Annotated in this window: 106 protein-coding genes and 1 tRNA gene (2 of these 107 running past the window's edge); 56 read left to right on the top strand and 51 right to left on the bottom strand. The window is 62.6% G+C overall.

The features are described 5' to 3' along the window. Positions 1–268 carry the 5' end (the start) of a TRAP transporter small permease subunit gene (locus tag BQ8482_RS03865; RefSeq protein ID WP_095493902.1) on the bottom strand. It extends 317 nt beyond the left edge of the window, so the window shows 268 of its 585 coding nt (coding positions 1–268); the start codon lies at positions 266–268; the stop codon falls past the left edge of the window. Between the two features lie 380 nt (positions 269–648). Next, complete coding sequence (locus tag BQ8482_RS03870; RefSeq protein ID WP_123146339.1) at positions 649–1,554, bottom strand: branched-chain amino acid ABC transporter permease; 906 nt, start codon at positions 1,552–1,554, stop codon at positions 649–651. A 152-nt stretch (positions 1,555–1,706) separates the two neighbouring features. On the opposite strand from BQ8482_RS03870, the gene BQ8482_RS03875 reads away from it, so the two are divergent. The 11 genes from BQ8482_RS03875 (at position 1,707) to BQ8482_RS03925 (ending at position 15,541) form a co-directional block, all read left to right on the top strand. After that, positions 1,707–2,315, top strand: a complete 609-nt coding sequence (locus tag BQ8482_RS03875; protein ID WP_123146340.1) for a CGNR zinc finger domain-containing protein — start codon at positions 1,707–1,709, stop codon at positions 2,313–2,315. Beyond that, on the top strand, positions 2,308–2,838 hold the full coding sequence (locus BQ8482_RS03880; RefSeq protein WP_165848409.1) for a hypothetical protein: 531 nt from the start codon (positions 2,308–2,310) through the stop codon (positions 2,836–2,838). The genes BQ8482_RS03875 and BQ8482_RS03880 overlap by 8 nt, the downstream gene beginning before the upstream one ends. 224 nt (positions 2,839–3,062) lie before the next feature. Next, positions 3,063–6,542: an indolepyruvate ferredoxin oxidoreductase family protein gene (locus BQ8482_RS03885; protein WP_123146342.1), complete on the top strand. Its 3,480-nt coding sequence runs from the start codon at positions 3,063–3,065 to the stop codon at positions 6,540–6,542. Between the two features lie 135 nt (positions 6,543–6,677). After that, positions 6,678–8,990 (top strand): putative bifunctional diguanylate cyclase/phosphodiesterase, encoded by a 2,313-nt coding sequence (locus BQ8482_RS03890; protein ID WP_123146343.1) that lies wholly within the window; start codon positions 6,678–6,680, stop codon positions 8,988–8,990. Between the two features lie 159 nt (positions 8,991–9,149). Continuing rightward, positions 9,150–9,929: an N-acyl amino acid synthase FeeM domain-containing protein gene (locus BQ8482_RS03895; RefSeq protein WP_123146344.1), complete on the top strand. Its 780-nt coding sequence runs from the start codon at positions 9,150–9,152 to the stop codon at positions 9,927–9,929. A gap of 196 nt (positions 9,930–10,125) precedes the next feature. Further along, on the top strand, positions 10,126–10,275 hold the full coding sequence (locus BQ8482_RS03900; RefSeq protein ID WP_065006071.1) for a DUF3096 domain-containing protein: 150 nt from the start codon (positions 10,126–10,128) through the stop codon (positions 10,273–10,275). A gap of 186 nt (positions 10,276–10,461) precedes the next feature. Next, positions 10,462–10,686, top strand: a complete 225-nt coding sequence (locus BQ8482_RS03905; protein ID WP_123146345.1) for an aa3-type cytochrome c oxidase subunit IV — start codon at positions 10,462–10,464, stop codon at positions 10,684–10,686. A gap of 84 nt (positions 10,687–10,770) precedes the next feature. Then, positions 10,771–12,027, top strand: coding sequence for a Re/Si-specific NAD(P)(+) transhydrogenase subunit alpha (locus BQ8482_RS03910; RefSeq protein ID WP_123146346.1), 1,257 nt, complete (start codon positions 10,771–10,773; stop codon positions 12,025–12,027). Next, positions 12,027–12,452 carry a proton-translocating transhydrogenase family protein gene (locus BQ8482_RS03915; RefSeq protein WP_123146347.1) on the top strand — a complete coding sequence of 142 codons (426 nt, stop codon included), beginning with the start codon at positions 12,027–12,029 and terminating at the stop codon, positions 12,450–12,452. The genes BQ8482_RS03910 and BQ8482_RS03915 overlap by 1 nt, the downstream gene beginning before the upstream one ends. Before the next feature lie 6 nt (positions 12,453–12,458). Then, complete coding sequence (locus tag BQ8482_RS03920; RefSeq protein WP_123146348.1) at positions 12,459–13,856, top strand: NAD(P)(+) transhydrogenase (Re/Si-specific) subunit beta; 1,398 nt, start codon at positions 12,459–12,461, stop codon at positions 13,854–13,856. Between the two features lie 173 nt (positions 13,857–14,029). Beyond that, positions 14,030–15,541, top strand: a complete 1,512-nt coding sequence (locus tag BQ8482_RS03925) for a hypothetical protein (RefSeq protein WP_123146349.1) — start codon at positions 14,030–14,032, stop codon at positions 15,539–15,541. Positions 15,542–15,601: 60 nt separating this feature from the next. Here BQ8482_RS03925 and gyrB read toward each other — a convergent pair whose 3' ends face one another. Next, entirely contained in the window at positions 15,602–18,073 is a 2,472-nt protein-coding gene (gene gyrB, locus BQ8482_RS03930) for a DNA topoisomerase (ATP-hydrolyzing) subunit B (protein ID WP_123146350.1), read from the bottom strand. Between gyrB and BQ8482_RS37970 the strand changes: the two genes are divergently transcribed. Beyond that, a complete protein-coding gene (locus BQ8482_RS37970) occupies positions 18,072–18,215 on the top strand; it encodes a hypothetical protein (RefSeq protein WP_165848410.1) in 144 nt (47 codons plus the stop codon). The genes gyrB and BQ8482_RS37970 overlap by 2 nt on opposite strands. Positions 18,216–18,395: 180 nt before the next feature. After that, entirely contained in the window at positions 18,396–19,766 is a 1,371-nt protein-coding gene (locus BQ8482_RS03935; RefSeq protein ID WP_123146351.1) for a cytochrome P450, read from the top strand. Positions 19,767–19,781: 15 nt separating this feature from the next. On the opposite strand, the gene BQ8482_RS03940 is transcribed toward BQ8482_RS03935, so the two are convergent. From BQ8482_RS03940 to BQ8482_RS03970, 7 genes are all read right to left on the bottom strand, one after another. Beyond that, positions 19,782–20,756: a complex I NDUFA9 subunit family protein gene (locus BQ8482_RS03940; protein ID WP_123146352.1), complete on the bottom strand. Its 975-nt coding sequence runs from the start codon at positions 20,754–20,756 to the stop codon at positions 19,782–19,784. Between the two features lie 117 nt (positions 20,757–20,873). After that, positions 20,874–21,326 carry a DoxX family protein gene (locus BQ8482_RS03945; protein ID WP_123146353.1) on the bottom strand — a complete coding sequence of 151 codons (453 nt, stop codon included), beginning with the start codon at positions 21,324–21,326 and terminating at the stop codon, positions 20,874–20,876. Between the two features lie 332 nt (positions 21,327–21,658). Then, positions 21,659–22,660, bottom strand: coding sequence for an Ldh family oxidoreductase (locus BQ8482_RS03950; RefSeq protein WP_123146354.1), 1,002 nt, complete (start codon positions 22,658–22,660; stop codon positions 21,659–21,661). A 101-nt stretch (positions 22,661–22,761) separates the two neighbouring features. Continuing rightward, positions 22,762–23,571, bottom strand: coding sequence for an ABC transporter permease (locus tag BQ8482_RS03955; protein WP_123146355.1), 810 nt, complete (start codon positions 23,569–23,571; stop codon positions 22,762–22,764). Further along, positions 23,571–24,293, bottom strand: a complete 723-nt coding sequence (locus tag BQ8482_RS03960) for an ABC transporter permease (RefSeq protein WP_244602609.1) — start codon at positions 24,291–24,293, stop codon at positions 23,571–23,573. Before BQ8482_RS03960 ends, BQ8482_RS03955 begins: the two co-directional genes overlap by 1 nt. A gap of 154 nt (positions 24,294–24,447) precedes the next feature. Next, on the bottom strand, positions 24,448–25,242 hold the full coding sequence (locus BQ8482_RS03965) for a transporter substrate-binding domain-containing protein (protein WP_123146356.1): 795 nt from the start codon (positions 25,240–25,242) through the stop codon (positions 24,448–24,450). Positions 25,243–25,289: 47 nt separating this feature from the next. After that, positions 25,290–26,102, bottom strand: coding sequence for an ABC transporter ATP-binding protein (locus BQ8482_RS03970; RefSeq protein WP_036261459.1), 813 nt, complete (start codon positions 26,100–26,102; stop codon positions 25,290–25,292). A gap of 218 nt (positions 26,103–26,320) precedes the next feature. On the opposite strand from BQ8482_RS03970, the gene BQ8482_RS03975 reads away from it, so the two are divergent. From BQ8482_RS03975 to BQ8482_RS03985, 3 genes are all read left to right on the top strand, one after another. Continuing rightward, positions 26,321–27,169 (top strand): dimethylarginine dimethylaminohydrolase family protein, encoded by an 849-nt coding sequence (locus tag BQ8482_RS03975; protein ID WP_123147359.1) that lies wholly within the window; start codon positions 26,321–26,323, stop codon positions 27,167–27,169. After that, the gene (locus tag BQ8482_RS03980) at positions 27,166–28,743 is read left to right on the top strand and encodes a 5-guanidino-2-oxopentanoate decarboxylase (protein WP_123146357.1); all 1,578 of its coding nucleotides are present in this window, start codon (positions 27,166–27,168) and stop codon (positions 28,741–28,743) included. Before BQ8482_RS03975 ends, BQ8482_RS03980 begins: the two co-directional genes overlap by 4 nt. A 163-nt stretch (positions 28,744–28,906) precedes the next feature. Next, positions 28,907–29,614 (top strand): SDR family NAD(P)-dependent oxidoreductase, encoded by a 708-nt coding sequence (locus BQ8482_RS03985; RefSeq protein WP_123146358.1) that lies wholly within the window; start codon positions 28,907–28,909, stop codon positions 29,612–29,614. Positions 29,615–29,762: 148 nt separating this feature from the next. Here BQ8482_RS03985 and rpsA read toward each other — a convergent pair whose 3' ends face one another. From rpsA to aroA, 4 genes are all read right to left on the bottom strand, one after another. Next, positions 29,763–31,460 (bottom strand): 30S ribosomal protein S1, encoded by a 1,698-nt coding sequence (gene rpsA / locus BQ8482_RS03990; protein WP_123146359.1) that lies wholly within the window; start codon positions 31,458–31,460, stop codon positions 29,763–29,765. A gap of 204 nt (positions 31,461–31,664) precedes the next feature. Next, on the bottom strand, positions 31,665–32,309 hold the full coding sequence (gene cmk, locus BQ8482_RS03995) for a (d)CMP kinase (protein ID WP_123146360.1): 645 nt from the start codon (positions 32,307–32,309) through the stop codon (positions 31,665–31,667). Continuing rightward, complete coding sequence (locus BQ8482_RS04000; RefSeq protein ID WP_123146361.1) at positions 32,306–32,902, bottom strand: hypothetical protein; 597 nt, start codon at positions 32,900–32,902, stop codon at positions 32,306–32,308. The genes cmk and BQ8482_RS04000 overlap by 4 nt, the downstream gene beginning before the upstream one ends. Before the next feature lie 107 nt (positions 32,903–33,009). Next, positions 33,010–34,368, bottom strand: coding sequence for a 3-phosphoshikimate 1-carboxyvinyltransferase (aroA, locus tag BQ8482_RS04005; protein WP_123146362.1), 1,359 nt, complete (start codon positions 34,366–34,368; stop codon positions 33,010–33,012). Positions 34,369–34,563: 195 nt separating this feature from the next. Here aroA and BQ8482_RS04010 point away from each other — a divergent pair, with 195 nt between their 5' ends. Continuing rightward, positions 34,564–34,953 (top strand): TIGR02300 family protein, encoded by a 390-nt coding sequence (locus BQ8482_RS04010; protein WP_123147360.1) that lies wholly within the window; start codon positions 34,564–34,566, stop codon positions 34,951–34,953. 170 nt (positions 34,954–35,123) lie between these two features. After that, positions 35,124–35,199: transfer RNA gene (locus tag BQ8482_RS04015), tRNA-Ala, on the top strand. Between the two features lie 315 nt (positions 35,200–35,514). Here BQ8482_RS04015 and BQ8482_RS04020 read toward each other — a convergent pair. The 3 genes from BQ8482_RS04020 to BQ8482_RS04030 all read right to left on the bottom strand — a co-directional run bounded on the left by BQ8482_RS04020 (position 35,515) and on the right by BQ8482_RS04030 (position 36,674). Further along, positions 35,515–35,796, bottom strand: a complete 282-nt coding sequence (locus BQ8482_RS04020; RefSeq protein ID WP_244602610.1) for a GYD domain-containing protein — start codon at positions 35,794–35,796, stop codon at positions 35,515–35,517. Between the two features lie 66 nt (positions 35,797–35,862). Further along, positions 35,863–36,405, bottom strand: coding sequence for a DUF3987 domain-containing protein (locus BQ8482_RS40485; protein WP_425294068.1), 543 nt, complete (start codon positions 36,403–36,405; stop codon positions 35,863–35,865). Next, on the bottom strand, positions 36,402–36,674 hold the full coding sequence (locus BQ8482_RS04030) for a toprim domain-containing protein (RefSeq protein ID WP_133254695.1): 273 nt from the start codon (positions 36,672–36,674) through the stop codon (positions 36,402–36,404). Before BQ8482_RS04030 ends, BQ8482_RS40485 begins: the two co-directional genes overlap by 4 nt. A gap of 15 nt (positions 36,675–36,689) precedes the next feature. Here BQ8482_RS04030 and BQ8482_RS04035 point away from each other — a divergent pair, with 15 nt between their 5' ends. The 11 genes from BQ8482_RS04035 (at position 36,690) to BQ8482_RS04085 (ending at position 49,631) form a co-directional block, all read left to right on the top strand. Continuing rightward, a complete protein-coding gene (locus tag BQ8482_RS04035) occupies positions 36,690–37,493 on the top strand; it encodes a DUF3987 domain-containing protein (RefSeq protein ID WP_123146365.1) in 804 nt (267 codons plus the stop codon). Positions 37,494–37,585: 92 nt separating this feature from the next. Next, positions 37,586–37,804, top strand: a complete 219-nt coding sequence (locus BQ8482_RS37975; RefSeq protein ID WP_165848412.1) for a hypothetical protein — start codon at positions 37,586–37,588, stop codon at positions 37,802–37,804. A gap of 161 nt (positions 37,805–37,965) precedes the next feature. Continuing rightward, positions 37,966–38,565: an ANTAR domain-containing response regulator gene (locus BQ8482_RS04045; protein WP_023796771.1), complete on the top strand. Its 600-nt coding sequence runs from the start codon at positions 37,966–37,968 to the stop codon at positions 38,563–38,565. Between the two features lie 2 nt (positions 38,566–38,567). After that, on the top strand, positions 38,568–39,806 hold the full coding sequence (locus tag BQ8482_RS04050) for a CmpA/NrtA family ABC transporter substrate-binding protein (protein WP_165848413.1): 1,239 nt from the start codon (positions 38,568–38,570) through the stop codon (positions 39,804–39,806). 353 nt (positions 39,807–40,159) lie between these two features. Continuing rightward, the gene (locus BQ8482_RS04055; protein ID WP_123147362.1) at positions 40,160–41,476 is read left to right on the top strand and encodes a CmpA/NrtA family ABC transporter substrate-binding protein; all 1,317 of its coding nucleotides are present in this window, start codon (positions 40,160–40,162) and stop codon (positions 41,474–41,476) included. A gap of 65 nt (positions 41,477–41,541) precedes the next feature. Beyond that, positions 41,542–42,438, top strand: a complete 897-nt coding sequence (gene ntrB / locus BQ8482_RS04060) for a nitrate ABC transporter permease (protein WP_123146367.1) — start codon at positions 41,542–41,544, stop codon at positions 42,436–42,438. A gap of 11 nt (positions 42,439–42,449) precedes the next feature. Beyond that, complete coding sequence (locus BQ8482_RS04065; protein WP_123146368.1) at positions 42,450–43,247, top strand: ABC transporter ATP-binding protein; 798 nt, start codon at positions 42,450–42,452, stop codon at positions 43,245–43,247. Between the two features lie 4 nt (positions 43,248–43,251). Further along, a complete protein-coding gene (gene nirB / locus BQ8482_RS04070) occupies positions 43,252–45,702 on the top strand; it encodes a nitrite reductase large subunit NirB (protein ID WP_123146369.1) in 2,451 nt (816 codons plus the stop codon). Between the two features lie 5 nt (positions 45,703–45,707). Then, on the top strand, positions 45,708–46,037 hold the full coding sequence (gene nirD, locus BQ8482_RS04075; protein WP_123147363.1) for a nitrite reductase small subunit NirD: 330 nt from the start codon (positions 45,708–45,710) through the stop codon (positions 46,035–46,037). A gap of 2 nt (positions 46,038–46,039) precedes the next feature. After that, positions 46,040–48,991: a nitrate reductase gene (locus tag BQ8482_RS04080; RefSeq protein ID WP_123146370.1), complete on the top strand. Its 2,952-nt coding sequence runs from the start codon at positions 46,040–46,042 to the stop codon at positions 48,989–48,991. 154 nt (positions 48,992–49,145) lie between these two features. Beyond that, positions 49,146–49,631: a hypothetical protein gene (locus tag BQ8482_RS04085; RefSeq protein ID WP_123146371.1), complete on the top strand. Its 486-nt coding sequence runs from the start codon at positions 49,146–49,148 to the stop codon at positions 49,629–49,631. Between the two features lie 30 nt (positions 49,632–49,661). Here the strand turns inward: BQ8482_RS04085 and BQ8482_RS04090 are convergent, their stop codons facing one another. After that, positions 49,662–50,693, bottom strand: a complete 1,032-nt coding sequence (locus tag BQ8482_RS04090) for a hydroxyacid dehydrogenase (protein WP_123147364.1) — start codon at positions 50,691–50,693, stop codon at positions 49,662–49,664. Positions 50,694–50,962: 269 nt separating this feature from the next. Here BQ8482_RS04090 and BQ8482_RS04095 point away from each other — a divergent pair, with 269 nt between their 5' ends. After that, positions 50,963–52,399, top strand: coding sequence for an aldehyde dehydrogenase family protein (locus BQ8482_RS04095; RefSeq protein WP_208867610.1), 1,437 nt, complete (start codon positions 50,963–50,965; stop codon positions 52,397–52,399). A 131-nt stretch (positions 52,400–52,530) separates the two neighbouring features. Here BQ8482_RS04095 and BQ8482_RS04100 read toward each other — a convergent pair whose 3' ends face one another. From BQ8482_RS04100 to BQ8482_RS04110, 3 genes are all read right to left on the bottom strand, one after another. Beyond that, positions 52,531–53,874, bottom strand: a complete 1,344-nt coding sequence (locus BQ8482_RS04100) for a glucoamylase family protein (RefSeq protein ID WP_123146372.1) — start codon at positions 53,872–53,874, stop codon at positions 52,531–52,533. A gap of 38 nt (positions 53,875–53,912) precedes the next feature. Then, a complete protein-coding gene (locus BQ8482_RS04105) occupies positions 53,913–54,665 on the bottom strand; it encodes an SDR family NAD(P)-dependent oxidoreductase (RefSeq protein WP_123146373.1) in 753 nt (250 codons plus the stop codon). A 201-nt stretch (positions 54,666–54,866) separates the two neighbouring features. Continuing rightward, the gene (locus BQ8482_RS04110; protein WP_123146374.1) at positions 54,867–55,796 is read right to left on the bottom strand and encodes a TIR domain-containing protein; all 930 of its coding nucleotides are present in this window, start codon (positions 55,794–55,796) and stop codon (positions 54,867–54,869) included. Between the two features lie 456 nt (positions 55,797–56,252). Between BQ8482_RS04110 and BQ8482_RS04120 the strand changes: the two genes are divergently transcribed. Further along, positions 56,253–57,515 (top strand): O-antigen ligase family protein, encoded by a 1,263-nt coding sequence (locus tag BQ8482_RS04120; RefSeq protein ID WP_123147366.1) that lies wholly within the window; start codon positions 56,253–56,255, stop codon positions 57,513–57,515. Positions 57,516–57,831: 316 nt separating this feature from the next. Here the strand turns inward: BQ8482_RS04120 and BQ8482_RS04130 are convergent, their stop codons facing one another. The 3 genes from BQ8482_RS04130 to BQ8482_RS04140 all read right to left on the bottom strand — a co-directional run bounded on the left by BQ8482_RS04130 (position 57,832) and on the right by BQ8482_RS04140 (position 60,854). Further along, the gene (locus BQ8482_RS04130; RefSeq protein ID WP_244602611.1) at positions 57,832–58,620 is read right to left on the bottom strand and encodes a class I SAM-dependent methyltransferase; all 789 of its coding nucleotides are present in this window, start codon (positions 58,618–58,620) and stop codon (positions 57,832–57,834) included. Between the two features lie 179 nt (positions 58,621–58,799). Further along, positions 58,800–60,008 (bottom strand): polysaccharide biosynthesis/export family protein, encoded by a 1,209-nt coding sequence (locus tag BQ8482_RS04135; RefSeq protein WP_123147368.1) that lies wholly within the window; start codon positions 60,006–60,008, stop codon positions 58,800–58,802. Between the two features lie 171 nt (positions 60,009–60,179). After that, entirely contained in the window at positions 60,180–60,854 is a 675-nt protein-coding gene (locus tag BQ8482_RS04140; protein ID WP_095493866.1) for a sugar transferase, read from the bottom strand. A 532-nt stretch (positions 60,855–61,386) separates the two neighbouring features. Between BQ8482_RS04140 and BQ8482_RS04145 the strand changes: the two genes are divergently transcribed. From BQ8482_RS04145 to BQ8482_RS04185, 8 genes are all read left to right on the top strand, one after another. Then, positions 61,387–61,725 carry an exopolysaccharide production repressor protein gene (locus tag BQ8482_RS04145; RefSeq protein ID WP_244602612.1) on the top strand — a complete coding sequence of 113 codons (339 nt, stop codon included), beginning with the start codon at positions 61,387–61,389 and terminating at the stop codon, positions 61,723–61,725. A 438-nt stretch (positions 61,726–62,163) separates the two neighbouring features. Further along, positions 62,164–63,177 carry a glycosyltransferase family 2 protein gene (locus tag BQ8482_RS04155; protein WP_123146378.1) on the top strand — a complete coding sequence of 338 codons (1,014 nt, stop codon included), beginning with the start codon at positions 62,164–62,166 and terminating at the stop codon, positions 63,175–63,177. A gap of 285 nt (positions 63,178–63,462) precedes the next feature. Then, on the top strand, positions 63,463–63,861 hold the full coding sequence (locus tag BQ8482_RS04160; RefSeq protein ID WP_123146379.1) for a single stranded DNA-binding domain-containing protein: 399 nt from the start codon (positions 63,463–63,465) through the stop codon (positions 63,859–63,861). A 181-nt stretch (positions 63,862–64,042) separates the two neighbouring features. Next, positions 64,043–64,912, top strand: a complete 870-nt coding sequence (gene exoK, locus BQ8482_RS04165) for an endo-1,3-1,4-beta-glycanase ExoK (protein ID WP_123146380.1) — start codon at positions 64,043–64,045, stop codon at positions 64,910–64,912. 61 nt (positions 64,913–64,973) lie between these two features. Then, positions 64,974–66,305: a UDP-glucose dehydrogenase family protein gene (locus BQ8482_RS04170; RefSeq protein WP_123146381.1), complete on the top strand. Its 1,332-nt coding sequence runs from the start codon at positions 64,974–64,976 to the stop codon at positions 66,303–66,305. A gap of 99 nt (positions 66,306–66,404) precedes the next feature. After that, positions 66,405–67,865, top strand: coding sequence for a GMC oxidoreductase (locus BQ8482_RS04175; protein ID WP_123146382.1), 1,461 nt, complete (start codon positions 66,405–66,407; stop codon positions 67,863–67,865). Beyond that, positions 67,862–68,311 carry a hypothetical protein gene (locus tag BQ8482_RS04180; protein ID WP_123146383.1) on the top strand — a complete coding sequence of 150 codons (450 nt, stop codon included), beginning with the start codon at positions 67,862–67,864 and terminating at the stop codon, positions 68,309–68,311. Before BQ8482_RS04175 ends, BQ8482_RS04180 begins: the two co-directional genes overlap by 4 nt. A gap of 79 nt (positions 68,312–68,390) precedes the next feature. Continuing rightward, positions 68,391–69,470, top strand: coding sequence for a glycosyltransferase (locus tag BQ8482_RS04185; RefSeq protein ID WP_123146384.1), 1,080 nt, complete (start codon positions 68,391–68,393; stop codon positions 69,468–69,470). 100 nt (positions 69,471–69,570) lie between these two features. Here BQ8482_RS04185 and BQ8482_RS04190 read toward each other — a convergent pair whose 3' ends face one another. Together BQ8482_RS04190 and BQ8482_RS04195 are read right to left on the bottom strand one after the other, a co-directional pair. Beyond that, complete coding sequence (locus tag BQ8482_RS04190) at positions 69,571–70,593, bottom strand: phosphoribosyltransferase family protein (RefSeq protein ID WP_123146385.1); 1,023 nt, start codon at positions 70,591–70,593, stop codon at positions 69,571–69,573. Between the two features lie 38 nt (positions 70,594–70,631). Next, on the bottom strand, positions 70,632–72,128 hold the full coding sequence (locus BQ8482_RS04195; RefSeq protein ID WP_123146386.1) for a lipopolysaccharide biosynthesis protein: 1,497 nt from the start codon (positions 72,126–72,128) through the stop codon (positions 70,632–70,634). Between the two features lie 191 nt (positions 72,129–72,319). On the opposite strand from BQ8482_RS04195, the gene BQ8482_RS04200 reads away from it, so the two are divergent. The 6 genes from BQ8482_RS04200 to BQ8482_RS04225 all read left to right on the top strand — a co-directional run bounded on the left by BQ8482_RS04200 (position 72,320) and on the right by BQ8482_RS04225 (position 80,023). Beyond that, positions 72,320–73,492 (top strand): glycosyltransferase family protein, encoded by a 1,173-nt coding sequence (locus BQ8482_RS04200; RefSeq protein WP_123146387.1) that lies wholly within the window; start codon positions 72,320–72,322, stop codon positions 73,490–73,492. Between the two features lie 25 nt (positions 73,493–73,517). After that, positions 73,518–74,513 (top strand): glycosyltransferase family 2 protein, encoded by a 996-nt coding sequence (locus BQ8482_RS04205; RefSeq protein WP_165848415.1) that lies wholly within the window; start codon positions 73,518–73,520, stop codon positions 74,511–74,513. Further along, the gene (locus tag BQ8482_RS04210) at positions 74,513–75,463 is read left to right on the top strand and encodes a glycosyltransferase family 2 protein (RefSeq protein ID WP_123146388.1); all 951 of its coding nucleotides are present in this window, start codon (positions 74,513–74,515) and stop codon (positions 75,461–75,463) included. Before BQ8482_RS04205 ends, BQ8482_RS04210 begins: the two co-directional genes overlap by 1 nt. Next, a complete protein-coding gene (locus BQ8482_RS04215; RefSeq protein ID WP_123146389.1) occupies positions 75,453–76,421 on the top strand; it encodes a glycosyltransferase family 2 protein in 969 nt (322 codons plus the stop codon). The genes BQ8482_RS04210 and BQ8482_RS04215 overlap by 11 nt, the downstream gene beginning before the upstream one ends. Before the next feature lie 56 nt (positions 76,422–76,477). Further along, positions 76,478–77,374 (top strand): UTP--glucose-1-phosphate uridylyltransferase, encoded by an 897-nt coding sequence (locus BQ8482_RS04220; protein WP_123146390.1) that lies wholly within the window; start codon positions 76,478–76,480, stop codon positions 77,372–77,374. Positions 77,375–77,641: 267 nt separating this feature from the next. Further along, on the top strand, positions 77,642–80,023 hold the full coding sequence (locus BQ8482_RS04225) for a polysaccharide biosynthesis tyrosine autokinase (RefSeq protein ID WP_123146391.1): 2,382 nt from the start codon (positions 77,642–77,644) through the stop codon (positions 80,021–80,023). 376 nt (positions 80,024–80,399) lie between these two features. Here BQ8482_RS04225 and BQ8482_RS04230 read toward each other — a convergent pair whose 3' ends face one another. Beyond that, positions 80,400–81,482, bottom strand: coding sequence for an acyltransferase family protein (locus tag BQ8482_RS04230; RefSeq protein ID WP_123146392.1), 1,083 nt, complete (start codon positions 81,480–81,482; stop codon positions 80,400–80,402). A 122-nt stretch (positions 81,483–81,604) separates the two neighbouring features. After that, a complete protein-coding gene (locus BQ8482_RS04235; RefSeq protein ID WP_123146393.1) occupies positions 81,605–83,512 on the bottom strand; it encodes a propionyl-CoA synthetase in 1,908 nt (635 codons plus the stop codon). Between the two features lie 206 nt (positions 83,513–83,718). On the opposite strand from BQ8482_RS04235, the gene BQ8482_RS04240 reads away from it, so the two are divergent. Together BQ8482_RS04240 and BQ8482_RS38965 are read left to right on the top strand one after the other, a co-directional pair. After that, entirely contained in the window at positions 83,719–84,264 is a 546-nt protein-coding gene (locus tag BQ8482_RS04240; RefSeq protein WP_244602695.1) for a DUF2259 domain-containing protein, read from the top strand. A gap of 27 nt (positions 84,265–84,291) precedes the next feature. Beyond that, complete coding sequence (locus BQ8482_RS38965) at positions 84,292–84,474, top strand: DUF2259 domain-containing protein (protein ID WP_280178804.1); 183 nt, start codon at positions 84,292–84,294, stop codon at positions 84,472–84,474. Between the two features lie 372 nt (positions 84,475–84,846). On the opposite strand, the gene dhaK is transcribed toward BQ8482_RS38965, so the two are convergent. From dhaK to BQ8482_RS04305, 13 genes are all read right to left on the bottom strand, one after another. Beyond that, positions 84,847–85,833 (bottom strand): dihydroxyacetone kinase subunit DhaK, encoded by a 987-nt coding sequence (dhaK, locus tag BQ8482_RS04245; protein WP_123146394.1) that lies wholly within the window; start codon positions 85,831–85,833, stop codon positions 84,847–84,849. Positions 85,834–85,870: 37 nt separating this feature from the next. After that, positions 85,871–86,296 (bottom strand): hypothetical protein, encoded by a 426-nt coding sequence (locus BQ8482_RS04250; protein ID WP_095493850.1) that lies wholly within the window; start codon positions 86,294–86,296, stop codon positions 85,871–85,873. 8 nt (positions 86,297–86,304) lie between these two features. Further along, positions 86,305–87,906, bottom strand: a complete 1,602-nt coding sequence (ptsP, locus tag BQ8482_RS04255) for a phosphoenolpyruvate--protein phosphotransferase (protein WP_123146395.1) — start codon at positions 87,904–87,906, stop codon at positions 86,305–86,307. Then, on the bottom strand, positions 87,890–88,192 hold the full coding sequence (locus BQ8482_RS04260; protein ID WP_123146396.1) for an HPr family phosphocarrier protein: 303 nt from the start codon (positions 88,190–88,192) through the stop codon (positions 87,890–87,892). The genes ptsP and BQ8482_RS04260 overlap by 17 nt, the downstream gene beginning before the upstream one ends. A gap of 20 nt (positions 88,193–88,212) precedes the next feature. Next, entirely contained in the window at positions 88,213–88,602 is a 390-nt protein-coding gene (gene dhaM / locus BQ8482_RS04265; RefSeq protein ID WP_123146397.1) for a dihydroxyacetone kinase phosphoryl donor subunit DhaM, read from the bottom strand. Further along, positions 88,599–89,201, bottom strand: coding sequence for a dihydroxyacetone kinase subunit DhaL (dhaL, locus tag BQ8482_RS04270; protein ID WP_123147370.1), 603 nt, complete (start codon positions 89,199–89,201; stop codon positions 88,599–88,601). The genes dhaM and dhaL overlap by 4 nt, the downstream gene beginning before the upstream one ends. A 29-nt stretch (positions 89,202–89,230) precedes the next feature. Continuing rightward, a complete protein-coding gene (locus tag BQ8482_RS04275; RefSeq protein WP_123146398.1) occupies positions 89,231–90,250 on the bottom strand; it encodes an ABC transporter ATP-binding protein in 1,020 nt (339 codons plus the stop codon). Continuing rightward, positions 90,243–91,355, bottom strand: coding sequence for an ABC transporter ATP-binding protein (locus tag BQ8482_RS04280; protein WP_123146399.1), 1,113 nt, complete (start codon positions 91,353–91,355; stop codon positions 90,243–90,245). The genes BQ8482_RS04275 and BQ8482_RS04280 overlap by 8 nt, the downstream gene beginning before the upstream one ends. Before the next feature lie 3 nt (positions 91,356–91,358). Then, on the bottom strand, positions 91,359–91,565 hold the full coding sequence (locus tag BQ8482_RS04285; RefSeq protein WP_029347717.1) for a hypothetical protein: 207 nt from the start codon (positions 91,563–91,565) through the stop codon (positions 91,359–91,361). Beyond that, the gene (locus BQ8482_RS04290; protein WP_123146400.1) at positions 91,562–92,512 is read right to left on the bottom strand and encodes a carbohydrate ABC transporter permease; all 951 of its coding nucleotides are present in this window, start codon (positions 92,510–92,512) and stop codon (positions 91,562–91,564) included. The genes BQ8482_RS04285 and BQ8482_RS04290 overlap by 4 nt, the downstream gene beginning before the upstream one ends. Further along, positions 92,509–93,456: a carbohydrate ABC transporter permease gene (locus BQ8482_RS04295; protein WP_123147371.1), complete on the bottom strand. Its 948-nt coding sequence runs from the start codon at positions 93,454–93,456 to the stop codon at positions 92,509–92,511. Before BQ8482_RS04295 ends, BQ8482_RS04290 begins: the two co-directional genes overlap by 4 nt. 126 nt (positions 93,457–93,582) lie before the next feature. Continuing rightward, positions 93,583–94,914, bottom strand: coding sequence for an ABC transporter substrate-binding protein (locus BQ8482_RS04300; protein ID WP_123146401.1), 1,332 nt, complete (start codon positions 94,912–94,914; stop codon positions 93,583–93,585). A 233-nt stretch (positions 94,915–95,147) separates the two neighbouring features. Next, on the bottom strand, positions 95,148–95,837 hold the full coding sequence (locus BQ8482_RS04305) for a PIG-L deacetylase family protein (RefSeq protein WP_123146402.1): 690 nt from the start codon (positions 95,835–95,837) through the stop codon (positions 95,148–95,150). A 406-nt stretch (positions 95,838–96,243) separates the two neighbouring features. Between BQ8482_RS04305 and hrpB the strand changes: the two genes are divergently transcribed. From hrpB to nhaA, 4 genes are all read left to right on the top strand, one after another. Beyond that, positions 96,244–98,859, top strand: coding sequence for an ATP-dependent helicase HrpB (hrpB, locus tag BQ8482_RS04320; RefSeq protein ID WP_123146403.1), 2,616 nt, complete (start codon positions 96,244–96,246; stop codon positions 98,857–98,859). A 32-nt stretch (positions 98,860–98,891) separates the two neighbouring features. Next, positions 98,892–100,217, top strand: a complete 1,326-nt coding sequence (locus BQ8482_RS04325; protein ID WP_165848488.1) for an ActS/PrrB/RegB family redox-sensitive histidine kinase — start codon at positions 98,892–98,894, stop codon at positions 100,215–100,217. A gap of 63 nt (positions 100,218–100,280) precedes the next feature. Next, positions 100,281–100,844, top strand: a complete 564-nt coding sequence (locus BQ8482_RS04330; protein ID WP_123146405.1) for an ActR/PrrA/RegA family redox response regulator transcription factor — start codon at positions 100,281–100,283, stop codon at positions 100,842–100,844. Between the two features lie 201 nt (positions 100,845–101,045). After that, positions 101,046–102,236 carry a Na+/H+ antiporter NhaA gene (gene nhaA / locus BQ8482_RS04335; RefSeq protein ID WP_123146406.1) on the top strand — a complete coding sequence of 397 codons (1,191 nt, stop codon included), beginning with the start codon at positions 101,046–101,048 and terminating at the stop codon, positions 102,234–102,236. On the opposite strand, the gene BQ8482_RS04340 is transcribed toward nhaA, so the two are convergent. The 3 genes from BQ8482_RS04340 to BQ8482_RS04350 all read right to left on the bottom strand — a co-directional run bounded on the left by BQ8482_RS04340 (position 102,233) and on the right by BQ8482_RS04350 (position 104,730). Further along, positions 102,233–103,255, bottom strand: coding sequence for an RNA polymerase subunit sigma-70 (locus BQ8482_RS04340; protein WP_123146407.1), 1,023 nt, complete (start codon positions 103,253–103,255; stop codon positions 102,233–102,235). The genes nhaA and BQ8482_RS04340 overlap by 4 nt on opposite strands. 42 nt (positions 103,256–103,297) lie before the next feature. Next, positions 103,298–104,044 (bottom strand): SDR family NAD(P)-dependent oxidoreductase, encoded by a 747-nt coding sequence (locus tag BQ8482_RS04345; protein ID WP_123146408.1) that lies wholly within the window; start codon positions 104,042–104,044, stop codon positions 103,298–103,300. Positions 104,045–104,229: 185 nt separating this feature from the next. Further along, positions 104,230–104,730: an MmcB family DNA repair protein gene (locus BQ8482_RS04350; protein WP_123147372.1), complete on the bottom strand. Its 501-nt coding sequence runs from the start codon at positions 104,728–104,730 to the stop codon at positions 104,230–104,232. Between the two features lie 183 nt (positions 104,731–104,913). On the opposite strand from BQ8482_RS04350, the gene BQ8482_RS04355 reads away from it, so the two are divergent. Both BQ8482_RS04355 and BQ8482_RS04360 read left to right on the top strand, forming a co-directional pair. Then, positions 104,914–105,147, top strand: coding sequence for a hypothetical protein (locus tag BQ8482_RS04355; RefSeq protein ID WP_123147373.1), 234 nt, complete (start codon positions 104,914–104,916; stop codon positions 105,145–105,147). 112 nt (positions 105,148–105,259) lie between these two features. Then, positions 105,260–106,048 carry a sulfite exporter TauE/SafE family protein gene (locus BQ8482_RS04360; protein WP_123146409.1) on the top strand — a complete coding sequence of 263 codons (789 nt, stop codon included), beginning with the start codon at positions 105,260–105,262 and terminating at the stop codon, positions 106,046–106,048. Positions 106,049–106,129: 81 nt separating this feature from the next. Here BQ8482_RS04360 and BQ8482_RS04365 read toward each other — a convergent pair whose 3' ends face one another. Both BQ8482_RS04365 and cueR read right to left on the bottom strand, forming a co-directional pair. Then, complete coding sequence (locus BQ8482_RS04365; RefSeq protein WP_123146410.1) at positions 106,130–106,552, bottom strand: OsmC family protein; 423 nt, start codon at positions 106,550–106,552, stop codon at positions 106,130–106,132. 50 nt (positions 106,553–106,602) lie between these two features. Then, positions 106,603–107,025 carry a Cu(I)-responsive transcriptional regulator gene (gene cueR / locus BQ8482_RS04370; protein ID WP_123146411.1) on the bottom strand — a complete coding sequence of 141 codons (423 nt, stop codon included), beginning with the start codon at positions 107,023–107,025 and terminating at the stop codon, positions 106,603–106,605. Positions 107,026–107,249: 224 nt separating this feature from the next. On the opposite strand from cueR, the gene BQ8482_RS04375 reads away from it, so the two are divergent. Further along, on the top strand, positions 107,250–107,867 hold the full coding sequence (locus BQ8482_RS04375; protein WP_123147374.1) for a L,D-transpeptidase: 618 nt from the start codon (positions 107,250–107,252) through the stop codon (positions 107,865–107,867). Positions 107,868–107,991: 124 nt separating this feature from the next. On the opposite strand, the gene BQ8482_RS04380 is transcribed toward BQ8482_RS04375, so the two are convergent. From BQ8482_RS04380 to trpS, 3 genes are all read right to left on the bottom strand, one after another. Next, complete coding sequence (locus tag BQ8482_RS04380) at positions 107,992–108,561, bottom strand: NifU family protein (protein ID WP_095493837.1); 570 nt, start codon at positions 108,559–108,561, stop codon at positions 107,992–107,994. 280 nt (positions 108,562–108,841) lie between these two features. Continuing rightward, positions 108,842–109,333, bottom strand: a complete 492-nt coding sequence (locus tag BQ8482_RS04385; protein ID WP_095493836.1) for a universal stress protein — start codon at positions 109,331–109,333, stop codon at positions 108,842–108,844. A 134-nt stretch (positions 109,334–109,467) separates the two neighbouring features. Then, positions 109,468–110,580 (bottom strand): tryptophan--tRNA ligase, encoded by a 1,113-nt coding sequence (trpS, locus tag BQ8482_RS04390; protein ID WP_123146412.1) that lies wholly within the window; start codon positions 110,578–110,580, stop codon positions 109,468–109,470. Between the two features lie 353 nt (positions 110,581–110,933). On the opposite strand from trpS, the gene BQ8482_RS04395 reads away from it, so the two are divergent. Further along, the gene (locus BQ8482_RS04395; RefSeq protein ID WP_123146413.1) at positions 110,934–111,179 is read left to right on the top strand and encodes a type II toxin-antitoxin system VapB family antitoxin; all 246 of its coding nucleotides are present in this window, start codon (positions 110,934–110,936) and stop codon (positions 111,177–111,179) included. Next, the gene (locus BQ8482_RS04400; RefSeq protein ID WP_123146414.1) at positions 111,179–111,583 is read left to right on the top strand and encodes a type II toxin-antitoxin system VapC family toxin; all 405 of its coding nucleotides are present in this window, start codon (positions 111,179–111,181) and stop codon (positions 111,581–111,583) included. The genes BQ8482_RS04395 and BQ8482_RS04400 overlap by 1 nt, the downstream gene beginning before the upstream one ends. Here BQ8482_RS04400 and murJ read toward each other — a convergent pair. Then, entirely contained in the window at positions 111,573–113,156 is a 1,584-nt protein-coding gene (gene murJ / locus BQ8482_RS04405) for a murein biosynthesis integral membrane protein MurJ (RefSeq protein WP_123146415.1), read from the bottom strand. The two genes, BQ8482_RS04400 and murJ, sit on opposite strands and share 11 nt — an antisense overlap. A 46-nt stretch (positions 113,157–113,202) precedes the next feature. Next, positions 113,203–113,681, bottom strand: partial view of a [protein-PII] uridylyltransferase gene (locus tag BQ8482_RS04410; RefSeq protein ID WP_123146416.1) — the final stretch only. The gene runs 2,323 nt beyond the window's last position; the window shows 479 of its 2,802 coding nt (coding positions 2,324–2,802); the start codon falls outside the window, past its right edge; its stop codon occupies positions 113,203–113,205.

A 113,681-nucleotide genomic window follows, 5' to 3' on the forward strand; every position in this document is an offset into this window, starting at 1 on the left:
GCACGCGGCGCGAGAACATGCCGTAGACAATGTCGATACGGATATGGTCGTTCTGCTTCAGCGTGTAGGCGGCGGCCAGCATGAATGCGGCGCCGAACAGATACCACTGCAGTTCCAGCCAGGCGTTCGACGACATGTCGAACGTCTTGCGGATGACGGCATTGGCGGCGCTGACCAGGATTGCCAGCAGGATCAGCCACGACACCCATTTGCCGATGAATTCGTTCACCCGGTCAATGGTTCTGGATAGAGCGAGCAGCCCTGCCATGCATTCCTCCCTTTACGCATCGGCCCGAAAATCGGTGTCGATTTTCGGAAAGCACGATGCATGACTCAAAGTATCAGCGGCGCGCCAATTCCCGCTTGTTTTTCCGCCGCCTCGATGTGGCCCAACGGTATGCCGTGCGTGGCCCGGCGGGTCAACACAGGGCAGACCGACTAAAACAATCTTGTGAGGTGAGGAAGGGGCTTTTGAGATGAGGAAGGGGGCGAAACAGCCGGCTGACCCGGCGCATGACCCCGAAAATCGGAATCGATTTTCGCTGGGGATCATGCGCAAAATCAAAGTGCTACAACGCCTTTTCGCGTCCGAGAGGACGCGCGCGCTGTAGACGTCATGCAACCAAAGTCTACCCAGGCTTGGTACAGTCAGGCGATCTTGCCCTGATCGCGGCCGGTGCCGATCAGCACCAGCATGGCGACGAGGAACAGATACATCCAGCCATCGCGCCATTCGAGCGGAAAATAGCCGGCCCACAGCGATTCGGCCATGCCGAAAGCGGCGGCGCCAAGTGCTGCCCGCAACGGCGAGAGATAGCCGCCCACCGCCGTCACAAACAGGATTTTCAGCCCGTAGACCAACCCTGTGCCGAAGCTGATGTTGCCGTAGTAGAAGGCGGCGAGCACGCCGGCCAGTGCCGCGCAAAGGCTGCCGAAAAGCACCGCACGCCGAAGCACCGCGCGAACATCGACGCCGCACATCGCTGCCGCCCTGGGATCGTCGGACACGGCGCGCCAGCGCCGGCCGAAGCTTGATTGGGCGAACGCCCAGGCGGCGAGCCCGATAGTTGCCGCGACGACAGCGCAGTCGAGCAACTGGATGAGCGTCAGCGTGGCATTGAAATTGGCCCCCCGCGCAAAAATGATGGGCTGGGCCAGCATTGGCGGCAGCCACAGATCATGGGTTTCGGCGGCGATACGGCTGGCTTCCGACAGGGCCAGCAATATGCCGAGCGTCGTCACCACGATGGCGTTGGGCGAGCGGTCGGCCAACGGTTCGAAGATGCTTCGCGACAAGACATGGCTGAGCAGCGCCGCATAAAGGAACGCCGCAGCTACGCCGAGCGCGACGGATGCAAACAGCGTCAGCCACAGCGCCTGATAGCCGAACGCCGCGGTGAGGATCATCGTATGCCCGCAAAAGGCGAACAGCGCCCCATAGGCAAGATTGGTGCGGTGCAGGATGCCGTTGGTCAGCACGTAGCCGAAGGCAAGCAATGCGTAGAGCGCGCCCGAATGCAGCCCGTTCAGAACCTGCTGGAAGAAATAGAGCATGCAATGTCCTCGATGCATGCCCCCCGCATTCGGGGCGCAGCGGTTTGGGATGAACGACATTCTCAAGACTAGGCTATCGCGATCGCCTCCGTGACGAGCGTTGCACCCGATATCTAACTTGTCAAATGCGTTTTATCGGTTAGATTCGCCATATGGCAGTATCCTGGACTCCGCACCGCTTCACCGGTGGCATGCTTGCGCTCGACACGGCGAACACCGTCGTTTTGCGGAACGATCCGGAGAAAACCTTCGACCGGCTCAAAGATCCGGCCGAGATCGCCCGCTTTGCCGAAGCGGCGAGCGGCTTTCGCGCCGCCGAGCTCGGCGGCAGGCCGCTCGCAGCGCCGGCGCCTGGAAAGATCGCGCCGGTGGTGCTGTCGATCAGGGAGACGACCGATCGGCTGTTTCGCCGTGCGGTTTCGGAAGGTGCGATCGCCACCGGAGACATGCCTGAATTCCTTGAAGCCTGCGCCGACGGACTCGCCGAAAGCCGCACCGAAATCGGGAGGACCGGAAAACCGTTCGGCAATCCGGCGACGCCGATTGCCTTCGAGGCGGCGCTTGCGGTCTCGGCGCTGTCGCTGCTGCGCGGCGACACAATCGCCAGGCTGAGGATATGTCCGAACTGCAGCTGGCTGTTTGTCGACAAAAGCCGCAATTCCAGCCGCCTCTGGTGCGACATGGCGGTGTGCGGCAACCGACAGAAGGCAAATCGATACTATCGCCGCCGGACCGCGGCGAGGGAGGTCACCAATGTCTGAAAGATTTTCGCGCGCGATGATTGTCGTCGCGGCGTTGTTCGCGGTGGCCGCTCTCGGCGCCTGCCGTGACTCCGGCAAGGACCAGCTGTTCGCCATTTCCGGGAAGCTGTTCGAGTTCAACTACCGGCTGGGCATCGCCACCTATGTCATCACCCTCAATCCGCTGCGGCCGGTGGGTGAGGGACAGGTCGCCGTGGTCTTCTTCCAGAACCCGGCCGGTGGTGATCCGATCATCGTCACCCAGAAAATATGGCCGAAGCTGCCGCATGTGACCTTGACCAGCCCGCCGCTCACCTGCGTCGTCAAGGACAAGCCCTATGCGGTGTCGATCCGCATCGAGGATTCCAGCGGCAAATTGCTGCAGAGTTTCGAGACGACACTGACGTCCTCGCTCGACCAGTCGGTCCTGCCCGACCGGCCTCTCGTGGTCGGGCCAGTCTACGAGCTCAACAAGGACCTGGCCGGCCATGTCGACGGCAAGCTGCCCGGCGAACCGAAGCCCAGTTGCCCAAAGGCTGCATGATGCGTCACCAGCGGCGCACTGACCGCCGCCGGAATTTTCGTGCTCGGCCATCCTCACCGACAGGCGTTTCGTGGCGCCACACGGCCGCGCACGGATCATTTGTTGCGCGCCGTCTGGCACCTTCGATTTTGTTTGACCTCCCCGGCAAGGGAAGAAAGACTGTAGGCACTCGACTCCGACGTTGGCTGCGCTCGAACTGCGGGCCTCCGCACAGGAAATGCCTGATGACGCTGCATGATGTCGCGCTCGACGACAAGTTCGACCTGGGAAAGGAGCGCATCTTCCTTTCCGGCGCGCAGGCGGTCATCCGCATGCTGCTGATGCAGCGCGAGCGCGACCGCCGGGCTGGCCTGAACACTGCCGGCTTCGTCTCCGGCTATCGCGGCTCGCCGCTCGGCGGCCTCGACATGCAGCTTTGGAAGGCCAGGAAGCAGCTCGCCCGGTCGGACGTCGTCTTTCAGCCCGGCCTCAACGAGGAACTCGCGGCCACGGCCTGCTGGGGATCGCAGCAGGCCGAATTGCTGGGCGAGGGCACGCATGATGGCGTCTTTTCTGTCTGGTACGGCAAGGGACCGGGCGTCGATCGCTCCGGCGACGTGTTCCGCCATGCCAACCTCGCCGGCTCGTCCAGATATGGCGGCGTGCTTGCCCTGATGGGCGACGACCACATGGCCGAATCCTCGACCAACGCGCACGCGACCGAGTTCCTGTTCGTCGACACCATGGTGCCGATCCTCAATCCGGCCGGGGTCCAGGAGATCATCGACTATGGGCTTTACGGCTTTGCCATGTCGCGTTTCGCCGGCACGTGGGCGGCGATCAAATGCGTCAAGGACAACATCGAATCGACGGCTTCGGTCGATGCCGCGCTCGAACGGCTTGATATCGTCACCCCGGACTTCGAGATGCCGCCCGGCGGCCTCAACATCCGCAACGAGATCGACATGCTCGGCCAGGAGGAGCGGCTGCATGAATACAAGCGCGCCGCCGCTTCGGCTTTCATCCATGCCAACGGGCTGAACCGGATCGTTTATTCCGGTGGACGTGCCCCGAAGCTTGGCATCGTCACCATCGGCAAGAGCTATCTCGACGTTCGCCAGGCGCTGGAAGACATCGGCGTCGACGAGACTGCCGCCAACCGCATTGGTATCAGGCTGTTCAAGGTCGGTTGCCCGTGGCCGCTCGACCTGCAGCACATCGCCCATTTCGCTCGCGGCCTCGACGCCATCGTCGTCGTCGAGGAGAAACGCTCGCTGATCGAGGTGCAACTGCGCGAGAACCTTTACGGCACCGCCATGCAGCCGGTCATCGTCGGCAAGAAGGACGAGCGCGGCGACGGGCTGTTCCCGGCCAAGGGCGCGCTCGACCCCAATGACATCGCAATCGCGCTCGGCGAGAGAATCTTGCGAACGATCGGCCCGTCGGACGAAATCGCCGCACGAGTGGCGAGACTTCGCCAGTTCCAGGCGATGCTCGCCGACACGCCAGACATCGCCTCGCGCACCCCCTTCTTCTGCTCCGGCTGCCCGCACAATTCCTCGACCAAGGTGCCCGACGGCTCGCTCGCCGCCGCCGGCATCGGCTGCCATTTCATGGCGCTGTGGATGGATCGCAACACCGTTGGTTTCACCGCGATGGGCGGTGAGGGCGCGCAATGGGTCGGCCAGGCACCGTTCTCCAAGCGCGATCACATCTTCCAGAATCTCGGCGACGGTACCTACAACCACTCTGGTGCGCTGGCGATCCGCTTCGCGCTGTCGACCGACGCCAACATCACCTACAAGATCCTCTACAACGACGCCGTCGCCATGACCGGCGGTCAGCCGCACGAGGGTGGCCTGACCGTGGACATGATCGCCAGGCAGGTGCGGGCCGAGGGCGTCGAGCGGATCGCCATCGTCACCGACGAGCCGGACAAATATACCAGCAAGGTCGAATTCCCCGCCGGCGCCACCATCCATCACCGCGACGATCTCGACCTCGTCCAGCGCGAATTGCGCGCGGTCAGGGGCACATCCGTGCTGATCTACGACCAGACCTGCGCCGCCGAAAAGCGCCGCCGCCGCAAGCGCGGCACCTTCCCGGATCCCGACAAGCGTGTCTTCATCAACGAACTGGTCTGCGAAGGCTGCGGCGATTGCGGGGTGCAGTCGAATTGCGTGTCGATCCAGCCGGTCGAGACCGAATTCGGCCGCAAGCGCAGGATCGACCAGTCGAGCTGCAACAAGGATTTCTCCTGCATCAACGGCTTCTGTCCGTCCTTCGTCACCGTGCATGGCGCCAAGATCAGGAAGGCAGAGGGTATTGCCGGCACGACCGATCCGCTCGACGGCGTGCCCGCGCCCGCTGAATTCCCGCTCGGCGAACAAGGCTGGGCGGCGATCATCGACGGCGTCGGCGGCACCGGCGTCGTCACCATCGGAGCGGTGCTCGGCATGGCGGCCCATCTCGAAGACAAGGGCTGCGGCATGATCGACATGGCCGGCCTTGCCCAGAAGGGCGGTTCGGTGTTCACCCATGTCCGCATCGCGTGCAGCCCGGGCGATATCCATGCCATCCGCGTTTCGGCGGGGAAGGCAGACCTTGTGCTTGGCTGCGACCTTGTCGTGTCGGGCGCCCAAAAGGTGCTCGCCGCGGCGCGTGAGGGCCACACGATCTTCCTCGCCAACACCGCCGAGATCATGCCCGGCGAGTTTACCCGGTCGGCGGATTTCTCGCTGCCTGTCGAGCGACTGAAAAAGGCGATCCGCACTGCCGCCGGCGACGACAAGGCGCATTTCTTCGATGCCACCCGCACCGCCACCGCGTTGTTCGGCAGTTCGCTCGGCGCCAACATGTTCATGCTCGGCTTCGCCTTCCAGCATGGCGGCTTGCCGCTGTCAGCCGAGGCAGTCGAAAAGGCGATCGAGCTCAACGGCCAGGCCGTGGCGATGAACGTCTCAGCCTTCCGCTGGGGCCGCCGCGCCGCCCACCAGCCGGATTTCGTGCGCGGCCTCGTTGTCCAGCCGGGCGCGGCTGCACAGAACGCCGCTGTCGCCGAGACGCTGGACGACATCATCGCCCGCCGGGTCGCCTTCCTCACCGGCTATCAGAACGCCGCTTATGCCAAGCGCTACGCCGACAGACTGGCCGCGCTGCGCAGGGCCGAAGCCAGTGCGGTGCCCGGTTCGACTGCTGTGACCGAAGCCGCCGCGAGGAACCTGTTCAAGCTGATGGCGGTCAAGGACGAATACGAGGTGGCAAGGCTCTACACCGACGGCTCCTTCGCCGCCGAACTGGGGAAGCAGTTCCAGAGCTACGACAAACTCGAATTCCATCTCGCGCCGCCGATCATGGGCAGGCGCGGCAACGACGGCAAATCGAGGAAGTCGAGTTTCGGTCCCTGGATGATGAAGGGATTCCGCCTGCTGGCGGCGATGAAAGGCTTGCGCGGCACGGTCTTCGACGTGTTCTGCTACAGCACCGAAAGGCGTATGGAACGGCAGCTTCTTGCGCAATACGAGGCCGACCTGGAGCTTGTCGCCGGCGCGCTGGCGCCGGGCAAGGTCGAGGCCGCGGCAGCACTTGCCTCGGTGCCGGCGCTCATTCGCGGCTATGGTCACGTCAGGCAGGCCAGTGCCGAAAAGGCCGCTGGAGAGCGCCTAAGGCTGCTCGATCGCCTGGCAAAGACGCCGGTTCGGCCAAAACTCCAGGCCGCCGAGTGATCGATACGCCTCGTTTACCTGAAGGATAGCTTCCCCGGGGTCAACCGACCTGACGGTGAGGCCCCAGACGGCCCCTCTAAATCTTTCTTAAGGCTAATGTGACACAGCTTGGCTCCCCAGGGTTGGGATTCAGGCGTGAATCTAAAAAGAAAAAACGAGATTCCTGTCGACGTCTATATCCCGTTCGTGGAAACTCTGTTTCGCGACGGGGTGACGCTTTCGATCGGCATTCTCGCGCAAACCTTCCTTATCGGCCTTGTCTGGTGGAAGAACGGCGATCCGCGTTACCTGGTTGTTGCGATCGCGATGGTTCTCGTCGGCATATTCCGCATGAGAAACTTCCAAAAATACAACAACTTGCCATCACCGACGACCTGGGAGGAAGCGCACAAGCGCGAAAACGATTACATATTCTACGGCTCCCTGCATGGGCTTACGCTCGGGGCTTTCTGCCTGCTCGGCATCTACTTTGCGCGCGACGATTTCGCCGAGATCGCCTCCGTTTGCCTGACGCTGGCGACCGCGACGTCCATTGCCGGCCGCAACTACGGCTCGCCGCGCATGGTGATCATCCTGACTCTTGCATTGACCTGGCCCATCTCGCTGGGCTTCCTGCTGCGCGGCGATATCTATCATGTTCTCCTTGGCCTGCTGTCAGCGCCATTCCTGTTCGCGATCCGCAAATTCGCCAACACGGTGCGCGATGTGCTTTTTGCGGCGGTGTCGGAGGAAAAGAAGGCGAACCGCCTCGCCCAGCGCTTCAATCGGGCGCTGAACACCATGTCGCATGGCCTTGTCATGCTCGGACCGGACGGCCGGGTGGCGGTGGCCAACGCCGAAGCAGCGCATTTGATGTCGCTCAAGTCGCCCGACGCGCTGCTCGGGCGATCGATCCACGGTCTGCTGATGCGCGGCGTTGCCGGCGGCATGCTGGCGCTGAAGGACTGCCGCTACATCGAAGCCCAGCTTACGCGCGCCCTGCGCGAGGGCCGCGATCGCAAGGTTCTCGTCTCGCTTGCGAACGGTCAGCACTATGAGTTCTCGGCGCGCGAAGGCAGCCAGGAACTGGGCGTCATCACCTTCGAGGATGTGACGGCCCGCGTCGAGGCGGAAGACAAGATACGCTTCATGGCGCGTTACGACAGCCTCACCGGCCTGCCCAACCGCGCCTATTTCCAAGAGCTGATCGGAGAGGCGATGGCATCCGGCGACCTCGAGCGTCTCTGCGGGCTCGCCGTGCTCGACCTTGACGACTTCAAGAGCGTCAACGACACGCTTGGCCACCCGGTCGGCGATGGATTGATCTACGCCGTCGCTGAACGGCTGGCGGCGGTCGCCGGACCAGGCGTCACCGTCAGCCGTTTCGGTGGCGACGAGTTCATGATCTTCTTCGACCGCGTCGAGGACGAGAGCCATCTGATCAGCCAAATCGACGAGATTTTCATTGACCTGCAGGGCGAGGTCGACGTCGCCGGTCATGGACTGCGCATCCAGGCCAGCGGTGGCGCGGTGCTGTCGCGGGTCAGGAACAGCGATGTCGACGCCATGATCGTCAAGGCGGACCTCGCGCTCTACAAGGCCAAGGAACTCGGCAAGAACACTTGGCGGTTGTTCGAAGCATCGATAGATGCCGCTTTCCGCAACCGTCAGCTGATGAAGGCCGATCTGCGCACCGCGGTGGAAAGCAAGGGGTTGCGGGTGGTCTACCAGCCGATCGTGACGATGAGCACGATGCGCATAGCCAGTTGCGAGGCGCTGTGCCGTTGGGACCACCCCGATCTCGGACCAATTTCGCCCAGCATCTTCATTCCGCTGGCGGAAGAAATGGGCATCATTTCCGAGATCAGCACCTTCGTCCTGCATGCGGCGTGCACCGAGTGCGCCAAATGGCCCGCACAGACCAGTGTCTCGGTCAATCTCTCGGCCAAGGACTTCCGCAACCGCGACGTTATCGAGAAGGTTTGCGATGCGCTCGCCAGCTCCGGTCTCGCCGCCGGTCGCCTGGAGATCGAGGTCACCGAGACGGCGCTGCTCGACGACAAGTCGCTGACGCGTCAGTATATCGAGGAATTGAAGCGGCTTGGCGTGCGCATCGCGCTCGACGATTTCGGCACCGGCTATTCGAGCTTGAGCTATCTCCACAAACTGCCGCTCGACAAGATCAAGATCGACCGATCGTTCCTGATGGACGTCACCCAGAACAGCCGCTCGCTCGAACTGCTCAAGGGCATCGTCAATCTGTCACGGCCGCTGGGGCTTTCGGTGACGGTCGAGGGCGTCGAGACTTTCGAGCAGCTCAAGATCCTGGCCTTGCAGGTGAAGCCGGACCTGGTTCAAGGTTTCCTGTTCGGCTCGGCGCTCAGCGCGTCCGGCATCGAGACCATGTCGAGCACGGTCTGGCCCTTCGCCAAGGACATCAATACGGCCAGGAAGGCGACGCTTCGCTGATCTCTGTGGCTGATTTCCATGGGAGGAATCTCCACTTTGGTATAATATTTACAATTATTAACCTTAATAGCTGGTAAACGATCTCTATCTTGTTTTCAGCTTTACATCTTACGACCCTGCCGTAGGGTTGATCGCGGCGGTTGTACGGGGATTGAGTTCATGGTTGTTGAGTTGATTTCGCCTCGCCAGGCGGCGGGTGCGGACGGGAGTGATGCGTCCGACACTATGTCCAGCTTTGCCAGGAATGTCTCGGCGATGCTTGAGCGGACGGAATACCGTCGCTGCGACAAGGGCGAAGACCTCGAGGACATCTACCGCCTGCGCTACAAGTCGTATCGCTCCAACGATATGGTGCCCGATAGCGAGAACCATACCATTCACGACGAGCTCGACGAGGCGCCGAATGTCTTTCGTTTCGGCGTCTACATCGACCAGGAACTCGTCAGCACACTGCGCATTCACCACGTCACGCCGGCGACGCCGATGTCGCCTTCCACCAAGGCTTTCGGCGATATCGTCATGCCGATGCTGGCCAAGGGACTGAGCTTCATCTGTCCCAGCCGGTTCGCCTCCGACCCCGACTGGTCACGCGTCTATCCGCAAATTCCCTATCTCACATTGCGGCTCGCCGGCATGGCGTGTTTTCATTTCAACGCGCCTTACTGCCTGTCGACCATTCGCGAGGACCACGCCGGCTTCTACAAGCGGATCTACTATTCCGAGAAGATCAGCGAGGCCCGCGCCTATCCCGGCGTGTACAATAAGGTCGTGCTCTACCGTGCCGACGTCAACGCGATCCGCGAGCGGTCCCTCTCCCGGTTCCCGTTTTTCCGTTCGACGCCGATGGAGCAGCGCATGCTGTTCGACATGCCTAATCTTGGTGAACTCGCGCCGCTGACCATCCTGCCCACAGCCAAGTATTTTCGCGAAGCCGCCTGATGCATGTCGCGCAAAAGTGTGCAGCAGCTTTGGGACAACGACATGCATCAAAACAAAGGCAAGACATTCGGCAACTTTGCAACCTGGCCATGGAGCTTTCAGGCCGCTTCGGCGTTCTGAGAGGCGCGCCGATGGCGCAATGAATGACGTCCGACCCGCATAGCGTTGACGACAATCCTACCGAGAGGAATCCGACATGACCATTTCCACGCTCGCACTCACTCCGCTGATCTCGCTGATCGCCGGCGTGCTGATCCTGGTGATGCCGCGGCTCCTCAACTACATCGTCGCGCTCTACCTGATCGTCGTCGGCCTGCTTGGGCTGTTTCCGCAGCTCGCCGGCTGATGTGACAAGCTCGGCCGCAAGGAAGCGCAAGGCGGCAGCCACGGTCGCCTCAGGAACATCCTCCTGCATCCGGCGGCTTCAACTTTCCTTTGAGGCTGCTGTCTCCGACGATGCGGCAATAGCGCCATTGCCCTCGGCCTGGCTTTTCGCTATGTGCCTGAAAGATGTCTTCGAAGGGGTATTCCTATGGCTGATCACTCGCCGACCGGTCCTGTCGAACTAGGCGCGAAGATGGACTATGCCGAGCACGACCGCACCTATGCGGGCTTCCTCAGGCTCGCGAAATACGGATCGCTCTTTTGCCTCGCCGTGCTTCTGGCAATGGCTTTCGGCTTCTTTGCGGGCGGCTTCTTCTCGGGATTTGTCCTGTTCGCACTGATCCTCGCCGTCGGCGCTTTCATTCTCCGGTAAATTCTTCAAAACCCTTGCCCGTGACATCGCCGGAAGCCCGGTCGGCGTCCTGCGCAGACAGGTTCCAGCCGAAAGGATCATGCGGTGGGGCAGACGGTATTCATCCCTCGTGAAGTGGACGTGAGCGAGCCACGCGTTGCGGCTTCGCCGGACACGGTGAAGCGGCTGGCAGGGCTGGGTTTCGACGTGATCGTCGAAAGCGGCGCCGGCACGGCATCGCGCATTCCCGACGAAGAGTTCGCCAAGGCCGGCGCTGTGATCGGTAAGGCCGGCGATGTCGCCAAGGCCGATGTGGTGCTGAAGGTGCGCCGGCCTGATGAGGCGGAGCTGAAGGCCTATCGCCCGGGCACTGCCGTCATCGCCATCATGGATCCCTATGGCAACGATGCTGCCGTCGATGCTCTGGCAAGGGCCGGCGTCACCGCCTTCTCGATGGAGTTCATGCCGCGCATCACGCGCGCCCAATCGATGGACGTCCTGTCCAGCCAGGCGAACCTCGCCGGCTATCAGGCGGTGATCGACGCGGCTGCCGAATATGACCGGGCGCTGCCGATGATGATGACGGCGGCCGGCACGGTGCCGGCGGCGAAAGCCTTCATCATGGGCGTCGGCGTCGCCGGCCTGCAGGCGATCGCTACTGCGCGTCGTCTCGGCGCCGTGGTCACCGCCACCGACGTGCGACCCGCCGCCAAGGAACAGGTCGCCTCGCTGGGGGCAAAGTTCCTGGCGGTCGAGGATGAGGAGTTCAAGGCGGCCGAGACGGCTGGCGGCTACGCCAAGGAAATGTCTAGGGAATACCAGGCCAAGCAAGCGGCACTGACCGCCGAGCACATCGCCAAGCAGGACATCGTCATCACCACGGCGCTGATTCCCGGCCGTCCGGCGCCGAAGCTCGTTTCGGCCGCGATGGTCGCCTCGATGAAGCCGGGCTCGGTGATCGTCGATCTCGCGGTCGAACGCGGCGGCAATGTCGAAGGCGCCGTTCCTGGCAAAGTTGTGACGACGGCCAACGGGGTAAAAATCGTCGGCCATCTCAACGTGCCGGGCCGCGTCGCGGCCTCCGCCTCGCTGCTCTATGCAAGGAACCTCTTTGCGTTCCTCGAGACACTTGTCGACAAGACCGCGAAGACGCTGGCCATCAACCGCGACGACGATCTGGTCAAGGCGACGATGCTGACCGATGGCGGCCAGGTCGTGCATCCGGCCTTCGCCGGCAAGCCGGCGGTGATGATCGCCTCGGCTGAACCTGCGAAGCCTGCTGCCGCGAAGAAACCGGCTGCGCCAAAGAAAGCTGCCGCACTCAAGAGACCTGCCGCTGCCAAGCCGAAAAGGATCGCGTGATGGACCAGACCTTGCAGAAAGCCCTCGACCAGCTCGACCAGGCGACCGCCGCCGTCCGGCTCGCGGTGCAGGATCTGGCCACCGCTCCAGGCGGCACCGATGCGGCAGCCGACGCCGCGCACGCGCTGTCCGGCGGGGCGATCGATCCGTTCGTCTTCCGCTTCGCTATTTTCGTCTTGGCGATCTTCGTTGGCTATTACGTCGTCTGGTCGGTGACGCCGGCGCTGCATACGCCGCTGATGGCCGTCACCAACGCCATTTCCTCGGTCATCGTCGTCGGCGCGCTGCTTGCCGTCGGCATCTCGGCGTCCGGCATCGCCACCGGCTTCGGTTTCGTCGCGCTGATGCTGGTCTCGGTCAATATCTTCGGCGGCTTTCTCGTCACCCAGCGCATGCTGGCCATGTACAAGAAGAAGGACAGGTAGAGCGACATGAACGCCAACTTCGCCTCCTTCCTCTATCTGGTCTCCGGTATCCTGTTCATCCTGGCGTTGCGCGGCCTGTCGCACCCGACCACCAGCCGCCAGGGCAACATGTACGGCATGATCGGCATGGGCATCGCCATTGTCACCACGCTGGCGCTGGCGACCCCTTCGGCGGGAGGCTTTGGCCTCATCGTGCTCGGTCTGCTGATCGGCGGCTCGGTGGGCGCGGTCACCGCACGGCGCATCGCCATGACCTCAATGCCGCAGCTGGTCGCCGCCTTCCACTCGCTCGTCGGCCTTGCCGCCGTCATGGTGGCGGCTGCCGCCGTCTATGCGCCGGAAAGTTTCGGCATCGGCACGGCAGCCGACATCCACGCCCAGGCGCTGATCGAGATGAGCCTCGGCGTCGCCATCGGCGCCATCACCTTCACCGGCTCGGTCATCGCCTTCCTCAAGCTCGATGGCCGCATGTCGGGCAAGCCGATCATGATCGGCGGCCGTCACTTCATCAACGCGGCCCTCGGCATCGCGCTGATCGTGCTGATCGTGCTGCTGGTCACCACCGAGTCCAAGCTGGTGTTCTGGCTGATCGTTGCGGCATCGCTTGTCCTTGGCGTCCTGCTCATCATCCCGATCGGCGGGGCCGACATGCCGGTGGTCGTCTCGATGCTGAATTCCTATTCGGGTTGGGCGGCTGCGGCACTCGGCTTCACGCTCGGCAATCTGGCGCTGATCATCACCGGCGCGCTGGTCGGCTCGTCCGGCGCGATCCTGTCCTACATCATGTGCAAGGGCATGAACCGGTCATTCATCTCGGTCATCCTCGGCGGCTTCGGCGGCGAGACTTTCGCCACCGCCGACGACGGCATCGAGCGCACGGTCAAGCAGGGTTCGGCCGACGATGCCGCCTATCTGATGATGAACGCGCAGAAAGTCATCATCGTGCCAGGCTACGGCATGGCGGTCGCCCAGGCACAGCACGCGCTGCGCGAGATGGCCGACAAGCTCAAGGCCGCCGGCGTCGACGTCAAATACGCCATTCATCCGGTCGCCGGCCGCATGCCCGGCCACATGAACGTGCTCTTGGCCGAAGCCAACGTGCCTTACGACGAAGTGTTCGAGCTCGAGGACATCAACTCCGAATTCGCGCAGGCCGACGTCGCCTATGTCATCGGTGCCAACGACGTCACCAACCCGTCCGCGCGGGACGACAAGAGCTCCCCTATTTTCGGCATGCCGATCCTCGATGTCGACAAGGCCCGCACCTGCCTGTTCGTCAAGCGCTCGCTCGGCTCCGGCTATGCCGGCATCGACAACACGCTGTTCTACAAGGACGGTACCATGATGCTGCTCGGCGACGCCAAGAAGATGACCGAAGAGATCGTCAAGGCCTTGGACCACTGATCCGGGTTAGCGGCGCCGGTACACCGCCAGTTGCTCGAAACCAAAAGTCTGGCTCCGCGCCGGGCTTTTTCTTGGCCCTGAGCATCCGGCCTGGAGCGTCTTTGCTCTCACCCCGGTTTCAGAGCTACGATGGGCAAATTCTGTTCCGGGATTTGTCACCAACGGAGGCACTGGTGTCCGACCCTCATCCTGTTGCGTCGCCGGCCAGGACCAGTCCGCCGGCCTCCGGAAAGGCGCCGCGCAAGCTCAGCCAGGCCGTGGTGATCGTGCATGGCATGGGCGAACAGCGGCCCATGGGCACGCTGAGGGAATTTGTTCAGGCTGTCTGGAGTCATGATCCCGCCCGCGCGCCGTTTTATGCCCGTGTCACTGATCCGGCCGACCCCGACGGTGAGAAGATCAACCAGAGCTGGATCACGCCTGACAGCCGGACGAACTCGCACGAGCTTCGCCGGATCACCACCCCTTACGACGTCGATGGCCGCCGCACCGATTTCTACGAGCTTTACTGGGCCGACATTACGCAGGGCACGACGCGGGGCCGGCTTGCGGCCTGGGTAACGAATCTGCTTTGGCGCAAGCCCACCGACATTCCGCGCGATGCCCGCGGGCTGTATGTCGTCACGCTTCTGGCCGTCATAACAGTCCTGTGCGCGGCGCTCCTGCTCGCGACGTCGGCATCGCAAGGGTATATTTCCTGGACCACGGGTACGCTCGTCACGATCCTGGCTTCGTTCGTCATCTGGTTGGTGGACCGGTTTGGCCTTCCTTATTTCGGCGACGTGGCCGCCTATGTACGTGCTGAAGCGGCAACGGTCGAGAAGCGCGCGCTTGTCCGCGACCGTGGCCTGACGCTGCTGAGGCGTCTCATGATGGACGATGGCTACGATCGGATCGTGCTGGTCTCACACAGCCTGGGATCGATCATCGCCTACGATCTGCTGCAGATATTGTGGGCCGATTTCAGGCCTCGAAAGCTGGAAGCGGTCCGCGACAAGGCGAGACTGAAAGCGATCCGCGCCGTCGACAAGTCCACGCTCAACGCCGATGGTTCTGCGTGGCCTGACGGCTTGGATGATTTTTCCGGATTCCGCCGCGCCCAATGGGAGCTCTATCGGCAGCTTCGCACCAGGGACGCCGATCATCCATTGCCATGGAAGATCAGCGATTTCGTCACGCTCGGCAGTCCGCTGACCCACAGCGAATTTCTGGTGACCTACAACCTCGCCGAATTCAGGCGCGGCATCGCTGAGCGGCTGTTCTCGGCATGTCCGCCGATTGCCGAGACGGCGGCCGGTGGAACCGTCCTCTATCAGGAAGGGCGCAGCCGTTCGGGCAAGCCACAGCGGGCGGTGCATCATGGTGCAGTGTTTGCCGCGACGCGTTGGACCAACATCTTCGACAGGGGCAATGGCTGGCTGACGGGCGACCCGATCTCCGGGCCGATGGCAGAAAATTTCGGCCCCGGCGTGGACAACATCCAGGTCGAGCTGCGCGGTTCGCTTGGCCGCATCTTCACGCACACGCTCTACTGGTCGCTGAAGACGACCGGCGTCGAGGTCGCCGCAGCCGCCGGCACGCCGCCGCGCTCGCATATTGGCGTGCTGCGCGACGCCGTCGACCTCGGTCGCAAACTGGAGCCAAGTCAGGCGGTGCCGACGATAGGCCGCACAGAAACGGCCTGAAGCATAAAAAACGCGCGCCGGGAGCACGCCAACACCTCAAATACCCTGATTGATTGGGCCTCAGATATCCAGATTGGCGACCGACAGCGCATTGTCCTGGATGAACTCGCGTCTAGGCTCAACTTCGTCGCCCATCAGCCGCGAGAATAGACTGTCCGCATCGGTGGCATCGGTGACCTTGACCTGCAGCAGCGAGCGCACATTCGGGTCGAGCGTGGTTTCCCAGAGCTGCTCGGCGTTCATCTCGCCGAGGCCCTTGTAGCGCTGCATGGTCAGGCCCTTGCGACCGGTGGCAAACACGGCGTTGAGCAGCGCCAGCGGTCCCGAGATGGTTTCCGACACATCCTTGCGGCGCAGCAGCGGCGGCTCGCCATAGACTTCCGCGAGGCGCGGCGCATAGCGGTCGATCTGGCGGGCGTCGGCCGAATTGATCAGCGCGAGATCGAGATGCGCGAACTCCTTGACGCTGCGCACCGTGCGCTCGAACACATAGCCGCCGATGCCTTCGTTCGAGGTCGACATGCGGCCGGTCCAGCCGCGTTCGGTGTCCTCGGCAATGATGTCGAGGCGCCGGGCGACACGCTCAGCCATGGCGTTGGCCCGGCCGAGATCGGCGAACAACTCAGGGTTGAGTGCGCCGGCGATCGCCGCCTGCTCGACCACGCCCCGGTTATAGCGCGTGTGCAGCCCGTTGATGAGCTGGCGCACCGCCAGCGCATCGTCGATGGCGCTGCGCAGGTCCTGTCCGGCCCGCACCTCGCCGGCGCTGAGCGCAAGCGACGCCTCCTCCAGCCCCGAGCCGATCAGGAATTCCTCGAAGGCGCTTTCGTCCTTGAGGTATTGCGAACTCTTGCCGCGCGTCACCTTGTAGAGCGGCGGCTGGGCGATATAGAGATGGCCGCGCTCGATCAGTTCCGGCATCTGCCGGAAGAAGAAGGTGAGCAGCAAGGTGCGGATGTGGGCGCCATCGACGTCGGCGTCGGTCATCAGGATGATCTTGTGATAGCGCAATTTGTCGGCGTTGAACTCGTCCTTGCCGATCGAGGTGCCGAGCGCGGTGATCAGCGTACCTATCATGTCGGAGCCGAGCATGCGATCGAAGCGGGCCCGCTCGACATTGAGGATCTTGCCGCGCAGCGGAAGTATGGCCTGGTTCTGGCGCGAACGGCCGCCCTTGGCCGAGCCGCCGGCGCTGTCGCCCTCGACGATGAAGATTTCGGACTTCGCCGGATCGCGTTCCTGACAGTCGGCCAGCTTGCCGGGCAGCGAGGTGACGCCGAGCGAGCTCTTGCGGGTGATGTCGCGCGCCTTGCGCGCGGCTTCGCGCGCCGCTGCCGCCTGGATGACCTTGTCGATGACCACCTTGCCCTCGGTCGGGTGCTCTTCGAGCCAGGTGCCGAGCGCTTCGTTGACGAGCCCTTCCACCACCGGGCGAACTTCGGACGAGACCAGCTTGTCCTTGGTCTGCGACGAGAATTTCGGATCGGGAACCTTGACCGACAACACCGCCGTCAGCCCCTCGCGGCAATCGTCGCCGATCAGCGCCACCTTCTCCTTCTTGGTGAGGCCCGAGGATTCGCCATAGCCGGTTATCTGGCGCGTCAGCGCGCCGCGGAAACCGGCAAGATGCGTGCCGCCGTCGCGCTGCGGAATGTTGTTGGTGAAGGCCAGCACGTTCTCGTGGTAGCTGTCGTTCCACCACATGGCGACTTCGACGGTGATGCCGTCGCGCTCGGCTTTGATCGCAATCGGCTTGTCGATCAGCGGTTTCTTGACGCGATCGAGATATTTGACGAACTCCTCCAGTCCGCCATCATAGTGCAACTCATGACGCACGACGTCGGCATGGCGGGCATCGGTCAGAATGATGCGCACTCCGGAATTCAGGAAGGCGAGTTCGCGCAGCCGGTGCTCCAGCGTGCCGAAGTCGAATTCGACCATTGTGAACGTTTCGGCCGACGGAAAGAAGGTGATCTCGCTGCCGCTGCGTCCGTCATAGGTGCCGGCAACCTTGCGCTGTTCGTAGGTGCCGGTGACCCTTAGCGGCGCGTCGGCATTGCCGTGCGTGAAGCTCATCTCGTAGATCTGGCCGTTACGGCGGATCTTCAGCTTCAGCCAGGCCGAAAGCGCATTGACCACCGAGACGCCGACGCCGTGCAGGCCGCCAGACACCTTGTAGGAATTCTGGTCGAACTTGCCGCCGGCATGCAGCTGCGTCATGATCACTTCGGCCGCCGAGATGCCTTCGCCGGTGTGGATATCGGTCGGAATGCCGCGGCCATTGTCGATGACCGTCACCGAACCGTCGGGGTTGAGCGTCACGGTGACGAGGTCGGCATGGCCGGCCAGCGCCTCGTCGATGGCGTTGTCGACGACCTCGTAGACCATGTGATGCAGGCCCGAGCCGTCGTCGGTATCGCCGATATACATGCCCGGCCGCTTACGGACGGCATCCAACCCCTTCAAAACTTTGATGGAATCGGCGCCGTACTCGGCCTCAGCGCCGTTGGCGTTGTCGATCTGATCGCTCATGAAAACCTGTCTGATTGATGCCGCACATCCAGCGCAAAAAATCGGCTCCGAATCGCGCGTCCTTGATGTCCAAGATATAGGTGCAAAAGGCGGTTTTTCCAAGATTTGCAAGCATTTCCGAATGGAAGAAGAGCGCGCCTGACCGGCCAGGGCATCGGACCCAAAAGTGGAGCCGGACTTGGAACAGAGCGGCGGCAACAACAGAGGGCCGACCTGTTCCGACGATCAGGCACTTTCCAGTGCCCGGTCACATTCCGGAGAGCCGGCGACATGGACGCTTGCCTTGCCAGCCACTACATTGAGGTGACCAGCGGAGCACGCCATGGACAGTCAGCCCGCCCCCTTCGTCCCGCCGGCGCCGAAGCCGCGTACGTCGCCGCCGTCGACGCTCGAGATGATCCGCATCGTCTATCGCAACCCGCTCGAACTGTGGGGCGAGCCGACCTACAACCAGCCCTGGATATCGGTGACCGGCATCGGCGGGCGGCTGGTCATCGCCAACGACCCCGGCCTCATTCGCCACGTGCTGGTCGACAATGCCAAAAATTACAAGATGGCGACGGTGCGCCAGATGATCCTGCGGCCGATCCTACGCGACGGCCTGCTGACCGCCGAGGGTGAGGTCTGGAGGCGTTCACGCAAGGCGATGGCGCCGGTGTTCACGCCGCGCCACATATTCGGTTTTGCCGAGCCGATGCTGAGGCGCACGCGGGAGTTCGTCACGCGCTACGAGGGCGGCGGCACGTCGGACATCGCCCACGACATGACGCTGCTTACTTTTGATATCCTGGCCGAGACGCTGTTTTCCGGCGAGATATCAGGCGAGCCGGGCAGCTTCGCCAAGGAGATCGACCGGCTGTTCGAGACCATGGGCCGGGTTGATCCGCTCGACCTGTTGCGGGCGCCCGACTGGCTGCCGCGCCTGACCCGCATCCGCGGCCGCAAGACCATGGCTTATTTCCGCAAGATCGTTACCGACACAGTCAAGATGCGCGAAGAGCGGCTCAAGCGCGATCCGGACAAGGTGCCGCAGGATTTTCTCACGCTTTTGCTCAAGGCGGAGGGACCGGACGGGCTGACACGCGCCGAGGTCGAGGACAACATCATCACCTTCATCGGCGCCGGTCACGAGACCACGGCGCGGGCACTTGGCTGGACCCTCTACTGCCTGGCCGAAGCGCCTTGGGAGCGCGAAAAGATCGAGCGCGAGATCGACGCCGTGCTGGCGCGAGAACCCGACCCGACAAAGTGGCTCGACGCCATGCCGTTCACCCGCGCCGCCTTCGACGAGGCGCTCAGGCTCTACCCGCCGGCGCCGTCGATCAACCGCGAGCCGATCGAGCCCGAAACCTGGAGCGGCCTCTATATACCGAGGCGCGCCGCGGTGCTGGTCATGCCCTGGGTTGTCCATCGCCACCGCAAGCTGTGGGACCGGCCTGACGCCTTCATGCCGGAACGCTTTCATCCGGGAAATCGCGAAAAAATCGACCGCTTCCAGTATTTGCCGTTCGGCGCCGGCCCTCGCGTCTGCATCGGCGCCAGCTTTGCCATGCAGGAGGCGATCATCGCGCTGGCCATCATGCTGTCGCGTTTCCGCTTCGACACCACCGCCGAGACCAAACCGTGGCCGGTGCAGAAACTGACGACGCAACCGCAGGGCGGCCTGCCGATGCAGGTCACGCGGCGCCTTTAGTGAGCGCCTGATTGGCTAGGCCGCCGTCTTTCGCTGGAACTGGCCTGCGGCGCGGTAGCGCCAGAGATAGCTCGGCAGGATGCTGCCGATCGACTGCGGTTGGATGCCGAGGCCGGCGAGCGTCCTATTTTCCCTGATGGCCGCTTCCGATACGATGTTGTGCTCGCGCAGCTGCAGGACCTGATCCTTGGTCAATAGCGGATTGGGCAAAAGCCCGAGAATCGATGCCTGCATGTTGGCCACCCACCACGGTACCGACACCAGAAGCCGCTCGCGGTCGATCATGGCAAGCATTTCCTGCATGCATTCCTTGAAGGACAGTACCTGCGGTCCGCCAAGCTCGTAGATCCGGCCGCCCTGGACTTTGCCGTCGACCGAGTGCGCCACCGCCTCGGCGACGTCGCCGACGTAGACCGGCTGGAATTTGGTCTGCCCGCCGCCGATCAGCGGCAGGACCGGCGAATAGCGCGCCATGCTGGCGAAGCGGTTGAAGAAGCTGTCCTCCGGCCCGAAATTGATCGATGGCCGCAAGATGACGGTATCGCTAATCGTTTCCAGGACCGCTTTTTCACCGAGCGCCTTGGTGCGTGCATAGTCCGATTGCGCGTTCAGATCGGCGCCCAGCGCCGAGATATGGGTGAGGCCGGCGCCGACGGCGCGCGCCGCTTCGGCGACCGCGCGTGCGCCGAACTCGTGGACGGAGGTGAATTTCTGCCGACCGCTCTCATGCAGGATGGCCACCAGGTTGACGACATGGTCGGCGCCCTGCACGGCGCGGTCGACCGACCAACGCACGCGAACATTGGCCTGCACCGGCTGAATCTGGCCGACATTGCCCAGCGGCTGCAGATGGCCGGCGAGATCGGGCCGGCGGCAGGCGACCCTGATGCGATAGCCGCGCTTGGCCAGCGCCCGCACGACGTGGCGGCCGACAAAGCCGGAGCCGCCGAACACGACGACGAGCTTTGGGGTCTGCAGGATTTCGGTCATTGCTGGCTCCGGCGCAGTTTCCAGATTTACTGGTGCTTGGCTGAAGCAGTTTCATAGTCGGTTTCGCGCCAAAGGCAAAGGGCGACGATAAGTCGCCAACGCCCTTGTTTGACCGCGTCAGAAGGCCCTGCCGATGCGTGCGTCGACCGATTGGCGGTTGCCGCCGCGAATGACGAAGAAGAACAGGATCGCCGCCCACAGCAGCGATTTTTCGGCGCCCGAAAAGCCCTCGCCCATGGTGACCCAGTGGAACCAGACCGTGACCAGAAGCACGAACATTCCGGCGAAGGCGGCCGGGCGGGTCAAGAGGCCTATTGCGATGAAAATGCCGCCGAAGAACTCGGTGCATGCCAAGACCAGGGACCAAAATGCGCCCGGATAGAAGCCGAGGCCTTCGACCATCTCGGCGGCGCCAAACGGATCGGTGATCTTATGCGAGCCATGGACGGTGAGGAAGATGCCGGCCACGGCACGCAGGATGATTTCGGAGGCGGTGTTCAACGCCGCATAGAGGCCGCCAAGGGCCGGGACGAAAAGGCTTCTGCTGGAATTGTCGGTGCTTGCGGACATTGGGGCTCCTCTTTTGCTGCTCCGCGCAAACACCCGACCATCTCGGTCAATGTCAAATGAACAAAAGTTGACCAAAACAGGCAGGTTAACTGACCAGATGCGAGAGAACAGAAAACCCCGCCGAAGCGGGGTTTTCCGGGTGACTTCCATGGTCGGAGTCAGGGTCTGACGAGGCGGCCTGACCTGAGACGGTATCAGGACGGCGTGAGACGCCCGCCCCAGCCCTGGCGACCGGATGTCACCGCCCGGGCAACCCCACCACCCCGGACAGGCATTGGTTGCGGCACCGCGCAAAAAGGTTCAACGACGGCGAAAAAATGCAGACAAACTTTTTAGGAGGAGTAGCGCGAGGCGAATTCGGAGATCCGTTGGACCACGGCCTTGGGCGCCGTTATGCCCCGTGCCGCCGCTTTCTCCGCCGCTTCGGCTCGGGCACGGCCGGGCACATGCACGCCGTAGCGGCGGCGCAACCGGTCGAGCTGGTCCTTCATGCGTTTCTCGAAATCCGGATCGAGCAGCTTGGGCTCGACGGCCAGAACGAAGAGGCCGGTTCCGGGACTGTCCGGTCCGCCGCTAAACCATGGCGCATCGAGCGACCAGTTGGCGCCCGACAGGCCCGCCGCCAGCACTTCGACCATCAGTGCGATGTTGGCACCGCGCTGGCCGCCGAAGGCAAGCATCGCGCCTTTCATGGCAGCGGCGGGATCGGTGGTCGGGTTGCCGCTGACGTCCAGTGCCCAGCCTTCGGGAATTTTCTTGCCGTCCTCGGCCGCCTTGCGGATGTTGACGAAGGCAGTGGCGCTCGACGACTGGTCGATCACCAGCGGCGCTCCGTCGGCGGCGGGCGCGGCGAAGGACATCGGGTTGGTGCAATAGACCGGCTTGACCGAGCCGGAGCCGGCAAGCACGGCCGGCCCATTGGTCGCGGCGAAGGACACCAGCCCCTGCGCGGCCAGCCGCCCGGTGAAATAGCCGAGCGCGCCGCATGTATAGGCGTTCCTCTGCGAAAAGATGGCAACGCCGAACAGGCGCGCCGCCTTGGCGAGATCGTCGATGGTGCGATCGAAGCCGGTATGCGCCAGCCCGCCGCGCGCGTCGGAGAGATAGATCGCCAAAGCCGGCCTGGTGATGACCGGCTCGGCCTTGCCGTCGATGCGGCCGGCCTCCAGCGCTTCGAGATAGTCGATGAAATGCGACAGTCCGACTGTCGACAGACCTTCTGCCTCGGCCGCTACGATGGAGGCTGCGAGCGACTGCGCCGCTTCCTCATTGGCGCCGGCGCCGAGCGCCGCCATCCGGCACAGCCCTGTCGCCTGGTCGAGACTGAGTTGCATCTTTAGCTGCCCTGAAGCTCTAGCGAGTAGCGAATAGGGAGTAGCGAATAGAGGGAAATCAGCGAGCTACTCGCTATTCGCTACTCCCTAATCGCTCCTCACTAACCAATCTTGTTCGGGATCCGCGCCTCGATCTTGCCGAGCGCGAAGACCAGGATGCCGGTGATCGCCATATAGATCAATGCCAGGAGCAGCAAGGGTTCATAGGTGAGGAAAGTGCTCTGCCGCACCTTGGACGAGACGGCGAATATGTCGATCACGCTGATGGTCGCCACCAGCGGCGTCGATTTCAGCTGCAGCACGGTTTCGCCGGTCAGCGTCGGCAACGCCCGGTAGAAGGCTTGCGGCAGCCAGATCCGCCGCAGGATCTTCCAGCGGCTCATGCCGAAGGCACGCGCTGCTTCCAACTGCCCTTTCGGCACCCCGGCGAAGGCACCCCGCATCACTTCCCCCTCGTAGCCGGCGAAGGACAAGGTCAGCGCCAGGACGCCGTAGGGCCATGCTTGCCTGAGATACGGCCACATCCAGGACTCGCGTACCCATGGGTACTGTGGAAACAGCGAGCCGAGCCCATAATAGAGCAGCCAGAGCTGCAGCAGCAGCGGCGTTCCCCTGATGACGGTGCAGAAGGCCTTGGCAGGCGCCGCGAGCCAGAAGGGGCCGGCAGCCTGCGCCAATCCGAGCGGCACGGCGAGCAGGAAGCCCAGTGTGCAGGTGACGGCGAGGATCCAGAGCGTGCGCCAGAGGCCGACAAGCGCCATTTCGTAATATTGCGGCAGCCAGTCCCAGCGCATGAAGAAAGCGGCTGCGAAAACCAGCGCCAGTCCAGTCACAATCAGCACGATGCGGTGCGGCTGCAACCACAGCGATGCGCGGGCGGCTAGGTTGACGATGGTCGCTTCGACAGCCATCAACGCGCCTCCTTGAGAGAGGGCATGCCGCGCCGAGCCCAGACCTCGATGCGGCCGATGATCAGATTGGAGACCAGCGTCAACAGGAGATAGATCACGCCTGCGGCGAGGAAGAAGGTAAGATAGGCCTTGGTCACGCCTGCCGCTTGCCGCGTGGCCAATGTCAGTTCGAAGAAGCCGACGACCGCCAACAGGGCGGTGTCCTTGGTGGCGATCAGCCAGAGATTGGCAAGGCCGGGTATGGCGAAAGGCAGCATCGCCGGCAGCGTGATGCGTCGCAGCAGCAGGCCGGGAGACATGCCATAGGCGCGCGCGGCTTCGATCTGTCCCTGCGGAATGGCAAGGATCGCGCCGCGCATCACCTCGGTCGAATAAGCGCCCTGGACGAAGCCGAGCACGGCAATACCGGCCACCAGCCCGCTGATATCGATACGCTGATACCCCATTGCCGTCAGCAACTGGTTGATCAAATCGGTGCCGGCATAATAGAGCAGCAGGATCAGCACCAGCTCCGGCACGGCGCGGACGATCGTCGTGTAGACTGCCAGCAGATCGCGCACCACGGGCCCGCCATAGAGCTTGCCATACGCACCGCAAATGCCGATCACGAGGCCGAGACCGAAAGCACCGGCAGCGATCTCGACCGAGTGGAGCAGTCCGACCAGAAGCGTTCCGCCCCAGCCAGGTGGCGTCGGCGAAAGCAGTTCGATGATGCTGGCCACAGAGGCCGGTAGAAATGCGTCGATCAGCGTCGCCCCGAATTGCTGGCGCCAAAACCGTCGGCAATGCCGTCAGCGAAAAGCTTGCATGGGTGGATTTCGACGAAGCCACACGGCGCGCTGTCCGCGCCGCATGGTTATTCGCTCAGGGATGCCGTCAATTCGCCTGCGGATCGTCGCCGTAGATGTCGAAATCGAAATATTTCTTGCTGATTTCGTCATATTTGCCGTTGGCCCGGATAGCCTTGATGCCGGCATTGATCTTCTCCTTCAACTCGGTATCTTCCTTGCGGACACCAGCGCCGATGCCGGGCCCGAGAACGGCCAAATCCGGCGCGACCATGCCCTTCAGGTCGCAGCATTGCTTGCCCTGATCCGATTTCAGGAATGCGTCGAGCGCGATGGAATCAGCCTGCACCGCATCGAGGCGACCGGCGGCAAGATCCTGATTGGCTTCGTCCTGGGTCTGGTATTCCTTGATTTCCGCTGCATCGGTGAAGTGCTTCTTGACGTAGTCGGCATGCACGGTCGAAACCTGGACGCCGATGATTTTGCCCTTGAGATCTTCCGGTGTAGCGCCGAACTTCTGGTCCTTTGGCCCGATGATGGCGGTCGGGGTGTTGTAATATTTGTCGGAGAAATCGATCGTCTTCTTGCGTTCGTCGGTGATCGTCATCGAACTGGCGATGACGTCGATCTTCTTGGTCGTCAGCGCCGGGATGATACCGTCCCAGGCGACGGGGGTGATGACGCAATCGAGTTTCTGCTCGGCGCAGACGGCGTCGATGAATTCGATCTCCCAGCCAACCCATTTGCCGGAAGCATCCGGCGAGGTGAACGGCGGATAGGGTTCGGCAGCGACGCCGATCTTGACCGGCTCGGCCTTTGCCATGCCCATCGCGGCGACGCCGAGCAGAAGCGCTGCGGCAAATGTCTTCAGAACCGTCTTCATATCAATACTCCCAGTTTGTTGTTGTTCCCGTTTTTATCCGCCTCGGCTCAACCGATGTTGCGGATGAATTGCTTCAGCCTTTCGGATTTCGGCGCGCCAAAGATCTGCTCCGGCGGCCCTTCTTCTTCGACCAGTCCGTTGTAGAGGTAGACGACATGCGTCGCGACCTCGCGGGCGAACTTCATCTCGTGGGTGACCAGCACCATGGTGCGGCCTTCGCGTGCCAGGTCGCCGATCACCTTCAGCACCTCGCCGATCAGTTCCGGGTCGAGCGCCGAGGTCGGCTCGTCGAACAGCATGACGCGCGGATTGATGGCCAGCGCCCGGGCGATGGCCGCGCGCTGCTGCTGGCCGCCCGACAGGTAGGCCGGATAGACATCGCGCTTTTCAGCCAGGCCGACGCGGGCGAGCAGCTTTTCGGCCTCGGCGATGGCCACGTCGCGCTTGACGCCCAGAACATGCACCGGAACCTCGATGACGTTCTCGATCAGCGTCATGTGGCTCCACAGATTGAAATTCTGGAAGACCATGCCGAGCTTGGAGCGGATGCGCTCGATCTGCTTGCGGTCGGCGGGAACGGTGTGGCCGTGACTGTCGGCCTTCATCCGGATCTCCTCGCCATTGACGCGGACGATTCCGCTGGTCGGGTTCTCCAGGCAATTGATGCAGCGCAGCAGCGTCGACTTGCCCGAGCCGCTGCCGCCGATGATGGCGATGACCTCGCCGTCGCGCGCCGACAGCGAAACGCCTTTCAGCACATGCAGTTCGCCGAATCGTTTATGCAGGTTCTCGACATGGATGGCTTCGGCGGCGTCGTTCTGCGCCGTGTACTTCAGGGCGGGGGCCGTGCCTTGCGCTATCACCTTTGCGGTGCCTCACGAAGTGGTTGGACCCGTCGCTGCTGGAATTTTTTACCCATTACCATCACTGGACAGACTTCTCATTCTCAAGATGTACCGTTCCGCTTGCCTCCGTCAACCATGCTTTTTGGACCATTGATCACGGCTCGCTGAGTGGCTATTGGCTGGGATGGGCGTTTAAGGAGCACTTGTTGGCAAAGGAATACGGGTCGCAGTCCATGGCCGGGCCCCTGCAGCGGGTGCTGATGCGGTCCGCCGCAAGCGCCATGCCCCGCGCCAGAGCATCGGAATGGCACTATGGCCCGGGCTTCGATCCGCAAAAGGCCGCTGCCCAGTATGAGGCGCTGACGACGCTGGTTTTGGCATCCGGCGCCGAGATCGAATGGCTGACCGACGCCGATGACGGGCTTGCCGATTCCGTCTTCACGCACGATCCTTCGTTGATGACCGACCACGGCGCCATCATCCTTGCCATGGGCAAGGCGCTGCGCCGGGCCGAGCCCGGCCTGCACGAGGCGGCCTACAGGCGCATGGGCGTGCCTATCCTCGGCCGCATCGAGCATCCCGGCCAAGTCGAGGGCGGCGATTGCGTCTGGATGGATTCTCGGACGCTGGCCGTCGGCCGCGGCGTGCGCACCAACCAGGACGGCATCCAGCAACTCGCCAACCTGCTCACACCCAAGGGCATCCAGGTCTATGGTTACGACCTGCCGCTCTGGCATGGCGAGGAGGCCTGCCTGCACCTGATGTCGGTGATCAGTCCGCTCGCCGACGATCTGGCGCTGGTCTATGCACCGCTTTTGCCGGCTGCCTTCTACCAGATGCTGCGGGCGCGAGGCATTCGCCTGGTCGAGGGCGACGCCGAGGAGTTCTTCGCCTCCAACGGCCTCAGCCTCAATGTGCTGCCGACCGCGCCGCGCGAGGTGATCGCCGTTGCCGGCTTCCCGAAGACGGCGGCGGCCATGGCGGCCGCCGGCTGCAGGGTTTCGACCTTCGAGGCGGACGCGCTGTGCATCGCCTGCGAGGGCGGACCGACTTGCCTCACACGCCCGGTGCTCAGACAATGACGACAGTCGGCGAAGCGCTCATCACTTTGCTCGAAGCACATGATGTCGACACGGTCTTCGGCATTCCCGGTGTGCATACGGTCGAACTCTATCGCGGGCTGGCGCGCTCGAAGATCCGCCACGTCACCCCGCGTCACGAGCAGGGCGCCGGCTTCATGGCCGACGGCTATGCGCGCGCCAGCGGCAAGCCTGGCGTCGCCTTCGTCATCACCGGACCGGGACTGACCAACACCATCACCGCTATGGGCCAGGCCCGTGCCGATTCGGTCCCGATGCTGGTGATCTCGGGCGTCAACGCCACGCCGACGCTGGGCAAGGGCCTTGGCCACCTGCACGAACTGCCCGACCAGCGCGGCATGATGGAGAAGGTCGCGCTGTTCTCGCATCGTGTCATCGACGCCGACGAACTGCCGGGCGTTCTTGCCCGCGCCTTCGCGCTGTTTTCGTCATCGCGCCCCGGCCCGGTCCATATCGAGATCCCGACCGACGTCATGGTCAAGCCGGCCGACAGCATCGCGGCTTTGCTGACGAATGTCGCGCCGCCCGAACCGGATGCTGCAGCGATAATAGAGGCGGCAAGGCTTTGCGCGGCTGCTTGCCGCCCGCTGATCCTTGCCGGCGGCGGCGCCAAGAGAGCCGAAGCACCGTTGCAGCGCCTTGCCGAAAGGCTGGGGGCGCCGGTTGTCCAGACGGCCAATGCCCGCGGCCTGCTGCATCGCCATCCGCTTGGCGTGCCGGCGAGCCCCAGTCTGAAGGCGGTGCGTGCACTGATGGCCGAGGCCGATCTGGTCATTGCCGCCGGCACCGAATTCGGCCCGACCGACTATGATGGCTATAGCGACGGCGGCTTTGTCCTGCCGACCAATCTGATCCGCATCGACATCGGCACCGACCAGCTTGCCCGCTGGCCGGCCCGGATTTCGATCCACGCCGATTGCGGCGCAGCACTCGAGGCGCTGCTTGCCGAAATCGGCAAGGGCCAGCCGCCATCGGACGGTCCGGCTCGCGCCGCTGCAACAAGGCAAGCGGCCTTCGCCGAAATCAGCCCGAGCCTCCAGGCGCAAACGGGCGCCGTCGAGGCGATCCGCGATGCGTTGCCGGGCTCGATTATCGTCGGCGATTCGACCCAGCCGGTCTATGCCGCCAACCTCTATTACGATCACGACCGACCGGGCGGCTGGTTCAACGCCGCCACCGGCTTCGGCGCGCTGGGCTATGGTCCGCCGGCGGCGATCGGTGCGGCCCTTGCCGTGCCTGATGCGCCGGTCGTTTGTCTCACCGGCGACGGTGGTTTCCAGTTCACGCTGCCCGAACTGGGCGCCGCGCTCGACGCTGCGGCGCCGGTGATCTACGTCGTCTGGAACAATCGCGGCTATCGCGAAATCGAAACCTCGATGCTCGATGTCGGCGTCGAGCCGGTCGGCGTCTCGCCGGCGCCGCCTGATTTCTGCAAGCTGGCCGAGGCCTATGGTATTGCCGCCGAGCGGATCGTTGGTATCGACGATCTGGCGGACGCACTCCAGCGCGCGCGTGCGACCGGACTGCCGTATGTCATCGAGATCACTGTCGATTGAGTGCTGTGGCAGCGTCTTGGGGATGCGATCCTCGTCGGATGGCCGCCGGCTTGACGCGCGCAAACGACGCCGCGTCATCGAGATTTCGTTTGAGTGATCGCGCGAAAGGCGCGACCTTCGGCGGTGGCGAGCAGCGGCATATGAGTGACTGGAGCGGTCGAAGATGACGGATACACTGAACGGCAGGAATGTTGTGGTGACCGGCGGCACCGGGGCGCTCGGTGGCGCGGTTGTCGGCAAACTGCTGGAGCAGGGCGCGATCTGCCATGTGCCCAATGCCCATGCCGCCGCGCCCGCGCATTTTCCCTTCCCGGCACATGAGCGCGTCAGGCTGGCGCACAATGTCGATCTCGCCGACCCCGCCAAAGTCGATGCGTTCTACGCCAGTGTTACGGATTTGTGGGCATCCATCCACCTGGCCGGCGGCTTCACCGCCGCGCCGGTCGAGAAGATCGAGCCCGCGTCCTTTGCCGAAATGATGGACACCAACGCCCGCACCACCTTCCTGTGCTGCCGCGCGGCGATACGCTCGATGCTGGAATCTTCCGTGTCGGGCCGTATCGTCAATGTCACGGCGCGCGCCGGGCTCGACCTGCGGCGCGGTTCCGGCATGGTCGCCTATGCCGCCAGCAAGGCGGCCGTCGCGGCAATGACGGTGGCGATGGCGGAAGAACTCAAGGGCAAGGGCATCCTGGTCAATGCCGTCGCGCCCTCGATCCTCGATACGCCGGCTACCCGGGCTGACATGCCGGCTGCCGATTTCAGCAAATGGGTTAGCCTCGAAGCGGCCGCGGAGGCCATTGCCTACCTCGCTTCGCCGGCCAATCTGGCGATGAGCGGCACGCTGGTGCCGCTTTACGGCAGGGCCTGATTTATCTCTTTGTCTAGAGCGCGGATTTCCCAAAATCGGTTTGCCACGTTTGGGTTACGATGCTCTGACCATGGTCAAAACAAAAACCCCGCCGGATCGCTCCGGCGGGGTTTTTTAATAGGCCGCGCGAGGCGCGGCGTTAGTGGACCTAGCTGCCCTGCTTCTTCAGCGCGGCACCCAGGATGTCGCCCAGCGAAGCGCCGGAGTCGGTCGAGCCGTACTGGGCAACCGCTTCCTTCTCTTCGGCGATTTCCAGCGCCTTGATCGAGACCTGCAGCTTGCGGGTCTTCTTGTCGAAGGCGATGACGCGGGCGTCCACCTTCTGGCCGACCGTGAAGCGCTCGGGGCGCTGCTCGTCGCGGTCACGGCTGAGGTCGGAGCGCTTGATGAAGGTCTCGATGCCGCTGTCGACCAGCCGCACTTCCAGACCGCCATCCTTGACGCCGGTAACCTCGCAGGTGACGACGGCGTTCTTGCGCAGTTCGCCTGAAGTCGCCGCCTCGCCGGCCGTATCCTTGGCCAGCTGCTTGATGCCGAGCGAGATGCGCTCCTTGTCGATGTCGACGTCGAGCACCTGCGCCTTGACCATGTCGCCGCGATTGTACTCCTCGATCACCTGCTCGCCCGGACGGGTCCAGTCGAGGTCGGAAAGATGGACCATGCCGTCGACATCGCCTTCGAGGCCGATGAACAGGCCGAACTCGGTCTTGTTCTTGACCTCGCCCTCGACCTGGCTGCCGACCGGATGGCTGCTGGCGAAAGCCTGCCACGGGTTCTCGAGCGTCTGCTTGAGGCCGAGCGAAATGCGGCGCTTGGCCGGATCGACCTCGAGCACCACCACGTCGACTTCCTGCGTCGTCGACAGGATCTTGCCGGGATGCACGTTCTTCTTCGTCCACGACATTTCCGAAACGTGGATGAGGCCCTCGATGCCCGGCTCCAACTCGACGAACGCGCCGTAGTCGGTGATGTTGGTGACGGTGCCCTTGATCTTCTTGCCGATCGGGAATTTCGTTCCGATCTCGGACCACGGATCGCTCTCGAGCTGCTTCATGCCGAGCGAGATGCGGTGGGTTTCCTGGTTGATGCGAATGATCTGGACCTTGACCGTCTGGCCGATGTTGAGGATTTCGGTCGGATGGTTGACGCGGCGCCATGCCATGTCGGTGACATGCAGCAGGCCGTCGATGCCGCCGAGGTCGACGAACGCACCATAGTCGGTGATGTTCTTGACGACGCCTTCGACCACCTGGCCCTCTTCGAGGTTCTGCACGATTTCCGAACGCTGTTCGGCGCGGCTTTCCTCGAGCACGGTGCGGCGCGACACCACGATGTTGCCGCGGCGGCGATCCATCTTGAGGATCTCGAAAGGCTGCGGATTGTGCATCAGCGGGGAGACGTCGCGGATCGGGCGAATGTCGACCTGGCTACGCGGCAGGAAGGCCACGGCGCCGTCGAGATCGACGGTGAAGCCGCCCTTGACCTGGTTGAAGATGACGCCTTCGACGCGCTCGCCCTTGGTGAACTTCTCTTCGAGACGGACCCAGCTCTCTTCGCGGCGGGCCTTCTCACGGGAAAGCATCGCTTCGCCAAGCGCGTTCTCGATGCGCTCGACATAGACTTCGACCGTGTCGCCGACCTTGAGCGTCGACTCCTTACCCTTGACGCCGAATTCCTTCAGCGGCACGCGGCCTTCGACCTTGAGGCCGACATCGATGATTGCCATGTCCTTTTCGATCGCGGTGATCGTGCCCTTGACGACTTGGCCTTCGCCGGAATGGCCGGCGGAAAAAGATTCTTCGAGCAGGCTCGCGAAATCATCGCGAGTGGGATTTGCAACTGACATAGTTTCTCCTGGAATACCCCGCATCTCAAGCGGGGAGGGCGCCGTGGGTTAGCGTTGCGTTGGCCTGCCGGCGTTCCGGGCTTCAAAAAGCCCTTGGCCGCCTAAGCGGCGATTCCGGCGCATGAAGAATGCTGGCAGGCTGGTTCGTGCCCGATACGGGTATCTTTTCGCCGCCGGCAATCGGCAACGACAGGAAAACCCGGCTCAGGCTTTGTTTCTCTTGGCCAGAACGTCGTCGATGATCGCCTTGGCCGCAAGAAACGCGGCTTCTATAGCCATTTCCGACGTGTCGAGCAAGTGCGCATCGGCGGCCGGCTTCAAGGGCGAGGAGGCTCTGCCCATGTCGCGCTCATCGCGGCGCAGGATATCGGCCAGGATTTCGTCGAAATCGGCGGTGCCGCCGATGCTCTCGATCTCGGCCAGCCTGCGTTGTGCCCGCACCTCGGCGCTCGCCGTCACATAGAGTTTTATGTCGGCGTCGGGACAGACGACGGTGCCGATATCGCGACCGTCGAGAACCGCACCGGGCGGCGCCTTGGCGAATTCACGCTGCTTTTCGACCAGTATGCGCCGCACCGACGGGATAACAGCCACTTTCGAAGCCGCCTCGCCGACCGCATGCGCCGACAGCACCGACCGGTCGAGCTTGGCCAGATCGACCTGCCGCGCCGCGGTTTCCGCCGCCGAGACATTGTCGAGCGGCAGGCCGAGCCGAAGCAGCGCATGGGCGACCGCGCGATAGGTGAGGCCGGTGTCGAGCAGGTTCAGGCGGTAATGGTCAGCCAGCCGCCGCGCCAGCGTGCCTTTGCCGGCGCCGGCGGGTCCGTCGATGGCGATGGTGAAGGTCAAGGGCGTAGCTTTCGGACACGATAAAATAGGTAGGATAGGAGGCCAAAGAAGGCGAATGCATAGCCGCTGGCCAGCGGACTTATCTCCTGCCCGCCAAGACCCAGATGAAATATGCCGTCTACCAAGGCTACCGCGCCAGCTCCGGTAAACAATATCGACATCACAAGACAAAAATTACCAGAGCGAGCAGAAACCTTCTTTGCGATCTCAATAGCTATCCCATCGATCGAGGCTTTTGGAAAAACGAACTCATCGGAAGACAGTTGGGTAGTAGAAAGAATAGCTCCAGTCTGTGCTCTCAACTTGCGATGCATGTGATGGTTCAAGGCAATCCATATCGCTGCAGCAAGGAGAACCCAGATACTATCCATCCGGTCGGAAAGCCAAAGCACGATGAACACGAGCATGGGAATGAGAGTGAACAAAACAAACGCCCATTCGCGATTCTGGATCTCGATGAGGCTGGTAAGTTCATCGGCATTGACGATCCGGGTTTTGGCGGACCTGTCCAAGCGGAACAGAAAAGTACCGTCTGCTTGCCTTTGCCAATGAGAGCCCCTGGCCCCCGGCCTCTGAAAATCAAGACTTGCCATCCACTCACCCCCCTGCGCGGTTGCTTACAAAGAAATCGAAAGTCGCTCACAAGACCGCTGGCGCGGCTAGTTTGGCGCTGAACGTGGAAATCCTGCTCGCAGTACCGCTACTCGATCTTCGCGCCCAGCCCCTTCATCAGGCCCATGAATTCAGGAAAACTCGTCGCGATCATCGCCTGGTCGTCGATGGTCACCGGCTTTTCCGTTGCCAGTCCCATGACCAGAAAGCTCATGGCAATGCGGTGGTCGAGATGAGTCTGGACGATGGTGCTCTGTCCATTTGGGTGTTGACCGAGCCCCTTGCCGCCCGGTTTCCCACGCACCGCCAGCGAGGCCTCGCCTTCGGTGCAGTCGACGCCGTTGACCTTCAGCCCGTTCGCGACTGCCGACAGCCGGTCGGATTCCTTCACCCGCAGCTCTTCCAATCCCTGCATCAGCGTTTCGCCCTCGGCGAAGCTGGCGGCGACGGCAAGGACCGGATATTCGTCGATCATCGTCGGCGCCCGCTCGGGCGGCACGGTGACGCCCTTCAGCTCGGAATGGCGTACGCGCAGATCGGCGACATCCTCGCCGCCTTCATTGCGCGGGTCGAGAACATCGATCCGGGCGCCCATTTCCTGCAGCGTCAACAAAAGCCCGGTGCGGGTCGGGTTCATCAGCACGTTTTCGATTGTAATGTCCGAGCCCGGCACGATGAGTGCGGCCACCAGCGGGAAGCCGGCCGAGGATGGGTCGCCCGGCACAGCGATGGTCTGGCCGGTGAGCTTGCCCTGGCCCTCGATGAAGATGTGGCGCACGCCGCGCTCGTCGGTCTCGACCGACAGATTGGCGCCGAATCCCTTCAGCATCTTTTCGGTGTGGTCGCGCGTCATCACCGGCTCGATGACGGTGGTGACGCCGGGCGTGTTCAGCCCGGCGAGCAACACCGCCGACTTCACCTGCGCCGAGGCCATCGGCACGCGGTAGGTGATGGGTGCTGCGTGCTTGGGCCCGTGCAGCGTGATCGGCATGCGGTCGCCGGGCGTTGCCCTCAGCACCTGCACGCCCATCTGGCGCAAAGGTTCGAGCACGCGGCCCATCGGCCGGCCGGACAGCGAGGCGTCGCCGATGAAGGTCGTCTCCATGTCGTAGGTGCCGACCAGGCCCATGGTCAGGCGCGAGCCGGTACCGGCATTGCCGAAATCGAGCGGGCCTTCCGGCTGCAGCAGCGCGCCGTTGCCGGTGCCGCGGATCACCCACTCGGCGCCGCGCTTCTCTACATGCGCGCCCATCGCCTTCATCGCGGCGCCCGTGCGCATTACATCCTCGCCTTCCAGCAGGCCGGTGATGCGGGTCTCGCCGGAGGCGAGGCCGCCGAACATGAACGAGCGGTGCGAGATCGACTTGTCGCCGGGCACCCGCGCCGCGCCGGAAAGCGCTGACGATTTGCGAGCAGTGGCCGGTTTCGGGGCGGCAGTATGCGACATGGCTTTTCCTTGGCTGAAAACGCCGGTGGCCGGCCTTTTTCCTCTTGTTTGGGCGGTCTCGTATCACGGTGGGCGGAAATGGTCATCCCCTTGCAAGAGGTCGCTCAACACGGCGATTTATCAGGCTGGCTTTAGGCTTTGACAGCGCCGCAAACTGTGGTTATGGGGACCAAACTTTCATCGACGAGGCTTGCTGTGGCAAAACCCGAACTTGGCACCAAACGCATCGACCCCGAAACGGGTCAAAAATTCTACGACCTGAACAAGGATCCGATCGTCTCGCCCTATACCGGCAAGAGCTATCCACGTTCCTATTTCGAGGAAGGCAAGATCGCCGCCCTCGAGGAGGAAGAGGAAGTTGCCGAGAAGGAAGTGGACGCCGAGGAGGAAGAGGGCGTCGAGGTCGTCTCGCTCGAAGAGGCGGATGAGGATGCGAAACCCGACGATCTTCCCGATCTCGGCGATGACGAGGACGATGTGGACCTCGGCGATGACGACGACGATACTTTCCTCGCCGACGAGGAGGAAGAAGACGACGATGTCGCCGACATGATCGGCGTCGGCGACGACGACGACGAAGTCTGATCCGGCCTCTGGCGTAAGCGCCTGCCGACTTTCGCGGCGTCTTAATAAAAAGCGGCTCTTGAAGGCTTGATATTGACGGAAGGCGGGGTTAGAAGCCGCTGCACTAACGGCGCGGTCTCAACCCGCGCCGGATCTCTTCGCCGGCAACGGCGCCGGTAGACTGCCGGAGTGGGGCCATAGCTCAGTTGGGAGAGCGCTTGAATGGCATTCAAGAGGTCGTCGGTTCGATTCCGATTGGCTCCACCAAAATTTCTATAGTGTTTTCAGATAATTAGCAGTCAGCCCTTTGGGGGCCTCTTGCCCCGGAAGCCTTCGGGGCACCGCCAGGGCACCGCCAGACGCATTTTGGGGCTCGGAAAGTAATTTTCGCTCTCGTTTCCACTACGCCGCTACGACGTTCCCGGTAACGACGCGCGGGGAATGCCTCGCGCTCGTCGCGAAGAAGAGGGCGGAGCCGGGACGGCGAAAGCCGCTGTATGACGCGCCGGATTAATGGATGCCGGAACGAACTTGCAGCGGAGGTTCGCTCCGCTGCCAGAGATGTTTCAACCAGTGGTCTGCTTATTTTGCCGGGGATTTGTAGGAAGATGCGATTTTGCCCGCCTTCTCTTGAGCAGCCTTGAATTCCGCGCCCGAGTATGCCCGCACGGTTTTGACATTCGATACTGCTCCCGATGCGCCGACGACGAGAAGTGCGGGGATCAGGTCAGCACCGTCGTCGAATTCCGCGATTACCATCCAGTCGGTTTCGCCGGTCGTGACGTAGAAAGAATGCATTTTTCCGCCTGCTGCTTCCATTATGCCGCGAGCCGCCTTTTCTCTGTTCGATGGATTGTCAATCATTCCCTTCGCTGACGTGGCTGAATAGCACCCTGTGATTATGAACAATGGCATAGCACATTCTCCTCCCTAATCGGGCAGATCGGGTGATCTGCCGAAGACACAATATCTCAAATCTTGGCGTTTGCCGCGAGATATCCGCGCGGATCTAGTCTCACTCTCCCAATCCTTGCGCATGGCATCCTGAAGCCCGTAGACGGGCGCCAGGGCCGATTGCATGGCCGGGGACTTCATGGCGCTAGGCCGGCCGATGATGCCGCCCCAAAGGTTCGGAACAACCGTCCAGTCGTCATTGGTCTTTGGCGCGATGCGGACGCGGTTGCCGACCACGGCAGACACCGCGACCAGCGCCGAGACAGCCGAGAAATCGACTGGCGATTGCTGTCGTTCGGCAACGTCGAAAACATAACGGCGAAGCGCTTCCGGCAGCAGATCGGCATGGAACCGCCTTACGGGCGGCAAGGTAGCCGCGATAGGCAACGGCGCCGGCCATGCCCGTCCCTTGGGCTCTCCTGCCCTTCCGCCATCGATCGGGATAAGGTTAGGGGCCATCGCTTGCTTGATGGCACCCGTCGCCAATAGCATTTCTTCAGGGCTGCGATATTCGATCATGCCGCCGCCCTCCTAGAAATGTCGTTGAAGTCGGTTCCGATATTCGGTGGCGTCCAGATGATGCTTTCGCGGCCATCTGCCGCCCATGTGTCGGCGCATTTGCGCGCTGCCTCATTGCCTGCCTGCCGTAGCCGGCCAGCCTGCATCTTGGCCCTGTCGTTGTCCGCGAAGATGGACAGGCATTCGACACCGGGCAGCACCGGGAACCCGGCAAGCGTCCCGGCCGTCATGGTGGACCAAACCGGCGACATGCCGAAATTGCCCATCACTGCCAGGAGGTTTCGATGCCTTCCGCAATGGAAAGGCCGACTGTCACCACCTCATCGGGCGATAGCTTCACTTATGACCGCATCGGGCGGGGTACGGTACAGATTGAAAGCTGCACCCTGTCAATCATCGGCGGTATCCAGCCATCGCGCATTGCTCCTATCGTCCGCGGCGCAATGACCGGAGCCACCAATGACGGCCTTATCCAGCGGTTGCAGCTTTCCGTCTGGCCTGACGATAACCCGAATTGGAAATGGGTCGATCGGCATCCGAACGGCGCCGCGCGAGAAGCTTACGACAAGGTGTTTTCCGACCTTCGTTCGATGGATCTCGGCAGCACCGAAAATCCGGCCGTCATGCGCTTTGCTCCCGGCGCACAAGAGGTCTTCCGCGATTGGATGTCTGGCGTTCAGGTGGAAGCCAGGGGCAGCGGCATTTCGTCGGTACTGGAAAGCCATATCCTGAAGATGCCGAAGACGATTGCCAGCCTTGCGCTGTTGTTCGAGCTTATCGACGGCGGCCGGTTCGAAGTTGGCGACGTTTCGACGCTTCGCGCCCTCGAATGGTATGAGTATCTGCGCAGCCACGCCAACCGGCTCTATGCGGCTGGCGAGACCATGGCTGAGGACGGCGCCAAGCTTATCCTGGACCGCCGCCAGCAGTTGCCCGACCAATTCACGGTGCGGGCGGTTCATCAACGGAAATGGGCCGGGCTCGCTGATCGTGACGCGGTGATTTCGGCCATCGATACGCTTGTGGAAACCAATCACTGCCGCGAAATCGAGATGCCCGACACTGGCGGGCGCCCCACTGTCGCCTAGCCATTTCGCCAGTAACGACGGCAGATCCTTCTCCAAGCGCGCCGCCTGCGCCGCCGCCTGCGGTGCCAGTGCCGATGGCGGACCGGCTCCGCTTGAGTATCTTCATCCTCGAAGGCTTCCGTATCCGGCGCGTCGAGTTCATCGAGAATGCCGCTTCTGGCGCGCCTGGTACGCCGGCGACCGCGTTGATTGGCCGAACTGCGCTCGCAAGGGCTGCTGCCCCAGCAATGCCAAACATTCCCGTCAAAAATGATCGCCGATCCATGGAAACCTCCAATCTTCTAGCCAGCGAGACAAGGTTCGCAAACTGAAAAATAGCGAAGGCGATACAAAAGCAAAGTAGACCCTATGAATGGTATTTAGAGAAGCTTGACGGGTCATCTCCGCGAACATTTGGCAGTCCCCGAAGCGATAACTGCGTCAATTCTCATATGCCGCATTGCACAATCACGCAGCGTGCGCAAAATGCGGCATGATCCGGAAATCCCTCACCGTCCTGGTGATCGACGAAAACCACATCCGCGCCTCCATCATTGAGGCGGGATTGCGGGAGGCCGGGCATGAGCAGGTCACGGTCGTTCACGATGTTGCCGGAATAGCGCGGCGCATTGCCGAGATCGAACCGGACGTGATCGTCATCGACCTCGAAAATCCCAACCGCGACATGCTTGAAAACATGTTCCAGCTTTCGCGCGTGGTGAAGCGGCCGATCGCCATGTTCGTGGACCGGTCCGACCAGGCTTCGATCGAAGCTGCGGTGGAAGCGGGGGTCTCCGCCTACGTCGTCGACGGGCTGCGCCAGGAGCGCGTCAAGCCGATCCTCGACATGGCGATCAGCCGCTTCAACGCCTTTTCGCGGATGGCGCGCGAACTGGAAGAGGCCCGCAGTGAATTGGAGGACCGCAAGGTCATCGACCGCGCCAAGGGCATCCTGATGAGGTCGCGCGGCCTGTCGGAGGACGCGGCCTATACGCTTTTGCGCAAGACCGCCATGAACCAGAACCGCAAGATCAGCGAAATCGCGCAGAGCCTGGTGACGGCGGCAGGCCTTCTGGATCCCGGAGAGAGTTGAGCATGGCGGCCGAACACCAGATCAATGCCGGTTTCATACCGCTCTTCGACAGCGCGGTTCTTGTCGCAGCGAGGGAGATCGGCTTTGCCGCGCGCGAAGGCGTCGACCTGACGCTCAGTCGCGAGACGTCATGGGCCAACATCCGCGACCGCATCGCGATCGGGCATTTCGATCTGGCGCACATGCTCGGGCCGATGCCGATCGCCTGCAATCTGGGGCTCACCCCGCTCGCCTCCGATACGATCGTGCCGTTCTCGCTTGGGCTGGGCGGCAACTGCGTAACGGTTTCGAATATGCTCTGGGCGGGCATGGCCGCGCACGGTGCGTTGCCCGACCTCGATCCGGCGCGGGCCGGCGGGGCCTTGGGAGCGCTGATCCGTGAACGGGCAAATGCCGGTCGCGAGCCGATGCGCTTTGCGGTCGTGCATCCGCACTCGGGGCATAATTACGAACTGCGCTACTGGCTCGCGGCCTGCGGCATCGATCCGTCGCGCGAAATAGAAATCGTCATCGTGCCGCCGCCCTTCATGGCCGACGCACTCGCCGCCGGCAGGATCGACGGCTACTGCGTCGGCGAACCCTGGAACAGCGCCTCGGTCGTCGCCGGCACCGGCCATATCGCCACGGTCAAGGCCGCTATCTGGAAGACCAGCCCCGAGAAAGTCGTCGGCGTGCGCAAGGCCTGGGCCGAGAAACACCCGGAGGCCCTTTCGGCCCTGCTGCGCGCGCTTCATCACGCCGCGCGCTGGTGCCAGGATCCGGCAAACCGCGGTGAACTGGCCGCCCTGATGGCGCAGCCTTCGTTCCTCGGCGTTTCGCCGGCGCTGCTGATGCCGATCCTGACCGGACATCTTGCGCTGGGCGGCGGCGCGGAATTGAGCGTCGAGGACTTCTTTCTTCCTTTCGGCAAGGCGGCGAATTTTCCGTGGAAGAGCCATGCGCTGTGGTTCTACACGCAGATGGTCCGTTGGGGGCAGGTCAAGCACAGCGCTGCCCACATGGCGCTCGCGCGCGACACCTACCGACCCGACCTCTATCGCGCAGCGCTGAAGCCGCTCGGCGTCGCTCTGCCGGGAGCCAATGCCAAGGTCGAGGGGGCCCTGACCGCTGCCACGCCGGTCGGCTCGGCGGGCGCCAGCCTCGTGCTTGGTCCGGATGGTTTCTTCGACGGCCGCATCTTCGATCCGGACAGGATCGACGACTATCTCGCCATCCGCGACTGGGCAATGCCGACGGGTTGAGCATTCCTTGCGCACTATCATGCACTGCACAATTTTTGTGCTGCTGCACAATGAACGTGACTGTCGCATGAGCATCGACAATCCGGCGCTCCAGCCTTTACGCCCGCTCTCTCGATTGTTTTCATTGCCGAATTTGCCGTAAGTCTAAACTGGCACGGTTCCTGCTTAGTAATCCATAGGCCTTCAGGCCATTGAATACGGCGTCCAATGGCGGGCGCCACAGGCAAAGCTGCCGCTCAGGTCAACACGCGATCCGGATCAACGGATGCGGCGGCCTGGCCGGCGGCTTTTTTGTTTTGGTCGAACACGCAATCGACGGCGCAGATCCCAAGCCGCGCCCAACGGAGATGACGATGACGAAACGCATCAAAACCCAATCCGCCCTCACGGGCGTAACGCGCCGCGATTTCCTGATGATGAGCGCGGCCACCGCGGCAACGCTGGCGGCGGCACGCGCGCTGTTGCCGTCCGGCGCCTATGCGGCAACGGCGGCGCCGGAAGTCACTGGCGCCAAGCTCGGCTTCATCGCGCTGACCGATGCAGCGCCGCTGATGATCGCCAAGGAGAAGGGCCTGTTCGAAAAATTCGGCATGCCCGATGTCGAGGTGCTCAAGCAGGCCTCCTGGGGCGCGACACGCGACAATCTGATGCTCGGCGGCGAAGCCAACGGCATCGACGGCGCCCATATCCTGACGCCGATGCCTTACCTGATGCACACCGGCAAGGTGACGCAGAACAATCAGCCGATGCCGATGGCGATCGTGGCGCGGCTCAACTATGACTGCCAGGCGATTTCCGTCGCGCAGGAATATGCCGGCACCGGCGTCGGCCTCGATGCCTCCAAGCTGAAGGACGCCTTTGCGGCCAAGAAGGCCGAAGGCAAGGAGGTGAAAGCCGCCATGACCTTCCCGGGAGGCACCCATGATCTCTGGTTGCGCTACTGGCTGGCTGCCGGCGGCATCGATCCCGACAAGGATGTCTCGACCATCGTTGTGCCGCCGCCGCAGATGGTCGCCAACATGAAAGTCGGCAATATGGACGTGTTCTGCGTCGGCGAGCCATGGAACGAGCAGCTCGTCCATCAGGGCGTCGGCTTCACCGCCGCCACGACGGGCGAGTTGTGGAAAGGCCATCCGGAAAAGGCGCTCGGCCTGCGCGCCGCCTTCATCGACAAGAACCCGAACGCCACCAAGGCGATCCTGATGGCCGTCATGGAAGCCCAGCAATGGTGCGAAGCCATGGAAAACAAGGACGAGATGGCGGCCATCATCGGCAAGCGGCAATGGATGAACGTGCCGACCGCCGACATCATCGGTCGCCTTAAGGGCGACATCAATTACGGCAATGACCGCGTCGCCACCGGCACCGACCTCTACATGAAGTTCTGGAAGGGCGGCGTGTCCTATCCGTTCAAGAGCCACGACAGCTGGTTCCTCGCCGAAAACATCCGCTGGGGCAAATTCGCGGCGACGACTGACATCAAGGCGCTGGTCGATCAGGTCAACCGCGAGGATCTGTGGCGTGAGGCGGCGAAGGATCTCGGCGTCGCTGCGGCCGACATCCCGGCGTCTTCATCGCGCGGCGTCGAGACCTTCTTCGACGGCAAGATCTTCGATCCGGCCAATCCGTCCGCCTATCTCGACAGCCTGAAGATCAAGGCATCGGCCTGACGTCGCCGGCAAGCGGCGCCAGTGGCGCCGCCTGTCACGCCAATGCTCAAGGAGCTTTTTGCGAAATGTCTATCCAAGCCATCGAGGACACCAAGGTGAAGGCGTTCCCCACGCCTGCCAAGCCTGCAGAGGTCATAGCTTTCACCGCCAAGGTGAGGCGCCGCTTCGATCCCGCCGCGATCGCCGGCAAACTGGCGAGCACGCTGGTGCCGCCGGCAGTCGTCATCGTCGTCATGCTCGTCATCTGGCAGATCGCCTGCTCGTCGCCCAACGCCAGCTTGCCGCCACCTAGCCAGGTATGGAACGAGGCCTACGATCTGATCGCCCATCCGTTCTTCGATTATGGTCCGCAGGACATCGGACTGGCCTGGCGGGTGCTGATCTCGCTGCAGCGCGTCGCCATCGGCTTTGGCCTAGCTGCCATCGTCGGCGTCGCGCTCGGTGCTCTGGTCGGCCAGTCGATCTGGGCGATGCGCGGCCTCGACCCTGTGTTCCAGATCCTGCGCACCGTGCCGCCGCTCGCCTGGCTGCCGCTGTCGCTGGCCGCCTTCCGCGATTCCAGCCCATCGGCGATCTTCGTCATCTTCATCACCTCGATCTGGCCGGTGATCATCAACACCGCCGTCGGCGTCCGCAACATTCCGGAGGACTACCGCAACGTCTCCCGCATCCTCAGGCTCAACCAGCTCGAATTCTTCGTGAAGATCATGGTGCCGGCCGCGGCACCTTACATCTTCACCGGCCTGCGCATCGGCATCGGCCTGTCCTGGCTTGCCATCGTCGCCGCCGAAATGCTGACAGGCGGCGTCGGCATCGGCTTCTTCATCTGGGATGCCTGGAACTCGTCGCGGCTGCCCGACATCATCGTTGCGCTCGCCTATATCGGCGTCACCGGCTTTTGCCTCGATCGCCTGGTCGCGGCGGTCGGCGCCTTCGTCACCCGCGGCACAACGGCAAAGTGAGGAGAGGCGTCATGACGGCCTACCTGAAACTCGACCATATCGACAAATCCTTCGCTCGCGGCAGTCAGGTCAGCGAGGTGCTGAAGGACATCCGGCTGACCATCGACAAGGGCGAATTCGTCTCGATCATCGGCCATTCCGGCTGCGGCAAGTCGACCTTGCTCAACCTGATAGCCGGGCTGACGAAAGTGTCCGCCGGTGCGGTCCTGCTCGAAGACAAGGAGGTCGACAGCCCCGGTCCTGAACGCGCCGTGGTGTTCCAGAACCACAGCCTGCTGCCCTGGCTCACTGTCTACGAAAACATCAACCTGGCGGTGTCGAAAGTCTTCGGCCGCACCAGGAGCCGGGCCGAACGGCACGACTGGATCATGCGCAATCTCGACCTCGTGCAAATGGCGCATGCCAGGGACAAGCGACCCGCCGAGATATCGGGTGGCATGAAGCAGCGCGTCGGCATCGCCCGCGCGCTGGCCATGGAGCCGAAGATCCTGCTGCTCGACGAGCCCTTCGGTGCGCTCGACGCTCTGACGCGCGCCCATCTGCAGGATGCGGTGATGGATATCCATTCGAGGCTTGGCTCGACGACGATCATGATCACCCACGATGTCGACGAGGCGGTGCTGTTGTCCGATCGCATCGTCATGATGACCAACGGTCCATCGGCGACCATCGGCGAGGTGCTTCCCGTGCCGCTGGCCCGACCACGCCGGCGCATCGAGCTTTCCTCCGACCGGACCTTCCTGCGCTGCCGCGAGGCGGTGCTGAAGTTCCTCTACGAACGCCACCGCTTCGTCGAAGCCGCGGAGTAGCTCAATGACCGAAAAACTCGTCATCATCGGCAACGGCATGGCGCCCGGGCGGATGCTGGAGCACCTATTCGAACAGGTGCCCGGTCGCTATCAGGTCACCATCTTCAACGCCGAGCCGCGGGTCAATTACGACCGCATCATGCTGTCGCCGGTTCTGTCCGGCGAGAAGGCCTTTGAGGAGATCATCATCCATGGCGACGGCTGGTACATCGCCAACGGCATCACCCTCTACAAGGGCCACAAGATCGTCGCCATCGACCGGACGGCGAAGACCGTCACCTCCGACCACGGCGTCACCGAGCCCTATGACAAGCTCGTCATCGCCACCGGCTCGGTGCCGTTCATCATTCCGGTGCCCGGCCACGACCTGCCGGGCGTTCTCACCTATCGCGATCTCGATGACGTCCAGGCCATGCTGCTTGCCGCCCAGTCGCGGGCCAAGGCCGTTGTCATCGGCGGCGGCCTGCTCGGGCTGGAGGCGGCGGCGGGCTTGAACTCGCAAGGCATGGACGTCACCGTGCTGCATGTCATGCCGACGCTGATGGAGCGTCAGCTCGATCCGGCCGCCGGCTATCTCTTGCAGCGCGCCGTCGAGCAGCGCGGCATCAAGGTCATCACCAAGGCCAACACCCAGGCGATCACAGGCAAGGGCAAGGTCGAGCAGGTGGAACTCGCCGACGGAACCATCATCCCGGCGACGCTGGTCGTCATGGCGGTGGGCATCAGGCCGAATGCGGCGCTGGCGAAGGAAGCCGGCATTGCCGTCAACCGCGGCATCGTCGTCGACGCCGGCATGCGCAGCAACGATCCTGACATCTATGCGCTCGGCGAATGCGCCGAGGTCAACGGACAGGTCTACGGGCTGGTCGCGCCGCTCTACGAGATGGCGCGCGTCGCAGCCAGCCAGCTTGCCGGCAACGAGGCGGCGGCTTTCGTCCATATGGATACGCCGACCAAGCTCAAGGTCACCGGTATCGAACTGTTCTCGCTCGGCGACTTCGCCGAGGGCGAGGACCGCCAGGAGATCGTGCTGCGCGATGCCGCCGCCGGCGTCTACAAGCGGCTGGTGCTTAGGGATGACCGCATCATCGGCACCGTGCTCTACGGCGAGACGGCGGACGGCGCCTGGTTCAACGACCTCAAAAAGAAGCAGACCGACATATCGCAAATGCGCGACACGCTTATCTTCGGCCAGTCATACCAGGGAGGCGCCTCCCTGGACCCTATGGCGGCCGTTGCAGCCTTGCCGGATGATGCGGAAATCTGCGGCTGCAACGGCGTTTGCAAGGGAAAGATATCAGGCGCGATCACGGCCAAGGGCCTGACCTCGCTCGACGACGTGCGTGCCCACACCAAGGCGTCGGCCTCCTGCGGCTCCTGCACCGGGCTGGTCGAAAAGCTGATGGTTCTGACCATCGGCGACAAGTACAATCCGGCGGCTGTGCAGCCGATGTGCGGCTGCACCACGCTCGGTCACGACGAAGTCCGCCGGCTGATCAAGGCCAAGGGCCTGAAGACCATTCCCGCCGTCATGCAGGAACTGGAATGGACCACCTCCTGCGGCTGCGCCAAATGCCGGCCGGCGCTCAACTATTATCTCGTCTGCGACTGGCCGGATGAGTATGCCGACGACTACCAGTCGCGCTTCATCAACGAGCGCGTCCACGCCAACATCCAGAAGGACGGCACCTATTCGGTGGTGCCGCGCATGTGGGGCGGCGTCACCAATGCCGCCGAACTGCGCGCCATCGCCGATGTCGTCGACAAATTCGAGATCCCAATGGTCAAGGTCACCGGCGGCCAGCGCATCGACATGCTCGGTATCCGCAAGGAAAACCTGCCGGCAGTGTGGGCCGATCTCGGCCAGGCCGGCTTCGTCTCCGGTCACGCCTATGCCAAGGGACTGCGCACGGTAAAGACCTGCGTCGGTTCGGACTGGTGCCGCTTCGGCACGCAGGATTCGACGGGGTTCGGAGTCCGCATCGAGAAATTCATGTGGGGGTCGTGGACACCGGCCAAGGTCAAGATGGCGGTGTCGGGCTGCCCGAGGAACTGTGCGGAAGCAACCTGCAAGGATGTCGGCGTGATCTGCGTCGATTCAGGCTACGAGATCCATTTCGCCGGTGCCGCCGGCCTCGACATCAAGGGCACCGAGGTGCTCGGCCTGGTCAAGACCGAGGACGAGGCGTTGGAGCATATCGTGGCGCTGACGCAGATGTATCGCGAGCAGGGCCGCTATCTCGAGCGCATCTACAAATGGGCCAAGCGCATCGGCATTGCCGAGATCAAGCGACAGATCATGGACGATGGCGAGAAGCGCAGGGCCTATTTCGACCGCTTCGTCTTTTCGCAGAAATTCGCGCAGGTCGACCCGTGGTCGGAACGTGTTTCCGGCAAGGACAAGCACGAGTTCCGGCCGATGGCTTCGGTCGGCTTCGCGCAGGCGGCGGAGTGATCATGATGAACTGGGTATCAATCGGCTCGATATCAGACATTCCGCGCCGCGGCGCGCGCTGCGTCGCCACGCCTCAAGGCAAGATTGCCGTCTTCCGCACGGCAGACGATCAGGTCTTCGCCATCGAGGACCATTGTCCGCACAAGGGCGGGCCGCTCTCGCAAGGCATCGTGCATGGCGCGGCCGTGACCTGTCCCCTGCACAATTGGGTGATCTCGCTGGAGACTGGCAAGGCGCTCGGCGCCGACGAAGGTGCGGTGCGCACCGTTCCGGTGCGGTTCGAGGGCGAGCGTCTGTTCATTGCGCTGGAAGCGCTGGCCAGTCGCGCGGCCTGAATATGAAGATCGACGAAGCACGCGAGGTGAGGACCACCTGCCCCTATTGCGGGGTGGGCTGCGGCGTGCTGGCGAAGGTCGCCGCGGACGGTGAGGTAACCGTCCGTGGCGATCCCGACCATCCGGCGAGTTTCGGCCGGCTCTGTTCCAAGGGCTCGGCGCTGGCCGAGACGATCGACCTCGACGGAAGGTTGCTATACCCAGAGATACACGGTCGCCGCACCGGCTGGGACGAAGCGCTCGACCTCGTCGCCTCGACCTTCTCGCAAACCATTGCCGAGCATGGCCCCGATTCGGTCGCCTTCTACGTCTCGGGCCAGTTGCTGACCGAGGACTACTACGTCGCCAACAAGCTGATGAAAGGCTTCATCGGCTCGGCCAATATCGACACCAATTCGCGCCTGTGTATGGCCTCGTCGGTAGCCGGCCACCGCCGCGCCTTCGGCTCCGACACTGTGCCGGGCAGCTATGAGGACCTGGAACTCGCCGACCTGATCGTGCTGGTCGGCTCCAATCTCGCCTGGTGCCATCCGGTGCTTTACCAGCGCATTGCCGCTGCCCGGGAAAAACGGCCCGACATGAAGGTGGTGCTGATCGACCCGCGCCGCACGATGACATCAGACATCGCCGACATGCATCTGGCGATTGCGCCGGATGGTGACGTTGCGCTGTTCACAGGGCTGCTCGCCTATCTCGGCCAGCATAACGCGCTGGACCGCACTTATGTGACGGCGCACACGACCGGCTTCGGGCAAGCGCTTTTCGCCGCCTCCGCGCTCGATCTTGCCGAAATCGCCGCTGCCACGGACCTTGGCGAGGACGAGCTTATCAGCTTCTACAGCCTGTTTGCCGCGACGGCGAAGACGGTGACCGTCTACAGCCAGGGCGTGAACCAGTCGTCTTCGGGCACCGACAAGGTCAACGCCATCATCAACTGTCATCTCGCCACTGGCCGCATCGGCAAGCCCGGCGCCGGGCCGTTTTCGGTGACCGGCCAGCCCAACGCCATGGGCGGCCGCGAGGTTGGCGGCATGGCCAACATGCTGGCCGCCCATATGGAGATCGAAAACCCCGAACACCGCGACCGCGTCCAGCGCTTCTGGAACGCACCGACGGTGGCCGAAAAACCCGGCCTGAAGGCGGTCGAAATGTTTCAAGCCGTGGCCGACGGGCGCATCAAGGCGCTGTGGATCATGGCGACCAACCCGGTCGATTCGATGCCGGATGCAGATGCCGTCGAGGCGGCGATCAGGGCCTGCCCGTTTGTCGTGGTATCGGACGTGCTGGCCAAGACCGACACGATCCGCCACGCCCATGTCCGCCTGCCCGCCGCCGCATGGGGCGAAAAGGACGGCACCGTCACCAATTCGGAGCGCCGCATCTCGCGCCAGCGCGCCTTTTTGGCCACGCCCGGCGAGGCAAGAGCCGACTGGTGGATCATCGCCGAAGTGGCCAACCGGATGGGTTTTGGCGAAGCGTTTTCGCATGCGTCGCCGGCCGATATCTTCGAAGAGCACGCCGCGCTGTCGGCATTCGAGAATGACGGCGCGCGGGATTTCGATATAGGCGCGTACGCCGGGACCGATGGAGAAGCCTACGACGCGCTGGTGCCTTTCCAGTGGCCAGCGCCGAGCCCACCCTCCCCCTTGAGGGGAGGGTCGGCGCGCGCGTTGAGCGAAGCGAAACAAGCGGGACGGGGTGGGGTCGGTGGAGCACCTCCAACGCCATTCCGCCCCAACGAGGTGGAGGCCGTCGCGGACGACCCCCTCTGGCCTGCCGGCCATCTCCCCCTCGAGGGGGGAGATCAGCCGCCACTACGACCTTCGCCAATCTCAGACGTTGCAGGAATGAGCGGATCGCAGACGCTGCCAATCTCCCCCCTTGAGGGGGAGATGGCCGGCAGGCCAGAGGGGGGCGGCACGATCGGACGCCAGCCCGTTCGCTTTTTCGCCAACGGCAGCTTCTACACACCCGATGGCAAAGCGCGCTTCATCCCGATCCGTCCAGTTCCGCAAACCCGCACGAACGAAAAATTCCCGCTGATCCTCAACACCGGGCGGGTTCGCGACCACTGGCACACGATGACGCGGACCGGCAAGAGCCCGCGGCTGTCGCAGCACCTGGCCGAGCCGTTCGCCGAAATCCACCCGGCGGATGCGCAGCACTTCGACATCGGCGACGCCGACATCGTGCGCGTCTCGACCGCGCATGGCGAGGTGCTGCTTCGCGCGCTGGTGACAGCGCGGCAGCGCCCGGGCTCGGTCTTCGTGCCGATGCACTGGACGGACCAGTTCTCCGCGCGCGCCCGCGTCGACGCGCTGGTGGCGCCCATAACCGATGCGATTTCAGGCCAGCCGGCCTCGAAGAACGTTGCCGCTCGCGTAGAGCGCTTCGCTGCTGTCGCCTTTGGCTTCGCGGTGCTTGCCGAACGGCCGGCCGCGATCGACGCCGACTATTGGAGTCTCGCCCGCTGCGCCGCCGGCTGGCGCCTCGAGTTTGCGTTGAAGGCAGGCCGGGACTGGCCGGTTTTCGCGACTTCGCTTCTCGGGGCGGACGTGCAAGGTGAGACGCTCGCCTATCATGATGTCGCCGGCGGGCACTATCGCTTCGCCCGCTTCGCCGGCAGCCGGCTGGCTGGCGCGCTCTATCTTGCGCCCAAACCGGTCGCGGTGTCGCGCAGCTGGGCGGTGGAGCAGTTGAGCGCGGACCACGCCGATCGGCGCGGGCGGCTGGCGATCGTGGCCGGGCGGCCCGGCGGCAATCGCGTCGACCGTGGTGCCATCGTATGCTCCTGTTTCGGGGTTGGCGCCAATCAGATCGCGGAAGCGGTGCGCGGCGGCTGCACCAGCGTCGAAGCGATCGGCGCCACCTTGCATGCCGGCACCAATTGCGGCTCCTGCCGCGCCGAGATCAGGACCATCATCGACACGCGAAATCTTCAAGCGGCAGAGTGAATGCTCGACCGCTGTTGAATTTCCTGTGGCCGGAACGGTTCTGCCGTAAAGCCCGTCCCCCAAAGCTGTCACCGCGCTGCTTTGCCGCTTACCAGCCATTTACAACCGTGGTCTACCAACGTCCTTGTTCGATTCGCCAAGGACAAGGAACAGCATGAGCAAAGCCCTCACTTCATTCGCATTGGTCGCCGTATTGACGGCTTTGCTGATGGCGCTCAGCCTGGCGGTGGCCAGGCATGGCTATCCCTATGGTACGATCGGCGCAAAACGCTTGGACGACGTCGCCGATGCCGGGACGTTTATCCCGCTCGCGGCCGTGTACTTCTTCAGCGCGCTGCTGATGATGATCCTGCCGATAAGGGTCGCCGGCGTCGTCCTGACACATGCCGCAGATGCGATCTTCTGGACAGTCATCGTGTTGTTCGCGGCCATCATTGGCGGCCTCGCCGCCAGATGGGGTTTTGATCGAAGCAATGTCTTGCCGGCACTGCTGAATTGGCGCTTCCTGTTTGTCGCAGCCGTCGTCGGCTGCCATCTCTTCATGAACGAGCTGCGCCGCAACATCCTGCTGAGAAGCCTGTTCTTTGTCGTCTTCGCCGCTGCGACGCTGGCTTGCCTGTTCTGGTCGTTCACCATCTGAGAAACCCGTGCATCCGCTGGCTTTGACGCTTTAATTCTTGTCGACCGGCTTCGAACGCATGCGCGAAACGGTCTCGCGTTCGGCCCGCTTCGAACGCATCGGCGGCAGGCCGCGATCGATGAGGTCCATGTCCTCCAGCACCATGTCGCCCATGCGCTTGAAGGCGATGTCGAGTGCGCCGGCCCCGTGGGCGGAGCGCAGGAAGCCGTGCAGCGAGCGCACGGGATGATCCTGCGCCAGCGGCTCTTCCGGAAACACGTCGCTGGCGGCGACGATGTGACCGCTGCGAACGGCGTCCATCAGCGCCGGAAAATCGACCACGCCTGCGCGGCTGAGCAGGATGAACGCGGCTCCTTTGCGCATCCTGGCAAAGGCCTCAGTGCCAAGAAAACCCTGGTTTTCGCTGGTCACCGAAGCGACGACGAAGACGAAATCGCTGGCCGACAAAACCGTGTCGAGCGAAGCGGGCTCGACGCCGTTCTCGATAAGGATCGACGGCGGCAGCCACGGATCGAAAACCTTTGTCCGCGTGCGAAAGCCTGACAGCAGCCGGTTGAGCGCGCGGCCGAGATCGCCGAAGCCGATGATGCCGACGTCCGCACCGGAGAGAAGCCGTGCCGTCTGGTTGCCGTCGCCGCCCCACAGCTCCTTGCCTTGACGAAACGCGAGATCGGCGTCGACGATGTCGCGGGCGAGGTTGAGCGCCATGGCAAGGCCGAGTTCGGCCACCGGCTCGGCGAAGACCAGGCCTGTGGTGACGACATGGATGCCGCGCGTAAACAGCGTCTCATACGGCATGTTGTTGATGAGGTTGCTCTCGACGTTGAAGACGCAGCGCAGCGTTTGCATCTTGTCGAGCGTCTCCGGCGCGATCGGCGGCTGGCCGACAATGTAGCGCGCCTCGGCGAGCAAATCGGCCGGCAGAGCCGCGACGCCTTCGGGCGACGTCTCGACGATACGGTATCTGGCGCGGAATCTCGCCAGTGCCTCGGGCGTGAAAATCAGGTCGAGCGTGCGTGGCTCGGGCGCGCTGATCACCAGCGGCAACGCGCTGTCGGACATGGCAGTTTCCTCCTGGTGCGATCCGCGTCGCACCATACTAGAATCATGGTTTACCACCTCGACACCTAAGCAGGCTTGCCGGGCTTCGCCTGCATAGGTTTTTTTGTTTTGTCGCAGGTTTCTATCGGAAAACCGTAGGACACTTTTCCGAAACCTGCTTAGCACATGCCTGTCGAGGAGGAGAACTTTGCCGCCGGCGGCCTTGCGGTATGGCGGCCGGTGGTCCAGATAGACGCCAATCGAAGGACGACAAGGAAGACAGCGACATGATCCCGTTTCGAAAGAACCTCATCGATGGCGAGTGGGTGGGCGATGCCGGCTCCCGCAACATCAACCCGTCCAATCTCGACGACGTGGTCGGCGAATATGCGTCGGGGGGCGCCGAGCAGGCCCGGCAGGCCATCGCGGCGGCGAAAGCGGCATTTCCGTCATGGTCCCGATCGGGCCTGCTGGCACGCCATGCGGTGCTGAGGAAGGCGTCGGACGAGATCACAGCGCGGAAAGATGAAATCGGCCGGGCGTTGGCGCGCGAGGAAGGCAAGACGCTGGTCGAGGGCATCGGCGAGACCGTGCGGGCCGCCCAGATCTTCGATTTCTTCGCTGGTGAGACGCTGCGCCTGTCTGGCGAGCTGCTTCCGAGTGTGCGGCCCGGCGTCGGTGTCGAGATCACGCGGGAGGCGGTCGGCGTCGTCGGCATCATAACGCCGTGGAATTTCCCGATCGCCATCCCGGCGTGGAAAATCGCTCCTGCCCTGGCCTATGGCAACACCATTGTCTTCAAGCCGGCCGAGCTTGTTCCGGAGAGCGCCTGGACCATTGTCGACATATTGCACCGCGCCGGCCTGCCGAAGGGTGTGCTCAATCTCGTGATGGGCAAGGGTTCGGTGGTCGGCCAGGCCATGCTCGACAGCCCTGACCTCGATGCCATCACCTTCACCGGCTCGGTCGGCACCGGCAAGCGCGTCGCTGCTGCCAGCGTCGAGCACATGCGCAAGTTCCAGCTCGAAATGGGTGGCAAGAACCCGCTAGTTGTGCTCGACGATGCAGATCTTGCCGTCGCCGTCGACTGCGCGATCAACGGCGCATACTTCTCGACCGGCCAGCGCTGCACGGCATCGTCCCGCCTGGTGGTGACGGACGGCATCCATGACCGTTTCGTCGACGCGATGAAGGATCGCCTGGGCAAGCTGGTCGTCGGCGACGCGCTCGATACCAAAACCCAGATCGGACCCGTGGTCGACCAGAGCCAGCTGAAGCAGGACGAAGACTATATCGCCATCGGCCGCCAGGAGGGCGCCGATCTCGCTTTCGGCGGCGAGCGGCTCGATCGCGAAACCCGCGGCTTCTACCTGCAGCCGGCGCTGTTTACGCAAGCCACCAACGCCATGCGCATCTCACGCGAGGAGATCTTCGGCCCGGTCGCCAACGTGATCCGCGTCAAGGACTATGACGAGGCGCTGGCGGTGGCCAACGACACGCCGTTCGGGCTGACGTCGGGCATCTGCACGTCGAGCCTCAAGCACGCCACGCATTTCAAGCGCAACTCGGAGGCCGGCATGGTGATGGTCAATCTGCCGACGGCGGGCGTCGACTTCCATGTGCCTTTCGGCGGACGCAAGGGATCGAGCTACGGCCCGCGCGAGCAAGGCCGCTACGCGGCGGAATTCTACACCACGGTGAAGACCGCTTATACGTTCGCCGGCTAATCAAATCGGTGACTTGCCAAGCCAGACGAACATGCGAGCCGGCCGATGACGCCCCTCCTAGCAAGCGCGAGTTGCTGGGAAGGGCGAACATCTTCGTGCCCGACACGACAGCGACAGCTGGGCAGTAGCCGTCATTCAGCACGGGTCCTTGGGAGGAGGCTCGCCGGCTGCGACAGCCAGCCGCCGCTGAATCCAGCCTTGCACAGGCCGCGACGGATATGCGTGCTCGACCGCATCAGGTCCCAGATTAGGCGCGAGCGGTGATTTTCGATCATCAGCACGACAATGCCCTGGTCCAGTCCGTAATGCGCATCCGATATCCAGCCGCTCGGCCCGAACTTCCGCCGGTTCGCCAGCGTCGGGTTGAAGCCGCTCGGCATCCTGAAACTGTCGATCACCTCAGGGTGGCGTTCTCTGAGATGGCGCAGCGCCGGCAGGCAGATTTCCGGCGCGAAGGGCAGCGATGCGAGATACGACCACGGCGCTATCGTTCCGTCGTCGGGGCCGAACGGTGCGCCGCGCGCCGCGTAGCCGGAAAATTTGCGCGGTCGCCGCTCGATCTGCGCGCGGAAGTTGCCGGGTCCGTCACCCGCCGAAAGGCCCCAAAGTCCTTCGCCGTAGCCGTCGTAGCCAGAGGGGTTGTGCCGCGCATAGTCCCGGTGGAGGTAGGTCGCGCGGCGGCTGTTTTCGAAATAGTCCGAGTTCTTCTCCCGCATGAACGCATCCCGGATGCCGTCGAAGTCAATCCAGGCATGCGAGAACTGGTGCATGAACAGCGGGCCGCCATAGAGCACGTCGTAGCCGTAGATGCTTTCCCACTGATATGTCGCCGTCCAGCCGGCATAGCTGTCGTCCGAGGCTGGCTTGTCCGGGGCGGCCATTGCCAGAACGTAGAGCATCGTCGCTTCGTTGTAGCCTTCCCAGCCATAACGCAGAAAGCCGCTCTTCGGCCTCCAGCCCTGCCGCAAGGTCGAATTGCTGCCTTGCGCCCATCGCCAGTCGACGCGCCGGTAGAGCACTTCCGCGAGCTCGCGGATTTCGGTTTCTTCGTCATTGTCGCCCGTGAAATAGGCGCCAGCCACGAGCACGCCGGCCATCAAAAGCGCAGTGTCCACCATCGACAATTCGCATCGCCAGGCGCGCAGGCCGGTCTGCATGTCGAGGAAATGGTAATAGAAGCCTTTGTGCCCGGTGACGTTGTCGCCATTGCCTTGCCGGCTGTTCCAGAAGAAGCGCAGTGCGGCAAGCGTCAGCTTCGCGGCTGTGTCTCGCGTCATCCAGCCGCGCTCCGCCCCGACCGGATAGCAGGACAGGGCGAAGCCGACGACCGCGATGCTTGCCGGCCAATTTGGCCGCGAGGTGTCGGCGACCAGCCCGTTCTCGGGATTCACGGTTTCCAGAAAATAGCCGAAGGCCGCGCACTGGAAGCGGTCGAGCAGATCTTCGTCGGACAGGGGGGATTCGACCCTAAGCAAGCGACGTTAACTCCAGTCTGGATCGCGCCTCAGTTGCTTCAATAGGTCGCCCGGCCGCCGGAAATGTCGAAAACGGCAGCCGTCGTGAAAGAGCATTCCTCGGAAGCAATCCAGGAGATCAGCGCCGCCACCTCCTCGACCTCGCCGAACCGCGCCATCGGTATCTTCGACAGCATGAAATCGATGTGCTGCTGGCTCATCTGCTGGAAGATCGCGGTGCGCACGGCCGCCGGCGTGACACAGTTCACCGTCACCTTGGTCTTGGCCAGTTCCTTGCCCAGCGACTTGGTCAGGCCGATCACCGCCGCCTTGGAGGTGCTGTAGGCAGAGGCATTCGGGTTTCCCTCCTTGCCGGCGATCGAAGCGATGTTGACGATCCTGCCGTAATTGCGCTTGAGCATGTGCGGAACCAGTGCCTTGTTGCAGTAGAAGGCGCCATTGATGTTGATGTCGATGACCCGGCGCCAATCCTCCACCGAATAGTCCCAGGTCGTCGTGTTCGGTCCGGTGATGGCCGCACTGGTGACCAGGATATCGACCGCGCCGAGGGTATGGAATGTCTGCTGGGCGGCCTGTTCGACCGCTAAGGGATCGGCGACGTCGACTGTCACGCTGTGCAGGTCGGCAATGACAGCCTTCGCCTGCTCGATTTGGGCGGGGTCACGATCCCAGACGCAAATGCGCCCGCCCTCCCCAGCGATTCTTTGCGCGACGGCCAGGCCAATTCCCGACGCGCCACCGGTGATCACGGCCGACCGCCCGGCAAACCGTCCCGCAAAACTCATCGTCATGTGCTCGTCCTCCCAATCGGCGGCGAATGTGAAGTCAACGACAGAGAAGTTCAAGCCGGAGTCTGGAGCCTCCGAACAGCTTCGTGGTGGGCCAGCAGCAGGCGGTTGAGAAGCCCCTCCTGGCTGTTACCTCCATATGATACTGGGGCTGCGGTCGCGGCGAGGCGGCAGGGCCGTCCAAGCGACTCCCATGGGCGCAGTTCAGACGTTCTTGATCGACTTCCAATGGCTCAGCCGCTCTGCGATCAACTCCACGCGCCGCTGATTGTCGCGTCCGTCCAGGATGCTTAAGTCCTCCGGATCGGCGGGCAGGTAGACCCCGGACGTGCGCGCATTCACCTCGGGGTTCGTGTCCGCGCGCGTCGTGAAATACCCGGATGCGCGATCGGCGGACTCCAGCCGGATCTCTCCCGTCCCGTACAACTGCGACGCGTTCGCATCCAAGGGCCGTTCTCCATTCCAAAAGTAGAAGATGCCGGGAGGCTCCTTTCTCTCCTTTACCGCCTCGCTCCAGTATCTGGCTGACAGACTGCCATTCTCTTGCCATGAGCGGCCGGCCAACTCCAGCGCACCATCGCGGCCTCGCGAGATACGCAAGAGGCTCACGGCGGACGGCTCCCTGGCGGAGCGCTCCGTCAGGGAAAACTGCCACCAGAAGCCCTCTATGCGGGCGACGCGACTTTCGTTCTCGATCGCATTCCGAAGCTTTTGGTTGATCGCCCTCATCTCCGCGCTGGTCGTCGCCTCGCCATACCTTACGGAGGTGAGGCCGAGGAGATCGCTTGGAAGCTTGGAGCCGTTGGCATGGAGGATGAACGTCCGGCGCATTCCAAGGACTCCGCCGAAAAGCCCGGCCTCGAAAACCACATTGTCTCGTGGAGAAGCTTGAGCGGATGCCGTCGCAGACGATGCCGGCTGGCTCACACTGGTCCAATCGTCCTGAGCGAACACGAAAGCGGCGAAGTCGACTTCACGCGTAAGCTCGAGGAGGCGCCCCAGGGTGGTTGTCCCCGGATTGAAGGACGTCGTCCAAGGTTCCACATGCGCGATGTCTTCAAGACCGCGTGTCAGCGCCTGCAGCAGTTTTTTCTGCTTCCCCGAAGAGCCCAGGAAGATTCGAGGTTTGTCCATCCGTTTGCTCCAACCCAGCAGATCGGGGACGACCAGCGCCTGCCAATTGTTCGTGTGGCCATCGTCTGGTTGTCCCGGAGATAGCGTACGCGGACGGCCTCATTCATTGCAATGGATGCAACGAATGCCAGCTGCTATTTTCGGTCCGGTGCTGAAAGAACTGCAAAAACAGTTCCGCGCGGTGGTGATGCCGAGCCTCTCATAAATGCGGCGGCGATGGTTTTTGACGGCGCCGACAGCGATGCCCAGCCGTGCGCCGGGATGCTCGGGTTCTTGCCGCACGGCCTGTCGTGGCCTTTTACCGCCGTCCCGGGGCGCCTTATGGCTGTTTTTGCCTCATTTGGGTGACAGGCTGCGGGGGATGGGTTATATTGCACTGCACAATGGAAGCGTTCGCGCATGGTGGCGCGGCGGCGAATCGGCATTGAACTGCATGGACGGGAATTCGCTACCGAGATGAAGATTCCAAAATCTCTGTTGGTCGACCCGGAGAAGAGCACGGTCTACGGCACATTTGCTGTTGCCATCTCCGTTTGGGCGTTCTCCTACTCTTCCGTTTTCGGCCAGATCCTGATCCTGGCCTACTATGCGGTCTGGCTTCCCCTGATCCTGGTCGACTACCGGCGGCTGTTGCGACATGCCTCCAGCGCGTGGCTCCCGCTGGCGTTTGCATTCTACGTCTGCCTCTCGGTGTTCTGGTCGGATGCCCCCGGCATCACGTTGAGGACGGCAATCCAGTATTGCTCCCATATCGCCTGCGCCTACATTGCAGCACGCACCGTCAGCGTCCGAACGTTGACGATAGGCTCACTGATTGGGATTTTTGTCGTTCTGCTCTATTCGCTGAAGGTCGGGGGTTATTCCTATGATATGCTCGACGGGACGTACAATTTCGTCGGCGCATTCAGCTCCAAAAACCAGATCGGCTTTGTCGCATCGCTCGGCATCTATTTTTGCATTGTCTTCCTGGTCTTCCTCAGACGCGGCCGGACAAGCCTTTTCCTGACGGCGCCGGTCCTCGTCCTGTCGGCCTATCTGCTGGTCATGGCGCATTCCGCCACCTCGACGGCTTCGATACCGGCAGCTCTCGCTCTGGTGGCTCTGCTTACCATGGCCAAGAAGCTTTCGCTCCGCTACCGACGGGTGATTTTCCTGGTCGGCGCATTCGGGCTGGTCGTGGTCACCGTGGTTGCCTTTGCGGGACTTCTGGATTTCATCCTTGGCGCCTTCGGAAAGGATTCCACGCTCACCGGACGGACCTATCTCTGGGAGCAGGGCTGGGATGCGGCGCAGCAAGCACCGATCCTCGGCGTCGGCTACGCGGCCTATTGGGTGCAGGGTTTCGCCGAGGCCGAGCGGCTTTGGAACGAATTCTACATCACGACCCGAAGCGGCTTCCACTTCCACAACACCTATATCGAAGCCCTCGTCGAGCTTGGCTATGTCGGGGCGACGCTGATGTCGCTGATCATTGTGCGCACGCTGTGGGGCCATATATCGGCGTTGATATTCAGGACATGGCAAGCTGAGTCCGTGATTCTTGCCGGCGTGATGGTGCTTCTGTTCATCCGGTCCTTCGTCGAGATCGATACCTTCAACCCCTATATCATGGGCTCATTCCTCCTGTACTACAGCTACTTCAAGCTGGTGAGGGTGCCTGTCGCCCGTCCCCGGTGGGCCGCAGCCAACCTCGCGGAACCAGAAACCGCAAGGGGCTAAGCAAAGCGCCAAATATCGTCTTGATGTTCGTTTGCTAAGATTAGTATCAAAATAAATGTAATCCTGGGACGTCACAAATTCGCGAATTATTCGGGCAGGATTTCCCGCAGCCATGCTTCGTGGGGGCGACCACGGACCCAGATCCAATTACGCGATGATCCCCGATTTCGACGCCAGGCAGATAATTGAGCTTCGTACGAAGACGCCGCCTAACAGCGCCCAGGCCAAACAATCGTCACCCGGGCAGCTTCTGAAGCGGTGGCGTGAGGCACTTGCCCCTTCCACCCTCGCCAGAGTTGGGCTTGCCACCTATTGATCAGGCCCTAAGGGTTAGGAGCGCATACCATGCGAACCGCTTCACGAAGGGAAGCGTCAGAACCACCGAATCGACAGCTTTGCCAACGGTGTAGACGGTTTCCGAGATGCTTCGTGGCATTAGCGCGCTTCCTACGGAGCACAGGCCGAAATAGTCCACCTGGACATTGCTGAAATAGCGGCGGGCCAACGCGAAGTCCGAAATTAACAAAGGATGTTCATCGGCGGTGCGGATAAGGGGTGTCCGCCTTCTGAAGGCATTCAGGAGAGGATTGTGTCCCATCGGCTCGTAGAAGGACGCCACGCCGTTCGGCTTCAAGACGCGGACCACATCGGAAAAGCACCGGTCCAGGTCCAGGTGATGGATGATCCCGCGTCCATACACCAGGTCGAACTTGTTGTCCTCGAAGGACATGGCTTCCGCATTCATCGCCAGGAATGTAGCGTTCGTGCTTCCAAGCGTGCTCGCCCGTTCGTTCGCCTTGTTTACTGCTACATCCGAAATATCAATCCCCGTCAGAGATCGGCAAAGATCGGGCAGGTGCAGGGAATGCAGGGACCACCCGCCATCGGAGCAACCGTACTCGAGCACGTCTGCGTTCTTCGAAAGGCGTTTTATCTGCTCGTCTTGACGTTTAGCGCCGTGACGAATTGTTCGATACCACTTGTCCAGGCTTCCTCTTGGATCCTCCTCTTGACTGAATCTGAGATTGTGAAATTCTCTTTCTCGACTGACGATTTCGTCCCTTTCACTGTGCACGACAAAGTCCTCCTCGGATTTAAGTTGCAACTAAAGCACAACATCTCCTTGCGCTGCAATTACTCACGTCCCGAGTTGGCGGTAGGCCGGCTTGTCGGGGGCGGCGAGCACAGTGTTGGCGAGTTCAAGGTCGAACTCGTCCGAGTCCAACTCTTCGCCGATCCAGTCGATCTGTTCGGCGTGATCTGATCAGCCGATCGCTCGAAGGCCTATTGGCTAGCCATCGGTACCAGCTTCACCTTGATCACGTCCCCGGGCAGTACGGGCGTGTCTTCGCTGGCGGTGATTGCGCTGGTCTTGCCGTCGACCATCCGAACCAGGCTAAACGTCATTGCCGGCTCTTCGCCGTCGCGATAGCGTTGCAGTGCCGGGTTCCCCGACATGGCTTCGGCCATCAGGCCTGTTTGCATGTTCATCTTGAGCATCGTTGCACTGAGATCGGCTTCTACCTGTTGCCGGTCGGCGGCCAGGTCCGCATTCTGGGTGTTTTCCAGGTCGATGGCATCTTGGGTGGCTTTGCTGATCGCCTGCTTGGCGGTGAGGATGGCCGTGTCGTAATCCAGGATCTGGCCTTCCAGGTCGGCGATCGTCTGTTGCGAACCCAGAATCCGCGTGTTGACGACAAGGCCTTTCTGGGCCAGCGAACCGATGCCGCTGAGCTGTTCTTTTGCCAGGTCGACCTGCCGCTGCTGGTTGACGATCTTTTTCTGCAACGATTCGATCTCGCTCTGCAGCAGCTTCTTCAAGTCGTCGAGCGCCTGAAGGCGCAGTTTGAGCTTCTTTTGGTCGGCTGTCAGGATCGCCATCTCGTCGGCAACGATACTTGCCAGCTTCGGATCGTCGCCCAACTCCTTCGGTACGTCGAATGTCGGCTTGTCCGCGATCTCCGCTTCGATGCGGGCGCGCCTGACGATCAGTCGGACCCGTTGGTCTTGGAGAACGTCAAAATCGCCCTTGGCGTTGATCATGTCGCGGTCGTACCGCTGTCCTTCTGGGCTCCGCCGGACACCGCCGGCGATGCTCATCGCCCTCAGCACGGTCAGGTCCGGCACGTAAGGATACTGGCCCGGCGTCTGGACCTCCCCGGAAATGTAGAACGGCCTGTACTGCGCCATTTCGACGGAGGCTTCCGGCCGGTCCGCCAGGGCGAGCTTGCGCTGGAGCGCCTGGCCGATCGCTGCCGCGATCTCCGATGTCGTCTTGCCGGATGCCGGCATCTCGCCGACGAACGGCACGGACAATGTTCCGGCCGGGCCGACTGTGTACTCTCCGTTGACGGCCGTCCAGTCGCGGAACGTGCCTTCAACAGTTTGCCATTCGGCCACGCGGACGGTCAGCTTGTCCTGTGATCCAAGGCGGTACTCATCGGCGGCGGCGAGTTGGGGAATGGTGAGCGCCAGCGCGAGGTAAGTGGTCATAAGCCGCATCCGTCGCATGCAATTGCTGACGGTGCCGGCGCTGGAGATTTCGAAGATGTCTGTTTTCAACTGAACGTTTTCCGATCCGCTTTTGCCCCGCCCGATGAAGCTTGCTGCAGAATGTCTGGCGTCAGGACAGTCGCTCCTGCACAGAGACCGGGTCCCGGCCGGTCAGTAGCAGCCCCGCGACATCCAGACGGCAGGCACGGTCTTGATGATAATGCGAATGTCCTCGAATAGCGACCAGTTCTCGACATAGTGGCGATCGAATGCGACGCGGCTGTCATAGGAAACGTCGTTGCGGCCGCTGACCTGCCAGAGCCCGGTCAGGCCGGGGCGCGATTTCAAGTAATAAACAGCCGAACTGCCGTAGATTTCGAGCTCGTCGCGCACGACGGGGCGAGGACCAACAAGGCTCATGTCGCCCTGAAGGATGTTGATGATCTGCGGCAATTCGTCGAGGCTGAGCTTCCTCAGCACGGCCCCGACGCGCGTGACGCGCGGATCGTTCTTGAGCTTGCGGGTCGCTATCCATTCGGCGTTGGCATCCGGGTTGGCGGCAAGATATGCAGCCAGCACCTGTTCGCCATTCTGTACCATAGTCCGAAACTTGAGGCACGGGAAAATCCGTCCTCCCCGACCGATCCGGCTGTGACCGTAAAAAATCGGCCCGCCGTCGGAAAATTTGACAAGCAGCGCGACCATCACAAACAGCGGACTGAGAGCAACCAGGCCAATCAGTGAACCGGCAATATCGAAGCTGCGTTTGAGCAGGCCGCCGATTGGTTGAAAATCGATACCGGCCTGCGAAAATTCCGCGTCGGCCGGCTTGGCTACGTCCCTCATGCGTAAACTCCATACGTTGAACGGATGGTTTGCCGCACGATATCAAAAAAATGCTGCATCGCAACACACAATTTCTTGAGCGCCTGAAATAATCACGTCATGAATTGACTAAATAATAAACTGATCCTGCACAAAGTTTGAACTTTATGGCGAGTTTATGACAAATTATGGGCGACCGTGAAAAATCTAGTGCCTTTTTGAGGCTGATTTTTGGCGAATCGCTCTTTGTGTCGCATCCTCGAGTGTTATCGTGCTTCAGCTTTGTAAAATGTAGGGAGCCGTTAAGGTAAAATACTGGTTAATATTGCGGCTCTTACTGAAGTGAGTCCATACCGGGTGATTGGCCGTGATGCCGATGTGTGCATTGCAACATGGCGGACTCGATCCCGCGAACTTATCCAAAATAATTTGCCGTTGGCCTTGCCCGCTATTGCACACCTTAATAGAGTTGCAAATTGTTTCTGTCAGAGTATGGACAGCGTGGGAAGGCCGGAAGCAACCGGCCAAAAAGCGAGCGGCCTCAACAGCTCGCATGGCGAAGGGAGGCTCGGGGTGGGTCAATCATCGATTTTTGCCCGAGCAGGTTAACGGGCTGGGTATGTCGCTACCAAAATTCATTGTCGGCATGATTTTCGCCCTGGCGATCGTGGCCGCCTGGTCTTATCTCGACGGCGCTTCGCTAGGCACAACGCTGTTTCGCACTATAGCCTGCGCCATTGTCATCCAGCTGGGCTACTTTCTGTTGGTTTTCGTCATGGTTGTCAGAAATCCCCCGACGTCGGCTGATAAGATTCGCGATGCCGAACGAAAGCTGAGTTCGGCCGAAACGGCCGATGGCGAGAAGTTCAGTGCCAGGAGAAGCCTCCACTGACCTGACGACAGGTAGCGTCAATCGGATTCCTGGGGGACTGCTCGCCCGACAACATCCTGGACAACCGGCTTCCGGATTTTCCTTCAGCCTCGGATCCTCTGATTCAGCCGCTAATATTGCCTAAAACCCTGTCGATCGACCTGATGATCGCCGATTCGAGTGCGCTGACGGCTCCATCCAGAATGAGCCGGGACGGTGTGCGAAGCGGCCCGTCTATCCGCTGGCATTCATCGCCCATAGATTTGCGCCGAGGCGACACCGAAAGGAAAGACTGGACGGGGCGAATGATTTTGACGATGCTTTGCTTCGCACCTGCAGCATAAGCGCCGGCTGACGCTTTTTCAAACAGCCGGCAGTCGTTGAGAACGAGAGCTGCATTGGACATTCAACGGGGAAGGGCGAGGAATCGGAGCTACCGTGCAGTCGAGAGGCGAATTGATGACAGAACCCCAGGTCTGCGTGATCATCGCTGCCCGCAACGCGGCGCGGACAATCCCGGTTGCCATCGCATCGGCATTGCGCGAGCCGGAGGTGGCGGAAGTCGTCGTCGTCGACGACGCCTCTACCGACGATACCGCGAAAGTCGCTCGGGCGGCCGACGATGGCAGCGGCAGGCTTTCCGTAATCCGGCTTGACGTCAACGGCGGTCCTTCCTTCGCCCGCAACGCCGCGATCGCCAGCTCCAAATCGCCGTTCATCAGCATTCTGGACGCCGACGATTTTTTTCTTGCGGGCAGATTTCGCGAATTGTTCGCCAGCGCCGATTGGGATTTCGCTGCCGACAATATCATGATGATCAGGGACGACGCGGCCACCGACGTCTCGAAAATCGCCGCTCCGCGGTTCTCGCCCGATCCGGAGTTCCTCGATTTCGAGCGTTTCATCGAAGGCAACATCTCCAGTCGCCGTGTGCAGAGAGGTGAGTTGGGTTTCCTCAAGCCGGTGATCAGCCGTGCTTTTCTCGACCGGCATGGGCTGCACTATGACGAAAACCTGCGACTGGGCGAAGACTATGAACTCTACGCGCGCGCGGTGGCTTGCGGTGCGCGCTTCAAGGTCATCAGGTCCTGCGGCTATGGCGCGATCGTCCGCGCGGATTCCCTCAGCGGCCGGCACAGGACGCAGGATCTCAAGCGTCTGGCCGACGCGGATCTGGCGCTGCTGGCGATCGACAGTTTGCCGGAAGGTTCTAAGGCCGTGCTCAGAAGGCACGAACGGCAGGTACGCGACAAGTACCGGTTGCGAAACTTCCTCGACATGAAGAATGAGCAGGGGCTGACATCGGCTGCGGCCTACGCCCTGGCCAGCCAATCCAACCTTATCCCCATCGTCCGCGGCGTGGCCGCCGACAAGCTGGATGCGCTGTTTCGCCGCGCTGGCTTTGGCTCAAAGCAGCCTGTGCCGCCTTTGCGCTTTCTCATGGCCGCAACCAGCCCGGCCGGCGAGACTTGAGCTTGTCCGCAGCCCGTGCCATGCCGATCCTGTCAACAGGCCCTTACCCCGCCCCAATGTGATGCGAATTTCCGATTCGCCACACTAGGTGGTTGCCTACTCGCCTTGGGGATGGCATGTATGTTGCGGTGCAGCAATTTTGGTTGGCTGTTTGAATCGGCCCGAAAATGTCCCCCTGTCAGAGGAGCTGGACGATGCGACAAGGTTTTGTTGGCCCGGACGGGCACGGGGGTGGCCTCAGGCCGACCATGAGCGCCAGGCCGACCATGACAGGAAACTGAGCGGATGGTCTCGATATTCGGCTTTAGATCAAGGGATCCGGCCCGAGACAGGCAGACCGACATCTCGCGCCTTGACCGCCTGGCAAAGCTGCTTGACCAGATCGCAGCCGAGGTCGAGGCGGAGAAAAACGGTCTTGAGAATCGCTATCGGACCAAGGCCACCAACGCGGCCTTTCTGGTCGAGGCAATGGAGAATGGGGCGGCCTCCTCCAGTAGATCCGCCGAGGTCAGCGAACTGACGAAGTCGATCCTGAATTGCGAGCGGCGCATCGCGGCGCTCGCGCGCCAGAACGAATTAATGAAGGATCTCCGTCATTCGCTGGATGCAATCTTCGACGAAAGCGTCGAGCGTAGCTCGACCACCAAGGCTGATTTCGCCAAGCCGGCTGCCGGCGCGGGGTGAACTTCAAGGATCCTGGGTGGCGCCACAGGGAAGGGGTTTGGTGCCACAGCAAAAGGCTGCACAGGACAAAAAAACAGGCAACACAAGGAAGGTATTGGCAGACGGTCAAGATCATCTCGTTTCGTCATGGTTTGAACGTCGACTTTGGGTTGGGGGCGCACAGCACAAAGGTGAGTTTGGTATGAATGCGGATCCGAAAAGCACGTCCACCCCAGCAACCGGCGACAGGCCGTTCACGCGCACGATCAGGCAAGGGAACCTGAGGCAGCTATGTTCGGGCGGCGCGTTTCTGCTGGTCGCACTCGGCAGCCTGATTGCAAGCCCGACCCCTTCCCGTTCGCAGGACATCCCGACTGCGCCATCGTTCGTCGATGATTTCACCAGCTTCGACCGTGCGCGCTGGTACATTGCAGACGGCTGGACAAACGGCAAGTATCAGAACTGCACCTGGTCCAAAAGCCAGGTCAAGCTTTCCGACGGCAAGCTGACGCTCGGTTTCGAAAAGCGGAAGCTGAAGGATCGCGACTTTGCCTGTGGCGAGATCCAGACCAAGAAGCGCTTCGGCTATGGCACCTATGAGGCGCGGCTGAAAACCGATGCGGGCTCCGGCATCAACGCCGCCTTCTTCACATATATCGGCCCCACCGATAAGCAGCCGTGGGATGAAATCGACTTCGAGGTGCTGACCAAGGACACGTCCAAGGTGCAGGTCAACGCCTACATAGCCGGCAAGGGCAACAATGAGAAAGTAGTGGATGTAGCTGGCGGCACCGACAAGGCTTTCAACGACTATGCCTTCGTCTGGGAGAAAGACCGGCTGCGCTGGTACGTCAATGGCCAACTGGTGAACACGATCAGCGATCCGGCAAAGCTGCCCAGCCATGCGCAAAAGATATTCTTCAGCCACTGGGGCAGCGACACCATGAAGGAATGGCTGGGGCCGTTTTCGGATCCGGGCCGCAAGCTCACCATGCAAGTTGACCGCGTCGCATTCACGGCACTGGGCCAGCCATGCCAGTTTCCGGAATCGCTGGCATGCAGCATAAAGTAAAGACTAATCTGAACCGGCCGGACCGAAAGCGCTCCGAAGTCTTGAACAGGAATGATACCAAATGAATTTGACGGTCTTTGGAATTGGCTATGTCGGTCTCGTGCAGGCGGCGGTGCTTGCCGAAGTTGGACACCAGGTGATGTGCGTCGACATCGACGTGAAAAAGGTCGAGCGGCTCAATCAGGGCCTCATCCCGATTTTCGAGCCCGGGCTCGAAAACCTCGTCAAGGAGAACCATGCGGCCGGCCGCATCAAGTTCACCACCGATGCCGCGGCCGCCGTCAAGCATGGCCAAATCCAGATGATCGCCGTCGGCACGCCTCCGGGCGAGGATGGTTCGGCCGACCTCAAATATGTGCTGGCCGTTGCCGAGGCCATCGGCCGGGAGATGGACGCGCCCAAGATCGTCGTGGGTAAGTCGACCGTGCCGGTCGGCACCTGCGAAAAGATAAAGGCCAAGATCGCCGCGACGCTGAAGGCGCGGGGCCGCGAGGATCTGACTTTCGACGTCGCCTCCAATCCGGAATTCCTCAAGGAAGGCTCCGCGGTGGCCGACTGCATGAAGCCCGACCGCATTATCGTCGGCACCGGCAGTGAGGATACCGAGACGGTGATGCGTGAGCTTTACGCTCCATTCAACCGCAACCACGAGAAGATGATCGTGATGGATGTGCGCAGCGCCGAGTTCACCAAATACGCGGCCAATTGCATGCTGGCGACCAAGATCAGCTTCATGAACGAAATGGCCAATCTGGCCGAGGAGCTGGGCGCCGACATCGAGGAGGTCCGCAAGGGCATCGGCAGCGATCCGCGCATCGGCTATCACTTCATCTATCCGGGCCTCGGCTATGGCGGTTCATGCTTCCCCAAGGACGTGCGCGCCCTGATCAAGACCGCCGAAGGCGTCAAGTTCGATGCCAAGCTGCTGCGCGCGGTCGAGGAACGCAACAATGAACAGAAGTCGGTCCTGTTCGACAAGGTGAACCGCTATTTCGAGGGCAATCTGAAGGGCAAGACCTTTGCGCTGTGGGGCCTGGCTTTCAAGCCCAATACCGACGACATGCGCGAGGCGCCGGCGCGTGTTTTGATGGAAGCGCTTTGGAAGGCCGGTGCCAAAGTGCAGGCTTACGATCCCGAGGCGATGCAGGAATGCCAGGCCATCTACGGACTGCGCGAGGATCTGCTCTTGTGCGGCACCAAGGAGGCAGCGCTGCGCGGCGCCGATGCGCTCATGATCGCCACCGAGTGGAAGAACTTCCAGGCGCCGTCGTTCGATGCGGTGAAGGATGCGCTGATCACGCCGATCATCTTCGACGGCCGAAATCTCTACGACCCGAAGGTCATCGCTCGCTACGGCATCGAATATCACAGCATCGGCAGGATGGCGGCGTGAGACCATGCGGGAAAGGCCGGTGACAAGGCCGGCTCGGACATCAAGGACGATCACGAGGGCGCCGATGAACGCGCTCGTGTCAGCAAGGGGTCTTATCTGATGGTGTTGGGCATCAGGCCGGAACAGATCGCCAACGAACATTTTGATCTTGTCGCTGTCGGTTCCGGTTTCGGTTCGGCCTTCTTCCTGCATGCGTTCGCCAAGCAGCGAAAGGCGCGCATTCTGGTTCTCGAATGGGGCCGGCACAACACGCATGAATGGCAGCTCGAGCAGAACGTCAACACCGACATCGAGGACGAGACCACCTACAAGACCAACTCCGACAAGCCGTGGAACTACACCATCGGATTGGGTGGCGGGACGAATTGCTGGTTCGCGCAGACGCCGCGCTTTCATCCGAACGACTTCAGGCTGAAAAGCCTCTACGGGGTCGGCAACGACTGGCCGATCAACTATGACGAGCTCGAGCCGTTCTACTGCGATGCAGAGGACGTCATGTCGATTTCAGGCGACCCCGACATGGCGGCGATGATGCCGCGTTCCAGGCCGTTTCCCCAACCACCGCATCACATGTCGACGCCGGACCGGATGATGAAAGCGGCGCAGCCGGACCAGCATTTTGTCGTGCCGACAGCCAGGGCGCGCGTGCCGACCGCGCAGCGGTCTTCGTGCTGCGCCAATTTGCGATGCGGGTTATGCCCGGTCGACGCGAAGTTCACCGCCAACAACGGCCTGATGCACGTCTTCGAGCATCCCGACGTTTCGGTCTGCCTTGGCGCTGAAGTGCGCCGGCTCGACCATGTCGGCGGATCGGTCCGTTCGGTCGCATTCGTTCATGAGGGCAAGGAGTATTCGGTCAGCGGCGATCTTTTCATTCTGGGCGCCAATGCCATCCAGAGCCCGGCGATAATGTTGCGGTCGGGCCTATCGGGCGAATTCGTCGGGCGCGGCCTGCACGAATCCTACGGATGGAATTTCGAAGCCTATCTCGACGGTGTCGACAATTTCGACGGAAGTACCATCACCACCGGCTTGAATTTCGGCCTTTATGACGGCCCTCACAGATCAGACCATGCGGCGGCGCTGGTCTATTTCGAAAACCGCTGGCAACACGGGATGCGCCCCGAAAAGGGACGTGTCCGTCAGACGCTTCCCCTCATCATTGTCACCGAAGACCTGCTCGACCCGGAGAATCTCGTGGTCCTCGACGAGGATGAAAACGCCTTCGTCAGTTTCAATGGGGCATCCGACTACGCGGTCAAGGGCATGGCGCGGGCAAAGGAGAAATTGCCGGCGCTTCTGGCTCCGCTGCCGGTCGAAGAGATTTTCGATCGCGGCATCCGGCGGACCGAGTCGCACGTCCAGGGCACGTTGAGGATGGGCGTGAGCCCGGCGGATTCGGTTGTCGACCGCGACATGATCCACCATCGGCTCAGGAACCTTGTTGTCGTCGGCTCGAGCACATATCCAAGCTGCTCCTGTGCGAACCCGAGCCTGACCGCGGCAGCCCTCTCCTTGCGGGCGGCGAGCCGGATAGCGGGAAAGGAAATGGCCGGATGATCAAGCTTTCGCGACGCGCGGCACTGGCCATCATGGCTGGCGGAGTTGCTTCGACCGGCATCGCCTACGCCGCCGTTTCCTCGCTTTCGGATGAGGACCTGGTGCGCGTCACGCTCGAAAGATATTTCGGCAGGCTGAACATGCGCATCGAGCATATGCAGCAGTTCGTTTTGGAGTTCCAGAAGCGGAATCCCTGGATATTTCCAAACGAAAAGCTGGGCGATGCGGTCACTCTGCTTGAGGCGCTGAAATTGGGCGCCGCCCGCCGGTTGCTGCCCGAACGGAAAAAAGAGGATCTGGGGCATTTCGACCGCTGGGTCATTGCCGAGTTCCATATGCTGACCGACTACGCCCGGCGCAGTTCGCCAACCGACCCGATCCGATTCACCGGATGGCAGCCATGCACCAATCCGTTCGCCAATTTAGAGATGCAGCAGGGTGCCTGAAGGCGGGTTGCAGTCACCATCCGTAAACAAGCGATCCGTCATCGTCCGTAAACTTGAGAATGCGACAGGAGCCGAAACCATGAAGGTGCTTTTTGCAGGCGGCAACGGTTACACGCCCCAGTTCAGCGGCGGTGTCCAGTCCAGCACTCATCATCTTGCCGAGCAGCTGCTCGAGCGCGGACATGAGGCGTCGGTGCTCGCCGCGCTGTTCGGCCAGGGCGTCTTCGGCTACAAGGCGCGCGCCAAGATGAAGCTTCTGAGGCAGCGAGCGGTCATCGACAGCTATCCGGGCTATCCGGTCGTGCGGGCTTGGTTTCCCTGGGAGGCGGCGGGTTTTGCCGTCGAAAAGCTGAGGCCGGACGTCGCCGTGGTCCAGTGCCACAAGTCGGTTCCGATCGGCAAGGCGCTGCAGGCCGAAGGCGTACCGCTGGTCGTGTATCTGAGGAATGTCGAGTTTCATGAATTGGGCGGCGATCTGCGCGAGCTGCATTCGGCGCTTTACATCGCCAATTCCGAGTTCACGGCGCGCTCCTACAAGGCAAAATTCGATATCGATTCGACGGTTATACCGCCGACCATCAATCCCGCACTCTACAGCACGCCGACGACGGGTGCGTTTGTCACGCTGATCAACCCCTACGAGGAAAAAGGTTTCGAGCTTGCGGTGCGCATCGCCGCCGCCTGCTCCGAAATCCCGTTCCTGTTCGTCGAAAGCTGGAAGCTCGATGACGATCATCGGGCCCGGATCGAGCAGACGATCGCGCCGCTCGGCAACGTCACGCTGGAGAGCCGGACCAGCGATATGAAGACGGTCTATGGCCGCACGAAAATCCTGCTCGCACCCAGCAAATGGGAAGAGGCCTGGGGCCGAGTGGCGTCGGAAGCGCATTGCAGCGGCATTCCCGTCGTCGGCTCGCGTCGTGGTGGCCTGCCCGAAGCGGTCGGCTCCGGTGGCGTGGTGCTGGACTACGACGCCCCACTCGCCGACTGGGTGGCAGTGGTCAGGCGTCTGTGGACCGACAGCCAGGAATATCGGCTGCTTTCCGCGGCGGCGCGTGCATTCTCCGAGCGCCCGGAACTCGATCCGGCGAGTCAGTTCGCGACCTTCTTCTCGATGCTAGAGAGGGCGACACGACAGCCTTCGCGGCAAGCCGCCTAATGCATGTCGCCCAAAAGTGCGTAGCGGTTTTGGGACAACGACTGCATAAAACAAACCTTAAAGCGCGTCGCGTGACGCGCTTTAAGTCCCGAAACCAGGTTCAGGCCGGTCGTTTGACCCGGCTCTTGAGCGTCTCGTAGCCGCGTTCGCCAAGCAGCGTGCGCGCGACGGTCTTGATCGCCGTCTTGCGCCCGTCGGGCGAACTGATCTCCTGCAATCTGTCCGGAAGGTTGCGTGCCGTCTGTCGAAGTGCCGGAAGCGACAACGCGTCGGGATAATTTATCACATGCGTTTCCACGCACAGCACCGGTTTGCCGGAAAGCTTGGCGATTTTTAGCGCCTGCTGGTGCTCGCTTTCGATGAACAGGATGGCATCGGATTTGCGGTAGAAATCGGCCTTGAAACTGCCATGCACGCCAAGCCGTTGCCGTTCCGCCTTGCTCGGCAGGTCAAGCATGATCAGCTTGTCGTATTCGATGCCGTGCTTTGCGAGCCATGCTTCGGTAAGCGCGCGGTATCTCTCGAGCCGGCTGGTGACGAGCCAGCCGATCTTGCGGGTCGGTCCAAAGAGAGGCAGTGCTTCGCTCAGAAATTTCTCATAGGCCGGGCCGTCGTCGTTCTCCGCTTCGGTCGGATCCAGGCAGAGCACGCCGTCGATGTCGACGCAGCATTGCGCGAGGAATTTGTGGTGCATGAAATTCCACTGGAACATCCTTGGATGCGGCACGACTTCCAAGACGATGTCGGTTTCCTCGTGCTGTGGCAGCAGGCCGAACACCGCGGCAAAGGTGAAATCCGCCTTGATGCCGGCGGCCTCTACGCGGCTGCGTGCCTCGCGCATGGCCGCGCCGCCGCTGACGCTGTCGTCGATCACCAGAACCTTGCGCATGTCGGAAGCCTGCCGGTCGAGCGCGGCCCGGCGTTTGGTGACCCCCGAAGTATAGATCTTTCCGGCAAGGAAACTGTCCAGATCGGTCATAGGGATGTTCGCCGTCAGGCTGAGCAGCGTGGCGGCGAGAATGCCGCTTCGGGGAACACCGACCACCAGGTCGATATCGCGCGGCAACCGGTGAAGGTTCCTGACAATGGCATCGTTCATGTCGGAGATCGATCGGTAGTGCATGGGATCAGGCCTGGTCCTCGTATGGATGTCCGTGCAAGTTACTTCGCCTCGCTTGGTGCCGCCGTGGGCGCCCGTGCCGGCAGGAGCTTCAGTGCCTCCCGAAACGCCTCGCGGCCGGAAGCAAACGCTAGGGCGACCACGATGGTGATCATGTAGGATAGCACCACCGCGCTTGCCATGGCGAGGATGTGCTGTTGCGGCAGCAGCGGCTTGGCGAACCAGATAGCGGCAAGCGCCAGATGTGCACCAAGCACGAAGGGCGTTGCCGCGCGAAGAATATGGCTTGCCCGCAGCGGCCCGGTCTTGCCGATATAGAGCCACAGGAAAGGCGTTCTGAGATACTCGCTGACTGCATAGGCGATCGCCACGCCCAGCGCGCCATAGGGCAGGCCGACGATGAAGGCCAGCACCGAGGTCAAGGCTGTTATGATGCCCCAGCGCATAAAATCGCCCGAGCGGCCCTGGCTGATGAAAAGCCATCCCGCCGGGTTGTTGAGCGGCTGCAGCAGTCCGGCAAAACCGAGTGCCAGGAAGATGCTGGAACTCTGCCGCCACTGCTCGCCGAGCACGAACGGTATCAGCACGTCGGCCATGGCGGTGGCGAAGGCGACACCTGGAAGTGCAACCAGCAAGATCAGCGGCATGACGCGAAGATAGGCGCTGCGGTAGCGGTCCGGCTCGTCCTTCAGCCTGGAAAGAGCCGGCACCATGACCTTCGACAGCGGGTTGGTGATCTGGCTCAGCGGAAACAGAAGCAGCTTGTAGGCGCGGTCATAGAGCCCAAGCTGCGCTTCGCCCCAGTATTTTCCGATCAGCACATTGTCGAGATTTCGGGCAAAGAAGTTGGCGAAGTTGAATCCGGTGATGCCGGCGCCGAAATTGATCAGCTCGCTGATGCCGCCAACCTTGCGCGGCAGGCTGGGGCGCCATCGCGAGCTTGCCCAGAAGCAAATCGTGGGCAGTACGGCTGCTGTCAGCGTGCCAGCAAAAAGCGCCCAGTAGGAACGGTCGATGAAAGTCCAGGCGATCGACACGACGAGGCCGGCGATGGCACTTGCGACGTCGATGATGGCCAGGCGGGCGAACTGCATGCGACGTGTCAGCAGCGCCAGATGCTGGGCACCGAGCCCATAGGCTATGATCTGCAGCCCGAGCGCGGCCACCAGATCTGCCACCCGCGGCTCGCCGTAGAAGGCGGCGACCACAGGCGCCGCGCCGGCGAGCACGCAAGCGAGTAACACGCTGACCGCGACATTGATCCAGAAGAGGTAATTGATCTCTTCATGCTTGATTCCGCTTTTCTGGATCGTCGCCTGGGTTAGGCCGAAGTCCTGGAACAGCGCGATGAAGGCAAGCACCGGCGCACACATTGCCACCACACCAAAGTCGTGCGGCGACAGCAGGCGCGACAGCACGATGACGGAGGCAACCTGCGTCGCAACCCGCACCGATTGCGCCAAAGCCGTGACGATAGCGCCGCGTCCGACCGATCTGCGGAGAGAGCCCTCTGGCGGATCGAATGCATTGGCTTGCAAATTCAGGATCCCTGATTTTTTTGTGCCGGTCCCAATATCCGACCCATGCCCGATGCCACCATCAAACTACGGCATTAATTTTGCAGCGCAACAAAAAACATGGATACCTGCCTCGCTGCACCAAAAATGTTGCGATGCAGCAAAAGCTGTACTAGGGTTTTTCCGGGCGGGCCAACAGCGGTCGAGTTTTCATGCTGCATGTCTTGTACTTGGTACACGACGTCTCCGATCCGGCAGTGCGCCGGCGGATCATAATGCTCAAGGCAGGCGGCGCCCAGGTCACACTGGCGGGCTTCCGTCGGACTGTAAGCCCGATCGCCGATGTCGAGGGCTTGCGGCCGATCGATCTTGGCGCGACGCGCGACGGCCGATTCGGCCAGCGTCTGGCAGCAGTCACAAAGGCGGCGGTCTCGATCGGTTCGAAACTAGGTTCGATGCCAAGACCTGACCTCATCATCGCACGCAATCTGGAAATGCTGGCGCTTGCCCGGCGTGCCAGATCGGCGTTCCAGGCAACGGTGCCGATCGTCTATGAGTGTCTCGACATCCATCGTCTGATGCTTCGCGACGACTTTCTGGGCAGGGCCATGCGCGGCGCGGAACGCTATCTGGCCAGGGATGTAAAGCTGCTGGTCACCAGTTCGCCGGCCTTCATCGCCAATTACTTCAAGCCATTCGGGCAGATTGCTGCGCCGGTCGAACTGCTCGAAAACAAATATTTCGAGCTTGCCGCGGTTTCGCTGGATGATCGCACAGCGGTGGAGGCCCCCATCCCTCCGCCTTGGCGGATCGGCTGGTTCGGCGCACTCCGATGCCGCCGCTCCCTGGAGCTTCTGGCCGAATTTTCCCGACGGCTCGAGGGCCGCTTCGAAATCATCCTCAGAGGCCGTCCGGCGCTTTCCGAATTTCCGGATTTTCACGGTTTCGTTGAATCCGAGCCCTGGCTCTCGTTCGGCGGGCCCTATCGGAATCCCGAGGATATGGCTACGATCTACCGTGAGGTCCATTTTTCCTGGGCCATCGATTTTTTCGAGCAGGGGCTGAATTCCGAATGGCTGCTGCCCAACCGCCTCTACGAGGGCTGCCGCTTCGGCGCCGTGCCGATCTCGATGGGCAACACCGAAACTGGCCGGTTCCTCGACCGGCACGGGATCGGCGTTCTTTTGCCTCAAGCCACGCCCGAGGCACTCGAAGCCGCCCTGGGCGAACTGGAGGAGCATCGTTTCGGGAAATTGCGGGCGCGTGTTCTTGCCCGCAATCCGCGAACCTGGAGCCACGATCGCAGCGATTGCCGGGCGCTCGTCGAGAAGCTTCGCGGGTTGACGGCCGTGCCCGATTCATATGCTGCCAAGGCACTGGCTTAGGATGGCTATGGATGGACATGGGCCGATGATGCAGACCAAAATTCTTCCGTCCGGCCTGATCGTGATTCCGTGCCTGAACGAAGCGGCTCACATCGGCGCGCTTGTTCATGAGCTTCGCCCGGCGGCCGAGAGGCTCGGTGCCCGGATCATCGTTGCCGATGGCGGCAGCACGGACGGCACAAGGGCGATCGTCGAGGAGATCGCCGGGAAGGATCCGCGGATCATCCTTCTTCACAACGAAAAGCGCCTCCAGAGTGCGGCGATCAATCTCGCCGTCGCCAGTTGTGGCGAAGGGGCTGAATATGTCATTCGCATCGACGCGCATGGCGGCTATCCCCCGGATTATTGTGATCGGTTGGTCCAGGAGGCGCGAGTCACCGGCGCGGATTCGGTCGTCGTCTCCATGCTGACCAGCGGCAGCGGTATGGTGCAGAAAGCGGTGGCGGCTGCACAGAATTCCAAGCTCGGCACTGGCGGCTCCAAGCACCGGCATCTCTCAGTGGGAGAGTGGGTCGATCACGGCCACCATGCGCTGATGCGAATATCGGCCTTCAAGGCGGTGGGCGGCTATGACGAGACGTTCAGCCACAACGAGGATGCGGAACTCGACTACCGGCTGCGCAAGGCCGGTTACCGGATCTGGATGAGCGGCAAGACGCAAATGATCTATTACCCGCGCTCGTCGCTCGCCGACCTCTATTTCCAGTATCTCGGCTATGGCCGCGGCCGGGCAAAGAACATTCTCAAGCACCGCATGATACCGAAGGTCCGGCAGATGGTGCCGCTTCTGGTGTTCCCAGTCGTCCTTCTCGCGGCTTTTTCCTTCGTGCATTGGCTGGCGATCACGCCGCTGCTGGTGTGGGCGTCGGTCTGCCTCGGTTATGGCGTGTGGACCGCCATCAGCCAGCGCAATCCGGACAATGCGCTTGCCGGGATTTCGGCGATGGTCATGCATTTCGGCTGGTCCGTCGGCTTCTGGCTGCAACTGCTTGGACCGCGGCCACAGCGTAGGGTGGCGTGATGGGTGTGGCCGAAAAAAACCGCAGCATCGACATCTGCGTCTGCACGTTTCGGCGGCCGGAGCTTGCCGACACGCTTCGCTCGATAGCCGCCCTTGACGTGCCTTCGGGATTCGACATCCGCGTCATCGTGGCCGATAATGATGACGGCCCGACGGCAGAACTGCTGGTGGCGACGTTGGCGGAGACGTTGAAGTTGCCGATCAGCTACCATCATTGCCCGGCGCGCAACATCTCGATCGCCCGCAACGCCTGCCTCGACGCCAGCACGTCGGATTTCGTCGCCTTCCTCGACGACGACGAAACGGCATCGTCCAGATGGCTCGCCGAACTGGTGGCGACGGCGGAGGTGAGTGGCGCCGCCGCCGTGCTCGGGCCGGTGCGGGCGCGCTATCGGCCGGACGCGCCCGACTGGATGCGCCGCGGCGATTTCCACTCGACCCTGCCGGTCTGGGTGCGCGGCGAGATCCGCACCGGCTACACCTGCAACGTCCTGCTCAGGATGGGCGCCGACTGCCTCCGCGGCCGACGGTTCAGCCTGGCGCGTGGCCAGACCGGCGGCGAGGACACCGAATTCTTCGATCATATGGTCAAGGCCGGCGGCCGCATCGCCTTTTCGCCGCAGGCCTGGGTCGACGAAGTGGTGCCGCGCGCCAGGGCCGCATTCGACTGGCTCCGGCGCCGCCGGTTCCGCGCCGGGCAAACGCATGGGCACCTTCTGGGGCGCGACGCGAATGGGCTCGCGCTGGTGAGGCAAGTTGGTCTTGCCTCGGCAAAGGCGGTCTTTTGTTTCGCATCGGCAATCCCGGTCGCCATCAATCCCGTGCGCAGGAACCGCAGCGTGCTTCGCGGCGTCATGCATGTCGGCGTCGTGAGCGGTCTCGTCGGTGTGCGTGAAATCCGCCAGTACGGCCTGCCCTCGCCGCAGGAAGGGGGCAAGCATGCAGCCTGACGTCACCTTTGTCATTGCCGCCTACAATGCGGAGCTGACCATCGAGCGGGCGATCACCAGCGCCATCGCCCAGCGCGATGTCAGCGTCGAAATCATCGTCGTCGACGACCAGTCACGCGACCGGACGCTCGATCTGGCGCGATCCTACCCCGAAGACATCGTACGCGTTGTCGCACTTGAGCAAAACCGTGGTCCCGGCGGCGCCAGGAATGCCGGCCTTGAGCTTGCTCGCGGCAGGTGGGTCGCGGTCCTCGATTCCGATGACGCGGTCTATCCCGGGCGAATCTGCACCATGATTGACCGTGCGGAGAAAGCGGGCGCCGAGATCGCGGTCGACAATCTCCAGGTCGTTCGCGAGGACGGCGTTGCCGAAGAGACGATGTTCCCGGCCGACTACCTGGAGGGGCTCGGTGAAATCTCGCTGGCGGACTATATCGCCGGCAACGTGGTCTTCGAATCCAGGTTCAATCTCGGCTATCTCAAACCGATTTTCCAGCGACGCTTCCTGAGCGAAAACGGGCTTCGCTATGACGAAGGCCTGATCATCGGAGAAGATTACATCCTGCTGGCCAGTGCTCTGGCCAAGGGCGGCAAATGCGTGGTCGAGCCGACGACCGGCTATGTCTACCACATCCGGACCGGCTCCATTTCCCGCGTGCTTGAACTTCATCACGTCGAGGCGATGCGCAAGGCCGACCTCGTTTTCGCCAGGACCCATTCGATGGACGCAGCCGCCGAGGCCGCTTTCGCGAGGCGCACGCGCAGCCTGCGCAAGGCGGCGTCTTTCCTTTCGTTGGTCCAGCACATCAAGGCCCGATCCCCCCTCAAGGCGGTGTGGACGGTGCTCAGCGATCCGGCGGCGGTTCGGCATATGGGCATGCCGATCGCCGTTCGGCTGCGAAGGGTGGCGGCGCAATTTGCCGCGGGTGCGGGGGAGGTGAAGGGTGCAGGCAGCTGAAAAATAGTTTGGCGGCCTGCGACAGGTTGAAGTGATCTCCTCAGAAGGAATATGCAATGAAGAAAGTCAGGAAGGCAGTCATACCGGTAGCGGGGCTTGGAACGCGATTCCTGCCGGCGACCAAATCGATGCCGAAGGAAATGCTGCCGGTCGTCGACAGGCCTGTCGTGCAATACGCGGTGGACGAGGCGTTCGAAGCCGGCATCGAGCACATTGTCTTCGTGACGGGCCGCAACAAGGCGGTCATTGAGGATTATTTCGATCTGCATCCCGAACTGGTCGGGACCTTGGAGCAGACCGGCAAGACGGCTCAGCTTCAGGCGCTCGAAAGCCTGCTTCCCGTGGCTGGCGCGACGAGCTTCATCCGGCAGCAGTCGCCGCAAGGTCTCGGCCATGCGGTATGGTGCGCCCGGGAGGTCATCGGCGATGAGCCTTTTGCATTGCTGTTGCCGGACATGGTGTCCTTCGGCGGGCGCGGATGTCTCGCCGAAATTACCGACCTCTATGCGCAGACCGGTGGAAACGTTATCGCCGTCGAGCGCTGCGACCCGACCGAGACCAGCAAATATGGCATTGTCGGCTGCGGCGCGGATGTCGGCTCGGGTTTCGAGGTCACCGCCATGGTCGAAAAGCCGGCTCCGGCCAATGCGCCGTCGAACTACTACATCAACGGCCGCTACATCCTGCAGCCCGAGATCTTCGCGCTGCTCGGCAATCAGCAGCGCGGCGCCGGCAACGAGATTCAGCTGACCGACGCCATGGTCCGCCTTGCGCAGAGCCAGGCTTTCTTCGCCCAGCCCTTCAACGGTCGAATGTTCGACTGCGGCTCGAAGGAGGGGTTCATCCAGGCCAATGTCGCGTTCGCGCTGGCGCGTGACGACATGAAGGGGTCGATCTTCGAGATGCTTCAGGAGTTCGTCCGGTCGCATGAGCGCCGGGTGGAAGCCGCATAAAGCCCATTATTTGGGAGCATTAGCAAATGGATGATGACGCAAGACACGCCGGTATGTTTTGCTGCCCAGGTCTCGCGGTGTCTGGCATGAAGCTTGCATCGTAGATATGCTGATGCTCTCGATTTTGCTCTAGCGTCTGCAACTTGAGCATCGGACCCAAAGTGGAGACCGGTTTTGGGAAAATCCGATGTTCGACAAAAATAGAGCGGCGGCACAGTTCGACTTGAGAGACCGCCGCTCTAGGTACAAACTAGAATTGGACCGAAGATGAATTATGCCAATTTTCCTCTCGACAAGAGGAAGCCATTGCCGAGTTCGGACGCAGTCAGCGCCGAAGACTTTATCGATGTCGAGCGCTTGCTCGGCATGGCAGCAAGGCAGGCAAAGGTTGTTGCGGCATGCGCCGCCATCGGACTTTTTCTGGGCGTGCTCTATTTGCAGACCACGCCTCCCACCTATTTGGCAATGAGCCGCGTGCTGATCGACGAAGGCTTGAACAAGGTCGTTGATGAGGTCTCGGCGGCGTCGGTGAGCATGCAGACCGACTCCGCCATTTTGAGCCAGATTGAAATTCTCCACTCGGCGAGGCTGGCGGCGGTGGTCGTCGACAAGCAGAAGCTCGATCAGAACGACGCTTTCATGGACCCTCCGACGTCGGCCGTGTCGAAAGCTGCCGATTTTGTGCGCGGCGTGGTCCGGTATTTCCGTCCCAGTCCCGCCGTGGGTACTACCGACGTTACTCAGCTTGATCCGGCGACGCGTGACGCGATGATTGCGTCGTCACGCCGCGATTACGCTATCCTCAAACTGCAAAACGAGGTGCAAGCCGAGCGCATCGGTCGAAGCTATGTGATCTCCATCGCCTACCAGGCGACGGACCCCGCACTTGCGACCGCGGTCACCAAAGCCTATGCCGACGCCTATCTCGCGGATCAGCTCGATGCGAGCTTCGATGCGACCGAGCGGGCAGCGGTCTGGCTGCAAGGGCGGCTGACGGAGCTTCGCGAAAGTTCCCAGGCAGCGGCTCTCGCCGTCGAGAAATTCAGGGCCGAACATGGACTGGCCGTCGATGACGGCCAGTTGATCAGTGACAAGCAACTGTCGGACCTCAATGGCCAGCTCATTGAGGCGCAGGCCGATACCGCCCGCGCCAGCGCCCGCTACCAGCAATACAAGTCGATCGTTGAAAGCGGTTCGGACAACGCATTCAGGGACGCCGCCATATCCGCCGACCAGCCCAGCAACTCGATCATTTCAACGCTCAAGACCCGCTATCTCACTGTCGCCAAGCGGCAGCAGGATATCGAAGCCAATTTCGGGGCTGAGCATCCCCAGGCGGTCGCACTTGCCAAGGAAAAGGCCGACATTTCGGCGCAGATTTTCGGCGAGCTGAAGCAATTGACCGAAAGCTTCCGCAACGAATACGAAGTCGCTCTCGCGCGCGAGACGGCGCTCCGCGCAAATGTCGCGTTAGCGGCTGGCAAGAGTTCCATCGACAACCAGTCGCAGGTCAAGCTGCGCGAATTGGAGCAGAAGGCAACCGCGCTCTCGACGCTCTATCAGACGTTCCTTGGCCGTTACGAGGAAGCGTCCCAGCAGCAATCCTTCCCGGTCGGCAAGATCCGCGTCATCTCCGACGCGACGCTGCCGAAGTCCGCGGCAACCCCGCGCATGTCCATAGTGCTGGGACTTTCGCTTGTTCTTGGCGTGATGATGGGAGCCGGGGTTGGCGGCCTGAATGAATTCAGGGAACGGTTCTTCAGGACCGGCGAAGACGTTCGCGATCGCGTTGGCCTCAAATTCCTCGGCTACCTGCCGATCATCGGCAGCAAGGTCGTCAAGGACGACAGGCGCGATGACGGTCAGGCGGACGCCAAAGCCGGTCAATCACCGTCGGCCGCTGAAAGGCGCGCGCGCATGCGAGTGAGCATCGACGCTCCAGCATCGATGTTTGCCGAAACGCTCCGCAGCGCCAAGATTGCCTTCGACGTCGTGATGGAAGGGCAAGGCAGCCGGGTCATTGGCGTAGTCTCGGTCCTTCCCGGCGAGGGCAAGTCGACCGTGGCGGCGAATCTGGCCGGATTGCTTGCCGCCAACGGGTCGAAAACCCTGCTGGTGGACGGCGACCTGCGCAACCCCGGCCTCAGCCGCAGCCTTGGCATGGAGGCCGAGCAAGGCCTTATGGAAGCGGTGGTGAGTGGGCAGACCTGGCAGTCCGTCGGCAAGATCGACCGGCAGACGAAGCTGGCGATCGTCCCGGCCGTCCCGCGTGGTCATTTTTCGCACACTAGCGAGCTTCTGTCGTCGGCCGGAATGCGGCGTTTCATCGACAACGCCAAGGAAACCTTCGAATACATCATCGTCGACCTGCCGCCGCTCGGACCGGTGGTCGATGCCAAGGCCTTTGCCCCGCTTGCCGACGGCTTCGTGCTCGTGACCGAGTGGGGGCGCACGCCGCGTGCGATGGTGCAATCCATACTGAGCTCGGAATCCTATATCGCCAACAAGATCGTCGGCGTCGTCTTGAACAAAGTCGATTTGAAGAAGCTGGCGAAGTATGGATCGATCGGCGGCTCGGAAAAATTCTTCGACAGATATTCGAGCTACTATCTGGAAAAATCGGAAGCGCGGACGAAGGCAAACACCTGAGCGGTATACAAGAACGAATGTTGAGCACAGCGTCGTCGTCCTGCGCGGCGAGGCCGATACCGAGCCTGATGCTGGCGCATGAATGCCCTCGAACAGACCATGATCGGCAGCCTTGCGCATGAAGCTGACATGGTCGGAGGGAATGTCGCTTCTGGTGCTGGTCGATCTCCTCGCTTGACCCGAGAGGTCGCCGAACCGCGCCGGGTCGACACGGTTGGAAAAAGGGCTCACCACTGCAGAAGATGATCCACGATAGAAAATAATTCTCGCTTGGGAAGTCGCGTCGTCATGCCGCAAAAGCGTGGACACCAATTTTCGCGCCGCACGTTCACAGCAGGACTTTGCAGCCAGGAACCGGCGTGACACGCCGGCGCGGTTACGCGGCCTTGAGCCGATAGCGGAAGATGGTGTGGTCGAGCAGAAGCCGGATTCGCGGTTCGGCCTCGATCGCAATCAGCCAGCTCGCGGCGATCATGGTCGAGCCGACGATGACCACCGAAAGCAGGTATGGCACTCCCGCGCGCATCAAGGCCCCGAGAATAGCCGCGCCGACGACATTATGGATCAGATAGAGAGGGTAGGTCATCAGCCCGATCCGACGCCAGCCGCGCCAGGACAGGTCGAGCCGTAACGACCACGCCATCAGCGCCATGGCAGCGAGAAACAGGACGATCGGCGGCGCGTAGGGCATCGCGGCTTCGACCTTGATGCTGCGGACGTCGACAGCACTGACGATCTGCAGCACGCCGCCGGCCAGGAACAAGGCGCAGAAAACAAGGCGGGCGGGCGTCACTGCCTTGAAACGCATCAGCCAGAGCAGCACACCTGTCGCGAAAAAACATCCGTGATGCACCAGGAGCAGGTCGAGCCAGCGCGCCTCGGCAAGGTCCGACCAGTCGAATGGATAATACAGGCACCAAAAAAGCGTGCTGATCGCGCCGAGCGCAACTGCCACCGCTTCCATCAGATCGAAGCGGCCGAGCCGCAGCAGGATCCAGACGACGGCATAAAAGGCGATCTCGATGCCGAGCGTCCAGTAGACGCTGTCGACCCAGGGGTTGAACGGAACGAACAAGGCGGTGCGCATGAGCCTGGTGACAGCGTCCGTCGGCCAACTGAGATCGACGAAAAGCAGCACCATCACGGTGACTGGCGCGCAGATCCAGACGGCCGGCGCCAATCGTTTCACCCTTGCCTCGAAAAACCGCAGCGGTGTCGAATGCTCGGCGCTGAAGGCGATGACGAAGCCGCTGATGACGAAGAATATCTGGACGCCGACCCATCCGAATTGGACCAGCCCGCCTATTTCCGGATGGGTCGGGATGCCGCCCGTCGCGCGCGCCGAAACGCCCTCCGGGAACGCCCACACCCAGAAGCCGTAGTGGTAGAACATCACGAGGACGGCGGCGAGAAAACGCAGGATGTCGATGCCGCCGAATGTGGTTTTTTGCTGAGCCATGCCGTGCCTTCGGAATGGCCCCCCACGCAAAGTTTAAGGGCTATTGCTGCATTGCACAACAGACGATTGCAGTGCAGGATGAATTCCGACGCCGCGATCCGCCTGCCGCGCTCCGAAAGCAACTAAAGCCCGATGCCGCGCCCTTTGAGCGCCGCAGTGATCTCGTCGAGAATGGCCGGGTCGTCGATGGTCGCCGGCATCGTCCATCCTTCCTTGTCGGCAATCTTCTGCATGGTGCCGCGCAGGATTTTGCCGGAGCGCGTCTTTGGCAGGCGCTTGATCGTCACCACCGTCTTGAGGGCGGCGACCGGGCCGATCCGCTCGCGCACCAGGGTGACCACCTCGGCCTCGATGGCGCCGCTGTCACGCGCGACACCCGCATTCAGCACCACGAAGCCGAGCGGAACCTGGCCCTTCATCGCATCGGCGATGCCGATGACGGCGCATTCGGCAACGTCGGGATGCGCGGCCAGCACCTCCTCCATGGCGCCGGTCGACAGCCGGTGGCCGGCGACATTGATGATGTCGTCGGTCCGGGCCATGACGAACAAATAACCGTCCTCGTCCATCATGCCGGCATCCGCCGTTTTGTAGAAGCCGGGGAATTCGTCGAGATAGGCTTGGCGAAACCGGTCATCGGCATTCCACAGCGTCGGCAGGCAGCCGGCCGGCAGCGGCAGCTTGACTACGACATTGCCCAACGTGCCGCGCGGGACTTCGTGCCCGGCATCGTCGAGCACGCGAATGTCGTAGCCGGGCATCGGCACGCCGGGCGAGCCATATTTCACCGGCAGCAGGCCCAGTCCGGCTGGGTTGATCGTCATCGGCGAGCCGGTCTCGGTCTGCCACCAATGGTCGATCACCGGCACGTTCAGTTTCTGCTCCGCCCATTTGATGGTTTCCGGATCGGCGCGCTCGCCGGCGAGGAACAGCGTGCGGAACTTCGACAGGTCGTATTTCGGAACGAATTCGCCCTTGGGGTCTTGTCCCTTGATGGCGCGGAAGGCGGTCGGCGCGGTGAACAGCGCGACGACTCCATGCTCGGCGATCACCCGCCAGTAGGTGCCGGCGTCGGGCGTGCCGACCGGCTTGCCCTCGAACAGGACGGTTGTGCAGCCATGCAGCAGTGGGCCGTAGACGATGTAGGAATGGCCGACCACCCAGCCGACGTCGGAAGCCGCCCAGAACACCTCGCCCGGCTTGACGCCGAACTCGTTCTCCATCGACCATTTCAGCGCAACCATGTGGCCGCCATTGTCGCGCACGATGCCCTTGGGCTGGCCGGTCGTTCCGGACGTGTAGATGATGTAGAGCGGATCGGTGGCGAGCACCGGAACGCAGTCGACATTGGCGCCCGCGGCCCGCTCGCGGGCGACGGCGTCGGCATAGTCGATGTCATGGTTTTCCCTGAGCTCGCAGCGCAGTTGGTCGCGCTGCAGGATGAGGCAGGCCTCGGGCTTGTGCCGCGACATCTCGATCGCCGTGTCGAGCAGCGGCTTGTAGGCAACGACGCGCCCGGGCTCCAGGCCGCATGAGGCGGAAATGATCAGCTTCGGCCTGGCGTCGTCGATGCGCGTGGCGAGCTCGTGCGAGGCAAAGCCGCCGAAAACGACCGAATGCACGGCGCCGATCCGGGCGCAGGCAAGCATGGCGAAGGCCGCTTCCGGCACCATCGGCATGTAGATGATGACTCGATCGCCTTTTTGGACGCCGCGGTTCTTCAGCACCGACGTCAGCGCGATCACCTCGCGTTTCAGTTCGGCATAGGTGAATTTCCTGATCGTGCCTGAAATCGCGCTGTCATGGATCAGCGCGATCTGATCGGCGCGGCCACCCGCCACATGGCGGTCGACGGCGTTGAAGCAGGTGTTGCAGGAGGCGCCGCCAAACCAGCGCCCGTAGACGCCGGCATTCGGATCGAAGACCGTGTCGAACGGCGAGAACCAGTCGATGGCTTTGGCCGCATCCGCCCAGAATTTTTCCGGGTCGCGTTTCCAGCCGTCATAGACCTCATGGTAGCGTGACGCCATCCAGCTTACTCCCCAGGAATGTTTGCTGCCTTTGAAATAGCGTATGCTGTTTTTGCAAGCATGTGCAATTTCGTCGTTTGGCGTTCTCGCCTTGGTCGCAAATACCCGGCACGATGGTCTCGGGTCATAATTGCAGTCTGGGTCATAATTGGGGGCAAGTTGCAATGAAGTTGCGGTGCAAGGTTGGATCTGCCGTTTTGGCGGCGATGCTGTTGGTGGTCGCTTCCGCCGCTCAGGCCGGCGATGCGGCGGCACGGCGCATTATCGGCTTTTCGCCGGACGGTAGCTACTTCGCCTTCGAACAATACGGCACGCTCGATGCCGGCGCTTCGGATTCGGGCTGGTCGGAGATCGACATCATCGACACGCGCACCGATGAATTCGTCGGTGGTAAGCCGATCCGCATCGTCGACGAAACCGAGGAGGCGACGCTCACTCTCGATCAGGCGAGGGCACAGGCTGCCGCGCAGGCGGCGCCGATCCTCGCCCGATATGCCATCGCGCCGCGCGGCGAGCGGACGGCTGTGGACAGGTTCACCTTTCCCGACGACATGGTCGCTTACCAAGATATTGCGCGCCTCGAGCAGGTTTCGCAGAAATCGCTTTCGCCGAGCTATGACGAGCTTGGCATCTCTAGCATCCAGCTCGACCAGATCCTGGCCGACAGCACGACGGATTGCTCGTCAAGCTTCGACGAGACGCAGCAAGGCGCCGCGACCGGCAAGGGGCTCGGTTTCCGCCTGACGCTGTAGGGACAGGATGGCAAGGCGTTCAAACTGCTGCATCAGGACAAGGCTGTGCCCGGCTCGAGGCATTGTCCGACTTCCTACAGCCTGTCGGAATCCTATGCATTCACCCCGGACGGCAAACCGGCTGTGCTTGCCGTGCTCGTGCAACGCTTCAGTCAGGGATTTGAAGGACGGGACCGCCGCTTCATCGCAGTGACCGGCCAGGTGCGTTGAAAAGCGCCTGCTTGCGCTCAAATGCGGTTCTAAAGCGGCAGCGCCGCGAGCATGAGGCCGACACCGCCGGCGATCAGCAAGGCAGCGACCAGCGCCTTTCTGTGACGTTCGAAACCGGTCGGCGCCCGATCCCAATTGTAACGCATGTTCTGCCTCCAAAAACCCGCCGGATTTTCTTACCTTACCAAAGGTAAAGGAAAAGCAACATTGTGCCTAACTCCAGCACACTGGCCTGACAATGCTCGGCCTAGCGCATGACAGTGTTGTCACCGACTGTCTTTGGGATTCCTTGCAAAGGCCGCTTCGCAGACCGAAGCGGGCTTTGCTTGACGGCCACTTCTTGTCGTAAGCCGCAGCGCGGCCTTGGCCGTGCTACATCCCCCGGCGTAGCGCAGCCGTATGTACCGGCGCGTCCCACAATGCGATCGTCTCGTCGTCGAGCATGGTCAGCGTGATCGAACAGCCGGCCATGTCGAGCGATGTCACATAGGACCCGACCAGTGAGCGAGTGACCGTCACGCCGTTTTTCTCGAAGATTTTCCGGGCACTGTTGTACATCAGGTAGAGCTCCATCAGCGGCGTGCCGCCGAAGCCGTTGACGAAAAGCAGCGCCGGGCCTTTTGCCCTGTCACCGAGATCGCCTGATATCGCCGCGCAGATCTCCTCGGCGATGGCGTCGGCGCTCTTCAACGCGTCGCGGCGGCGGCCGGGTTCGCCATGGATGCCGACGCCGAATTCCATCTCGCCGTCGCCGATATCGAAGGTCGGCTTGCCGGCGGCCGGTACGGTGCAACTGGTCAGCGCAACGCCCATAGAGCGCGTTGCGCCATTGACGCGCTCGCCGAGCGCCTTCAACGGCTTCAGTGCCATGCCTTGCTCGGCTGCGGCACCGAGGATCTTCTCGACCACCAGCGTGCCGGCAACGCCGCGCCGGCCAGTGGTGTAGGAGGAGTTCTCGACCGCGACGTCGTCATTGGTCACCACTTGCATCACGCCCTCCGACATTTCGGCGGCCATCTCGAAATTCATTACATCGCCCTCGTAGTTCTTGACGATGAACAGGCAGCCGGCGCCGGTGTTGACCACCTCCGCGGCCGCCAGCATCTGGTCCGGCGTCGGCGAGGTGAACACCTGGCCGGGGCAGGCGGCATCCAGCATGCCATGCCCGACCAGCCCGCCATGCAGCGGTTCGTGGCCAGAGCCGCCGCCGGAGATCAGCGCCACCTTGCCGGGCTTGAGTGTCCTGCGGCGCACGAATTTATGCTCGTCGCCAAGCGCCAGTATGTCGGCATGTGCGGCAACGAAGCCATCGAGGCTTTCGGTCAGCACCGTGTCCACAGAATTTAGAAACTTCTTCATGGCCGTCTCCTCCCGAAATAGCTGAACTTGGGCGCGACTATGTCCCGCCCTTGCCGGCGATGCTGGTGATCTTCTGGATGAAATCGTTGACCGCCCGATCGAGCGCCGCATTCTGCTTGTCGTCGCCGAAATCGGGAACAATCAGCGAGACATGCCGCGTCTTGCGCATGCCTGATGCCACCGACATTTTCCCGGGATGCGCCTGATGGTAGGCGGCTAGAAAATGGTCGCGTTCGGCCGGGCTGAAATGGCAGACGGAGAAAATAGCCGGCAAATGTTTTGACGGGATCGGGATCGAGTAGGCCGGGCTGGAAATCTGGGTGACGAAGCTGCGATGCTTGCCCAACGCGTCGGCGAGGCGCTGGCGCATCCCGGACGGGCGCTGGTCGAGGACCTGCGACAGGATCGTCTTATAGGCGCGGATCGCCTCTTCGGAGCCGGCTTCAGGTGTCTTGTCGGCCATGCCGGTGCCTAGATCGAAACGTCCGCAATGGCCGCCTTGGCCATTGCGAGCTGGGCGGGAACCACGGAAAGGTCGCGCAGGCCGGCCTCAATCAGCGCCGGGATTGCCGCCGGATCGCCGCCGGCGTCGCCGCATAGGCTGACCGGAATCCTTTGCAGGCGGCCGAACGCCGCAACCGAGGCGATCAGCCGAAGCACGGCCGGATGCCTGATCGAATTGAGATGCGCAACCAACGCGTTGTCGCGCGCGGCCGCCATCACATACTGCGTCAGGTCGTTCGAGCCGATCGAGAAGAAGGCGACCTCGGTAAAAGCCTCAGGAGCGATCGCCACCGACGGCACCTCGACCATGATGCCGAGCGACGGCATTTTTTGCGCGACGCCGCGCGCGGTAAGCGCGGCCTGCTCTTCCGCGAAGAGCGCGGCGGCACGTTCATACTCGTCCCTAACGGCGACCATCGGGAACATCACCTTCAGATTGCCATGCACGGCGGCGCGCAACAGCGCCCTGATCTGCAGCCGAAAAACCTCCGGTCTTGCCAGCGACAGCCTGATGCCGCGCAGGCCAAGGAACGGATTAGTTTCCGCCACGGTGAAGCCTGGCACCGGCTTGTCGCCGCCGGCGTCGACGGTGCGAATGGTCACCGGTCTGCCTTCAGCCCATTCGAGCACCTTGCGGTAGGCGCGATACTGCGTTTCCTCGTCCGGCAGCGTTTTGCCGAACAGGAACTCGGTTCGCATCAGCCCGACGCCGTCGCAGGTCGAGACATCGATGTTGTCGACATCGGACGGATCGGCGATGTTGACCTGCACCCGCACCGCCGTGCCAGCTTTCGTCACCGCCGGCCGAGCCAAAAAAGTTTCCGCCCTGTCGCGACGCGCCGCGAAAGACGACGATGATCGCCGGAACGCCTCGACCTCTGCCCTTGATGGCGCCAATATGATGCCGCCATGCTCGGCATCAAGCAGGGCGACGCCGGCAAGATGAGCCGGCGAAGCACCGAGCCCGACTGCCCCAAGCCCCACGACCATCGGCACGCCGCGCGAGCGCGCCAGCATGGCGACATGACTGGCGGCACTGCCCGCTTTCAGTGCGATGCCGCCGCCGGAACTCCAGTCGGTTTCGAGAAAGCGCGTCGGCGCGATGTCCTCGCCGTAGAAGATAGCTCCTGCCGGCGTCGCAGGGTCGCTGTCTTCGGTCAGCGCGCGCAGCACCTGGTCTCTGATGTCGCGCATGTCGGCGGCGCGCGCCCGGAAATAATCCTGGTCTGACGTTTCGTAGCCTACAATTTCGGCGTCGAGCGCCTGCCGCCAGGCCGCATCGGCCGGCTGGCCGGCGGCAATCGCGGCAAAGGCCGGGCCGGTCAGCGCATCGTCATCCAGCATGGCGAGCTGGAATTCGAGAATGTCGGCGGCGTCGCCCTTGGTCGCTTCGATCAGCGTCGCAAGCCGGCCTGTCGCTGCCTTGATTGCCGTTTCGAGCGCGAGCCTCTCGTCCGCGGCGGTCGCCTTACGGCCATAGCGCGCGACAACCGGATCGAGGTTGAACAGCGGCCCTTCGGCATAGCCGGCCGAAGCCGAAATCCCCTGCAGCCTAAGCGGTTCGGGCATGGTCCACGCCCTCGTCGAAATCGCGCCGCACCAGCTCGACCAGCGCGCCGACCGCCTCGCCGGCGCCGTCACCCCTCGCTCGGATATGCAGCACCGTCCCTTTCGGCGCCTTGGCGGCCATCACCTTGACGATGCTCTTGGCATCGAACCAGGGCCCGTTGGCGGCGAGCGCCACTTCGACTTCGGCCGAAAATCTCTTGGCGAGCTTGGTGAACTTCACCGAAGGGCGCGCATGCAGGCCCACCTCATGGCTGATCAGGACGGTGGCTTCTGCGGATGCCGACATGCTGTCAAAATTCCTGTTATTCACGATGGCGACAATTCGTGTGCCGTCGCCACCACTTCCCTGAGCGAAGCGCCGCCGGAAGCCTCCGTCGCCGCCATCACCGCGCCCTCGACGATCGGCGCATTGCAGACGATGATCTTGTGCGCACGCGGCTCGCCGATCATCTCGACCGCCATCTCGCTGTTGGTCTCGGCGCCGCCGAGATCCACAAGTATGGCGACACCCGCCTCCGACCAGGCCTTGTTGATGGCGCCCATGATCGCCTCGACATTGGTTCCCAGCCCGCCATGGCCGTTTCCGCCGCACCATGCAAGCGGCACTTCGTCGCCGACCATCTGGCGCACCATGTCGGCCGTGCCCTCGGCGACCAGCGGTGAATGCGATACGATAACGATGCCGACATTGCTCATGCTTGCCCCTCGATGGTCTCAGTGACAGCCCGCACCAGAAGCGCGACCGAGCGCCCGCCGGCATCCATATGGCCGATCGAGCGGTCGCCGAGAAACGAAGCGCGTCCGCGCAATGCCTTCATCGGCACGGTGGCATCGGCTGCGCGGTCCGCGACGTCGGCGATTTCCGCCTCGGTTTTTCCCTGCAGCAGGGCGTCATGCACTGGCTGCAGCACGTCGAGCATGGTCTTTTGCCCGACCTGCGACTTGCCCCTGGCTGCCACCGCCTCGATTGCCTTGCCGAAAGCCATAGCCAGATTGGCGCGATCCGGCTCTGCGGAAATCTCCTTGCCGAGCGCCATGAACAGCGTCCCGAACAGCGGGCCCGAGGCTCCGCCCACCGTCATAACCAGCTTGGTGCCGATCGCCTTTAGCGCCTCCGGCAATGGCTTTGCCGCAAACGCCTCGGCCTCCGCCCGCACTGCCTCGAAGCCGCGCTTCATGTTCAGCCCATGGTCGCCGTCGCCGATCGCCTGGTCGAGCGCGGTCAGTTCGTCCGCGTGGGCGGCAATCGTGTCGGCGGTGACGGATATCAGTGTCTTCAGGTCAACCTTGACCATCGTCCCAGTCTTGACCATCGTCCCAGCGCTCATCGGTTTGCAATCCTATTGCCGGCCTGGTCGAAGAACAGCGGCGCCCGGTAACGGATAATCACCCTGTCGCCCTTTTCCAATTGGATGTCGGGGTCGGTCAGCGTCACCAGCTTTTTGCTTCCCACCGTCACATGCAGGTGGTTCTGGTCGCCCAAATGTTCGACCCAGTTAACAACGCCGTCGGCGGGGCCGTTCGATGCCTTGCCGATCGACAGATGTTCTGTACGCGCGCCGATCGTTTTGGTTCCCGCCGGCATATCGCCATCCGGCAGCAGGCCGGTCGGCAACAGATTGATCGCCGGTTGGCCGAGCCTTGCGGCGACATGAAGGTTTGCCGGCTCCGAGTAGATGGTGCGTGGCGTGCCGATCTGCACCAGCACGCCGTCGGCGAGAATTCCGATGCGATCGGCCATCGTCATCGCTTCGATCTGGTCGTGCGTGACATAAAGCATGGTGGCGCCGAGCTCGGCCTGGATGCGCTTGAGCTCGAGCCGGAGGTCGGCGCGCAGCTTGGCATCGAGCGACGACAGCGGCTCGTCCATCAGATAGATCGAGGGCTTGCGCACCAGGGCGCGCCCGATGGCGACGCGCTGCATCTCGCCGCCGGAAAGCTTGGTGGAGCGGTTGTTCAGCTTGTGGTGGATACGCACCATCTTGGCCACATCCTCGACGCGGCGGCGCACCGCGTCCTCGCCCAGCCGCCGCGCAGGCGAGCGCAGTGGAAAGGCCAGGTTGTCGTAGACCGACAGATGCGGATAGAGCGAATATTGCTGGAAGACGAAGGCCGTGTCGCGCTCGGCCGGCGACAACATTGTCGCATCGCGGCCGCCGATATGGATCGAGCCCATATCCGGCCGTTCCAATCCGGCGATCAGCCGCAGCGTGGTCGTCTTGCCGGCGCCGGTCGGGCCGAGCAGCACGACGAATTCGCCATCGGCGACGTGCAGATCGAGAGTATCAACGGCGACATGTTCGCCGAAGCTCTTGGTCACGCCTTTGATCTGCACGTCAGCCATGATGCGCTCTTCCCTGGGAAGCCCCGTCATGGATTGCGGTTCGCACCGCGCGGCCGGAGCCCTTCTCGAACAGCGACAGCCGTGCGCTGCTCAGCGCTAGGCCGACATGGTCGCCCGCATTGAGCCGGATTTCGGCCGGCACCCGCGCCTTGATGATGCCGCCGGATGTCTCCACCGCAACGATCTGCGTGGTGCCGAGATATTCGGTGCCATAGATGGTGCCGCGCAGCTTCGACGCGTCGTCGAAGCGGATGTGTTCCGGTCGGATGCCGAGCGCCATCTCGGCCGGCGCGATGTCCTCGCGCACCTCCGGCACCGCCACTTTGGCGCCTTGCACCACGATCTCCCTGGCGCCCTTTGAAAGCCCGCCGCCGAAGCCGAGAAAATTCATCGGCGGCGAGCCGATGAAATCGGCGACGAAAATGGTCGCCGGCCGGTCGTAGATTTCGCGTGGCGTGCCGAACTGCTCGATGACGCCGTGGTTCATAACCGCGATCTTGTCGGCCATCGACATCGCTTCCATCTGGTCATGCGTGACGTAGACCGTGGTGGCGTGGATGCGGTTGTGCAGTTCGCGCAGCTCATGGACCATGAGATCGCGGAATTCGGTGTCGAGCGTGCCGAGCGGCTCGTCCATCAGGAAGCATTTTGGCCGCCGCACGATGGCGCGGCCGAGCGCGACGCGCTGGCGATCACCGCCGGCAAGGCCGGAGACCGATTTGTTGAGCAGATGGTCGATGCGCAACAGCTTCGCCGTCTCTTCGACGCGCTGGCGGATTTCGATGCCTGGCATGCCTTGCGCCAGCAACGGGAAACCGATGTTCTTACGCACATTCATGTGCGGATAGAGCGCGAACAACTGGAAGACGAAGGCGATGTCGCGCTCGCGGGCACGCCGCATGGTGACGTCCTCGCCACCGAGCAGGATCTTGCCGCCGGTCGGCAGTTCGAGCCCGGCAATCATGCGCAACGTCGTCGTCTTGCCGCAACCCGACGGCCCCAGCATGACGAAGAACTCGCCATCCCCGACGACGAAGCTGGAATCCTGCACGGCGACGAAATCGCCGAATGCCTTTCTCAGATGCTCGACCCTGATCTCCGCCATCGTCTACTCCGGAAACTTCGAGACGATGATGAACATCGCCGTGCCGGCCAGCATGGTGATGAAGGAATAAGTGTAAAGCGACAGCGCGAAGGGTTGGAACAGCATCAGGAAGCCAATGGCAATGATTACTGTGGCGATATTCTCCATCAGTCCGCGCCTGGCCCATGCCGGCCAGCGCGACTTGCGTTTTGCGGGTTGGGTCAGGCTCATTTGCGCACCGCGCCGAAGGTGATGCCGCGCAGCAACTGCTTGCGGAGCAGGATGGTGAACACCAGGATCGGCACCAGGAAGATCGTCGTGCCGGCGGCGACCGCCGGCCAGTCCTGGCCGCCTTCGCCGATGATGGTCGGGATGAAGGGCGGCGCGGTCTGCGCCGTGCCCGAGGTCAGCAGTGCGGCGAACGCATATTCGTTCCAGGCGAAGATCAGGCAGAAGATGGCGGTCGCGGCAATGCCGGTGGTCGCCTGCGGCAGCACGGTGCGCCAGAAGGCCTGCAGCCGCGTATAGCCGTCGATCATCGCCGCTTCCTCATATTCGCGCGGGATCTCGTCGATGAAGCCCTTCAGTAGCCACACCGCAAGCGACACGTTGACCGCGGTGTAGAGCAGGATCATGCCGAGCGCGGTGTCCGACAGGCCAAGCTCGCGATACATCAGGTAGATCGGGATGGCGACGGCGATCGGCGGCATCATCCGCGTCGACAGGATGAAGAACAGGAGATCGTCGGCCAACGGCACCTTGAAGCGCGAGAAGCCATAGGCCGACAGAGTGCCGAGGAACACAGCGCAGAAGGTCGAGCCGAAGGCGATAATCAGCGAATTGACGAAGCGCGGCATGAAATTGGACGGGCCGGCGATCACCATGTTGCGCTTGCGCACTGTCTCGTCGCAGACGCCCGTCGCCGGTCCCAGCGAGTTGATGTATTCCGGTGTCTGCCGGGTCCGGGTCGAGAACAGATTGCAGTAGCCCTCGAGGCTCGGCTGGAACAGGATCTTTGGCGGATAGGCGATCGAGTCCGGCGGTGTCTTGAAGCTGGTGGCGAAGATCCACAGCAGCGGCACGATTGAGATCAGTGCGTAAAGCACGATGATCGTGCCGGCGACGCGCTTCGACGTGGCCGAGGGTGCGACGACCGAGTGGGCTGACGTCAGGCTCATCTCTGCTTCACCTTGTTGAGCGCCTTGACGTAGATGTTGGCAAGTCCGAACACCGCGACGAACAGGATGATGGCGAAGGCCGAGGAATAGCCGGTCCGCCAGCTTTCGAAGGCCTGCCGCTTCAGCGTGATCGAGGCGACTTCGGTGGTTGATCCCGGTCCGCCGCCGGTGAGCAGGTTGACCATGTCGAACATCTTGAAGTTCTCGATGCCGCGGAACAGCACCGCCAGCATGATGAAGGGCAGCGCCATCGGCAGCGTGATCGACCAGAACTGCCGCCAGTTGGAGGCACGGTCGACTTCTGCCGCCTCATAGATGTATTCGGGGATCGAACGCAGGCCGGCGAGACAGATCAGCATCACGTAAGGCGTCCACATCCAGGTGTCGACGATGACGATCGACCACGGCGCCAGCGACACGTTGGAGAGCATGCCGATCTGCGTCGCCGGAATGCCGGTGACGAACGAGATGGCATAGGCGAACAGGCCGATCTGCGGCTCGTAGAGGAAGCGCCAGAAATTGCCGACAACTGCCGGCGACAGCATCATCGGCACCAGAATGATAGTCGTCCAGAAGGCGTGGCCGCGAAACTTCCGGTCAATCAGCCAGGCGAGGGTAAAACCGATCAGCGTCTGCAGGAGAATGGTCCAGAACACGAAATGCGCCGTCGTCTGCATGGCGATCCAGATGTCCTGGTCGCCGAGGATGCGTTTGTAATTGGCAAGGCCGACATTCCTGACCACCTCGTTCGGACGGTTGGCGCGGTAGTTGGTGAAGGACAGATAGATCGCCCAGAACAGCGGGAAGATATTGATGGCGAGCAGCAACAGGATCGTCGGCGAGATGAACAGCCAGGCGAGGCCGTTGTCGCTGATGCCCCGGACCTTGCGGGCCAACGGCTCAGGCGTAGCCCGGGCAACGCTGTCCGCAGTCCGATTGAGCATGGTCAGTCCCGCTTCGGTCACTTGGGTCGTCTCGACAATGGAATTTATCTGAACTGTGTCCCGTGCCAAGGGTGGCACGGGACACGCGGTCGTGGCTCGGGAGGAGCCGGTCAGGTCTTGCCCCAATTACATCTTGCCATCGTCCTGGAAGACCTCGGTCCAGTCCTTGACCAGGCCATCGAGCGCATCCTTGGCCGACCCCTGGCCGGCGACGACGTAATCATGGAAGCGCTTCTGCGACGCCTGCAGCAGCGGCGCATAGCTGGGCTCTGCCCAAAAATCCTTCACGATGGCCATGGAGTCGAGGAAGGTCTGCGCGTAAGGCTGGCTGGCCGGGAAGCCTGGATCTTTGACGACTGCGTTGAGGCAGGAAAAGCCGCCGAGCGACCACCATTTGGCCTGAACATCCTTGTTGGCGAACCACTTGATGTATTTGAGCGCAGCCTCCTGTTTGTCGGAGTAAGAGACCACCGAGATGCCCTGGCCGCCAAGCTGGGCGAATTGATCGCCGTCGGGCCCCTTAGGATTGGCGAAATAACCAATCTTGTCGCCGCCGACATTCTCGTCTTTCTGCAGGCCTGGCCAGGTAAAGGCGAAGTTCATGTGCATCGCCACCTGGCCGGATTTGAAAGCATCGACGCCTTCGCCCATGTAGCTGTTCGAGGCCCCGGGAGGCGTGCAGCAATCATAGAGCGCCTTGTAGAACTCCAGACCCTTCACCGATTTCTCGGAATTGACGAAGCCGTCCATCTCGTAGGGCTTGTCGGGGTTCTCATATTTGAAGCCGAAGCTGTAGAGCACGTCCATGGCGCCCATGGTGATGCCTTCGGAGCCGCGCTCGGTATAGATCGACGCGCCATAGACCGTCTTGCCGTCGATCTCGCGCTTCTGGAAGAACTCGGCGATCTGCTTCAGCTGGTCGAAGGTCGTCGGCGCGGCGAGATCCCAGCCGTACTTTTCCTTGAATTCCTTCTGCAGTTCCGGCTTGGAGAACCAGTCCTTGCGGTAGGTCCAGCCGACGACGTCGCCCATGGCAGGCAGCGCCCAGTAGCTCGGCGTGTTCTTCGGCCATTCGGAATAGCCGACGACGGTCGCCGGCACGAAGTCGTCCATGCTGATCTTCTCCTTGTCGAAGAAGTCGTTCAGCTTGACGTAGTGGCCGTTCTCGGCGGCGCCGCCGATCCACTGGCTGTCGCCGATGATCAGGTCGCACAGCTTGCCCTTGGAATTCAGTTCGTTGAGAAAGCGGTCGGCATAGTTGGTCCACGGCACGAACTCGAATTTCATGCCGATGCCGGTTTCCTTGGTGAAATCCTTGGACAATTCGACAAGCGCGTTGGCCGGGTCCCAGGCTGCCCAGCAAAGCGTCAGATCTTCAGCCTGCGCGACATTCGAAACGGCGGTCGACGCAAACATCGCCGATGTCAGTCCCAACGTCAGTTTCAAGGTCGATTTCATGCCTTCCTCCCATTTGCGAAACGCGCCCGGATGACGGTTTCAAAAAGCCTCAACCCCCTCCTCAGGGGTCTAAACATAACGACGCGGTTGAGCGGCGGATGTTTAGTAATTTGTTTAGTGATGCAATTTTTACTAAACAAGGCAAGCGAATTCGTCGCTGCGCTGCAGCATAGCGCATCGGTCGCTGGTTCAGGAAAGGCGCGTGTCAGATCGTTGGGCGCGCGGGTGCCGGCTCATTTGACCGTTTTGGTGCTCACCGTCACCGGCCGGATCACTGGGGCGGGCGGCAGCAGGGCGCGGATATCGGCGAAGGGGAAGATCGGCTCGAAGCGGAAGGCCTCAGCGAAGGAACCGGTCGCGCCATTGCACTGGCCGGCGCGAAACGCGTTCTGCGTGCGCGCCGCATCGACGAAACGTTCGGGATCCTGCGACTGATGCGCCCGGATCGCCATCGCCTTGAGCTCGAAATGCCCGGAGATATCGACATAATGCGTCGGCGAAAAACCGGTGCCGCCGAGCGTATCGGCATGCAGCACCGGGACAGCGAAGGACGCCGCGATGCGCACGCCGTCCGACAGCGCACGGTGGTCGCCATGATAGTCGTTCGGCGCATGGGTGATCGCCAGATCCGGCCTGATATCCCCGATCAGCGTCTTCAGCGCCGCGATCAGCGCGGCATCGGCAACCAGCGCGCCGTCCGGAAAATCGAGGAAGTGCGATGTCGCGCCGAGCAGGTCCGCCGCCACAGCCGCTTCCTCGCGGCGGGCGCGCGCGAGTAGTCCCGGATCGCCCTTCCCGCCCTTGCCGCCATCCGTGGCTATCACAAAAACCAATTCTGCGCCTTGTGCGGCATAGGCCGCCATCGTACCGAACATGAAGATCTCGATATCGTCCGGATGCGCACCGAGTGCCAGTATCTTCACTCTGCTCTCTCCTTGGAACTGGAATAACGGGACGAACGGAATTCTGCTCGCCTTGCTCGCCCATGCAAGCTGTTCATGCAACGATGCCGTTGTCAAAAGCCTGGGCAGATCGCGCCGACGCATTACTTGCAGATCCTCTGGCGGTGATCCTGGCGCTTTCTCCAGGAATATCCGGACCTTCTGTCGCCAGATCTTCTGTCGCCAGATCTTCTGTCGCTTGTCGGCCTCGCCGTCATTGGCGGCTCGGGCCTCGAGGGTGCGCGAGGAGGTGAGGCGCGGCACCGTGCGCTGGACCCGTTCTCACGGACCCGGCTTTGAGTTGGCCCGTTGCCGGTTGCGCGGCGACCGCCACCGCTGATATGCGGGCGCTGCGGATCCGCAATTGGATGGATGCATCCTTGGAACAATGACCAGAAAACCCTTGCCGCAGTTTCCGGTCTCCGCCGTGCTGCCGGCGCTCAGTGAAGCGCTCGGTCATGGCAACAGCGCCGTGCTGGTGGCGCCGCCCGGCGCCGGCAAGACGACGCTGGTGCCGCTGGCGCTGCTCGATGCAGCATGGCTCGGCACGGGAAAGATCATTCTGCTGGAGCCGCGCCGGCTGGCTGCCCGCGCCGCCGCCCGCCGCATGGCCGAACTGTTCGGCGAGGAACCTGGCGAGACGGTCGGCTATGCCATGCGCATGGAAAACCGCACTTCTGCGAGGACAAGGATCCTCGTCGTCACAGAAGGCGTGCTGTCGCGGATGATCCTCGACGATCCGGAGCTGCCCGGTGTCTCGGCTGTTTTCTTCGACGAGTTCCACGAGCGCTCGCTCGACGGTGATTTTGGTCTGGCGCTGGCGCTTGACGTGCAAGGTGCGCTGAGGCCCGAACTGCGATTGCTGGTCATGTCGGCGACGCTCGATGGCGCGCGCGTCGCGCGGCTGCTTTCCGGCGCCACGGTGATCGAGAGCGAGGGCCGCGCCTTTCCCGTCGACATCCGCTACGACGAGCGGCCGGCCGGCGTCGCCATCGAGGACGCCATGGCCAAGGCGATCCGCGCCGCCCTTGCCGATGAACCCGGCAGCGTGCTCGCCTTCCTGCCCGGCCAGCGCGAGATCGAGCGCACCGCCGAGCGGCTGCAAGGCCGCGTCAGTGCCGACACCGACATCGTGCCGCTCTACGGCATGCTCGACAACAAGGCACAGGACGCCGCGATCAGGCCAGCGCCGTCCGGCCGCCGCAAGGTGGTGCTGGCGACGTCGATCGCCGAAACTTCGATCACCATCGACGGCGTGCGCGTCGTCATCGATTCCGGCCTGTCGCGCCTGCCGCGCTACGAACCGGCCAGCGGCCTGACGCGGCTGGAGACGGTGCGGGTTAGCAGAGCCTCCGCTGACCAGCGCGCCGGCCGCGCCGGCCGCACGCAGCCGGGCGTTGCCATTCGGCTATGGCGGGCCGAGCAGACGGCGGCACTTCCCGCCTTCATCCCGCCGGAAATCCTCGAGGCTGACCTTTCCGGGCTTCTGCTCGACTGCGCCGCCTTTGGTGTCGCCGACCCGGTGAGCCTTTCGTTCCTTGATCCGCCACCGGCCCCGGCGCTCAACGAGGCAAGGGCGCTGCTGCGTGCGCTCGACGCCATCGACGAGGCAGGGCGCCTGACGGAATCGGGTGCTGCGATGCGCAGGCTGGCACTGCCGGTGCGGCTCGCTCACATGGTCGCCGAGGCGGCAAAAACCGGCCAGGCGTTCGAGGCGGCCATGCTCGCCGTGCTGCTCACCGAGCGTGGCCTTGGCGGCGAAGGCGCCGACCTCGAACGGCGGCTGATGCGGTTCCGATCCGAAAGATCGCCGCGCGCCACGGCTGCGCGGCAGCTCGCCGAGCGGCTGGCGAAACAGGCTTCACCCTCCCCGTTGAGGGGAGGGTCGGCGAGCGAGCCGAGCGCAGCGAAGCGAGGGGGACTGGGTGGGGTCGCCAATGGCGTGCCCGACCCGACCCGACCCCGCTCCGCTTCGCGGATCGACGTGCCGGGGCGAGCCACGGGTCTCGCCCGTCCTTCGGACCCCCTCGAGGGGGAGGGTAGGGCCGGCGCTCTCCTCATCCATGCCTGGCCGGACCGCGTTGCCAAGGCGCGCGGCGAACGCGGCCGTTTCGTGCTGGCCAACGGTTCGGGCGCCATGCTCGACACCGTCGATCCGCTGGCGGGCGCGGCCTGGCTCGTCGTCGCCGATCTGCAGGGCAAGGCGCAGAACGCCCGCATCACGGCAGCGGCGGCGATAGACGAGGCCGACATCCGAGCCGCGCTTGCGCAAAAAATCGAGACAAGCCGCGAAACCGGTTTCGACCGCGACCGGCGCGCGGTGCGTGTGCGTGAAACCGTTCGCCTCGGCGCTATCACCCTGTCCGAACGCATGCTGCCGGCGCCGGCCGGCGTCGACGCGGATCGCGCCATCCTTGACGCCTTGCGTGAACACGGCCTGTCGCTTTTGCCGTGGGGCAAGGAGGCCGAAACGTTGCGCCAACGGCTCGGCTGGCTGCATCGCGGCCTCGGCGCGCCCTGGCCCGATGTTTCCGACGCGGCGCTCGTCGACCGCCTCGACGATTGGCTGCTGCCCTTCCTCTCCGGCGCAGCGTCCTTTGCCGCGATCGATCCGGGCGTGCTCTCGGCCGGCCTAATGGCATTGGTGCCGCACGATCTCCAGCGCAGGATCGAGGCACTGGCGCCGACCCATTTCGACGCTCCGTCGGGCAGCCGCGTGCCGATCCGCTATGACGGTGAATGGCCGGTGCTGGCGATCCGCGTCCAGGAGCTGTTTGGTCTCGACCGGCATCCCGCAATCGCCAACGGCACCGTACCGCTGACGCTCGAGCTTTTGTCGCCGGCGCACCGGCCGATCCAGACGACCCGCGACCTGCCCGGGTTCTGGCGCGGCTCCTGGGCCGATGTGCGGGCCGACATGCGTGGCCGCTACCCCCGGCACGTCTGGCCGGAGAACCCGCTTCTCGCCACCGCCACCAGTCGCGCCAAACCCCGGGGGACCTAGCCTTTATCCTTTTCCGGCTATAATCCTTGACCATGATAAACATCTTGCGGGCACCCGACTTCCAGCAAAGCCAGCGGCTGCGCCTCAACACGCTGATCAGGCTGCGCTGGCTTGCCATCGTCGGCCAGAGCCTGGCGGTTATCGTCGTTGCCTATGGGCTGAAGTTCCCGCTGCCCGTCAGTTCCTGCTTCGCGCTGATCGCCTGTTCGGCCTGGATGAACCTGTTGCTGACCTTCCGTTATCCGGCGGCGCATCGGCTGACCCCGCTGCCGGCTTTCGCCATCCTGACCATCGACAGCCTGCAGCTTGCCGGCCTGCTCTACCTGACCGGCGGCCTCACCAATCCGTTTTCAGTGCTGGTGACCGTGCCCGTGGTCATCTCGGCGACGTCGCTGCCACTGCGCCTGACCGCCATCCTCGGCGCGCTGGTGATGGTGGCGGCGAGCCTGCTGGTCTTCTTCCATCTGCCGCTGCCCTGGTACGAGGGCGCGCCGCTGGAGATGCCGTTCATCTATGTCGCCGGCATGTGGATGGCGGTGTTTTCCTCGATCGCCTTCACCGCGATCTATGCCTTCCGCGTGGCCGAGGAAGCCCGGCTGCTCGCCAACGCGCTTGCCGCCACCGAGCTGGTGCTGCAGCGCGAGCAGCATTTGTCGGCGCTGGACGGCCTTGCCGCCGCCGCCGCGCATGAGCTCGGCACACCGCTTGCCACCATCACGCTCGTCGCCAAGGAGATGGAGAAGGCGCTCCGCAACGATCCGAAATACGGCGAGGACGTGACGCTGCTGCGCTCGCAGAGCGAGCGTTGCCGCGAAATCCTCAAGCGCCTGACCAGCCTGTCTTCCGAGGGCGAGGCGCATCTCTCCCGCATGCCGCTAACTTCGCTGGTCGAGGAGATGACGGCCCCGCACCGCGATTTCGGCATCTCGATCAAGCTTCGCCCCGGCGAGCGCGTCGGCCCCGAACCGGTCGGGCGGCGCAATCCCGGCGTCATCTACGGCCTCGGCAATCTGGTCGAAAATGCCGTCGATTTTGCCCGCAAGACCGTCACTGTGCGCTGGAGCTGGAACGAGGGCACGGTCACCTTCTCGATCATCGACGACGGGCCGGGCTTTCCTCCCGAAATCATCGACCGCATCGGCGAACCCTATATGTCGACGCGCCAGGGCACCGAGGCCGGCGGCGGCCTGGGACTGGGGCTGTTCATCGCCAAGACCTTGCTTGAACGCTCGGGGGCTACGCTCGATTTCCGCAATTCAAACGAACCGGGCGAGGGCGCCGTCGTGCAGATATCGTGGCCGCGCAGCGTCTTCCTCAATCCTGAATCGGCTTCGGCCACCATGTTTGACACGGCTTGAATTGGACAATAGCGCTCCAAAACTATATTTGCGTAAAAATCAGGCAGCAGGAACTTCAAGACGATGAACGGCGACGAACCGATTGGCGCAATGGTTGAAGGCGAGGACACCTCGCTGTTGATCGTCGACGACGACAAACCGTTCCTCACGCGCCTGGCCCGCGCCATGGAAGCCAGGGGCTTCGTGGTCGAGACGGCCGAGAGCGTCGAGGAGGCGGTGGCCAAGGCGCGCGCCAATCCGCCCGCCTACGCCGTGGTCGACATGCGGCTCGCCGACGGCAACGGCCTCGACGTCGTCGCCGCCATCCGCGAGAAGCGCGACGACGCCCGCGCCATCATCCTCACCGGCTACGGCAACATCGCCACCGCGGTGACGGCGGTGAAGCTGGGAGCCATTGACTATCTGTCGAAGCCGGCCGATGCCGACGACATTTTCGCGGCCCTTACCCGCACGGCGGGTGAACGCGCCGCACCGCCCGAAAATCCGATGTCGGCCGACCGCGTGCGCTGGGAGCACATCCAGCGCGTCTACGAAATGTGCGACCGCAACGTCTCCGAGACCGCGCGCCGGCTTAACATGCATCGCCGCACGCTGCAGCGGATTCTTGCCAAGCGCGCGCCGCGCTGACGCCTGACCGAGCCGAAGGTTCGTGTCGGCGAATGGCGGAATCGGTTGTCGCTGGCGATTAAGCGCAAAAGCAAAGTGCTACAGCGTCCTTTGCCCGCCCTAAAGGATACGCGGCACTGTAGAGACTTGCCCTGCCATTGGTGTTTGCGCATCATCGCACGAGGCGACACCGGCCCTGCCGGCCGATAGGACGGAGACGACATGCAGGACCAGAAGCCGCGGCCGATCTCCATTTTTCGCGAATTCCTAGCCAGCGAGGCGGCAGGCGGCATCGTCCTGATGGCAGCCGCGGCATTGGCCCTGGTCGTGGCCAATTCGCCGCTGGCCGAAACCTATTTCGATGCCCTTCACGCCTATCTGGGACCACTCAGCGTATCGCACTGGATCAATGACGGCCTGATGGCCGTGTTCTTCCTGCTGGTCGGCCTGGAGATCAAGCGCGAGATGCTGGACGGCCAGCTCTCGACCTGGCCACGCCGCGCCCTGCCCGGCATCGCCGCTGCCGGTGGCATGCTGGTGCCAGCACTTGTCTATGTCGCCATCAACCGCGACAACCCAGCCGCTCTGTCCGGCTGGGCGATCCCGACCGCCACCGACATCGCGTTTGCGCTTGGCGTGCTGTCGCTGCTCGGCAGCCGCGTGCCGGGGTCGCTGAAGGTATTCCTCACCGCGCTCGCCATCATCGACGATCTTGGCGCCGTGATCATCATCGCGGTGTTCTACACGAGCGGCCTGTTGCTCGCCTATCTCGGCGCTGCCTTCGCCGTCATCGCTCTGCTCGTCGTTCTCAACCGCATGAACGTGCTGACGCTGCTGCCCTATCTGTTGCTTGGTGTCGTGCTGTGGGTGCTGGTGCTGAAATCGGGCGTCCATGCCACGCTCGCCGGCGTGGCGCTGGCCCTGACCATACCTTTGAAAGTCTCCCCGGGCGTCGGACAAGATCTCGAACATTCGCCGCTGCACCGGCTTGAGCACGGCCTGCACAGAATAGTGCCCTTCGTCGTCATCCCGATCTTCGGCTTCGCCAATGCCGGCGTCTCGCTCGCCGGCCTGAGCGCAGCCACCCTGGTCGAGCCGCTGACGCTGGGCGTCGCCGCCGGCCTCGTCGCCGGCAAGCTGGTCGGCGTATTCGGTTCTTCCGCGATTGCCATCCGGCTCGGCTTCGCCGACCTGCCGGTCAATGCCGGCTGGCTGCACATGATCGGCATTTCGCTGCTCTGCGGCATCGGCTTCACCATGAGCCTGTTCATCGGCCTGCTCGCCTTCGCCAGCAACGTCGAGCTGCAGGACGCGGTCAAGGTCGGCATCCTGGCCGGATCGCTCATCGCGGCACTGCTTGGCGCCGCCGTGCTGCTGATCGCGCCGGCGGCGGGCGAGGCGGAAGCGGACTAGACCGGCGGCAGGCCGAAGGCTGCAAACAGTTCGGGCCCGAGCGGCGGCACATAGATCGTCAGGGAAACGATTTTGCCGTCGGCGGGCTCAATGACATGCAGCGAGTGGGGTCGCCATACACGGTCACGATGGTCCAGTGCATAGACCCCGACAGCGGGCTGGCCGTTGGCTCGGGTGGCCACCGTGCGATAGCCGGCAAAATTGCCCCACACGGTCTCGATGAAATCGCGGATCGCCTTGCGCCCTTGGTACCATTCCCGCCATGGCGGCATGTGGTAGGTGGCGTCCTCCCTCAAGAGTTCGATGAAGCCGTCGAGGTTGGCGGTCTGCCAGGCACGCATGTAGCGTTCGAGCAGCAGGCCCTCCTCCGGACTGGACCGTGACCGCTGCACGGGGCGTCCCTGAGGGTATCGCTCGCCAAGCGTTGCGCGGGCCCGCTGCAAGGCGCTGTTGATCGAAGCGGCCGATCCACCCAGCAATTGCGCCGTCTCGACCGCAGACCACCCCAGCACGTCGCAAAGCAACAGGGCGGCCCGCTGCCTGGGCGGCAGAAGCTGGATCGCCGCGACGAAGGCAAGTTGCACCGCTTCACGGGTCTCGTAGCGCGCTTCCGGGCCGGGCTCGCCGTCAACGAGGTCCGGAAGCTCGGCGTCCGGATAGGGCTCCAGCCAGGTGAGCTCGGCAGGCCCGCCGACGGCCCGCCCGTTGGAGGGCGGCCGTTCGGGTTGCTGGAGAATGCGATGCGCCGTCGACCTCGCCTTGATGGCGTTGAGGCAGCTATTGGTGGCGATTGTGAAGAGCCAGCCGCGAACCGAGCCTCGTCCGTCGAACTGCGACCGTGCGCGCCACGCCCGCAGGAAAGTGTCCTGCACGAGGTCGTCCGCCTCGTGCAACGAGCCCATCATCCGGTAGCAGTGGAGCTTGAGCTCGCGGCGATGAGCCACTGTCAAGCGCTCGAAGGCCAGCCGATCGAGGACCGGCAGGCCCAATGGCTCAACAGGGCCAGGAGCGTCTGTCATAGGAAGCCCGCGGTGCTGAAGTCGGCTGGCATCCTGCGCGCCTCATGCCGCCGCCGCAAGTCCGCTGCCGCTCACCACGAAGGAGCAGCCCTGCGCCTGGCCGGTGGCGAGCGCGACTACAGCCCGTGCGACATCGGCCGGCGTCTGCATGTCGGTCATGCCCGCCAGGAAGTCCGCCGGGCTAATGCCCATATAGGCCGAAATGCCGTCGATGCCGCGATCGCCGACGCCGGTGCCCGGCATGATGCGCGCCGGCGAAAGCGCCATGAAACGCAGGCCGAAACCAAGTCGGTCCGATTCCTTCTGGCTATGACCGGCGAGGAACAGCTGCATGCGTTTTGCGCCGGCATAGCCGCCAGAGTTCGGCGGCCCGCCGCTGAATGCCGCGCCGCTGGAGATCAGAACCACCCGGCTCCCCGGCTTGAGCCGACCCTGGAGTACCGCCTTGCAGAACAGGAACGATGCCTTGACGTCCATTTCCCAGTTTGCCGAGAAGTCCTCCCAGCTCTGTTCCTGGACGGGCGCGGACGGAGCGAGGGCGCCGGCGCAGATCACCAGGACGTCTGGTTCAAGCGCGGCGAAAACCGCATCGGGTGCGGTCTCTTTGGTGGCGTCGACCGCCAGCGTCTTCACACCTGATGTCTCCCGGGAGAGCTGTTTCAGGGCTTCTGTGCCACGAGCAACTGCAAGCACTGTTGCCCCTTCGCCAAGCGCGGCTTCCACGATCGAGCGGCCGACACCCCGGCTTCCTCCGATGACGACGACATTCTGACCTTGTAACGATCCCATGGATCACCTCTCTTTCCGCCACCGGACCATTCCAGCGCCTATTGATCAGGACAACGCAGGCAGGCGGAAATCATCGGTGCAAGATCAAAAATCATCTCGAGGGGATCCGCAGGCCCGCAGAAAGGCACGGTCCGATGCCAACGCTGGGTGGCGACGTGCGAGGCTTGTCGCCGACCGGCGCACTCCTATTCGCTCTCGCCCTCCAGCGCCGGCACCGCCACACCGGCGAGTTCCGCCGCGAGCAGCCGCGATGCACCCGCTCGCGCGATCCTCAGCATCAGCGCCTTGCGCGTTGCCGCCGCCAAGCGGTGCTCGGGCGCATCGCGCAGGATTTCGGCGCCGTAGCCGTCGGAGAGGATAAAGCCGCATTCCTGCGGAAAGATCTCCGAGGGCACGCCGGGATGCGTGGCGAAGAAGAAGCGGTCGGAGTGCAGCCGGTAATCCGGCCATTTGCGGTCGACTCTGAAATCCTCAATCGAGGATTTGATCTCGATGATCCAGATGTCACCCTGGCGGGTCAGCGCGACGAGGTCGGCACGGCGCCCGGTCGCCAGCGACAGCTCGGGCAGCACATGCGCGCCCATCTCCTTGAGCAGCCGCTGCACGCCGCGCCTGACCAGCATAGCGCGTTCCGACTGGCGGCCGTCGATGAGAGGGTTGAGAGGAATCGGTGAGATGATTGGCATGGCGGCATCATGCCAGACTTTGTTCACGGTTTGCACCGCCTTTTTGATGCACCCAAGGCGCGCATGCGTGTGTGGATTTTTACGTGAAATCTCGGTTGGTTCCCAAACGGACGCCGCACGTTTTCCACACATTAGGAATATGAGATACTGTGCGAATGCGGGTGACTCTAAGGAGTTTGGATGATGAACGCGGACGAGATGCAGGCGATAGCCGACACCCTGATGCGGGTCGTGACGCCTGACATGGCACCCAAGCAATTGATCAAAGCGGCCAGGAAGGAACACCCGAACGCGTCAAAGAAGGACATCGCCCGTGCGGCGTTCTTCTCGATTATCGCCAACGCCGAAGAAGACCACGGCAAGGCAAGGAACCTACAGGCATTCGCCATAGCCGAGCGTGTCGACGGCACCTCTTGATCGGCACTGTAGCTTCATCAAGCATTGACCCTGCCGCCAATAGCGATTTGCATAGACGAACCAACCTGGAAAACGGCTGGCGTTCGGGGGCTCGCCACGGCATGTCGATTCAATGAATAAACGTCGTGGCCTTGGTGCATTTGCAGTTGGAGCTGGTGTTGGTTCGCTTGGCGGGTTGATCGGCCTTGGCGGTGCAGAGTTTCGTCTGCCGTTCCTGATCGGTCTGTTTCGATTTGCCGCCCTTGAAGCCGTAATCTTGAACAAGGCCGCCAGCTTGGTTGTCGTCGCTACGGCGCTGCCATTCCGGGCCAGCGCGGTGCCGCTAGCCTCGGTAGCCGCACAATGGCCGATCATACTCAATCTCTTGGCTGGCAGCCTTCTAGGCGCTTGGTTTGGGGCAGGATGGGCAACGCGCCTCCAGTCCGCAACGCTCTACAAGGTGATTGCCGCGCTGCTGATCCTTATCGCGATTGTCCTGGTTTTGGGCCATGATCCTGGTGCTGCAGGATTGCAATTTGTCACCGGAGCCGCATTGATCGTTGCCGGGATCATTGCAGGGTTTGCCATCGGCATCGTGGCATCCCTGCTCGGCGTGGCAGGCGGTGAACTGCTCATCCCGACACTTGTCCTTCTGTTCGGTGCCGACATCAAGCTGGCGGGCTCTTTATCGCTGGCGGTAAGCCTGCCGACGATGCTGGTCGGCTTCACGCGCTACAGCCGCGACCAAAGCTTTTCGGTCATCGGCAGGAACAGGGCGTTCTTGCTGGCCATGGCTGCCGGATCGATTGTCGGGACATGTATCGGTGGGCAGTTGCTTGGAGTGGTCCCCGAGCAAATCCTGCTCCCGCTGCTGGCGGCAATTCTGGTGATCTCGGCCTGCAAGGTCTGGCGGCAAGAATAGCACCACCGCAGCTAGCGCTTGGTCTCGTCGCGCTGACGGCGCACCGGCTCATCCATCTGCGGCGATTATCCCTTAGACGGGTCAGGCCCTTTCGTCCGCGTCCGCCATCTCGATCGCAACCGGCACGCCTTGGCGCAGCGAGTTGCTGACCGCGGTAATCGCCTTGGCCTTGTCGATGATCTTCCGAGGATCGGAACCGTCCAGTGCCTCGCAGGAAACCGTCATGGTTGCCGAGGTTGCCAGCAAAGGCTTGCCTTCGAGGTTTACTGTAACGCTGACAGTGATTTTTCCGAGTTCAACCTCCATTTCCTCAGCGACATAGCGAAGATCGTTGCAGAAGCATCCTCCAATCGCCAGCGCCAGCAACTGGGCGCCATTGAAGCCGAGCCCCAATCCTCCGGCCCTGGCTTCAGGCCGGTCGACGACGATCGTGTGCCCGCCGCCCCAGCCCATGGCCGCCTGAGTGCCTTCGACAGTGCGCAGTTCGACGGTTGTTGAAATCACCGATGCCCTCCTCGCGAAACTTCAAAGACGTCATCGACGCCGCGCAACTTTCACACCTGTGCGGATACGACTTTGTCCGGCGACAAGGCAACGCCAGCCATATCGTCCAGGATCGGGCAGTCCGGTCTGTCGTCGCCGTGGCAGGCATGGATCAGCTTCTGCAGGGTCGAGCGCATCGACTGCAGCTCGCGCACCTTCTCCTCGATTGCACTCACATGCGCGGCGGCGATCTCGCGCACGTCATGGCTGGCGCGGCTGCGGTCCTGGTAGAGCGCCATCAGCTGGCGGCAGTCGTCGATGGAAAAGCCGAGATTGCGCGCGCGGCGCAGAAAAGTCAGCCGGTGAATGTCGTCGCCCGAGTAGTCGCGGTAGCCATTGCCGGCGCGCTGCGGTCGGATCAGGCCGATCTCCTCATAGTAGCGAATGGTCTTGGCCGGCAGGCCGGAACGGCGGGCGGCATCTCCGACATTCATGACAGCTCCTCGACTTCTGGCGGCCTGGCAGCCGCCCCATTGAATTTCCTACATAATCTTATGGAAGCCGTTGCCGGAAAGCCACAGTTGCGGACTTACCGGCATGTAAGCCCCTGGATATAGGCATCGCGCGCTTGGCAAGCAAAGCGAATGCCAGCATGAATGATGGCGACAAAGCGGCCGTCTCGAGCCGCTCTATTTCGGGCGGGGCATCGGACCTTTTCATGCGCATGAAGTCATTCGCAATCGTCGCTGCATTTGCGCTGTCGACGGCTATTGCTGGTTGCAGCACCATCGGCTCGCAGATCTTCACCAACAACTATGGCCCGATGACCGATGCGGGCTATCAATTGCCGCGCATTCCGATCGAAAAGGTGCCGTTCAAGTACCGCCGGCAGGTCGTTAGCTACGACACCGATGAGAAGCCGGGCACCATCGTCGTCGATACGCAGAACAAGTTTCTCTACTACGTCATGGGTGGCGGCGAGGCGATGCGTTACGGTATCGGCGTCGGCCGCGAGGGTTTTGAATGGCGCGGCACCGCCCGTATCGCGGCGAAGCGCGAATGGCCGACCTGGACGCCGCCTTCGGCGATGATCAGGCGCCAGCCGGAGCTCGCCAAGTTTGCCGGCGGCATGGAGCCGGGATTGACGAACCCACTCGGCGCGCGCGCCCTGTATCTGTTCAACAAGGGCGGCGATTCGGGCTACCGCCTGCATGGCAGCCCGGAGTGGAACTCGATCGGCAAGGCGATGTCGTCGGGCTGCATCCGGCTGATGAACCAGGACATCATCGATCTTTACGACCGCACCTCCGTCGGCGCCAAGGTCATCGTCCTGTAAGAACTTTCATATGCGGACCGTCTAGGCAACAACAGACGTCCAGAACAGAAAACCGGGCACTTTGGCCCGGTTTTTTGTTTTGTTATCGCGTGAAGGTGAATTAGCGTATTTTTGAGCGGAGTCTCTAAGAGACTTGCTCGACCTGCTGAACCTCGGGCACAAAATGCCGGAGCAGGTTCTGGATGCCGTGCTTCAGCGTCGCCGTCGACGATGGGCAGCCGGCGCAGGCGCCCTTCATGTGCAGGAACACAGTGCCGTTCTCGAAGCCGCGGAAGGTGATGTCGCCACCGTCCTGGGCGACGGCCGGGCGCACCCGCGTGTCGAGCAGTTCCTTGATGGTGATGACCAGTTCCTCGTCGGCCTTGTCGTAGAATTCGCCGGTCTGGCTGGTCTCGGCGGCGGGGCCGGCCTTGGCCATCACCGGCGCGCCGGACATGAAATGTTCCATGATGGCGCCGAGGATCGCCGGCTTCAGATGCTGCCAATCGGGGCCGTCCTTGGTCACGGTGACGAAATCATAGCCGAAGAAGACGCCGGTGACGCCGGGGATCTCGAACAGCCGGCCGGCCAGCGGCGAAGCCGTAGCGGCGCTGTCGGCATCGCGGAAATCGGCGGTGCCTTCGACAAGCACTTCCTTGCCGGGCAGGAACTTCAATGTTGCCGGATTTGGCGTCGATTCGGTCTGGATGAACATGGATGTCTCCGTGCCCATTCGGGCAGATAGTTTGGAATAATTCTAAATAGGCCTTATCGGCAGGACATTCAAGCGAAAGGCTTCGCCGGAAAGGCTGGGTGGGAGAATGTTTTTGCGGTCTTCTGCAACATACTTTGAGGTGTGTTGAGATTCAGGTCAGGCCGAGCCGAAAAATGACGGTTTCCGAGAACCGGAGCGGAGCGTACTTTTGGGTACGTGAGCACCGGAAGCGCAGGAAGCCGCCGTTCGCAGGCCGGCCTCACCTGAATATCAGCACACCTTAGGCCAGGCTGTCGATTTCTTCGTCCGACAGGTTCTGCGGCACCACCGTCACCGGGATCGGGAAGGCGGCGCCCTTGCCGGCAACCGCACCGACCAGCGGCCCCGGCCCCTCCTTGCCGGCGCCGGCCGCCAGCACGAGGATGGCGATATCCTGGTCTTCCTCGATCAATTTGTGGATCTCTTCCGTCGGCTTGCCCTCGCGCACCACCAGTTCCGGCTCGATGCCGAGTTTCTGGCGCACCTTGTTGGCGTACGCATCAAGCGCCGCCCGCGCGGTGGCGGTGGCCTCCTCGCGCATGATCTTCTCGACACCCAGCCAATGCTGGAAATCGTCAGGCTCGATCACATAGAGCAGCACCAGCACGCCGTTGGTGCTCTGCGCGCGTTTCGAGGCGTAGACGACGGCCCGCTCGCATTCGGGCGTGTCGTCGATGATCGCCAGGAACTTGCGGCGATGGCCGGCTTCTCGGCTGAGGCGTTTGGAGACCATATTCACCCTGTTCGATGGTTTCGGTCGCAATCTGCCACCGCCACAGCCCGGCCGCAAGCGACCGGCGGATGTAGCGATGTCGGGTGCGTTGGAACGTCCTTGCGCGTCCAAATGGACGCGCGGCGCTTAAAGGTTCAGCTTTGCAGCAGGCCGATGATATCGCGCACGGTCTTCATCGTCGTCTCGGCCAAGGCGCCGGCCCGCTCGCCGCCATCCCTGAGCACCGCGTCGACATAGGCACGGTCGTCGGAAATGCGGCGCATTTCGCCGGCGACCGGCGCCAGCTTTTCCACGGCGAGGTCGGCCAACGCCGGCTTGAACACCGAAAATTGCTGGCCGCCGAACTCTTTCAGCACCGCCTCCTTCGATATCTCGGCGAGACCTGCATAGATGCCGACGAGGTTTTCGGCTTCGGGCCGGCTGGCCAGGCCGTCCAATTCCCCGGGCAGCGCCTCGGGGTCGGTCTTGGCCTTGCGGATCTTCTTGGAGATGGTGTCGGCATCGTCGGTCAGATTGATGCGCGACAGGTCCGACGGATCCGACTTCGACATCTTCTTCGAGCCGTCGCGCAGCGACATGATGCGCGCCGCCGGTCCGCCGATGATCGGTTCGGTCAGCGGGAAATAGCCGTTGACCCTCTCCTCGCCGACCTTCATCTCGACGCCGACGCCAAGGCCGGCGATGCGGTCCGAAAAGTCGTTGTTGAATTTTTGCGCGATGTCGCGTGTCAGCTCCAGATGCTGCTTCTGGTCATCGCCGACCGGCACATGGGTGGCGCGATAGACGAGAATGTCGGCCGCCATCAGGCTCGGATAAGCGAGCAGCCCAAGCGAGGCGTTCTCGCGATCCTTGCCGGCCTTGTCCTTGAACTGCGTCATCCGGTTCATCCAGCCGATGCGGGCGACGCAGTTGAAGATCCAGGCGAGCTCGGCGTGCTGCATGACCCGCGACTGGTTGAAGACGATGTGCTTCTTCGGGTCGATGCCGGAGGCGAGGAACGCCGCGGTGATCGAGCGCGTCTGGTCCCTGAGATCGTCATGGACGAGCTGCGCGGTCAGCGAATGCAGGTCGACGACGCAATAGATGCAATCGGAGGTGTCCTGCAGGGCGACGAATTTCTTGATGGCGCCGAGATAGTTGCCGAGATGCAGATTGCCGGTCGGCTGGACGCCGGAAAAGACGAGTGGCTTGAAGGCAGGCTGATTGAGGGCAGGCTGATTGAAGGCGGGCTGATTGGAGTCAGGCATGGGATTTTCCTGGCTTGTGGAGGGCCGTTTCGCGCGCGGCGAAAGTCTTTCGACGGCGCGCTTATGGACGAGAGCGGGGAGCGGATCAAGAGGCTGTTGGATGGGCGGCGCAGCGCCTGGCCTCGGCCTGAGTAAGACGCCGCAAGAGGGAGGATAGCGCCGACTAGAACAAAAGCCCGCCTTGCGGGGTCGTCGGCGCAAATCGGCACCGTGACGAGGTTGAAAGCATAACTGCCGGCACAAAGCGAGAACAAAATTGGCTTAGCGCCGAGGCAATGGCTTCCGTTTCGCCCGGCGTTGACGAGGCCATGTAGATAGCTACATAATGTCACCTACACCAAGAGGCAAAACCGATGACGATCAATATCAACAACAAGGAGGCGGACAATCTGACGCGTGCTTTCGCCAAGCTCGAGGGCGTCGGCATCACCGAGGCGATTGTGATCGCCATGCGTGAAGCTTTGGAGCGCCGGCGCAACCGCGAGACGCCTCTCCAAACCGCCGCCCGCCTTCGCGCGGAAATCGGAATCAAGCTGAACGACAAGGCGCGCAGGCCACTCCCTCGCTCGGTCTTCGATGAAATGTCCGGGGAGAGCTGATGTTCATCGATGCGGCCGCGATAATCGCCATCCTGAGCGATGAGAACGAAGCTGAACGCTGCTCCGACGCCGTGGTTACAGCTGCAGAACGGTTCACGTCGGCGATAGCCGTATGGGAAGCGGCGGTGGCTCTTGCGCGCCTGGACAAGTTCGCGATTTCCGTCGACGACAGCAGGCGTCTGGTCATCGCATTCCTGGAGCAACGAGATATCGCGGTTCGTGACCTGCCCGATCCGTCAGCCGCAGTCTCGCTGTCGTTGGATGCAGCCATGCGATTTCGATCCGGGCCAAATCGCCTCACCCTCGCGGATTGCTTTCACTACGCTTGCGCGCGCCACTACGCCGTTCCGATGCTTTCGACGGCGGACGAGTTCCGGTTTACGGATCTGGAGACTATTCCCTAGTCGAAGGGGAGCCCTTCCGCCTGATATTTCGCCGGATCATGCCGAAATCGGCGCCGCCGGTGGCGAAGGCGGTGATGAAATAAAGCAACGCCCCGCCGGCTACCAGCGCGAGAAGCGTCGTAGCCTTGATGACCAGCGGTGAGGCCGAGGCAAGTTGGACGGCAAACCAGTGCTCGGCAGCATAGAGCGCCGCCCCCATCACCGCCGCCGACAGCACCAGCCGTGGGATGCGTCTCATGAGCGGTACGTCGCGGCCCCAATGGCCGCGCCGGATCAGCACGCCGAGCAGCATCAGGGCATTCACCCAGCCGGCGACAGCCGAGGCGACGGCGATGCCCGGCGCGCCCATCGACGGAAACAGCGTCAGCGCGGTGGTGATGTTCACGGCCACCGAGATGGCGGCGAAGATCATCGGCGTGCGCGTGTCCTCGCGGGCGAAATAGCCGGGGGTGAACGCCTTGATCAGCACAAAGGCCGGCAAACCCAAGCCGAAGATCGCCAGGATCGCCGCCACGATCGGCGTCGAGTTGTTGGCGGCAAATGCCCCGCGTTCGTAGACCAGCCCCACGATCGGCTCCGACATGACCAGCAGTGCCGCCGCCGCCGGCAAGGTCAGGAACAAGGTGAACTCCACCGACCGGTTCTGCAGATTGGCCGCCTCGATCAGATTGCCTGATTTCAGCGCCCGCGACAGTTCGGGCAGAAGCACGATGGCGACGGCAACGCCGACGACGCCGAGCGGCAGCTGGTAGATGCGATCGGCATAGGCGAGCGACGACACCGCACTGTCCTGCGCCGAGGCGATCGCGGTGCCGATCAGCTGGTTGATCTGGGTGATGCCGCCGGTGATTGCCGCTGGCAGCGCCAGAATCAGCAGCCGCTTGACATTGGGCGTCATCTTTGGCCGGCGAAAGCCGATCGAGATGCCGGCATGGCGCACCGCCACCCAGACGATCGCCAACTGGACCAGCCCCGCCGCCAGCACGCCCCAAGCCAATGCGAAGCCGACGGTGCGCGCGTCCGATCCCTTGTGCCAGGCGTAGGCGAGCACGCCGATCAGGATGATGTTGAGAAATACCGGTGCCACCGCGGCGGCGAAATAGCGGCGCAGCGAATTCAGCATGCCGGCCATCATGGCGCCGAGCGACATGCAGATCAGGTAGGGAAACATGATGGTCGCAAGCCGGACCGTCATCTCGAACTTTCCCGGCGTGTCGGCAAAGCCCGGCGCCACCAGATAGCGCACGATCAGCGGCATCGCCAGTTCCATGGCTATGGTCAGCGCCAGCAGCGCCGTGAACAGCACCCCGAACACCTCTTCCGAAAAGCGCTTGGCGCCATCGGTGCCGTGGGTCTCGATCTCCTTGGCGAAGAGCGGCACGAAGGCGGCATTGAACGCGCCTTCGGCAAACAGCCGGCGAAAGGTGTTGGGGAACTGGAAGGCGGCGTTGAAGGCGTCGGCGATTGGCCCGGTGCCGAGTGCGGCCGCCATCAGCATCTCACGGCCGAAGCCGAGCGCGCGGCTCATCAGCGTGCCGGAAGCGACCGTCGCGAATTTCTTGACAAGGCTCATGTGTGTGCAGATTGCCTGGGTGATCGGGAAAAATCGAGGACGGCGTTCACTCGGCGGCGGCCTTGGCCTTGCCGCCGCGCTCGGGCACGGCGCCTTCGAGGACCGAAATCAGCCTGTTTTGGATGGCGGCCATGCGCGTCGGGCTGTCGATCTTCTGGCCGGTGAGATCGGTGACATAGAAGGTATCGATGACCTTTTCGCCGAAAGTGGTGATGTGTGCCGAGGCGATGTCGAGCGACAGGTCGGACAGCGCCCCGGTGATCTCGGACAGCAGGCCCGGCCGATCCAGCCCCTCGACCTCGATCACCGAGAACCGGTTCGACAGGGTGTTGCGGATTTCAGCGCGCGGCTGGATGCGGAAGACCTTGGCGCCACGCCGCGGTTTGGTCCGCTTTTCGATCATCTCCGGCAGCCAGCTCTTGCCCGACAGCACGTCCTCGATCAGCCGGCCGACGCGCTCGGCGCGGCGGCGCTCGTCCTCGTCGCGGTCGAATTCCCTCGAGATCAGGATGGTGTCCAGCGCGC

The sequence above is a fragment of the Mesorhizobium delmotii genome, from assembly GCF_900149755.1.
Taxonomy (GTDB): Bacteria; Pseudomonadota; Alphaproteobacteria; order Rhizobiales; family Rhizobiaceae; genus Mesorhizobium; species Mesorhizobium delmotii.

What these genes read in the sequence shown, in the direction of transcription:
- cueR (WP_123146411.1), bottom strand. Translation starts at nt 107,025, where the DNA reads ATGAATGTCGGAGATGCCGCCCGCCGTTCCGGCCTGCCGGCCAAGACC.
- BQ8482_RS04145 (WP_244602612.1), top strand. Translation starts at nt 61,387, where the DNA reads ATGGCGAAGGGAGGCTCGGGGTGGGTCAATCATCGATTTTTGCCCGAG.
- BQ8482_RS03965 (WP_123146356.1), bottom strand. Translation starts at nt 25,242, where the DNA reads ATGAAGACGGTTCTGAAGACATTTGCCGCAGCGCTTCTGCTCGGCGTC.
- BQ8482_RS04160 (WP_123146379.1), top strand. Translation starts at nt 63,463, where the DNA reads ATGGTCTCGATATTCGGCTTTAGATCAAGGGATCCGGCCCGAGACAGG.
- BQ8482_RS03985 (WP_123146358.1), top strand. Translation starts at nt 28,907, where the DNA reads ATGACGGATACACTGAACGGCAGGAATGTTGTGGTGACCGGCGGCACC.
- BQ8482_RS04205 (WP_165848415.1), top strand. Translation starts at nt 73,518, where the DNA reads ATGATGCAGACCAAAATTCTTCCGTCCGGCCTGATCGTGATTCCGTGC.
- BQ8482_RS03870 (WP_123146339.1), bottom strand. Translation starts at nt 1,554, where the DNA reads ATGCTCTATTTCTTCCAGCAGGTTCTGAACGGGCTGCATTCGGGCGCG.
- dhaL (WP_123147370.1), bottom strand. Translation starts at nt 89,201, where the DNA reads ATGGTCAAGGTTGACCTGAAGACACTGATATCCGTCACCGCCGACACG.
- nirD (WP_123147363.1), top strand. Translation starts at nt 45,708, where the DNA reads ATGAACTGGGTATCAATCGGCTCGATATCAGACATTCCGCGCCGCGGC.
- dhaM (WP_123146397.1), bottom strand. Translation starts at nt 88,602, where the DNA reads ATGAGCAATGTCGGCATCGTTATCGTATCGCATTCACCGCTGGTCGCC.
- BQ8482_RS03940 (WP_123146352.1), bottom strand. Translation starts at nt 20,756, where the DNA reads ATGACCGAAATCCTGCAGACCCCAAAGCTCGTCGTCGTGTTCGGCGGC.
- BQ8482_RS04155 (WP_123146378.1), top strand. Translation starts at nt 62,164, where the DNA reads ATGACAGAACCCCAGGTCTGCGTGATCATCGCTGCCCGCAACGCGGCG.
- BQ8482_RS04250 (WP_095493850.1), bottom strand. Translation starts at nt 86,296, where the DNA reads ATGGCCGACAAGACACCTGAAGCCGGCTCCGAAGAGGCGATCCGCGCC.
- BQ8482_RS04140 (WP_095493866.1), bottom strand. Translation starts at nt 60,854, where the DNA reads ATGAGGGACGTAGCCAAGCCGGCCGACGCGGAATTTTCGCAGGCCGGT.
- BQ8482_RS04200 (WP_123146387.1), top strand. Translation starts at nt 72,320, where the DNA reads ATGCTGCATGTCTTGTACTTGGTACACGACGTCTCCGATCCGGCAGTG.
- BQ8482_RS03945 (WP_123146353.1), bottom strand. Translation starts at nt 21,326, where the DNA reads ATGTCCGCAAGCACCGACAATTCCAGCAGAAGCCTTTTCGTCCCGGCC.
- BQ8482_RS04050 (WP_165848413.1), top strand. Translation starts at nt 38,568, where the DNA reads ATGGCGGCCGAACACCAGATCAATGCCGGTTTCATACCGCTCTTCGAC.
- BQ8482_RS04340 (WP_123146407.1), bottom strand. Translation starts at nt 103,255, where the DNA reads ATGACAGACGCTCCTGGCCCTGTTGAGCCATTGGGCCTGCCGGTCCTC.
- murJ (WP_123146415.1), bottom strand. Translation starts at nt 113,156, where the DNA reads ATGAGCCTTGTCAAGAAATTCGCGACGGTCGCTTCCGGCACGCTGATG.
- BQ8482_RS04355 (WP_123147373.1), top strand. Translation starts at nt 104,914, where the DNA reads ATGAACGCGGACGAGATGCAGGCGATAGCCGACACCCTGATGCGGGTC.
- BQ8482_RS04360 (WP_123146409.1), top strand. Translation starts at nt 105,260, where the DNA reads ATGAATAAACGTCGTGGCCTTGGTGCATTTGCAGTTGGAGCTGGTGTT.
- BQ8482_RS04350 (WP_123147372.1), bottom strand. Translation starts at nt 104,730, where the DNA reads ATGCCAATCATCTCACCGATTCCTCTCAACCCTCTCATCGACGGCCGC.
- exoK (WP_123146380.1), top strand. Translation starts at nt 64,043, where the DNA reads ATGAATGCGGATCCGAAAAGCACGTCCACCCCAGCAACCGGCGACAGG.
- BQ8482_RS04105 (WP_123146373.1), bottom strand. Translation starts at nt 54,665, where the DNA reads ATGACGATGAGTTTTGCGGGACGGTTTGCCGGGCGGTCGGCCGTGATC.
- BQ8482_RS04280 (WP_123146399.1), bottom strand. Translation starts at nt 91,355, where the DNA reads ATGGCGGAGATCAGGGTCGAGCATCTGAGAAAGGCATTCGGCGATTTC.
- BQ8482_RS03895 (WP_123146344.1), top strand. Translation starts at nt 9,150, where the DNA reads ATGGTTGTTGAGTTGATTTCGCCTCGCCAGGCGGCGGGTGCGGACGGG.
- BQ8482_RS04085 (WP_123146371.1), top strand. Translation starts at nt 49,146, where the DNA reads ATGAGCAAAGCCCTCACTTCATTCGCATTGGTCGCCGTATTGACGGCT.
- BQ8482_RS03915 (WP_123146347.1), top strand. Translation starts at nt 12,027, where the DNA reads ATGGACCAGACCTTGCAGAAAGCCCTCGACCAGCTCGACCAGGCGACC.
- BQ8482_RS04345 (WP_123146408.1), bottom strand. Translation starts at nt 104,044, where the DNA reads ATGGGATCGTTACAAGGTCAGAATGTCGTCGTCATCGGAGGAAGCCGG.
- BQ8482_RS04240 (WP_244602695.1), top strand. Translation starts at nt 83,719, where the DNA reads ATGCTGTTGGTGGTCGCTTCCGCCGCTCAGGCCGGCGATGCGGCGGCA.
- BQ8482_RS04225 (WP_123146391.1), top strand. Translation starts at nt 77,642, where the DNA reads ATGAATTATGCCAATTTTCCTCTCGACAAGAGGAAGCCATTGCCGAGT.
- BQ8482_RS04020 (WP_244602610.1), bottom strand. Translation starts at nt 35,796, where the DNA reads ATGATTGACAATCCATCGAACAGAGAAAAGGCGGCTCGCGGCATAATG.
- nhaA (WP_123146406.1), top strand. Translation starts at nt 101,046, where the DNA reads ATGCAGGACCAGAAGCCGCGGCCGATCTCCATTTTTCGCGAATTCCTA.
- aroA (WP_123146362.1), bottom strand. Translation starts at nt 34,368, where the DNA reads ATGTCGCATACTGCCGCCCCGAAACCGGCCACTGCTCGCAAATCGTCA.
- BQ8482_RS04385 (WP_095493836.1), bottom strand. Translation starts at nt 109,333, where the DNA reads ATGGTCTCCAAACGCCTCAGCCGAGAAGCCGGCCATCGCCGCAAGTTC.
- rpsA (WP_123146359.1), bottom strand. Translation starts at nt 31,460, where the DNA reads ATGTCAGTTGCAAATCCCACTCGCGATGATTTCGCGAGCCTGCTCGAA.
- dhaK (WP_123146394.1), bottom strand. Translation starts at nt 85,833, where the DNA reads ATGAAGAAGTTTCTAAATTCTGTGGACACGGTGCTGACCGAAAGCCTC.
- BQ8482_RS04185 (WP_123146384.1), top strand. Translation starts at nt 68,391, where the DNA reads ATGAAGGTGCTTTTTGCAGGCGGCAACGGTTACACGCCCCAGTTCAGC.
- ptsP (WP_123146395.1), bottom strand. Translation starts at nt 87,906, where the DNA reads ATGCCCGAACCGCTTAGGCTGCAGGGGATTTCGGCTTCGGCCGGCTAT.
- BQ8482_RS04190 (WP_123146385.1), bottom strand. Translation starts at nt 70,593, where the DNA reads ATGCACTACCGATCGATCTCCGACATGAACGATGCCATTGTCAGGAAC.
- BQ8482_RS04300 (WP_123146401.1), bottom strand. Translation starts at nt 94,914, where the DNA reads ATGAAATCGACCTTGAAACTGACGTTGGGACTGACATCGGCGATGTTT.
- BQ8482_RS04275 (WP_123146398.1), bottom strand. Translation starts at nt 90,250, where the DNA reads ATGGCTGACGTGCAGATCAAAGGCGTGACCAAGAGCTTCGGCGAACAT.
- BQ8482_RS03980 (WP_123146357.1), top strand. Translation starts at nt 27,166, where the DNA reads ATGACGACAGTCGGCGAAGCGCTCATCACTTTGCTCGAAGCACATGAT.
- BQ8482_RS03955 (WP_123146355.1), bottom strand. Translation starts at nt 23,571, where the DNA reads ATGGCTGTCGAAGCGACCATCGTCAACCTAGCCGCCCGCGCATCGCTG.
- BQ8482_RS03905 (WP_123146345.1), top strand. Translation starts at nt 10,462, where the DNA reads ATGGCTGATCACTCGCCGACCGGTCCTGTCGAACTAGGCGCGAAGATG.
- BQ8482_RS04295 (WP_123147371.1), bottom strand. Translation starts at nt 93,456, where the DNA reads ATGCTCAATCGGACTGCGGACAGCGTTGCCCGGGCTACGCCTGAGCCG.
- BQ8482_RS04230 (WP_123146392.1), bottom strand. Translation starts at nt 81,482, where the DNA reads ATGGCTCAGCAAAAAACCACATTCGGCGGCATCGACATCCTGCGTTTT.
- BQ8482_RS04380 (WP_095493837.1), bottom strand. Translation starts at nt 108,561, where the DNA reads ATGTTCATCCAGACCGAATCGACGCCAAATCCGGCAACATTGAAGTTC.
- BQ8482_RS03950 (WP_123146354.1), bottom strand. Translation starts at nt 22,660, where the DNA reads ATGCAACTCAGTCTCGACCAGGCGACAGGGCTGTGCCGGATGGCGGCG.
- BQ8482_RS04035 (WP_123146365.1), top strand. Translation starts at nt 36,690, where the DNA reads ATGCCTTCCGCAATGGAAAGGCCGACTGTCACCACCTCATCGGGCGAT.
- BQ8482_RS04330 (WP_123146405.1), top strand. Translation starts at nt 100,281, where the DNA reads ATGAACGGCGACGAACCGATTGGCGCAATGGTTGAAGGCGAGGACACC.
- BQ8482_RS37970 (WP_165848410.1), top strand. Translation starts at nt 18,072, where the DNA reads ATGAAAACCTGTCTGATTGATGCCGCACATCCAGCGCAAAAAATCGGC.
- BQ8482_RS04055 (WP_123147362.1), top strand. Translation starts at nt 40,160, where the DNA reads ATGACGAAACGCATCAAAACCCAATCCGCCCTCACGGGCGTAACGCGC.
- BQ8482_RS03975 (WP_123147359.1), top strand. Translation starts at nt 26,321, where the DNA reads ATGGCCGGGCCCCTGCAGCGGGTGCTGATGCGGTCCGCCGCAAGCGCC.
- BQ8482_RS04080 (WP_123146370.1), top strand. Translation starts at nt 46,040, where the DNA reads ATGAAGATCGACGAAGCACGCGAGGTGAGGACCACCTGCCCCTATTGC.
- BQ8482_RS03920 (WP_123146348.1), top strand. Translation starts at nt 12,459, where the DNA reads ATGAACGCCAACTTCGCCTCCTTCCTCTATCTGGTCTCCGGTATCCTG.
- BQ8482_RS04210 (WP_123146388.1), top strand. Translation starts at nt 74,513, where the DNA reads ATGGGTGTGGCCGAAAAAAACCGCAGCATCGACATCTGCGTCTGCACG.
- ntrB (WP_123146367.1), top strand. Translation starts at nt 41,542, where the DNA reads ATGTCTATCCAAGCCATCGAGGACACCAAGGTGAAGGCGTTCCCCACG.
- BQ8482_RS04110 (WP_123146374.1), bottom strand. Translation starts at nt 55,796, where the DNA reads ATGGACAAACCTCGAATCTTCCTGGGCTCTTCGGGGAAGCAGAAAAAA.
- BQ8482_RS03875 (WP_123146340.1), top strand. Translation starts at nt 1,707, where the DNA reads ATGGCAGTATCCTGGACTCCGCACCGCTTCACCGGTGGCATGCTTGCG.
- BQ8482_RS04170 (WP_123146381.1), top strand. Translation starts at nt 64,974, where the DNA reads ATGAATTTGACGGTCTTTGGAATTGGCTATGTCGGTCTCGTGCAGGCG.
- BQ8482_RS04000 (WP_123146361.1), bottom strand. Translation starts at nt 32,902, where the DNA reads ATGGCAAGTCTTGATTTTCAGAGGCCGGGGGCCAGGGGCTCTCATTGG.
- BQ8482_RS04065 (WP_123146368.1), top strand. Translation starts at nt 42,450, where the DNA reads ATGACGGCCTACCTGAAACTCGACCATATCGACAAATCCTTCGCTCGC.
- BQ8482_RS04180 (WP_123146383.1), top strand. Translation starts at nt 67,862, where the DNA reads ATGATCAAGCTTTCGCGACGCGCGGCACTGGCCATCATGGCTGGCGGA.
- BQ8482_RS40485 (WP_425294068.1), bottom strand. Translation starts at nt 36,405, where the DNA reads ATGATCGAATATCGCAGCCCTGAAGAAATGCTATTGGCGACGGGTGCC.
- BQ8482_RS04175 (WP_123146382.1), top strand. Translation starts at nt 66,405, where the DNA reads ATGGTGTTGGGCATCAGGCCGGAACAGATCGCCAACGAACATTTTGAT.
- BQ8482_RS04120 (WP_123147366.1), top strand. Translation starts at nt 56,253, where the DNA reads ATGAAGATTCCAAAATCTCTGTTGGTCGACCCGGAGAAGAGCACGGTC.
- BQ8482_RS03880 (WP_165848409.1), top strand. Translation starts at nt 2,308, where the DNA reads ATGTCTGAAAGATTTTCGCGCGCGATGATTGTCGTCGCGGCGTTGTTC.
- trpS (WP_123146412.1), bottom strand. Translation starts at nt 110,580, where the DNA reads ATGCCTGACTCCAATCAGCCCGCCTTCAATCAGCCTGCCCTCAATCAG.
- BQ8482_RS04220 (WP_123146390.1), top strand. Translation starts at nt 76,478, where the DNA reads ATGAAGAAAGTCAGGAAGGCAGTCATACCGGTAGCGGGGCTTGGAACG.
- BQ8482_RS04090 (WP_123147364.1), bottom strand. Translation starts at nt 50,693, where the DNA reads ATGTCCGACAGCGCGTTGCCGCTGGTGATCAGCGCGCCCGAGCCACGC.
- BQ8482_RS04375 (WP_123147374.1), top strand. Translation starts at nt 107,250, where the DNA reads ATGCGCATGAAGTCATTCGCAATCGTCGCTGCATTTGCGCTGTCGACG.
- BQ8482_RS04260 (WP_123146396.1), bottom strand. Translation starts at nt 88,192, where the DNA reads ATGTCGGCATCCGCAGAAGCCACCGTCCTGATCAGCCATGAGGTGGGC.
- BQ8482_RS03935 (WP_123146351.1), top strand. Translation starts at nt 18,396, where the DNA reads ATGGACAGTCAGCCCGCCCCCTTCGTCCCGCCGGCGCCGAAGCCGCGT.
- BQ8482_RS04045 (WP_023796771.1), top strand. Translation starts at nt 37,966, where the DNA reads ATGATCCGGAAATCCCTCACCGTCCTGGTGATCGACGAAAACCACATC.
- BQ8482_RS04215 (WP_123146389.1), top strand. Translation starts at nt 75,453, where the DNA reads ATGCAGCCTGACGTCACCTTTGTCATTGCCGCCTACAATGCGGAGCTG.
- BQ8482_RS04395 (WP_123146413.1), top strand. Translation starts at nt 110,934, where the DNA reads ATGACGATCAATATCAACAACAAGGAGGCGGACAATCTGACGCGTGCT.
- BQ8482_RS04235 (WP_123146393.1), bottom strand. Translation starts at nt 83,512, where the DNA reads ATGGCGTCACGCTACCATGAGGTCTATGACGGCTGGAAACGCGACCCG.
- BQ8482_RS04290 (WP_123146400.1), bottom strand. Translation starts at nt 92,512, where the DNA reads ATGAGCCTGACGTCAGCCCACTCGGTCGTCGCACCCTCGGCCACGTCG.
- BQ8482_RS04135 (WP_123147368.1), bottom strand. Translation starts at nt 60,008, where the DNA reads ATGACCACTTACCTCGCGCTGGCGCTCACCATTCCCCAACTCGCCGCC.
- hrpB (WP_123146403.1), top strand. Translation starts at nt 96,244, where the DNA reads ATGACCAGAAAACCCTTGCCGCAGTTTCCGGTCTCCGCCGTGCTGCCG.
- BQ8482_RS04285 (WP_029347717.1), bottom strand. Translation starts at nt 91,565, where the DNA reads ATGAGCCTGACCCAACCCGCAAAACGCAAGTCGCGCTGGCCGGCATGG.
- BQ8482_RS03900 (WP_065006071.1), top strand. Translation starts at nt 10,126, where the DNA reads ATGACCATTTCCACGCTCGCACTCACTCCGCTGATCTCGCTGATCGCC.
- BQ8482_RS03885 (WP_123146342.1), top strand. Translation starts at nt 3,063, where the DNA reads ATGACGCTGCATGATGTCGCGCTCGACGACAAGTTCGACCTGGGAAAG.
- gyrB (WP_123146350.1), bottom strand. Translation starts at nt 18,073, where the DNA reads ATGAGCGATCAGATCGACAACGCCAACGGCGCTGAGGCCGAGTACGGC.
- BQ8482_RS04325 (WP_165848488.1), top strand. Translation starts at nt 98,892, where the DNA reads ATGATAAACATCTTGCGGGCACCCGACTTCCAGCAAAGCCAGCGGCTG.
- BQ8482_RS04400 (WP_123146414.1), top strand. Translation starts at nt 111,179, where the DNA reads ATGTTCATCGATGCGGCCGCGATAATCGCCATCCTGAGCGATGAGAAC.
- nirB (WP_123146369.1), top strand. Translation starts at nt 43,252, where the DNA reads ATGACCGAAAAACTCGTCATCATCGGCAACGGCATGGCGCCCGGGCGG.